The 112,581-nt window shown below is 58.9% G+C and carries 114 protein-coding genes, 2 tRNA genes, 1 other RNA gene and 1 pseudogene (2 of these 118 only partly in view); 39 read left to right on the plus strand and 79 right to left on the minus strand.

The window, feature by feature from the left end:
* The 5 genes from cobB to lolC form a co-directional block, all read right to left on the minus strand.
* Positions 1–543 carry the 5' portion of a Sir2 family NAD+-dependent deacetylase gene (gene cobB, locus J0X03_RS13840; RefSeq protein WP_046899329.1) on the minus strand. 294 nt of this gene lie to the left of the window's left edge, so 543 of the gene's 837 nt are visible here — the first part of the coding sequence; it begins with the start codon at positions 541–543; its stop codon lies beyond the left edge, outside the window.
* Between the two features lie 91 nt (positions 544–634).
* Complete coding sequence (nagK, locus tag J0X03_RS13845; protein WP_033642766.1) at positions 635–1,552, minus strand: N-acetylglucosamine kinase; 918 nt, start codon at positions 1,550–1,552, stop codon at positions 635–637.
* Between the two features lie 53 nt (positions 1,553–1,605).
* Positions 1,606–2,853, minus strand: coding sequence for a lipoprotein-releasing ABC transporter permease subunit LolE (lolE, locus tag J0X03_RS13850; RefSeq protein WP_033642765.1), 1,248 nt, complete (start codon positions 2,851–2,853; stop codon positions 1,606–1,608).
* A complete protein-coding gene (lolD, locus tag J0X03_RS13855; protein ID WP_004941120.1) occupies positions 2,853–3,557 on the minus strand; it encodes a lipoprotein-releasing ABC transporter ATP-binding protein LolD in 705 nt (234 codons plus the stop codon). The genes lolE and lolD overlap by 1 nt, the downstream gene beginning before the upstream one ends.
* The gene (gene lolC / locus J0X03_RS13860) at positions 3,550–4,752 is read right to left on the minus strand and encodes a lipoprotein-releasing ABC transporter permease subunit LolC (protein WP_004941116.1); all 1,203 of its coding nucleotides are present in this window, start codon (positions 4,750–4,752) and stop codon (positions 3,550–3,552) included. The genes lolD and lolC overlap by 8 nt, the downstream gene beginning before the upstream one ends.
* Positions 4,753–4,790: 38 nt before the next feature.
* Between lolC and J0X03_RS13865 the strand changes: the two genes are divergently transcribed.
* Positions 4,791–5,051, plus strand: coding sequence for a hypothetical protein (locus tag J0X03_RS13865; protein WP_046686897.1), 261 nt, complete (start codon positions 4,791–4,793; stop codon positions 5,049–5,051).
* Positions 5,052–5,061: 10 nt separating this feature from the next.
* Positions 5,062–8,535: a transcription-repair coupling factor gene (gene mfd / locus J0X03_RS13870; RefSeq protein WP_197806137.1), complete on the plus strand. Its 3,474-nt coding sequence runs from the start codon at positions 5,062–5,064 to the stop codon at positions 8,533–8,535.
* Positions 8,536–8,569: 34 nt separating this feature from the next.
* On the opposite strand, the gene J0X03_RS13875 is transcribed toward mfd, so the two are convergent.
* Positions 8,570–9,670, minus strand: coding sequence for a GGDEF domain-containing protein (locus tag J0X03_RS13875; RefSeq protein WP_160204193.1), 1,101 nt, complete (start codon positions 9,668–9,670; stop codon positions 8,570–8,572).
* 198 nt (positions 9,671–9,868) lie between these two features.
* Here J0X03_RS13875 and J0X03_RS13880 point away from each other — a divergent pair, with 198 nt between their 5' ends.
* Together J0X03_RS13880 and dauA are read left to right on the plus strand one after the other, a co-directional pair.
* The gene (locus J0X03_RS13880; protein WP_025302499.1) at positions 9,869–10,354 is read left to right on the plus strand and encodes a heme-degrading domain-containing protein; all 486 of its coding nucleotides are present in this window, start codon (positions 9,869–9,871) and stop codon (positions 10,352–10,354) included.
* Between the two features lie 232 nt (positions 10,355–10,586).
* Positions 10,587–12,275, plus strand: coding sequence for a C4-dicarboxylic acid transporter DauA (gene dauA / locus J0X03_RS13885; protein WP_160204192.1), 1,689 nt, complete (start codon positions 10,587–10,589; stop codon positions 12,273–12,275).
* Positions 12,276–12,321: 46 nt separating this feature from the next.
* Here the strand turns inward: dauA and kdsA are convergent, their stop codons facing one another.
* From kdsA to hemA, 6 genes are read right to left on the minus strand one after another with little or no spacing between them, the layout of a single operon-like run.
* A complete protein-coding gene (gene kdsA, locus J0X03_RS13890) occupies positions 12,322–13,176 on the minus strand; it encodes a 3-deoxy-8-phosphooctulonate synthase (RefSeq protein ID WP_004941087.1) in 855 nt (284 codons plus the stop codon).
* 58 nt (positions 13,177–13,234) lie between these two features.
* On the minus strand, positions 13,235–14,044 hold the full coding sequence (gene sirB1 / locus J0X03_RS13895; RefSeq protein ID WP_033642759.1) for an invasion regulator SirB1: 810 nt from the start codon (positions 14,042–14,044) through the stop codon (positions 13,235–13,237).
* On the minus strand, positions 14,041–14,439 hold the full coding sequence (locus tag J0X03_RS13900; RefSeq protein ID WP_033642758.1) for a SirB2 family protein: 399 nt from the start codon (positions 14,437–14,439) through the stop codon (positions 14,041–14,043). Before J0X03_RS13900 ends, sirB1 begins: the two co-directional genes overlap by 4 nt.
* A 44-nt stretch (positions 14,440–14,483) precedes the next feature.
* The gene (gene prmC / locus J0X03_RS13905) at positions 14,484–15,317 is read right to left on the minus strand and encodes a peptide chain release factor N(5)-glutamine methyltransferase (RefSeq protein ID WP_122016919.1); all 834 of its coding nucleotides are present in this window, start codon (positions 15,315–15,317) and stop codon (positions 14,484–14,486) included.
* The gene (prfA, locus tag J0X03_RS13910) at positions 15,317–16,402 is read right to left on the minus strand and encodes a peptide chain release factor 1 (RefSeq protein ID WP_103101226.1); all 1,086 of its coding nucleotides are present in this window, start codon (positions 16,400–16,402) and stop codon (positions 15,317–15,319) included. The genes prmC and prfA overlap by 1 nt, the downstream gene beginning before the upstream one ends.
* Before the next feature lie 31 nt (positions 16,403–16,433).
* Positions 16,434–17,696: a glutamyl-tRNA reductase gene (gene hemA, locus J0X03_RS13915; protein WP_019454778.1), complete on the minus strand. Its 1,263-nt coding sequence runs from the start codon at positions 17,694–17,696 to the stop codon at positions 16,434–16,436.
* A 468-nt stretch (positions 17,697–18,164) separates the two neighbouring features.
* Between hemA and lolB the strand changes: the two genes are divergently transcribed.
* The 3 genes from lolB (at position 18,165) to prs (ending at position 20,773) form a co-directional block, all read left to right on the plus strand.
* Positions 18,165–18,788 (plus strand): lipoprotein insertase outer membrane protein LolB, encoded by a 624-nt coding sequence (gene lolB, locus J0X03_RS13920; RefSeq protein WP_025302493.1) that lies wholly within the window; start codon positions 18,165–18,167, stop codon positions 18,786–18,788.
* Positions 18,785–19,651: a 4-(cytidine 5'-diphospho)-2-C-methyl-D-erythritol kinase gene (gene ispE / locus J0X03_RS13925; protein WP_089196949.1), complete on the plus strand. Its 867-nt coding sequence runs from the start codon at positions 18,785–18,787 to the stop codon at positions 19,649–19,651. Before lolB ends, ispE begins: the two co-directional genes overlap by 4 nt.
* Before the next feature lie 174 nt (positions 19,652–19,825).
* On the plus strand, positions 19,826–20,773 hold the full coding sequence (gene prs / locus J0X03_RS13930; RefSeq protein WP_004941061.1) for a ribose-phosphate diphosphokinase: 948 nt from the start codon (positions 19,826–19,828) through the stop codon (positions 20,771–20,773).
* 185 nt (positions 20,774–20,958) lie between these two features.
* Here the strand turns inward: prs and ychH are convergent, their stop codons facing one another.
* Positions 20,959–21,237 (minus strand): stress-induced protein YchH, encoded by a 279-nt coding sequence (ychH, locus tag J0X03_RS13935; protein ID WP_033642754.1) that lies wholly within the window; start codon positions 21,235–21,237, stop codon positions 20,959–20,961.
* 301 nt (positions 21,238–21,538) lie between these two features.
* Between ychH and pth the strand changes: the two genes are divergently transcribed.
* Positions 21,539–22,129, plus strand: coding sequence for an aminoacyl-tRNA hydrolase (gene pth / locus J0X03_RS13940; protein WP_021504829.1), 591 nt, complete (start codon positions 21,539–21,541; stop codon positions 22,127–22,129).
* Positions 22,130–22,166: 37 nt separating this feature from the next.
* On the opposite strand, the gene J0X03_RS13945 is transcribed toward pth, so the two are convergent.
* A complete protein-coding gene (locus J0X03_RS13945; RefSeq protein ID WP_160204191.1) occupies positions 22,167–23,696 on the minus strand; it encodes a SulP family inorganic anion transporter in 1,530 nt (509 codons plus the stop codon).
* Positions 23,697–24,030: 334 nt separating this feature from the next.
* Here J0X03_RS13945 and ychF point away from each other — a divergent pair, with 334 nt between their 5' ends.
* The gene (ychF, locus tag J0X03_RS13950) at positions 24,031–25,122 is read left to right on the plus strand and encodes a redox-regulated ATPase YchF (RefSeq protein ID WP_025302489.1); all 1,092 of its coding nucleotides are present in this window, start codon (positions 24,031–24,033) and stop codon (positions 25,120–25,122) included.
* Between the two features lie 88 nt (positions 25,123–25,210).
* Here the strand turns inward: ychF and J0X03_RS13955 are convergent, their stop codons facing one another.
* Positions 25,211–25,645: a tautomerase family protein gene (locus J0X03_RS13955; RefSeq protein ID WP_096242151.1), complete on the minus strand. Its 435-nt coding sequence runs from the start codon at positions 25,643–25,645 to the stop codon at positions 25,211–25,213.
* Between the two features lie 166 nt (positions 25,646–25,811).
* On the opposite strand from J0X03_RS13955, the gene J0X03_RS13960 reads away from it, so the two are divergent.
* Entirely contained in the window at positions 25,812–26,312 is a 501-nt protein-coding gene (locus J0X03_RS13960; RefSeq protein ID WP_069100075.1) for a winged helix-turn-helix transcriptional regulator, read from the plus strand.
* Between the two features lies 1 nt (position 26,313).
* On the opposite strand, the gene J0X03_RS13965 is transcribed toward J0X03_RS13960, so the two are convergent.
* Positions 26,314–26,997 (minus strand): helix-turn-helix transcriptional regulator, encoded by a 684-nt coding sequence (locus tag J0X03_RS13965; RefSeq protein ID WP_230358650.1) that lies wholly within the window; start codon positions 26,995–26,997, stop codon positions 26,314–26,316.
* Positions 26,998–27,372: 375 nt separating this feature from the next.
* Between J0X03_RS13965 and J0X03_RS13970 the strand changes: the two genes are divergently transcribed.
* Genes J0X03_RS13970 through J0X03_RS13995 form a run of 6 tightly spaced genes read left to right on the plus strand, consistent with a single transcriptional unit; the run spans position 27,373 to position 34,311 of the window.
* Positions 27,373–27,906: a fimbrial protein gene (locus J0X03_RS13970; protein WP_015377562.1), complete on the plus strand. Its 534-nt coding sequence runs from the start codon at positions 27,373–27,375 to the stop codon at positions 27,904–27,906.
* A 59-nt stretch (positions 27,907–27,965) separates the two neighbouring features.
* The gene (locus J0X03_RS13975) at positions 27,966–28,718 is read left to right on the plus strand and encodes a fimbrial biogenesis chaperone (protein ID WP_230358651.1); all 753 of its coding nucleotides are present in this window, start codon (positions 27,966–27,968) and stop codon (positions 28,716–28,718) included.
* Between the two features lie 20 nt (positions 28,719–28,738).
* Positions 28,739–31,273, plus strand: a complete 2,535-nt coding sequence (locus tag J0X03_RS13980; RefSeq protein WP_102984821.1) for a fimbria/pilus outer membrane usher protein — start codon at positions 28,739–28,741, stop codon at positions 31,271–31,273.
* A gap of 28 nt (positions 31,274–31,301) precedes the next feature.
* Positions 31,302–32,642: a fimbrial protein gene (locus J0X03_RS13985; RefSeq protein WP_160204190.1), complete on the plus strand. Its 1,341-nt coding sequence runs from the start codon at positions 31,302–31,304 to the stop codon at positions 32,640–32,642.
* Positions 32,642–33,394: a fimbrial biogenesis chaperone gene (locus tag J0X03_RS13990; protein WP_227818413.1), complete on the plus strand. Its 753-nt coding sequence runs from the start codon at positions 32,642–32,644 to the stop codon at positions 33,392–33,394. The genes J0X03_RS13985 and J0X03_RS13990 overlap by 1 nt, the downstream gene beginning before the upstream one ends.
* A 44-nt stretch (positions 33,395–33,438) precedes the next feature.
* Complete coding sequence (locus J0X03_RS13995) at positions 33,439–34,311, plus strand: hypothetical protein (protein WP_160204189.1); 873 nt, start codon at positions 33,439–33,441, stop codon at positions 34,309–34,311.
* A gap of 140 nt (positions 34,312–34,451) precedes the next feature.
* On the opposite strand, the gene hutU is transcribed toward J0X03_RS13995, so the two are convergent.
* From hutU to J0X03_RS14030, 7 genes are all read right to left on the minus strand, one after another.
* Entirely contained in the window at positions 34,452–36,146 is a 1,695-nt protein-coding gene (gene hutU, locus J0X03_RS14000) for a urocanate hydratase (RefSeq protein ID WP_069100079.1), read from the minus strand.
* A 79-nt stretch (positions 36,147–36,225) separates the two neighbouring features.
* Positions 36,226–37,638: a UbiD family decarboxylase gene (locus J0X03_RS14005; protein WP_160204188.1), complete on the minus strand. Its 1,413-nt coding sequence runs from the start codon at positions 37,636–37,638 to the stop codon at positions 36,226–36,228.
* Between the two features lie 12 nt (positions 37,639–37,650).
* On the minus strand, positions 37,651–38,883 hold the full coding sequence (locus J0X03_RS14010; RefSeq protein ID WP_046686884.1) for an MFS transporter: 1,233 nt from the start codon (positions 38,881–38,883) through the stop codon (positions 37,651–37,653).
* 17 nt (positions 38,884–38,900) lie between these two features.
* Positions 38,901–40,121 (minus strand): phosphoribosylanthranilate isomerase, encoded by a 1,221-nt coding sequence (trpF, locus tag J0X03_RS14015; protein ID WP_129993158.1) that lies wholly within the window; start codon positions 40,119–40,121, stop codon positions 38,901–38,903.
* Positions 40,081–41,169 carry an anthranilate phosphoribosyltransferase gene (trpD, locus tag J0X03_RS14020; protein ID WP_083223794.1) on the minus strand — a complete coding sequence of 363 codons (1,089 nt, stop codon included), beginning with the start codon at positions 41,167–41,169 and terminating at the stop codon, positions 40,081–40,083. The genes trpF and trpD overlap by 41 nt, the downstream gene beginning before the upstream one ends.
* Complete coding sequence (locus J0X03_RS14025) at positions 41,166–41,780, minus strand: cysteine hydrolase family protein (RefSeq protein WP_046686883.1); 615 nt, start codon at positions 41,778–41,780, stop codon at positions 41,166–41,168. The genes trpD and J0X03_RS14025 overlap by 4 nt, the downstream gene beginning before the upstream one ends.
* A 45-nt stretch (positions 41,781–41,825) precedes the next feature.
* Positions 41,826–42,902, minus strand: coding sequence for an LLM class flavin-dependent oxidoreductase (locus J0X03_RS14030; protein ID WP_160204187.1), 1,077 nt, complete (start codon positions 42,900–42,902; stop codon positions 41,826–41,828).
* A 621-nt stretch (positions 42,903–43,523) separates the two neighbouring features.
* Here J0X03_RS14030 and J0X03_RS14035 point away from each other — a divergent pair.
* Complete coding sequence (locus tag J0X03_RS14035) at positions 43,524–43,940, plus strand: hypothetical protein (RefSeq protein ID WP_046686881.1); 417 nt, start codon at positions 43,524–43,526, stop codon at positions 43,938–43,940.
* 43 nt (positions 43,941–43,983) lie between these two features.
* Here J0X03_RS14035 and J0X03_RS14040 read toward each other — a convergent pair whose 3' ends face one another.
* From J0X03_RS14040 to J0X03_RS14060, 5 genes are all read right to left on the minus strand, one after another.
* Complete coding sequence (locus tag J0X03_RS14040; RefSeq protein WP_160204186.1) at positions 43,984–44,577, minus strand: ATP-dependent Clp protease proteolytic subunit; 594 nt, start codon at positions 44,575–44,577, stop codon at positions 43,984–43,986.
* Positions 44,578–44,622: 45 nt separating this feature from the next.
* A complete protein-coding gene (locus J0X03_RS14045) occupies positions 44,623–44,952 on the minus strand; it encodes an SRPBCC family protein (RefSeq protein ID WP_033652026.1) in 330 nt (109 codons plus the stop codon).
* The gene (locus J0X03_RS14050) at positions 44,949–45,263 is read right to left on the minus strand and encodes an ArsR/SmtB family transcription factor (RefSeq protein ID WP_033642736.1); all 315 of its coding nucleotides are present in this window, start codon (positions 45,261–45,263) and stop codon (positions 44,949–44,951) included. Before J0X03_RS14050 ends, J0X03_RS14045 begins: the two co-directional genes overlap by 4 nt.
* Before the next feature lie 110 nt (positions 45,264–45,373).
* Complete coding sequence (locus tag J0X03_RS14055; protein WP_033642735.1) at positions 45,374–45,799, minus strand: universal stress protein; 426 nt, start codon at positions 45,797–45,799, stop codon at positions 45,374–45,376.
* 147 nt (positions 45,800–45,946) lie between these two features.
* Positions 45,947–46,465 (minus strand): hypothetical protein, encoded by a 519-nt coding sequence (locus J0X03_RS14060; protein ID WP_033642734.1) that lies wholly within the window; start codon positions 46,463–46,465, stop codon positions 45,947–45,949.
* A gap of 236 nt (positions 46,466–46,701) precedes the next feature.
* Between J0X03_RS14060 and metQ the strand changes: the two genes are divergently transcribed.
* Positions 46,702–47,517, plus strand: coding sequence for a methionine ABC transporter substrate-binding lipoprotein MetQ (gene metQ, locus J0X03_RS14065; RefSeq protein ID WP_015377546.1), 816 nt, complete (start codon positions 46,702–46,704; stop codon positions 47,515–47,517).
* A gap of 46 nt (positions 47,518–47,563) precedes the next feature.
* Here metQ and J0X03_RS14070 read toward each other — a convergent pair whose 3' ends face one another.
* The 5 genes from J0X03_RS14070 to J0X03_RS14090 all read right to left on the minus strand — a co-directional run bounded on the left by J0X03_RS14070 (position 47,564) and on the right by J0X03_RS14090 (position 52,997).
* Positions 47,564–48,328, minus strand: coding sequence for an SDR family oxidoreductase (locus J0X03_RS14070; RefSeq protein WP_160204185.1), 765 nt, complete (start codon positions 48,326–48,328; stop codon positions 47,564–47,566).
* 137 nt (positions 48,329–48,465) lie between these two features.
* Positions 48,466–49,386 (minus strand): sugar ABC transporter substrate-binding protein, encoded by a 921-nt coding sequence (locus J0X03_RS14075; RefSeq protein WP_033642732.1) that lies wholly within the window; start codon positions 49,384–49,386, stop codon positions 48,466–48,468.
* Positions 49,387–49,451: 65 nt separating this feature from the next.
* A complete protein-coding gene (locus J0X03_RS14080) occupies positions 49,452–50,492 on the minus strand; it encodes an ABC transporter permease (RefSeq protein WP_033652114.1) in 1,041 nt (346 codons plus the stop codon).
* A 15-nt stretch (positions 50,493–50,507) separates the two neighbouring features.
* A complete protein-coding gene (locus J0X03_RS14085; protein WP_033642731.1) occupies positions 50,508–51,992 on the minus strand; it encodes a sugar ABC transporter ATP-binding protein in 1,485 nt (494 codons plus the stop codon).
* 75 nt (positions 51,993–52,067) lie between these two features.
* The gene (locus tag J0X03_RS14090; protein ID WP_160204184.1) at positions 52,068–52,997 is read right to left on the minus strand and encodes a sugar ABC transporter substrate-binding protein; all 930 of its coding nucleotides are present in this window, start codon (positions 52,995–52,997) and stop codon (positions 52,068–52,070) included.
* A 496-nt stretch (positions 52,998–53,493) separates the two neighbouring features.
* Here J0X03_RS14090 and J0X03_RS14095 point away from each other — a divergent pair, with 496 nt between their 5' ends.
* From J0X03_RS14095 to dcuR, 3 genes are all read left to right on the plus strand, one after another.
* Complete coding sequence (locus J0X03_RS14095; protein WP_033642729.1) at positions 53,494–54,336, plus strand: class I fructose-bisphosphate aldolase; 843 nt, start codon at positions 53,494–53,496, stop codon at positions 54,334–54,336.
* A gap of 125 nt (positions 54,337–54,461) precedes the next feature.
* Complete coding sequence (locus J0X03_RS14100) at positions 54,462–56,075, plus strand: sensor histidine kinase (protein ID WP_033642728.1); 1,614 nt, start codon at positions 54,462–54,464, stop codon at positions 56,073–56,075.
* A complete protein-coding gene (gene dcuR, locus J0X03_RS14105; protein ID WP_033642727.1) occupies positions 56,068–56,787 on the plus strand; it encodes a two-component system response regulator DcuR in 720 nt (239 codons plus the stop codon). Before J0X03_RS14100 ends, dcuR begins: the two co-directional genes overlap by 8 nt.
* 37 nt (positions 56,788–56,824) lie before the next feature.
* On the opposite strand, the gene J0X03_RS14110 is transcribed toward dcuR, so the two are convergent.
* The 6 genes from J0X03_RS14110 to fabV all read right to left on the minus strand — a co-directional run bounded on the left by J0X03_RS14110 (position 56,825) and on the right by fabV (position 60,761).
* Positions 56,825–57,160 (minus strand): hypothetical protein, encoded by a 336-nt coding sequence (locus J0X03_RS14110; protein ID WP_160204183.1) that lies wholly within the window; start codon positions 57,158–57,160, stop codon positions 56,825–56,827.
* A gap of 33 nt (positions 57,161–57,193) precedes the next feature.
* Positions 57,194–57,619, minus strand: a complete 426-nt coding sequence (locus tag J0X03_RS14115; RefSeq protein WP_160204182.1) for a hypothetical protein — start codon at positions 57,617–57,619, stop codon at positions 57,194–57,196.
* 61 nt (positions 57,620–57,680) lie between these two features.
* Positions 57,681–57,980 carry a hypothetical protein gene (locus J0X03_RS14120; RefSeq protein WP_033642724.1) on the minus strand — a complete coding sequence of 100 codons (300 nt, stop codon included), beginning with the start codon at positions 57,978–57,980 and terminating at the stop codon, positions 57,681–57,683.
* A gap of 637 nt (positions 57,981–58,617) precedes the next feature.
* Positions 58,618–58,833: a helix-turn-helix domain-containing protein gene (locus tag J0X03_RS14125; protein WP_025302459.1), complete on the minus strand. Its 216-nt coding sequence runs from the start codon at positions 58,831–58,833 to the stop codon at positions 58,618–58,620.
* Between the two features lie 7 nt (positions 58,834–58,840).
* On the minus strand, positions 58,841–59,404 hold the full coding sequence (locus J0X03_RS14130) for a DUF2975 domain-containing protein (RefSeq protein WP_069100045.1): 564 nt from the start codon (positions 59,402–59,404) through the stop codon (positions 58,841–58,843).
* 157 nt (positions 59,405–59,561) lie between these two features.
* The gene (gene fabV, locus J0X03_RS14135; RefSeq protein WP_033642722.1) at positions 59,562–60,761 is read right to left on the minus strand and encodes an enoyl-ACP reductase FabV; all 1,200 of its coding nucleotides are present in this window, start codon (positions 60,759–60,761) and stop codon (positions 59,562–59,564) included.
* A gap of 276 nt (positions 60,762–61,037) precedes the next feature.
* Between fabV and J0X03_RS14140 the strand changes: the two genes are divergently transcribed.
* Complete coding sequence (locus J0X03_RS14140; RefSeq protein WP_157993238.1) at positions 61,038–61,814, plus strand: DUF4225 domain-containing protein; 777 nt, start codon at positions 61,038–61,040, stop codon at positions 61,812–61,814.
* Positions 61,814–62,116 carry a hypothetical protein gene (locus J0X03_RS14145; RefSeq protein ID WP_016928136.1) on the plus strand — a complete coding sequence of 101 codons (303 nt, stop codon included), beginning with the start codon at positions 61,814–61,816 and terminating at the stop codon, positions 62,114–62,116. The genes J0X03_RS14140 and J0X03_RS14145 overlap by 1 nt, the downstream gene beginning before the upstream one ends.
* A 50-nt stretch (positions 62,117–62,166) precedes the next feature.
* On the opposite strand, the gene J0X03_RS14150 is transcribed toward J0X03_RS14145, so the two are convergent.
* Positions 62,167–62,517: a DUF4377 domain-containing protein gene (locus tag J0X03_RS14150; RefSeq protein WP_122017089.1), complete on the minus strand. Its 351-nt coding sequence runs from the start codon at positions 62,515–62,517 to the stop codon at positions 62,167–62,169.
* A gap of 248 nt (positions 62,518–62,765) precedes the next feature.
* On the opposite strand from J0X03_RS14150, the gene J0X03_RS14155 reads away from it, so the two are divergent.
* Together J0X03_RS14155 and J0X03_RS14160 are read left to right on the plus strand one after the other, a co-directional pair.
* Positions 62,766–63,110 carry a hypothetical protein gene (locus tag J0X03_RS14155; RefSeq protein WP_033642719.1) on the plus strand — a complete coding sequence of 115 codons (345 nt, stop codon included), beginning with the start codon at positions 62,766–62,768 and terminating at the stop codon, positions 63,108–63,110.
* Positions 63,111–63,184: 74 nt separating this feature from the next.
* A complete protein-coding gene (locus J0X03_RS14160) occupies positions 63,185–63,403 on the plus strand; it encodes a hypothetical protein (RefSeq protein WP_122017095.1) in 219 nt (72 codons plus the stop codon).
* On the opposite strand, the gene J0X03_RS14165 is transcribed toward J0X03_RS14160, so the two are convergent.
* The 5 genes from J0X03_RS14165 to ftnA all read right to left on the minus strand — a co-directional run bounded on the left by J0X03_RS14165 (position 63,400) and on the right by ftnA (position 66,818).
* A complete protein-coding gene (locus J0X03_RS14165; protein WP_122017090.1) occupies positions 63,400–63,804 on the minus strand; it encodes a hypothetical protein in 405 nt (134 codons plus the stop codon). The two genes, J0X03_RS14160 and J0X03_RS14165, sit on opposite strands and share 4 nt — an antisense overlap.
* A gap of 490 nt (positions 63,805–64,294) precedes the next feature.
* Complete coding sequence (locus J0X03_RS14170) at positions 64,295–64,636, minus strand: YebY family protein (protein ID WP_016928154.1); 342 nt, start codon at positions 64,634–64,636, stop codon at positions 64,295–64,297.
* 69 nt (positions 64,637–64,705) lie between these two features.
* Positions 64,706–65,587: a copper homeostasis membrane protein CopD gene (gene copD, locus J0X03_RS14175; protein WP_072627805.1), complete on the minus strand. Its 882-nt coding sequence runs from the start codon at positions 65,585–65,587 to the stop codon at positions 64,706–64,708.
* Between the two features lie 2 nt (positions 65,588–65,589).
* Positions 65,590–65,973: a CopC domain-containing protein YobA gene (gene yobA / locus J0X03_RS14180; protein WP_004940886.1), complete on the minus strand. Its 384-nt coding sequence runs from the start codon at positions 65,971–65,973 to the stop codon at positions 65,590–65,592.
* A 326-nt stretch (positions 65,974–66,299) separates the two neighbouring features.
* A complete protein-coding gene (ftnA, locus tag J0X03_RS14185) occupies positions 66,300–66,818 on the minus strand; it encodes a non-heme ferritin (RefSeq protein WP_033642716.1) in 519 nt (172 codons plus the stop codon).
* Positions 66,819–67,158: 340 nt separating this feature from the next.
* Here ftnA and J0X03_RS14190 point away from each other — a divergent pair, with 340 nt between their 5' ends.
* On the plus strand, positions 67,159–67,389 hold the full coding sequence (locus J0X03_RS14190; protein ID WP_033642715.1) for a DNA polymerase III subunit theta: 231 nt from the start codon (positions 67,159–67,161) through the stop codon (positions 67,387–67,389).
* 31 nt (positions 67,390–67,420) lie between these two features.
* On the opposite strand, the gene pip is transcribed toward J0X03_RS14190, so the two are convergent.
* The gene (pip, locus tag J0X03_RS14195; RefSeq protein WP_089192588.1) at positions 67,421–68,374 is read right to left on the minus strand and encodes a prolyl aminopeptidase; all 954 of its coding nucleotides are present in this window, start codon (positions 68,372–68,374) and stop codon (positions 67,421–67,423) included.
* 177 nt (positions 68,375–68,551) lie between these two features.
* The gene (gene dksA, locus J0X03_RS14200) at positions 68,552–68,977 is read right to left on the minus strand and encodes an RNA polymerase-binding protein DksA (RefSeq protein WP_160204181.1); all 426 of its coding nucleotides are present in this window, start codon (positions 68,975–68,977) and stop codon (positions 68,552–68,554) included.
* Positions 68,978–69,346: 369 nt separating this feature from the next.
* On the opposite strand from dksA, the gene J0X03_RS14205 reads away from it, so the two are divergent.
* Complete coding sequence (locus J0X03_RS14205) at positions 69,347–70,093, plus strand: carbon-nitrogen hydrolase family protein (protein WP_160204180.1); 747 nt, start codon at positions 69,347–69,349, stop codon at positions 70,091–70,093.
* A gap of 26 nt (positions 70,094–70,119) precedes the next feature.
* Positions 70,120–70,788 (plus strand): exodeoxyribonuclease X, encoded by a 669-nt coding sequence (exoX, locus tag J0X03_RS14210; protein ID WP_033644251.1) that lies wholly within the window; start codon positions 70,120–70,122, stop codon positions 70,786–70,788.
* Between the two features lie 35 nt (positions 70,789–70,823).
* Here the strand turns inward: exoX and J0X03_RS14215 are convergent, their stop codons facing one another.
* The 6 genes from J0X03_RS14215 to J0X03_RS14240 form a co-directional block, all read right to left on the minus strand.
* Positions 70,824–72,857: a S9 family peptidase gene (locus tag J0X03_RS14215; RefSeq protein WP_122017093.1), complete on the minus strand. Its 2,034-nt coding sequence runs from the start codon at positions 72,855–72,857 to the stop codon at positions 70,824–70,826.
* Between the two features lie 68 nt (positions 72,858–72,925).
* Entirely contained in the window at positions 72,926–73,579 is a 654-nt protein-coding gene (locus J0X03_RS14220; RefSeq protein WP_033642711.1) for a tellurite resistance TerB family protein, read from the minus strand.
* 149 nt (positions 73,580–73,728) lie between these two features.
* Positions 73,729–74,307, minus strand: a complete 579-nt coding sequence (locus J0X03_RS14225; protein WP_122017094.1) for a TorD/DmsD family molecular chaperone — start codon at positions 74,305–74,307, stop codon at positions 73,729–73,731.
* 42 nt (positions 74,308–74,349) lie between these two features.
* Positions 74,350–75,087: a phosphatase gene (locus J0X03_RS14230; RefSeq protein ID WP_033642709.1), complete on the minus strand. Its 738-nt coding sequence runs from the start codon at positions 75,085–75,087 to the stop codon at positions 74,350–74,352.
* A gap of 90 nt (positions 75,088–75,177) precedes the next feature.
* Entirely contained in the window at positions 75,178–76,119 is a 942-nt protein-coding gene (ghrA, locus tag J0X03_RS14235; RefSeq protein WP_046686868.1) for a glyoxylate/hydroxypyruvate reductase GhrA, read from the minus strand.
* A gap of 127 nt (positions 76,120–76,246) precedes the next feature.
* Positions 76,247–77,713: a peptide MFS transporter gene (locus J0X03_RS14240; protein WP_046686867.1), complete on the minus strand. Its 1,467-nt coding sequence runs from the start codon at positions 77,711–77,713 to the stop codon at positions 76,247–76,249.
* Positions 77,714–78,159: 446 nt separating this feature from the next.
* Between J0X03_RS14240 and J0X03_RS14245 the strand changes: the two genes are divergently transcribed.
* The 3 genes from J0X03_RS14245 to J0X03_RS14255 all read left to right on the plus strand — a co-directional run bounded on the left by J0X03_RS14245 (position 78,160) and on the right by J0X03_RS14255 (position 78,870).
* Positions 78,160–78,249: transfer RNA gene (locus J0X03_RS14245), tRNA-Ser, on the plus strand.
* Between the two features lie 364 nt (positions 78,250–78,613).
* Positions 78,614–78,703: transfer RNA gene (locus tag J0X03_RS14250), tRNA-Ser, on the plus strand.
* Positions 78,704–78,750: 47 nt separating this feature from the next.
* A non-coding RNA gene (locus tag J0X03_RS14255) (RtT sRNA) lies at positions 78,751–78,870 on the plus strand.
* Positions 78,871–79,089: 219 nt separating this feature from the next.
* On the opposite strand, the gene J0X03_RS14260 is transcribed toward J0X03_RS14255, so the two are convergent.
* Positions 79,090–79,446, minus strand: a complete 357-nt coding sequence (locus J0X03_RS14260; RefSeq protein ID WP_033642706.1) for a helix-turn-helix domain-containing protein — start codon at positions 79,444–79,446, stop codon at positions 79,090–79,092.
* 297 nt (positions 79,447–79,743) lie between these two features.
* On the opposite strand from J0X03_RS14260, the gene sdeA reads away from it, so the two are divergent.
* Together sdeA and sdeB are read left to right on the plus strand one after the other, a co-directional pair.
* Positions 79,744–80,931, plus strand: coding sequence for a multidrug efflux RND transporter periplasmic adaptor subunit SdeA (gene sdeA / locus J0X03_RS14265; protein ID WP_033642705.1), 1,188 nt, complete (start codon positions 79,744–79,746; stop codon positions 80,929–80,931).
* 24 nt (positions 80,932–80,955) lie between these two features.
* Positions 80,956–84,099, plus strand: coding sequence for a multidrug efflux RND transporter permease subunit SdeB (gene sdeB / locus J0X03_RS14270; RefSeq protein WP_033642704.1), 3,144 nt, complete (start codon positions 80,956–80,958; stop codon positions 84,097–84,099).
* Between the two features lie 66 nt (positions 84,100–84,165).
* Here sdeB and J0X03_RS14275 read toward each other — a convergent pair whose 3' ends face one another.
* The 9 genes from J0X03_RS14275 to hinT all read right to left on the minus strand — a co-directional run bounded on the left by J0X03_RS14275 (position 84,166) and on the right by hinT (position 91,335).
* A complete protein-coding gene (locus tag J0X03_RS14275) occupies positions 84,166–84,645 on the minus strand; it encodes an RrF2 family transcriptional regulator (protein ID WP_033642703.1) in 480 nt (159 codons plus the stop codon).
* 265 nt (positions 84,646–84,910) lie between these two features.
* Complete coding sequence (locus tag J0X03_RS14280) at positions 84,911–85,447, minus strand: glycine zipper 2TM domain-containing protein (protein WP_004928798.1); 537 nt, start codon at positions 85,445–85,447, stop codon at positions 84,911–84,913.
* A 356-nt stretch (positions 85,448–85,803) separates the two neighbouring features.
* Entirely contained in the window at positions 85,804–87,108 is a 1,305-nt protein-coding gene (locus J0X03_RS14285; RefSeq protein WP_004928794.1) for an NAD(P)/FAD-dependent oxidoreductase, read from the minus strand.
* 332 nt (positions 87,109–87,440) lie between these two features.
* The gene (gene ycfP, locus J0X03_RS14290) at positions 87,441–87,983 is read right to left on the minus strand and encodes an alpha/beta hydrolase YcfP (RefSeq protein WP_015377468.1); all 543 of its coding nucleotides are present in this window, start codon (positions 87,981–87,983) and stop codon (positions 87,441–87,443) included.
* A gap of 79 nt (positions 87,984–88,062) precedes the next feature.
* Positions 88,063–89,082: a beta-N-acetylhexosaminidase gene (nagZ, locus tag J0X03_RS14295; RefSeq protein ID WP_160204178.1), complete on the minus strand. Its 1,020-nt coding sequence runs from the start codon at positions 89,080–89,082 to the stop codon at positions 88,063–88,065.
* 37 nt (positions 89,083–89,119) lie between these two features.
* Entirely contained in the window at positions 89,120–89,986 is an 867-nt protein-coding gene (thiK, locus tag J0X03_RS14300) for a thiamine kinase (protein ID WP_033650751.1), read from the minus strand.
* Positions 89,967–90,557, minus strand: coding sequence for a penicillin-binding protein activator LpoB (gene lpoB, locus J0X03_RS14305; RefSeq protein WP_025302429.1), 591 nt, complete (start codon positions 90,555–90,557; stop codon positions 89,967–89,969). The genes thiK and lpoB overlap by 20 nt, the downstream gene beginning before the upstream one ends.
* A 26-nt stretch (positions 90,558–90,583) precedes the next feature.
* Positions 90,584–90,973, minus strand: coding sequence for a YcfL family putative periplasmic lipoprotein (locus J0X03_RS14310; protein ID WP_025302428.1), 390 nt, complete (start codon positions 90,971–90,973; stop codon positions 90,584–90,586).
* Between the two features lie 11 nt (positions 90,974–90,984).
* A complete protein-coding gene (gene hinT, locus J0X03_RS14315; protein WP_004928776.1) occupies positions 90,985–91,335 on the minus strand; it encodes a purine nucleoside phosphoramidase in 351 nt (116 codons plus the stop codon).
* A gap of 221 nt (positions 91,336–91,556) precedes the next feature.
* Between hinT and J0X03_RS14320 the strand changes: the two genes are divergently transcribed.
* Positions 91,557–92,462, plus strand: coding sequence for a transporter substrate-binding domain-containing protein (locus J0X03_RS14320; RefSeq protein ID WP_160204177.1), 906 nt, complete (start codon positions 91,557–91,559; stop codon positions 92,460–92,462).
* Between the two features lie 7 nt (positions 92,463–92,469).
* On the opposite strand, the gene J0X03_RS14325 is transcribed toward J0X03_RS14320, so the two are convergent.
* A complete protein-coding gene (locus tag J0X03_RS14325; protein ID WP_160204176.1) occupies positions 92,470–92,835 on the minus strand; it encodes a winged helix-turn-helix transcriptional regulator in 366 nt (121 codons plus the stop codon).
* 99 nt (positions 92,836–92,934) lie between these two features.
* On the opposite strand from J0X03_RS14325, the gene J0X03_RS14330 reads away from it, so the two are divergent.
* The gene (locus J0X03_RS14330; RefSeq protein WP_060659656.1) at positions 92,935–93,684 is read left to right on the plus strand and encodes an SDR family oxidoreductase; all 750 of its coding nucleotides are present in this window, start codon (positions 92,935–92,937) and stop codon (positions 93,682–93,684) included.
* A 49-nt stretch (positions 93,685–93,733) separates the two neighbouring features.
* On the opposite strand, the gene J0X03_RS14335 is transcribed toward J0X03_RS14330, so the two are convergent.
* Positions 93,734–94,252, minus strand: coding sequence for a YybH family protein (locus J0X03_RS14335; RefSeq protein WP_042784212.1), 519 nt, complete (start codon positions 94,250–94,252; stop codon positions 93,734–93,736).
* Positions 94,253–94,410: 158 nt separating this feature from the next.
* Here J0X03_RS14335 and J0X03_RS14340 point away from each other — a divergent pair, with 158 nt between their 5' ends.
* Positions 94,411–95,316 carry a LysR family transcriptional regulator gene (locus J0X03_RS14340; protein ID WP_089196925.1) on the plus strand — a complete coding sequence of 302 codons (906 nt, stop codon included), beginning with the start codon at positions 94,411–94,413 and terminating at the stop codon, positions 95,314–95,316.
* Positions 95,317–95,325: 9 nt separating this feature from the next.
* On the opposite strand, the gene J0X03_RS14345 is transcribed toward J0X03_RS14340, so the two are convergent.
* Entirely contained in the window at positions 95,326–96,630 is a 1,305-nt protein-coding gene (locus J0X03_RS14345) for an Nramp family divalent metal transporter (protein WP_033642695.1), read from the minus strand.
* 230 nt (positions 96,631–96,860) lie between these two features.
* Between J0X03_RS14345 and mntR the strand changes: the two genes are divergently transcribed.
* The 3 genes from mntR to J0X03_RS14360 all read left to right on the plus strand — a co-directional run bounded on the left by mntR (position 96,861) and on the right by J0X03_RS14360 (position 100,038).
* The gene (gene mntR, locus J0X03_RS14350) at positions 96,861–97,331 is read left to right on the plus strand and encodes a manganese-binding transcriptional regulator MntR (protein WP_069100829.1); all 471 of its coding nucleotides are present in this window, start codon (positions 96,861–96,863) and stop codon (positions 97,329–97,331) included.
* A 375-nt stretch (positions 97,332–97,706) separates the two neighbouring features.
* The gene (locus J0X03_RS14355; protein WP_127897189.1) at positions 97,707–99,209 is read left to right on the plus strand and encodes a hypothetical protein; all 1,503 of its coding nucleotides are present in this window, start codon (positions 97,707–97,709) and stop codon (positions 99,207–99,209) included.
* A 7-nt stretch (positions 99,210–99,216) separates the two neighbouring features.
* Positions 99,217–100,038: a LamG domain-containing protein gene (locus J0X03_RS14360; protein WP_127897188.1), complete on the plus strand. Its 822-nt coding sequence runs from the start codon at positions 99,217–99,219 to the stop codon at positions 100,036–100,038.
* Between the two features lie 65 nt (positions 100,039–100,103).
* Here J0X03_RS14360 and J0X03_RS14365 read toward each other — a convergent pair.
* The 13 genes and pseudogenes from J0X03_RS14365 to plsX form a co-directional block, all read right to left on the minus strand.
* Positions 100,104–101,349, minus strand: a pseudogene (locus J0X03_RS14365) (IS3 family transposase).
* Between the two features lie 108 nt (positions 101,350–101,457).
* Positions 101,458–102,891: a PTS glucose transporter subunit IIBC gene (gene ptsG / locus J0X03_RS14370; protein WP_033642691.1), complete on the minus strand. Its 1,434-nt coding sequence runs from the start codon at positions 102,889–102,891 to the stop codon at positions 101,458–101,460.
* Between the two features lie 343 nt (positions 102,892–103,234).
* The gene (locus J0X03_RS14375; RefSeq protein WP_046686858.1) at positions 103,235–104,011 is read right to left on the minus strand and encodes a metal-dependent hydrolase; all 777 of its coding nucleotides are present in this window, start codon (positions 104,009–104,011) and stop codon (positions 103,235–103,237) included.
* A gap of 19 nt (positions 104,012–104,030) precedes the next feature.
* Positions 104,031–105,038 carry a DNA polymerase III subunit delta' gene (gene holB, locus J0X03_RS14380; RefSeq protein WP_033642689.1) on the minus strand — a complete coding sequence of 336 codons (1,008 nt, stop codon included), beginning with the start codon at positions 105,036–105,038 and terminating at the stop codon, positions 104,031–104,033.
* Complete coding sequence (tmk, locus tag J0X03_RS14385; protein ID WP_060659665.1) at positions 105,038–105,676, minus strand: dTMP kinase; 639 nt, start codon at positions 105,674–105,676, stop codon at positions 105,038–105,040. The genes holB and tmk overlap by 1 nt, the downstream gene beginning before the upstream one ends.
* Positions 105,666–106,691: an endolytic transglycosylase MltG gene (mltG, locus tag J0X03_RS14390; protein ID WP_160204175.1), complete on the minus strand. Its 1,026-nt coding sequence runs from the start codon at positions 106,689–106,691 to the stop codon at positions 105,666–105,668. The genes tmk and mltG overlap by 11 nt, the downstream gene beginning before the upstream one ends.
* 13 nt (positions 106,692–106,704) lie before the next feature.
* Positions 106,705–107,502, minus strand: a complete 798-nt coding sequence (gene pabC, locus J0X03_RS14395) for an aminodeoxychorismate lyase (protein ID WP_033642686.1) — start codon at positions 107,500–107,502, stop codon at positions 106,705–106,707.
* A gap of 144 nt (positions 107,503–107,646) precedes the next feature.
* Positions 107,647–108,888 (minus strand): beta-ketoacyl-ACP synthase II, encoded by a 1,242-nt coding sequence (gene fabF, locus J0X03_RS14400; protein WP_033642685.1) that lies wholly within the window; start codon positions 108,886–108,888, stop codon positions 107,647–107,649.
* A gap of 82 nt (positions 108,889–108,970) precedes the next feature.
* Positions 108,971–109,207 (minus strand): acyl carrier protein, encoded by a 237-nt coding sequence (gene acpP / locus J0X03_RS14405; RefSeq protein WP_004719003.1) that lies wholly within the window; start codon positions 109,205–109,207, stop codon positions 108,971–108,973.
* A 154-nt stretch (positions 109,208–109,361) separates the two neighbouring features.
* Entirely contained in the window at positions 109,362–110,096 is a 735-nt protein-coding gene (gene fabG, locus J0X03_RS14410) for a 3-oxoacyl-ACP reductase FabG (RefSeq protein ID WP_004928729.1), read from the minus strand.
* Between the two features lie 11 nt (positions 110,097–110,107).
* Complete coding sequence (gene fabD, locus J0X03_RS14415) at positions 110,108–111,037, minus strand: ACP S-malonyltransferase (RefSeq protein ID WP_033642684.1); 930 nt, start codon at positions 111,035–111,037, stop codon at positions 110,108–110,110.
* A gap of 18 nt (positions 111,038–111,055) precedes the next feature.
* A complete protein-coding gene (locus J0X03_RS14420; protein WP_160204174.1) occupies positions 111,056–112,009 on the minus strand; it encodes a beta-ketoacyl-ACP synthase III in 954 nt (317 codons plus the stop codon).
* A 6-nt stretch (positions 112,010–112,015) separates the two neighbouring features.
* A protein-coding gene (plsX, locus tag J0X03_RS14425) for a phosphate acyltransferase PlsX (protein WP_071841648.1) crosses the window boundary here: on the minus strand, positions 112,016–112,581 show its 3' portion. Its footprint extends 469 nt past the window's final position; the window shows 566 of its 1,035 coding nt (coding positions 470–1,035); its start codon lies off the right edge, out of view — the gene reads right to left on this strand; the stop codon is at positions 112,016–112,018.

The following is a 112,581-nucleotide window of genomic DNA, read 5'->3' on the forward strand; positions in this document are numbered from 1 at the left end:
CAGCGGCGCCGGGAACTGGCAGCAGTGGCAACGCTCATCGACGCTGAGATCGCCGGGCCACTCGAACACCTGGCCCGACTGGGTGCAGCGCACCTTCAGCAATTCGCCGTGCATGTGCAGCACCCGCTTGCTGCCGGCGCGCTCATGCAGGTTATCGATGTTTTGCGTGACCAGCAGGAAGTTGTCCCCCAGCCACTCTTCCAGATCCGCCAGCGCGCGGTGCGCGGCGTTCGGGGCGATGTCCTCGGTCTGCAGCTGGCGGCGACGTTCATTGTAAAACGCCTGCACCAGCGCCGGATCGCGCTGAAAACCTTCCGGCGTGGCGACGTCCTCCACCCGGTGCTCTTCCCACAGCCCATCCGCAGCGCGGAAGGTGCGAATGCCCGACTCGGCCGAAATGCCGGCCCCGGTCAACACCACCACAAACGGCTTTTTCAGCTCGGCCGCCGCCATGGTGTCACGGTGAAAAATGCGTGAACGAAAGCGCTGATGCAGCACATGCTTACTCTTGCGAAACTGACACAGCCGATGGCGAGTGTGCATTAACTCTCTCCTTACTTTTCCCTGTTTACCCTTCTTACTGAACGTTGCGGCGTTGTTGGCTGTATACATTCACGCCTGGCCGCAACGCCCATTACGTTGGGCGAGTCAAATTGAGAAACGCTGCGCCGCGCACGCCGCCGGCGTCGCCATAGCGCGCCTTCTCGATGCGCGGTAGCCGAGCCACCCGCAGCAGGTGCGCCGGCAGCCGCTGCGGCAACGCCTGGTAAATGGCGTCGAAGTTCGACAGCCCGCCGCCGATCACCACCAGGTGCGGATCCAGCACCGTCAGCAGGTTACCCAGGCAGATCGCCAGCACGTCCATAAAGCGATCGACATGCGCCACGGCCTGCGGCTCACCCGCCTGATAATGCGCAATGATCTCGGTGGCGGGCAAGCGCCGGCCATAAAAATGGGCGTACATCCATTCGAAACCGCGGCCCGATATGTAATTTTCAATGCAACCCTGATGGCCGCACCCGCAGGCGACGCGAGGCACATCACGCCCCAGCACCTCGAGCGCGTCCACCGGCAGGCGCAAATGGCCGAACTCGCCGGCGATATAGTTGCGCCCGGGCACCGTCTTGCCCTCGACGATCAGGCCGCCGCCTACGCCGGTGCCGAGGATGATGCCCAGCACCGTCGGGTAGCGGCGGAACTCGTCGTCCCAGGCCTCCGACAGCGCAAAGCAGTTGGCGTCGTTATCGACCCGCACCTCGCGCCCGATCAGCGCCGCCAGATCGCGCGGCAGCGGCCGCCCCATCGCCGCAGGCACATTGGCGGTAAACAGCGTGCCGTCATCGTCGTTGGGCAGGCCCGGAATGCCGATGCCGACGCTGCCGCGCCGGCCGCAAAACGCATCCGCCTCAAGGGTCAGCTCGCACAGCGTAGCCAGCAGTTGCCGATAATCGTCGCGCGGCGTCGGCACCCGCTTTTGCCAAATGCGCTGCAGGCTGTCGTCGAACACCCCCAGCTCAATCTTGGTGCCGCCCATATCGAAACCGTAGTACATAACCCATCCCCAGGCTAAAAAAACGGGGCGGCATCGCTGCCTCCCCGTGGGTTTTATTGTCCGCTCAGCACCCGCGCCGGATCGATGCGGCTGGCGCGCCTCGCCGGATACCAACTGGCCAACAGGCTCAGCACGATGGCGGTCGCCAGCACGATCAGCACATCCAGCCAGTGCAGCTCGGAAGGCAGGAAGTCGATGAAGTAAATATCGCCCGACAGGAAGGAGTGGCCGACCAGTTTCTCGATGCCCCGGATGATGTTGGTCAGCTGCAGCGAGGCGATCACCCCGATCACCACGCCGCTCAGGCTGCCCAGCAGCCCGGCCAGCAGCCCATACCAGATGAAAATGGCGCGGATAAAGCCGTCTTTGGCGCCCAGGGTGCGCAGCACCGCGATGTCGGCGCTTTTGTCTTTCACCGCCATCACCAGCGTGGAGACGATGTTGAAGCAGGCCACGCCGATCACCAGCACCATCGCCAGGTACATGATGGCGCGGATCATCTGGATGTCGCGGTACATGTAGCCGTACTTGCCGATCCAGCTCTTGATATAGATGTAAGCGTTGGTCACTTCGCCGGCGTCGCGCACCAGCTTGTTGGCGGCGAACACGTCGTTCATCTTGAGAGCGATACCCGTGACGCTGTCACCCATGTCGAGATACTGCTGCGCATCGGCCAGCGGCACCAGCGCCAGGCTGTGATCGAGCTGGCCGCTGAGCTGCAAAATGCCGGTCACGTGCAGGCGAATACGCTTCGGCTGCAGCAGCTTCATCTCAGGGTCGCTGTTGGGGATCATCACAGTGACATAGGCGCCCTGCTTGACGCCCAGCGCGTCGGCCACGCCCTTGCCGAGGATCACCTGCTGCTCGCCGGGCTTGAAGTTGGCCCAGGCGTCGCCCTGCACATACTGCGGCAGCGCGCTCAGTCGGCTCTCCTGCTGCGGATCCACGCCTTTGACTTCCACCGCGCGCAGCTGCGCGCCGTTTTCCATCAGGCCGGTAAAGTTGATGTACGGCGCGGCGGCCACAATGCCCGGCACCTTTTCCACCCGCTGCAGAATCGACGGCCAGCCGCTGAACGGCTGATTGACCGGCTCGAGCTCGCCGTGCGGCACCACCGCCAGAATGCGGTTCTTCAGCTCGCGCTCAAAGCCGTTCATCGCGCTCAGACCGACGATCAGCACCGCCACCCCCAGCGCGATGCCAATGGTGGAGATGACCGAGATCAGCGACACCATGCCGCCGCGTTTACGGCCGCGGCTGAAACGCAGGGCCGTCAGGAAGGACAGTGAGGCTCCCGCCATTACTCGGCCCCCATCAGGGTCAGCTGCGCCTGCAGGTGACCGTCGGCCATTTCCAACTGGCGGCTCAAGCGCTTGGCCAGCTGCAGATCGTGCGTTACCACCAGGAAAGCGGTGCCCTGACGCACGTTCAGCTCGCCGAGCAGATCGAAGATGCTGTCCGCGGTGCGCTTGTCGAGGTTGCCGGTCGGTTCGTCCGCCAGCACCAGCGCCGGGTTATTGACCAGCGCGCGCGCGATCGCCACGCGCTGACGCTCGCCGCCGGAAAGCTCGGACGGACGGTGTTTGCTGCGCTTTTCCAGCCCGACCGCCGCCAGCATCTCCCGCGCTTTCTCCTGCGCCTGCGCCGGTTTGGCGCCACCGATCAAGAGCGGCATGGCGGCGTTTTCCAGCGCGGTGAAGTCCGGCAACAGGTGGTGGAACTGATAGATGAAGCCCAGCTGGCGGTTGCGCAGCTCAGCCTTGGCCGCCGAAGACATGGCGTTCAGCGATTCGCCCTTGAAAATCACCTCGCCGGAGGTCGGCGAGTCCAGCCCGCCCAGCAGGTGCAGCAGGGTGCTCTTGCCGGAACCCGAGCTGCCGACGATCGCCATCATCTCGCCCTGCTGCATGGCAAAGCTGACGTTGCGCAGCACGTCGGTGTGCAGGTTGCCTTCCTGATAGGTCTTGCACAGGTTGTCACACTGCAGCAAAAGATGGTTACTCATAACGTAAAGCCTCAGCGGGTTGTACGGCGGCAGCGCGCCATGAAGGATAGAGCGTGGACAACAGGGAAACCGCCATCGCCACCACGGCGATGATCGTCACCTGCAGCGGATCGACCGCCACCGGCAGCGAAGCGCCGTCGATCAATGCGCCGAGGATCGGCATCAGGTTGTTCAGGTTGGTGGCCAGCAGCACGCCGAGCAGCGTGCCGAGCAGCGAACCGATGATGCCGGCGCTGGCGCCCTGCACCATAAATACCGACATGATCTGGCGGCGGGTCAGCCCTTGAGTCTGCAGAATGGCGACCTCGCCCTGCTTCTCCATCACCAGCAGGCCGAGCGAGGTAATGATGTTAAACGCCGCCACCGCCACGATCAGGCTGAGCAACAGCCCCATCATGTTCTTCTCCATGCGCACCGCCTGGAACAGCTCGCCCTTGCGATCGCGCCAGTCTTTCCAGACGGTGCCCGCCGGCAGCGCCTGCTGGCTGAGGGTATCGACCGTCAGCGGCTGTTGCAGGAACAGACGCCAGCCGGTGATGTTGCCGGCCGGGTAACGCATCAGGCGCGAAGCATCCTGTTGGTTGACCAGCAACTGATAGCCGTCCACCTCGCTGTTGGCGTGGAAGGTGCCGATGAGGGTGAACAAACGCTGGCTGGGAATGCGGCCCATCGGCGTGAACTGGCTGGCGCTCGGCACCATCACGCGCAGCGAATCGCCGCGCTTGACGCCGAGTTGCCCCGCCAGCTGTTCGCCGATGATGATGTTGTATTGGCCCGGCTGCAGCTGTTGCTGCTTGACGTTGACCAGATACGGGGTCAGCGGATCGGCCTCGTCGGGATTCACGCCGAGCATCACCCCGACCGCCACGCTGCGAGCGCTTTGCAGCACCACGTCACCGGTGGTCAGCGGCGCAACGCGCGTGACGCCCTGCAGCTTCTGCACCTCGGAGGCCGGCAGCTGCTGCGGGTTGACCGATCCTTGCGGACTGGTGACCAACGCCTGCGGCATCAGGCCGAGAATGTTGTTCTCCAGATCCTTTTCGAAACCGTTCATCACCGACAGCACGGTGACCAACGCCATCACCCCCAGCGTAATGCCGATGGTGGAAAGCCAGGAAACAAACCGCCCGAAGCGGTCTGAGGCTCGCCCGCGCATATAGCGCAGGCCAATGAATAACGCGACAGGTTGATACATGAAATCCGTTTGATAGCCGTGGCTTAAGCAAAGTGATCATGGATAATAAAGGCTCTCCCTCGTTTAGGGAACACCCGAGGGCCTTTTATTGCGTAGCGGCGAAGAGGGAGACGGCGGCAGCTTCGCGCGTTATTTATCCTCAGCCGCAAAAAACAGACGGCATTAACCGGTTAAATAACCGGCAGAAAATTGATGGGCAGCGCTTTTTGCTGTGTCAGTTTGCCGGCCGCTGGGCTACTATAAACAGCATAAAGGCGCTGGGTTATCCGTGCCGGGACGCCATCCAACACATTGATTAAAGATACCTGAATGAGCACTTCCGATAGCCGTAACCGTTCTTCATCCCCTCGTTATTCTCTGCCCGATCGCGCGGGCGATCTGCGCCAACTGGGGCAACTGACCGGCGCGGCCTGTGCCGTGGAGTGCGCCGAGATCGTCGAACGCCATCCTGGCCCAGTGATGCTGATCGCGCCGGACATGCAAAACGCCCTGCGGCTGCGCGACGAGATCCAGCAGTTCACCGATCAGATGGTGACCACCCTGTCCGACTGGGAAACCCTGCCGTACGACAGCTTCTCGCCGCACCAGGAAATCATCTCCGACCGTTTGTCGAGCCTGTATCACCTGCCGACCATGGCGCGCGGCGTGATCATTCTGCCGGTCAATACCCTGATGCAACGCGTCTGCCCGCACGAATTCCTGCACGGCCATGCGCTGGTGATGAAAAAAGGCCAGCGCCTGTCGCGCGACAAACTGCGCGCGCAGCTGGAACAGGCCGGCTACCGCAGCGTCGATCAGGTGATGGAGCACGGCGAATTCGCCACCCGCGGCGCGCTGCTCGACCTGTATCCAATGGGCAGCGATGAGCCTTACCGCATCGACTTCTTCGATGACGAGATAGACAGCCTGCGCATCTTCGACGTCGACACCCAGCGCACGCTGAGCGAAGTCGAGGCCATCAATCTGTTGCCGGCCCACGAGTTCCCTACCGACAAAAACGCCATCGAGCTGTTCCGCAGCCAGTGGCGCGAGCAGTTTGAGGTGCGTCGCGACGCCGAGCACATCTATCAGCAGGTCAGCAAAAGCGCCTGGCCCGCCGGCATCGAATACTGGCAGCCGCTGTTCTTCAGCCAGCCGCTGCCGTCGCTGTTCAGCTACCTGCCGGCCAATACGCTGATCGTCAACACCGGCGATCTGGAGGGCGCCGCCGAGCGCTTTTGGCAGGACGTCAACCAGCGTTACGAAAGCCGCCGCGTCGATCCGATGCGCCCGCTGCTGGCGCCGGATACGCTGTGGCTGCGCGTTGACGCGCTGTTCGGCGAGCTGAAAGCCTGGCCGCGCATCGCGCTGAAAACCGATGAGCTGCCGGCCAAAGCCGGCAATACCAATCTGGATTACCATGCCCTGCCCGATCTGGCGGTGCAGGCGCAGCATAAATCCCCGCTGGATAATCTGCGCCGCTTTATTGAAAGTTTTGACGGCAGCGTTATCTTCTCCGTCGAGAGCGAGGGGCGGCGTGAAACGCTGCAGGATCTGCTCGGCCGCATCAAGCTGGCGCCTGCCTTGATCCAACGACTCGATCAGGCGGAAACCGCGGGCCGTTACATGATGGTCGGCGCCGCCGAACACGGCTTCCTCGACGGCCTGCGTCGGCGGGCGCTGATCTGCGAAAGCGATCTGCTCGGCGAGCGTGTCAGCCGTCGCCGGCAGGACAACCGGCGCACCATCAACACCGATACCCTGATCCGCAACCTGGCGGAGCTGCATCCCGGCCAGCCGGTGGTGCACTTGGAGCACGGTGTGGGCCGCTATGTCGGCCTGACCACGCTGGAGGCCGGCGGCATCAAGGCCGAATACCTGATCCTCTCCTACGCCGGTGAAGACAAACTGTACGTGCCGGTGTCATCGCTGCACCTGATCAGCCGCTACGCCGGCGGCGCGGACGAAAACGCTCCGCTGCACAAACTGGGCGGCGACGCTTGGACCCGCGCGCGGCAGAAAGCCGCCGAGCGGGTGCGCGACGTGGCGGCCGAGCTGCTGGATATTTACGCCCAGCGCGCCGCCAAGGCCGGTTTCGCCTTCAAACACAACCGCGAGCAGTACCAGCTGTTCTGCCAGAGCTTCCCGTTCGAAACCACGCCGGATCAGGAACAGGCGATCAACGCGGTGCTGAGCGACATGTGCCAGCCGCTGGCGATGGATCGCCTGGTGTGCGGCGACGTCGGCTTCGGCAAAACCGAAGTGGCGATGCGCGCCGCCTTCCTGGCGGTGGAAAACGGCAAGCAGGTGGCGGTGCTGGTGCCGACGACGCTGCTGGCGCAGCAGCACTTCGACAACTTCCGCGATCGCTTCGCCACCTGGCCGATCCGCATCGAGATGATGTCGCGCTTCCGCAGCGCCAAAGAGCAGCAACAGGTGCTGGACGACGCGGCCGAAGGCAAAGTGGACATCATCATCGGCACCCACAAACTGCTGCAGAGCGATCTGCGCTGGAAGGATTTGGGGCTGCTGATCGTCGATGAAGAGCACCGCTTTGGCGTGCGCCACAAGGAGCGCATCAAGGCGATGCGCGCCGACGTCGATATCCTGACGCTGACCGCCACGCCGATCCCGCGGACGTTGAACATGGCGATGAGCGGCATGCGCGATCTGTCTATCATTGCCACCCCACCGGCGCGCCGGCTGGCGGTGAAGACCTTCGTGCGCGAATACGACAGCCTGGTGGTGCGCGAGGCGATCCTGCGCGAAGTGCTGCGCGGCGGCCAGGTTTACTACCTTTACAACGACGTGGAAAACATCGAGAAAGCGGCGCAGCGTCTGGCTGAGCTGGTGCCGGAAGCGCGCATCGCCATCGGCCACGGCCAGATGCGCGAACGCGATCTGGAACGGGTGATGAACGATTTCCACCACCAGCGCTTCAACGTGCTGGTGTGCACCACCATCATCGAAACCGGCATCGATATCCCCAGCGCCAACACTATCATCATCGAGCGCGCCGATCGCTTCGGCCTGGCGCAGCTGCACCAGCTGCGCGGCCGCGTCGGGCGTTCGCACCATCAGGCTTACGCCTATCTGCTGACGCCAAACCCCAAAGCCATGGGCACCGACGCCCATAAACGGCTCGAGGCCATCGCGTCGCTGGAAGATCTCGGCGCCGGGTTCGCGCTGGCGACTCACGATCTGGAGATCCGCGGCGCCGGTGAGCTGCTGGGTGAAGACCAGAGCGGCCAGATGACCACCGTCGGTTTCTCGCTCTATATGGAACTGCTGGAAAGCGCCGTCGACGCGTTGAAAAACGGTCGCGAGCCGTCGTTGGAAGATCTCACCAGCAGCCAAACCGAGGTGGAGCTACGCATGCCGGCCCTGCTGCCGGAAGACTTCATTCCCGACGTCAATACCCGCCTGTCACTGTATAAGCGCATCGCCAGCGCGAAGAACGACGGTGAGCTTGACGAGTTGAAGGTCGAGCTGATCGACCGCTTCGGCCAGCTGCCGGATGCGGCGCGCAACCTGTTGCAATGCGCGGCGCTGCGCCTGCATGCGCAGAAGCTGGGGATCAAACGCATCGAGAGCAACGAGCGCGGCGGCTTTATCGAGTTCGGCGACAACAACCGCGTCGACCCGGGTTATCTGATCGGCCTGTTGCAGGGCAATCCGCAGGTTTACCGCCTGGACGGCCCGAGCAAGCTGAAGTTCACGCTCGATCTGGCCGATCGCCAGAAACGCCTGACGTTCACCGAAGAGCTGCTGGACGCCTTCCGCGAACACACGCTGGCGGCCTGAACCAACGCTTCCCGCCTGCACGGCGGGAGGCGGCTTATTCGCGCGGAAAACCGGCCCCCAGCGGCGCCAGCTGCATCACGCGGCTGGTCACCACCCGGTTTTTGCCGCTGCGCTTCGCCTCATACAACGCTTCGTCGGTCATGGCGATCGCCTTGTCCAGCATCATGCCAGGCAGATACAGCGACACGCCGATGGACATTGTGATGTGCGCTTCGTCGTGCGCATTCAGCAAGAACGTCGAGCTTTCCACCGCGCTGCGAATGCGCTCGGCCACCCCGCCGATCACCTGCGGATCGTAGCTGGCGGTGATCACCATAAACTCCTCGCCACCGTAGCGCCCGACGAAGTCCTCGTTACGCACGCTGTTTTGCAGCAGCCGACCGACGCTGGCCAGCAGCACGTCGCCGGCCGGATGACCGTAGGTATCATTGATGCTTTTGAAATTATCCAAATCGAGGATCATCAACCCGCACGGGCGGCGCTCGGCACGCTGCAGCATCAGCTGATAATCGACGCTGGCGCGGTTGTTGATGTGGGTCAGGCTATCGGTCGTGGCGCGCGCGCGCATCGCGAAATAGGCGTAGATGTGGCGCTCTTTGAAATTCAGCGCATGATAGCAAATCGCCAGACAGAGCGCCGAAGCCGCCTGGTACAGCAACACATCCGGCCACAGCCCGCTCAAGTCCACCAACAACCACACCACAACGATGCGATACAGCGCGATGACGCCGATCGTCAGGTAAAACACCCGATGGGATTTCTTCAGCCACACCCGCGACAGCAGCAGCGGCGCGACAATCGAGGCGATGAACAGGTTATCGACGGTGAAGCCACCGGTCAGTGCCATAGCGAACAGAAAGCTCACCAGCCCGCTGACGCCGCCGCCGAAGAACGTCACCAAAATCATCGGGATCATCGCAAAGCTGTAGTGAACCTTATCGGTCAGCTCCAGGCGGTCCTGGCTTAAGTACAGCGCCGCCACGCCGGCCAGCAGGCCGAAAACGATGCGCTTCCACCGTGCGGATTGATAAGAAAAAGGGGCATTCTTGCTGAGCAGGAAATAGCTTATCGACAGCGTGGCGTAGGTGATGCAGGCGTCGCTGTAAAGGGTGGAAATGGACGCAATGTAAGTCATAAATAGTCAGCGCGCTCCTCGGGATCGCCAGGGGTAATGTAAAGACGTTGAATAACGCATCCCTGTCGTCTCCGCTTCGGCGGCGGCCATTTTACACAGTCTATTAATAGAGTAGCAGTTCTATCTTATCGCCAAGCCGTCTATCTCACGATGCTCGCTTCAGGCTACTCTGTCCTTTGTATATCGGGGGAGAAACGCATGAATATCGACGATGAACTGCAGGCGCTCAGCGAACAGGAAGCGACGCTGGCCTTTACCCATTTTGACGCCACCACCGCCTGGGAGCTGGGCGCGGCGCTGAAAACCGCCGCCGAGCGACGCGGCCTGAGCATCGCCATCGAAATCCAACTGGCCGGGCAGACGCTGTTTTATTACGCCATGCCGGGCGCCACGCCGGACATCGCCGACTGGGTGCGGCGCAAGCGCAATCTGGTAAACCATTTTCACAAAAGCTCTTACGCCATCGGCCTGCGTCTGCAGCAGCGGCAAACGTCGCTGGAGGAACGTTACGGGCTGAGCGTACGCGACTATTCGGTGCACGGCGGCGCCTTCCCGCTCACCCTGACCGGCCTCGGCTGCGTCGGCAGCATCAGCATTTCCGGCGCGCCGCAGAAGGAAGATCACCAGCTGTTGGTAAGCACTTTAGCCCACTTTCTCGGCTTATCCCTACCCGCTCTGCACTAACCGCCAAAACCTTGATTATTCCTTTCTTTTTCAGCCGCAGAATCTGCGGCTTACTTACCTGTTAACGGCATTTAGCGCCGGATAAAACGGCGACTCTCTGATTTCCTGCGCCAAATTGATACAGGTCTGGTAATCCGCTGAGCAAAAGGCGTATGGTATCTGTCACGTGACAAGACGGACCTCATCGGGCCCGCCATTCCTTTCACTTTTGAAGATTTGGTACGCACCGTAGATGAAAACCCATGAAATAAACAAAATTCGCCCCTTCAGCGCGCTGATAGACGCCTGCTGGCGGGAACCTTATAGCCTGGCGCGGTTGCTGAAAGACGCCATCGCCGGGGTGACGGTCGGCATTATCGCCATTCCGCTGGCGATGGCGCTGGCGATCGCCAGCGGCGTGCCGCCGCAGTACGGCCTGTATACCGCCGCCATCGCCGGCATCGTCATCGCCGTCAGCGGCGGTTCGCGCTACAGCGTCTCCGGCCCCACCGCCGCCTTCGTGGTGATCCTCTATCCGGTCTCGCAGCAGTTCGGCCTGGCCGGCCTGCTGGTCGCCACGTTGATCTCCGGGGTATTTCTGCTGCTGATGGGGCTGGCGCGCTTTGGCCGGCTGATCGAGTACATTCCGCTGCCGGTGACGCTCGGTTTTACCTCCGGTATCGCCATCACCATCGCCACCATGCAGATTAAGGACTTTTTCGGTTTGCAGCTGGCGCACACGCCGGAAAACTACGTCGGCAAGCTGTACGCCCTGCTGCAGGCGCTACCGACGTTGGATCTCGGCGATACCCTGATCGGCGCGGTGACGCTCTTGATCCTGATCTTCTGGCCCAAACTCGGCCTGCGCGTACCCGGCCACCTGCCGGCGCTGCTGGCAGGCACTGCGCTGATGGGGCTGCTGACGCTGTTTGACCACCCGGTGGCGACCATCGGCTCTCGTTTCAGCTACCTGCTGGCCGACGGCAGCAGCGGCCAGGGCATCCCGCCTATCTTGCCGCAGCTGCTGCTGCCCTGGGATCTGCCGGGCGGCGGCGGGCAGCCGTTCACCCTGAGTTGGCAAACCATCTCCGCCCTGCTGCCGGCGGCGTTTTCAATGGCGATGCTCGGCGCGATCGAATCGCTGCTGTGCGCCGTGGTGCTCGACGGCATGACCGGCAAGAAGCATAACTCGAACAGCGAACTGATCGGCCAGGGCGCGGGCAACATCATCGCGCCGTTCTTCGGCGGCATCACCGCGACCGCCGCGATTGCCCGTTCGGCCGCCAACGTGCGCGCCGGCGCCACCTCGCCGGTATCCGCCATCATCCACGCGCTGCTGGTGCTGCTGGCGCTGCTGGTCCTGGCGCCGTGGCTCTCTTATCTGCCGCTGGCGGCGATGGCGGCGCTGCTGTTGATGGTCGCCTGGAACATGAGTGAGGCCCACAAGGTGGTTTACCTGCTGCGCCGGGCGCCGAAGGACGATATTTTGGTGCTGCTGCTGTGCATGTCGCTGACGGTGCTGTTCGACATGGTGATCGCCATTACCGTGGGCATCGTGCTGGCGTCGCTGCTGTTTATGCGCCGCATCGCCCGCATGACGCGGCTAAGCGAACTGAGCGCCGATGACGGCCGCCTGGTGCTGCGAGTGAATGGCCCGCTGTTCTTCGCCGCCGCCGAGCGCATCTTTACCGAACTGCTGACGCGCAGCGAAAGTTATCGCACGATCGTGCTGCAATGGGATGCGGTGCCGGTGCTCGACGCCGGCGGTCTGAGCGCCCTGCGACGCTTTATCGACGTGTTGCCGGCGGATAAAAAGCTGGTGATCACCGACGTGCCGTTCCAGCCGCTGAAAACCCTGGCGCGTGCGCGGGTGCAGCCGATCGAGGGCCGCTTGCAGTTCTACCCGACGCTGCCGGAAGCGCTGGCGGCTACCGGCGCCTAAACGTAAAAAAGCCCGACGAGTCGGGCTTTTTTTTGGCGATGAGCGCTTAGTTGCTGGTATCCAGCTCCGGGAAGCTCTTCACCAGGTCGTCGATGGCTTTCATCTGCGCCAGGAACGGCTCCAGCTTGTCCAGCGGCAGCGCGGACGGGCCGTCGCACTTGGCGTTGTTCGGATCCGGGTGCGCTTCGAGGAACAGCCCTGCCAGGCCAACCGCCATGCCGGCGCGCGCCAGCTCGGCCACCTGAGCGCGACGGCCGCCGGACGCGGCGCCGAACGGATCGCGGGTCTGCAGCGCGTGGGTCACGTCGAAGATTACCGGATGGCCGCCGGTCACGTTCTTCATCACGTTGATGCCCAGCATGTCGACCACCAGGTTGTCATAACCAAAGTTGCTGCCGCGATCGCACAGGATCACCTGGTCGTTGCCGCCTTCTTTGAATTTGTCGACGATGTTGCCCATCTGCCCCGGGCTGACGAACTGCGGCTTCTTGACGTTGATTACCGCGCCGGTTTTCGCCATCGCTTCCACCAGATCGGTCTGACGCGCCAGGAAGGCCGGCAGTTGGATCACGTCAACCACTTCGGAAACCGGCTGCGCCTGCGCCGCTTCGTGAACGTCGGTGATGATTTTCACGCCGAAGGTTTTCTTCAGCTCTTCGAAGATCTTCATCCCTTCTTCCAGGCCCGGACCGCGGTACGAGTGGATGGAAGAACGGTTGGCTTTGTCGAAAGAGGCTTTGAAAACGTAAGGAATGCCCAGTTTTTGCGTCACGGTAACGTAGTGCTCGCAGATGCTCATCGCCAGATCGCGCGATTCCAGCACGTTCATACCGCCAAACAGCACAAACGGCAGATCGTTTGCTACGTCGATATCGCCAATGCTAACCACTTTCTGTTTCATGCTTTCGCCTTTGTTAAGGTTGTAACCGTCGCCTTGCAAACTGCACGGAGTCATTGAATTAATGCAGCGTCACCTGTTTCGGCTCAATCGAGTGGATCTGTACTTTGATCACTTCGCTGACCGGGTCTTCAGGACACTGCTCGACAAAATAGTTGAGATCGGAAATCGCGATATGGTTGCACTCCAGCTGGGCGTAAATCAGCCCACGGTCGCGGATCTCGTACGGATCTTCCGGATCGAAGCACAGCACCGTTTCGCTGGTGCGCAGCGCCATTTCCAGCTGTTTTTCTTCCATCAGGGCGGCCTTCAGCGTATCCAGCATCTTGCGCACCACCATGATGTTCTCGGATTCGTCGAGATCGTCGTCTTCCAGCTCGGCGCCCAGCCCCAGGTTGCCCTTGATCCACACTTCCAGCTGGTGTTCGCTCAGGGTTTCGCCGTTCAGCGGGTTGATCAGCCACAGCTCTTCATCCAGCCAATCGGCGCGCAGGATCAGCTGAGTGGGAAAAATCACCGGCAGCAGCGGCAAATCCAGCGCGTTGGCGATATGCAGGAAGATGGTGCCGAGCGAAACCGGCGTGCCCTGCCGCCCCTCCAGCACCTTATCCAGCCAGATGGCGTCCGACAGGCGATAGACGCCGCTGGCGCCGCCGAATCCCCAGGTTTTGTAGAACAGTTCGATGAGCGCATCCAGTTGCTGCTCCTGTGTGATGTCGGCCGGCACCGCCGCGCGCGCTTCGTCCACCAGCTGTTGCAGCTTGCGCTCCACGTCGGCGGCGGGGAAATCACGCCTTACCGACTGCGACACCAGGATCACCCCTTCGCTCAGCGGCGAGGTGTTAAATTCAAAATCAGCAATGCTACTCATAGGTATCCCATCAGAAACGGTATTTTCGTCGTGGCAAGTTTAATTATCAGATACAGACAGCCCAACGCCAGCACGAACGCCACGGTTCGCAGCCGCTGACTTTTGGTCTTCTTGCCCAATGCGACGTAGCCAAGCAGGATATAGATAATAACGCCAAACAGCTTCTCGGTCAGCCATGAGTCCATACCCAGCAGCGGATAAAACCCGAACGTCACCACCAGCGCGATGCCGCTGACGAACAGCAGCGTATCGTTCAGGTGCGGCGCTATCTTGACCCAGCGGCGGCCCACGATCGGCGAGCGGCGCCACTGCCAGTAAAAACGCAGCACAAACAAGGTAATACTGATGGCGACCGTCAGCAAATGGAAATGTTTCAACGCGGTGTATGCAGTCATGATGCTCCCTTAGATGGCCCGGACATCGTTATTATGAGGGGCGCTTATCCCGGCCATTGGCCGAGCGTCACGCGGTCGTTGTCGCCGTAATCACGGTGGGTGGCGACAGCGGAAAATCCGGCGGCCTGCAGCAGCGCGCGCACGCTCTCGCCCTGCTGCCAACCATGTTCCAACAGCAGCCAGCCCTGCGGCTGCAAATAATGAGGCGCCTGGCGCACGATGTCGGCCAGATCCGCCAACCCATGATCGGCGGCGACCAGCGCGCTGCCGGGCTCGAAGCGCACGTCGCCCTGCGACAAATGCGGATCGGCGGCGTCGATATAGGGCGGATTGCTGGCGATCAGCGCAAAGCGTTGCCCCGCCACCGGCGCAAACCAGCTGCCCTGTAAAAACCGGACGTTGTCGATCTTCAGCTTGTGCGCATTGTGCTGCGCCAGCGCAACCGCGTCCGGCTGCACATCGACGCCGATTGCCGAACAATCCGGGCGCTCGCTGGCCAGCGCCAGCGCGATGGCGCCGGTGCCGGTGCCGAGATCGAGGAAGTGGCAGGGTTGCGGCGGCAGGCGCGCCAGCGCCAGTTCCACCAAGCATTCGGTATCCGGGCGTGGGATCAGCGTCGCGGGCGAAACCGACAGCGGCAGCGACCAAAACTCGCGCTCGCCCACCAGATAGGCCACCGGTTCACCGCGTTCGCGGCGCGCCAGCAGCGTCTCCAGCTGCTGTTGCTGCGGCGGCGTCAGCGTGGTTTCGCCGAACGCCATCAGGAAGGTTCTGGCCTTGCCGGTCACGAAACCCAACAGAATTTCCGCGTCACGCCGGGCGCTGTCGCTGTGGGTCAAACGCGCGGCGGCGGTTTTCAGCCAGTGTTGATAGTCCATCACTCTTGCTCGGCGGACAGCGCAGCCAGCTGATCGGCCTGATACTCCTGCACGATCGGCTGGATCAGCATGTCCAGTTTGCCTTCCATCACTTCGTCCAGGCGGTAAAGCGTCAGGTTGATGCGGTGGTCGGTCACCCGCCCCTGCGGGAAGTTGTAGGTGCGGTTGCGATCGGAACGATCGCCGCTGCCAAGCAGGTTGCGGCGAGTGGACGCCTCGGCCTGCTGGCGCTTGGCCATCTCGGCGGCGCGAATGCGCGCGCCCAGCACCGACATCGCCTTGGCTTTGTTTTTGTGCTGTGAACGTTCGTCCTGACACTCCACCACGATGCCGGTCGGCAGGTGGGTAATGCGGATCGCCGAGTCGGTGGTGTTAACGTGCTGGCCGCCGGCGCCGGAAGAGCGGAAGGTGTCGATTTTCAGATCGCCCGGGTTGATGTCCGGCAGCTCGGCTTCCGGCACTTCCGGCATCACCGCCACGGTGCAGGCGGAGGTGTGGATGCGCCCCTGGGATTCGGTTTCCGGCACGCGCTGCACGCGATGGCCGCCGGATTCAAACTTCAGCTGGCCGTACACGCCGTCGCCGGAAACTTTGGCGATCACTTCTTTGAAGCCGCCGTGCTCGCCTTCGTTGGCGCTCATCACCTCGACGCGCCAGCGGCGGCCTTCGGCGTAACGGCTGTACATGCGGAACAGATCGCCGGCGAAGATCGCCGCCTCATCGCCGCCGGTGCCGGCGCGCACTTCGAGGAAGCAGCTGCGCTCATCGTCCGGATCTTTCGGCAGCAACAACACCTGCAGTTGCTGTTCCAGCTCTTCGCTGGTCGCCCGCGCCTGTTTCAGCTCTTCCTGCGCCATCTCGCGCATTTCCGGATCGTCCAGCATCATTTCCGCCGTCTCCAGATCCTCCTGCACCTGACGCCATTCCAGGAAGCAGCGGCTGACGTCGGTCAGCTGCGCGTATTCTCGCGACAGCGCGCGGAACCGGTCTTGCTCGGCGATGACGCCGGCATCGCCGAGCAGCGCCTGCACTTCTTCATGGCGCTCTTGTAACGCTTCCAGTTTGGCAACAATAGAAGGCTTCATGCGTGGTAATAAACCCTGTTAATAGAGAAAACTAATGCTGATCCAGCCCGAGGCTGTCGCGTAATAACTGCAACCGCTCCACGTCGCCGTCGCCGGCGGCCTGCTGGAGGGATTTGGTAGGGGCATGAATAAGACGGTTGGTCAGTTTATGGGCCAGCTCGTGAATAACCTGCTCCACGTTGGCGCCCTGCGCGATGGCGGCCAGCGCTTTGGCCTCCATCTCTGCGCGAATTTGGTCGGCCTGCGAACGGTAGTCGCGGATGGTTTCCACCGCGCCCTGCGAGCGCAGCCAGGCCATAAAGTTGGTGCTTTCCTGCTGCACGATCGACTCCGCCTGCACCGCCGCCGCTTTGCGCTGCGCCAGGTTGCTTTGAATGATGGCGTGCAGATCGTCCACGCTGTACAAATAGGCGTTGGCCAGTTTGCCGACCTCCGGCTCGATATCGCGCGGTACGGCGATATCCACCAGCAGCATCGGCTGGTTGCGGCGCGCCTTCAGCGCGCGCTCCACCATCCCCTTGCCGATGATCGGCAGCGGGCTGGCGGTGGAACTGATGATAATGTCGGCGTCCGCCAGGCGTTCGTCGATCTCCGGCAGGGTGATCACTTCCGCACCCACCTCGTCCGCCAGCAGCTGCGCGCGCTCGCGGGTGCGGTTGGCGATGATCATGTGCCGCACTTTGTGTTCGCGCAGGTGGCGCGCCACCAGCTCGATGGTTTCACCGGCGCCCACCAGCAAGACGTTGAGATCGGCCAGCGATTCGAAGATCTGCCGCGCCAGCGTACAGGCGGCGAAAGCCACGGAGACCGCGCTGGCGCCGATTTCGGTTTCGGTGCGCACGCGCTTGGCGACGGAGAAGGATTTCTGGAACAGCCGCTCCAGCTCGCCGGACAGCGACTGGCCGCGTTGCGACTCGGCGAAGGCCTTTTTCACCTGGCCGAGGATCTGCGGTTCGCCCAGCACCAGAGAGTCCAACCCGCTGGCCACCCGCATCAGATGGCTGACCGCGTCGTTGCCCTGATGCCAGTACAGGCTTTTCTTCACCTCTTCCGGGCGCAGGTTGTGATACGCGCACAGCCAGGCGACCAGCTGCTCGTGCATGTGTTCCTGTTGCTCTACGCTGAGGTACAGCTCGGTGCGGTTGCAGGTGGACAACACGACGCCGCCCTGCACCAACGGTTGTTGGAGCAAGCTGGTTAGCGCCTCATCGATGGACTCTGGCGAGAAGGTCACCCTTTCACGCAGAGAAACCGGAGCGGTTTTGTGATTTATACCTAACGCCAGCAGGGTCATTGCTTCGAGTAATACTTATCTTGGTACGGGTTCTCGTTGAACGGCATTCTACTTGATGCGCGGGATCAATAAAAGTAACAACCGCATCTTCCGTTCAATCGCTGTCATAGATGACATCAATTAATGAATAAGCAATAAATACAGCAGGATAAATAGTCATAGGGCAGGTTAATTGCTTAAATTTTAGCGCAGTTTGCGATAACGCGCACGCTATTCGGCGTACGCAGCGGCGGCGTTTGCGCAACTCCGACACCGCTTATCGGGCGCGCCTCCCCCGCCTTCAGCCGATTGTGTTAATCTTAATGGCGACCCCGACGCGCGCGCCGGGTTGGCATTGCGCCGGCAAAAGCGGCAAGATTCAACGCGATGCAGCAAAAAATTGACGCGTCGCCGCCGCCCCGTTAGCGTGAGCGCTGAATCCGGATTTCGTCGCGCATGCCCGCAAGGACAAAAGGACAAGAGAAAGTTATGCCAATACGCAAAGTTAGTTTGCTCCGTCTGATCCCGCTGGCCAGCCTGGTGCTGGCCGCCTGTACCACCACCAAGCCGACCGGCCCGGCCACCAGCCCAACCTCACCGCAGTGGCGCGCCCATGAGCAGGCGGTGCAACAGCTCAGCACCTATCAGACCCGCGGCTCCTTCGCCTACTTGTCTGATCAGAAAAAAGTCTACGCCCGCTTCTTTTGGCAGCAGTTCTCGCCGGAGCGCTACCGCCTGCTGCTGACCAACCCGCTGGGCAGCACGGAAATGGATCTCAACGTGCAGAAAAACGTGGTGCAGCTGACCGACAACCAGGGCAAACGCTACGTCAGCGACAACCCGGAAGAGATGATCCGCAAGCTGACCGGCATGGCGATCCCGCTGAACAACCTGCGCCAGTGGATGCTCGGCCTGCCGGGCGAAGCCAGCGATTTTGCGCTGGATGACCAATATCGTCTGAGCAAACTGACCTACCAGCAAGGCGGCCAGACCTGGAAAGTGGATTACCAGGGCTACAGCAACGAGGTGCAGCCGACGCTGCCGAACCGCCTGGAGCTGCAGCAGGGCGACCAGCGCATCAAGCTGAAGATGGATAACTGGACGCTCAAATGATCCGCCAGTGGCCCTCCCCCGCGAAACTCAACCTGTTTCTGTACATCACCGGCCGTCGTGAAGACGGCTATCACCTGCTGCAGACGCTGTTCCAGTTTTTGGACTACGGCGACACCCTGACCATCGACCCACGCCAGGACGACCGCATTCACCTGCTGACGCCGGTCGAGGGCGTGCCGGACGAGCAGAACCTGATCGTGCGCGCCGCCCGCCTGCTGCAACGCTATTGCAATGAACGCGGCCTGCAGACCGCGCCGCGTGGCGCCGACATCAGCATCGACAAACGCCTGCCGATGGGCGGCGGTTTGGGCGGCGGTTCCTCCAACGCCGCCACCGTGCTGGTGGCGCTGAACGAATTGTGGCGCTGCGGTCTTGGCGACGACCAACTGGCAGAGCTGGGGCTCAGCCTCGGCGCCGACGTGCCGGTGTTCGTGCGCGGCCACGCCGCCTTCGCCGAAGGCATCGGCGAGCGCCTGCAGCCGGCCGAGCCGCAGGAAAAATGGTATCTGGTGGCGCATCCCGGCGTCGGCATCCCGACGCCGGTTATCTTCGGCGACGCCGAATTGAAAAGAAACACCCCGGTTCGCTCCTTAAGTGAGCTGTTGCAGGCGCCGTACGCAAATGATTGCGAACCGATCGCAAGAAAACGTTTTCGCGAGGTTGAACAGCTTCTTTCATGGCTGTTAGAATACGCCCCGTCACGCCTGACTGGCACAGGTGCTTGTGTGTTTGCTGAATTCGACACAGAAATCGCCGCCCGTCAGGTGTTAAATCAAGCCCCGGAGTGGTTGTGTGGTTTTGTAGCGCGCGGCGTTAACGTCTCCCCACTACATCGCATCCGTTCCGGGCGGTTTGAGTCGTAGCTCAACGTTTCGCTGCGCAGGGTCATGCACACCTGGCCCTGTTATCCCTGCGCTGCCTGCGGTCTCAATTTTAGTTTTACATACCCGTATGTATATTGCGCCGGCGTCGCCGACTGCCCCTTGGCGATGTCGCATGACAATATCTTCTCTGGACGCAAGCCTGAGGTTCTTCTCGTGCCTGATATGAAGCTTTTTGCTGGTAACGCCACCCCGGAACTAGCACAACGTATTGCCAACCGTTTGTACACCAGCCTTGGTGACGCCGCTGTAGGTCGTTTTAGCGACGGCGAAGTGAGCGTGCAAATCAACGAAAATGTACGCGGCGGTGATATTTTCATCATCCAGTCCACCTGTGCCCCGACCAACGACAACCTGATGGAACTGGTTGTGATGGTCGACGCCCTGCGTCGCGCCTCCGCAGGTCGTATTACCGCCGTTATCCCTTACTTCGGCTATGCCCGCCAGGATCGCCGCGTGCGTTCCGCGCGTGTGCCAATCACCGCCAAGGTTGTCGCCGATTTCCTCTCCAGCGTAGGGGTTGACCGCGTTCTGACGGTGGATCTGCATGCTGAGCAGATTCAAGGCTTCTTCGACGTACCGGTAGACAACGTGTTCGGCAGCCCGATCCTGCTGGAAGACATGCTGCAGCAAAATCTGGAAAACCCGATCGTGGTTTCTCCGGATATCGGCGGCGTGGTGCGTGCCCGCGCTATCGCCAAACTGCTGAACGACACCGACATGGCCATCATCGACAAACGTCGCCCGCGCGCGAACGTTTCTCAGGTGATGCACATCATCGGTGACGTGGCAGGCCGCGATTGCGTGCTGGTCGACGACATGATCGACACCGGCGGCACCTTGTGTAAAGCGGCTGAAGCGTTGAAAGAACGCGGTGCCAAGCGCGTATTCGCCTACGCGACGCACCCGATCTTCTCCGGCAACGCCGTGGACAACATCAAGAACTCGGTGATTGATGAAGTGATCGTCTGCGACACCATTCCGCTGTCGCCGGAAATCAAGGCACTGAAAAACGTTCGCACTCTGACCCTGTCCGGCATGCTGGCTGAAGCCATCCGCCGCATCAGCAACGAAGAGTCGATCTCTGCGATGTTCGAGCATTGATTCGTCGTCTTTCCGGTGCGGCGCCCACTGCGCCGGAAAGATAGCGAGCCCGACAGCAGAAAAAGAAAAACCCGTTGGTGCGCGAGCAACAACGGGTTTTCTACTTGTAGTCCGACATGACCTCAAACCTTAATGCACGGCAGATGTTCCCTTGCCCCGCTCTTGCTTCCCTTCTGCTTTTTTAATCAATGCGACGAACGATGTTGATCGTTGCGGCACCGTTTATCAAAGTGTTTTACCCACCAGTAGCGATCCGCTACCTGCTCGCGGCCGCCGATACGCGCGCCCACCAGCCACAACAGCGCGCCGACGAAGATGCTCATGATGGCGCCGTGGGCGAAAAATTGCGGTAAATTGAACTGCGATACTTCAGCAAGAATGGAGTATCCGACGCCGCCGATCATCACGACCAGGCCCAGCCCCATAAAAAAGTTGCCCATTCTGTCCGCGTTTCTACGTTTCATATGCCACCTCCATGATTGCCATGTGCCAACCGGGATAACGCTGCAACTTGTTAACCCACTTTGATAAGTTAAGTATAGCCCTTGCTGCGGCAAGGGGATTGCGGAGGCGATCACAAATGGTAAAGAATTATTGACACTTCTTAACACACGGCTGAAAATTAGCGGACAAATTGAATTATTCAGCTAATGAATCATTCGTCTTTGTTACCTGCGACGACGGCGGAGATCGGATTTTGTCATTCGCCGCCCCGACAGGTAGACTAAGGCCCTTTCCATTACCCTGATCATAGCGAATCTCCCAGTGAGCAGTATTAAATTGATAGTCGGCCTGGCCAACCCGGGCGCGGAATACGCCCAGACGCGCCACAACGCCGGCGCCTGGTACGTCGATCTGCTGGCCCAGCGCCACAATCAGCAGTTGAAAGAAGAGAGCAAGTTCTTCGGCTACACCGCCCGCTTGAACCTGGCGGGCAACGACGTGCGCCTGCTGGTGCCGACCACCTTCATGAACCTGAGCGGCAAAGCGGTGCTGGCGATGGCCAACTTCTACCGCATCGAACCAAGCGAGATCCTGGTGGCGCACGACGAACTGGATCTGCCGCCCGGCGTGGCCAAAATCAAGCTCGGCGGTGGCAACGGCGGCCACAACGGCCTGAAGGACATCCAGAACAAGTTCGGCAACAACCCGAACTTCTATCGCCTACGCATCGGCATCGGCCATCCGGGTGACAAGAACAAGGTGGTGGGCTTCGTGCTCGGCAAGCCGCCGGCCAGCGAGCAGAAGATGATTGACGAAGCGATCGACGAGTCGCTGCGCTGCACCGAGATGCTGATGAAGGACGGGCTGGAAAAAACCGTTCAGCGCCTGCACAGCTTCAAGGCGCAGGCCTGAACCTTGCCGCAGCGGGCGCCCTGCCCGCTGCCTGCTTTTAGCCGCGCGGGTTGAAGGTTTCCTCTCCCACCCGGCGATCTTCGGCAGTGAAGCCCTCTTCCGCCACGTAATACTGCGGATCGTCCAGCTCATGGCTGCAGAACGGCCCGGCGCGCTTGAGCAAGCGCACGCAGTCACCGCTCAGGTGGCGCAGGCGGATGCTTTTTCCCGCCGCCAGATAACGCGCCGTCAGCTTATCGATCGCCTCTACGCCGCTGGAATCCATCACCCGGGTGCCGGCAAAATCCAGCACCACATTCTGCGGATCGCTCTGCGGATCGAACAACTCGGCGAAAGCGGCGGCGGAGCCGAAGAACAGCGGGCCATCCAGTTGATACACCGCCACGTCGCCCGCCACCTGCCGCTGGCGCACGCGGATGCGCGCCTGCTGCCAGGCGAACACAAGCGCCGAGACAATCACCCCGCTGATCACCGCCACCGCCAGATCGGTAAAGATGGTGATCAGCGTGACGATGATCATTACCAGCGCATCGGCTTTCGGCATGCGGCGCAAACGGCGCAGCGAGCTCCACTCGAAGGTGTTGTAACACACCACCAGCATCACCCCCGCCAGCGCCGCCACCGGCAACAGGCCGATATAGCGCGACAGGCTGACCACAAACAGAATCAACAGAATGGCGCCCACCGTGCCGGAAATGCGCCCGCGCCCCCCCGAGGTGAAGTTGATGATCGACTGACCGATCATCGCACAGCCGGCGAAGCAGCCGAACAGGCCGCACACCGCGTTACCGGCGCCCTGCGCGATGCTTTCGCGGTTGCCGTTGCCCTTCTTGCCGCCCATTTCATCCAGCACCGTCATGGTCAGCAGCGATTCAATCAAACCGACCAGGGCGATCACCACCGCATAGGGCAGCACCACCCGCACCATCTCCAGGGTAAACGGCGCCGTCGGCAGACTGAAGTGCGGCAGCGCGCCGGAAATGTCCGCCAGATCGCCCACCCGCAACGTATGCAGATTGAGGCCGATCGCCAACGCCGAAACCACCAGCAGCGCCGCCAGCGAAGACGGAATGGCTTTGGTCAGGCGCGGGAACAGCACCACCACCGCAATCGCCAGCGCCACCAGGCCGTACATCAGCGGCCCCTGCCCGGCGATCATCTTCAGCTGCGCCAGCATGATGACGATCGCCAGGCCATTGACGAAGCCGTGGATCGCCGGCAGCGGCACCAGACGAATGAACTTGCCCAGCCGGAAGGCGCCGATCAGGATTTGGATCCCCCCGGCAAACAGCGTGGCCCACAGCACGTAACCCATGCCGTACTGCGCCGCCAGGCTCATCAGCACCACCACAATGGAACCTGCGGCGCCGGAAACCATGCCCGGCTTGCCGCCGAACAGCGCCGTGACCAGGCCGATAATAAACGCGGTATGCAAACCGACGATCGGCGAAAGACCGGCGACCAGCGAAAAGCCGACCGCCTCGGGGATCATCGAAACCGCCACCACAAAGCCCGCCAGGACTTCATTTTTAACGTCCGCGATCCTGACGTTACTCAGGTTAAACATGCATTATTCACTTATGACAGATGACATCATCTCCCCGCGTAGCGGGTATGGGGTACCGCAAGGCGCGGCAGACTGCAGGCGGGCACAGCTCAGGGTGGCGTAGGCAAGAAATACATCCGGCGCGTTTCCTGTCGGTTAATCGGAACGGCCAGTATGGGTAAATGTGATCCAAATCTCAATCAAAAACCGGTCGCCCGCACGGCACTCGCCCCGGCCAAGCAAGTCTGATCGAGATAAACGCCCATTACGTGTATAATGGCGGCATTATTTTGCCCTTTATGCAGCCGGTTAAACCTAACCAGCTGATAGTTAAGATATTTAAGGTGATTACAACATGGGATTCAAATGCGGTATCGTCGGCCTGCCTAACGTAGGCAAATCCACCCTGTTCAACGCGTTGACCAAAGCGGGCATTGAAGCAGCCAACTTCCCGTTCTGCACCATTGAACCGAACACCGGTGTGGTGCCGATGCCCGATCCGCGTCTGGATAAGCTGGCCGAGATCGTCAAGCCGCAACGCATTCTGCCGACCACCATGGAATTCGTCGACATCGCCGGCCTGGTGAAAGGCGCGTCCAAGGGTGAAGGCCTGGGCAACCAGTTCCTGACCAACATCCGTGAAACCGAAGCCATCGGCCACGTAGTGCGCTGCTTTGAAAACGACAACATCATCCACGTCAACAACAAGGTCGATCCGGCCGAAGACATCGACGTGATCAACACCGAGCTGGCGCTGTCCGACCTGGACACCTGCGAGCGCGCTATCCACCGCGTGCAAAAGAAAGCCAAAGGCGGCGACAAAGACGCCAAGGCCGAGCTGGCGGCGCTGGAGAAATGCCTGCCGCACCTGGAAAACGCCGGCATGCTGCGCGCACTGGATCTGACCGATGAAGACAAGGCGGCGATCAAATACCTGAGCTTCCTGACGCTGAAGCCGACCATGTACATCGCCAACGTCAACGAAGACGGCTTCGAGAACAACCCGTACCTGGACACCGTGCGTAAAATCGCCGACGCCGAAGGCTCCGTGGTGGTTGCCGTGTGCGCCGCCGTGGAATCCGACATCGCCGAGCTGGAAGACGAAGAGCGCGACGAGTTCATGGCCGAACTGGGCCTGGAAGAGCCGGGCCTGAACCGCGTGATCCGCGCCGGTTATGAACTGCTGAACCTGCAAACCTACTTCACCGCCGGCGTGAAAGAAGTGCGCGCCTGGACCATCCCGGTGGGCGCCACCGCCCCGCAGGCGGCCGGCAAGATCCACACCGACTTCGAGAAAGGCTTTATCCGCGCCCAAACCATCTCCTATGACGACTTCATCACCTACAAAGGTGAGCAAGGCGCCAAAGAAGCCGGCAAAATGCGCTCCGAAGGTAAAGACTACATCGTCAAAGACGGCGACGTAATGAACTTCTTGTTCAACGTCTAAGCCTCTCTCCGCAGCGCTTTTCTCCGCTGCCGGAAACGGAAAAATCCACGCTTCGGCGTGGATTTTTTTGTCCTGAGTATCCCCAGTCTCACCCTATTTCCCCCTCCCACGCCGAAGGCCGGTTCTCCTTGCGCCACCTCTCCCCCGCCGCCGTCCCCGGCGCCGGCGGTTTCAATCCGTCTATCGTCCACAGCGAGAACGGCGTTTCGTCGACGTGCAATTCCCAGCGCAACCCGCGGGCGGCGATGTAGGGGTGCAGGATGCGGGTGCAGGCCGCCAGGAATTGCTGCTGCTCTGCGTCGTTGTCCATGGCGCGCGCGATATGGTCGATGGTCACCCGCACGAAATCATCGGCCGGTTCGCCGCCGAGATAGGCCGAACCTGGCGGCAGCGCGTGGAAGAACACGTTGACGTAAAAGCGCGGCAAAAAGTCCTGATACAGGGCAGTGACCTTCTGCGCAATCGCGCGTTTATCGGCGGTGCTGAAGGCCGGCTCAGGGTGGTAAATCTGCCACAGTGGCATAACGTTTTCTCCTCGGTGAAGGCGCGGGTTTCGGGCCGGCGTTCAGGCCATCAGCCGCTGTTAATGATAAACTCCAATAATAAGAGTAATAACTCCAATTATTGAAGTTATCAAGCCGAGGCGATAACATTCTCGGCAATCAGGCGGCAAGCGGAGGTAAAGCAACGTGAAAGCAAAAGGGTTTGAAGGCATGACGTGCTCGGTGGCGCACGTGCTGTCGGCATTGGGCGATCGCTGGGGCGCTATTCTCATGCGCGATCTGCTGCTGGGGCTCTCGCGCTATGACGATCTGCGCCACTCGACCGGCATCACCAACAATACGCTGGCCGACCGGCTCAAGGCCCTGGAAAGCCACGGCCTTATCGAAAAGCGGCAATACCAAACGCGCCCCGCTCGTTATGAGTATCTGCCGACGGAGAAAGGAAAAGATCTCGGGCTGCTGGTGATGGCGATGATTCAGATTGGCGACAAATGGAATCTGTCCGAGCTGGCCGGGCCGCCGCTGCGCGTGGTTGACCGCGTAACCGGCCACCCTGCCACCCTGCGCGCGGTGGATGCCGTGACCGGCGAATCGCTGCCGGCGCAAAACCTCGCGCTGGCGGCCGGGCCGGGCGCCGACGAAATGACGCAATGGCGGCTGGCCGTCGGCCAAGCCCGTTCGTTGTGATCTACAGCAGCGCAATCATCTTCAGCAATTCCACCCGATTGCGGATGCCGAACTTCTTGCCTGCATTGTTGAGGTGCGAATAAACGGTTTTCGGGTGCAAATTCAGCCGCCGCGCGGTCAGGCGGATATCTTCCGTACGGGCCGTTTCACACAGCACCGCCGCCTCACCGGGCGTGATCGCCGCCGCCCGATGCCTGTTCAGCGCGCGCCGTTCGCCCGCCTTTTCCCGGCGGCTCAGCGCCGCGCAGGTCTCCCGCACCACCTGCAACGCTTCCCGTTTGTGCAAAATCGCATCCGGCTGCGCCGCCGCGATAAACGCCAGGATCAGCGGCGAAGTCTTATCGACGAAGAACAGTATCCGGACGCCTTCATATTCAGCACGTGAGGCGTGAATAAATCGCAAATACGCTTCGAACCGATAAATTTCATGGGGAAAATCCATGATAATTAAATCAGGCGCAGGGCTTATATTTTTAATAATATTAATATTAGGCGAGGATAAGGTTATCACTCCTTCTCCCAATAATGTTTTCATCCCCAAACGGCACAGCGGTGAACCATCGATATAAATCACTCTCACTTTAATTCTCCTTATCAGCATGGACGCATGCTTCCACACCTCAGGCGGCTTGTCGCTGCTCTTTTTTGGGGTAATTCGCCTGCAAAGCAAACCGATATAAAACATCTTGATAACATGTTTTTCAAATAATCACGCAACCGTCAGCACGTTGATTAATACGCAAAAAAGGCATGAATGTTTCAAATTATTTCAATCACAAAAACTGGCGATCCAATAAAATCGCAACGTAATGATATAGATCTATTTTCTATTTTGTATGATATAAGCACAAATGAAAAAAAATGTAACAGCAGGCCTTCTCGTCTTATTGCCTTATTCAAAACACCTATAGGGAAAATTCTTAGTTTGTTAGGATGAAAATCCATGTTTGCCGACGCGTTTAAAAAACAATTGCGCAACATGATTAACCCACAACCGCACGTCAGTAATTTATTACTGTCAGGAAAGCTTTTCTCTAAAGTAAATTAAAGGGCATTTCACATGAATGTTAAATTAGTCGCATTATCCATGCTGGCTCTCTCCGGCGCCTGTGCGGCCGCTTCGTCCAATACGGTGCAATTTAAAGGCGAAGTCAGCACGCAAACCTGCTCGGTGAATATTAACGGCAACCAATCCAACCCGGTCGTTCTGCTGCCGACCGTCGCCGCCAGCAAACTCGCCACCAAAGGCGCCACCGCCGGCGACACCACCTTCACCGTCAACGTGACCGGCTGTGCGGCCGCAACCAGCGATACGGCGATCAAAACCGTGCTGGCGGGCAACAACCCAACCACCAACGGCAACCTGGGCAACGCGGGCGATGCGGCCAAAGTGTCCATTCAACTGCTGGACAGCGACGCCACCACGCCGCTGTCGTTCGCCAGCGGTTCGACCGTCACCACGTCGGCGATGACGCTGGCCAAAGACGCCACCTCCACCTCGCAGAACCTGGTGGCCCGCTACTACGCGGAAGACACCGGCGTGGCGGCCGGTTCGGTGATCGCCACCGCACAGTTCGCCATTAGCTACAAATAAGCCGGCGTCAGGCGCCATACCTGTTGATGCCAGCGCCGCCCTTCGCCGGGCGGCGCTGAATGACTCGCTCCCTTTATCGGTTCACGTTTATGCCGCAGATAACCCGCTCCGCCCGCCGATGGGCCGCCCTGTCGCTTTGCCTGATGAGTTTTGTCGCTACCCACGCGTCGGCCAGCGTGACGCTGCTCGGCAACCGCGTGATCTACCCCGCCGAGGCGCGGGAAAAAACGCTGCAGTTCACCAACGACGACGGCACCCCGGCGCTGATGCAGATCTGGCTCGACATCAATAACCCCAAGTCCACGCCGGAAAACGCCGATGCGCCGTTTGTCGCCTCGCCGCAAATCTTCCGCATGAATCCGCACAGCGGGCAGATGGTGCGGCTGTCGTTCGTCGGCCAGCCGCTGCCGCGCGATCGCGAATCGCTGTTCTACCTCAACTTCCTGCAGGTGCCCGCCGTGCGCCAGACGGACAGCGACAAGAACAAACTGCTGCTGGTGGTCACCAATCGCCTGAAAGTGTTCTATCGCCCGGCCGGGCTGGCCGGCGACGCCAACCACGTCATCGATAAGCTCAGCCTGCGCCAGGTCGGCAACGCGCTGCGCGTCGACAACCCGACCGGCTACTACGCCAACGTCAGCCAGGCCGCGATCCTGAGCGGCGCGAAGCGCATCACCATCCCGCAGGCGGATCTGATCCCGCCGTTTTCGCAGGCCAGTTGGCCGGTGAACGGGGAGGTGCGGCAGGTCGCACTGCGCGTCATCAATGACTATGGGGTGGAAATCACACGCACCCTGAACGTCGCGCGCTGAAACCAGACAGGGAGGTTTTCATGTTCGATGTCCGCAAGGCGACGCCGCTGCCTGCGCGCTGGTGTTGCGCGCTGCTGGCGCTGCCGCTGGGCTGCGCCGCCGCCGACGGCTATACCTTCGATCCCGCGCTGCTGCGCGGCAGCGTGCTGAGCAACAGCGCCCTGAGCCAGTTCAACCAGCAGGACGCCGTTGCTCCCGGCAGCTATCAGATCGATCTGTACCTCAACGGCCAGTTTCTCGAGCGCGACCAAATTCGCTTCGTGCGCGCAGGCCAGCAGGTGCTGCCCTGTTTCGATCGGCCGCAGTTGGCGCGCTTCGGGCTGAAAAATCCGCCGGCGGCCGCCGAAGCAGAATGCCTGCTGCCCGGTCGGGATCTCAAGGACATCGCGGTGAACGCGGACATTTCGCGGCTGCGGCTGGATCTGAGCATTCCGCAGGCGCTGTTGAACGGCCAGCCGCGCGGCAGCGTCAATCCCGCCAGCCTGGACAGCGGCGAATCGATGGCCTTCGTCAATTACAACCTCAACCAGTACCACGTCAGCTACCGACAGGGGCAAACCCGCGATCTCGACTCGACCTACGCCAACCTGAATGGCGGGTTCAACCTCGGGCTATGGCGCTACCGCCAGCAGTCCAGCTACCGCTACGATCGGGAGTTCGGCGGCCACCTGGACACCAGCCGCCGCTACGTACAGCGCGCAATTTTGCCCTGGCGCAGCGAAATGCTGTTGGGCGAAGGCTTTACCGACGGGCACTTCTTCTCCGGCCTGGGATTTCGCGGTATTCAGCTCAGTTCGGACGACCGCATGCTGCCGGATTCGCAGCGCGGCTATGCGCCGGTGGTACGCGGCGTGGCGAAAAGCAACGCGCGCGTGACGGTGCTGCAGGGCAAAAGCACGCTGTATGAAACCACCGTCGCGCCGGGGCCGTTCGCCATCAACGATCTGTACGCCACCAACTACGCCGGCGATCTCACCGTGGTGGTGACGGAAGCCGACGGCAGCGTCAGTACCTTCACCGTGCCGTTCGCCGCAGTGCCGGAATCCATCCGCCCCGGCCAGTCGCGCTACTCCGCGATCGTCGGCCGTTCCCGCTACGTCGGCGACAACGATCTGTTCAGCGAAGTGACCTGGCAGCACGGCCTGACCAACGCCCTGACCTTCAACCTCGGCAACCAGCTGGCGGACGGTTATCAGGCGATGATGCTGGGCGGCGTGTACAGCAGCTGGCTGGGCGCCTTCGGCATGGACACCACCTATTCCCACGCCAGCCTGCCGGACGGCGGCGCCTCCGGCTGGATGCTGCACCTCTCTTACAGCCGAACCTTCAGCCCGACGGACACCACCTTATCCATCGCCGGCTACCGCTACTCCACCGAAGGCTTTCGCGATCTCAGCGACGTGCTCGGCGTAAGGCGCGCCGCCACTACCGGCCAAAACTGGCAGTCCGACTCCTACCGCCAGCGTTCGCGCTTCGAGGTCGCCGTCAATCAGGGGATGGGGGCGTTCGGCAGCCTGACGATGTCCGGCTCGACTCAGGACTACCGCGATCAGCGCGGCCGCGACAATCAGCTCCAACTGGGCTGGGGAAAAACCTTCGGCAACGGCGTGGCGCTTAACCTCTCCGTCACCCGCACCCGCAGCCTGGGCTACAGCAACGGCGACTACCGCGGCTACGGGCCGCTGGATAATGTCTACAGCGCGCCGCTGGCGCAGAACGCGCAGACCGTCACCGCCCTGTCGCTGAGCTTCCCGCTCGGCCGTTCGTCATCCGCCCCCAGCGTCTCGCTGTTGGCCAACCACAGCCAGGGCCAGGGTGGCAACTATCAGGCTGCGCTGTCGGGCAGCGTCGGCGACGAACAGCCGGTCAGCTACGGCCTGAACTTCACCACCGACGACGATCGCCAACAAAGCATCTGGGGCGGCAACCTGCAAACCCGTCTGCCTTACGCCAACGTCACCGGCTCGTTCTCCACCGCGCGCCAGTACCGACAAGGCTCCCTGTCGCTGCAGGGGGCGGTGGTGGCGCACCGCGGCGGCGTGACATTAGGGCCGTATGTCGGCGATACCTTCGCCCTGATCGAGGCGCCCGGCGCCAGCGGCGCACGGGTGATGGACGGCCAGGGTGCGCGCGTCGATCGCTTCGGCTACGCCCTGGCACCGTCGCTGGTGCCCTATCACTACAACACCGTCGCGCTGAATCCCGAGGGCATGAACGACAAAGCGGAACTGGAAGACGGCCAGCGGCGCGTCGCTCCTTATGCCGGAGCCACGGTGCGCCTGCACTTCAACACCGTGCGCGGCCAGGCGCTGCTGATCACCGCACAGCGGCCCGATAACGCACCGATCCCGATGGGCGCCAACGTGTTGGACAACGCGGGCAACAGCGTAGGCATGGTCGGCCAGGCCAATCAGGTGTATCTGCGCAGCGACCGGAATGCCGGTGCGCTGACGCTGAACTGGGGCGACGCCCCCGGCCAGCAGTGCACGCTGCATTATCGCCTGCCCGCTGGGGAAGACGGCCCGATTCAACGGCTCAGCGCCCCGTGCCGCTAGCCCGTTAAACTTATTTTCAGGAGAGACGATGAAACGCATTCTTTACCCGATCGCCGCCCTGGCGCTGCTCGCCCTGTCGCTGTTCGGCGCGCCCGCCGCGCTGGCGCAATGCACCCGGGTTTCTCCCGCGATCGATTCCGGTTGCGATCCCTGCGGGGTGGGCACGGCGCTGGGCCGGGTCAATTTGACCAGCACTTACCTGCAGCCCGTCGGCACGCCGCTCGGCACCAGCGTGTTCGACTTCACCTCCGGCACGCGCTATCCCGATCCCAACAAGGTGTTGTATGAATGCGACGCCGGCGACGCGGGGCAGATCTATGAAGTCTTCGCCACCAACGGCGACGATCGCGTCGGCGGCTATTACGATCTGGGCGCCCAGGACGGCAACCCCAACTACTACGCCACCTACTTCCCCTACGTCGGCATCCGCCTGACCCATCTGGATTCCGGCAAGGTTTTTACCCGCTACTGGCAGTCGGCGCCAATTACCCGCTATGCCACCGTCGGCAGCAAAATTCAGATCCGGGTGAAAGACTTCAGCGCCATCCGTGCCGATCTGATCCGCATCAGCTCGCTGCCGGGCGCGGGCGCCAGCAACTACTGTGGCTACAGCGCCGGCAACCCGCTGGTGGGCATGGCCTCGACCACCGGCAATTCGAACTATACCTGCACGCAGCCGAACGGCTATGTCACCTTTCAGGGGCCCGGCATCGCCTCGGATCCTATCGGCAGCGACTCCACCACCAACTACGCCACCTGGGGCACCGGGCGCTGGAACGCGATGGGCATGGGCACCGCACCGATCTCCTCCTTGACCTATACCGCCACCTGCGTGGCGCGCAACGTCACGCCGCTGGTGATCCTGCCGACCATTTCCGTCAGCCAGCTGACCGCCGGGCAAACCTCGCAGGCGCAGTTCACCATCAATATCGAATGCGACAACGCCGCCGTGTCCGGCGTCAGCAGCAACAATACCGCCCTCGGCCTGCAGGTACCGTATGAAAGCTATGTCGCGGCGCAGCAGCTCGGGCTGGTCAGCGCCAACGGCGGCGTGAGCTACCTGCTCTCCAGCGGCTACGGCACCGACAGCAGCGTCGCCACCGGCGTGGGCATCGCACTCGCCAACGCCGGCAACGGCGCGCCGATGAACTTCGTCGGCTGGGCGCGTTGCAGCGCCGGGCAATGCCCGCAGGGCAACGACGCCGGCTGGTACCCGGTGCTCAACGGCGCCAGCGGCGGCGGCAGCACCGCGGCGGGGTTTACCCACTACACCACCCAGCTCACCGCCACGCTTGCCCGGCTGCCCGGGCAAACCGTCACCGCCGGCAAAGTGGACGCCAGGGCCTACGTCTGGGTTAAGGTGCAATAATGATGAGAAAGAAATATCTGACAATGGGATGCGCCCTGCTGCTGGCGCTGGCGGCCATGGGCGCGCAGGCAGGCATCATCGCCTCCGCCACCCGGGTGATTTTCCGCGAGGGTGACACGGAAAAAACCCTGATGTTGCTCAACACCAACGGCTATCCGATCGTGGCGCAAACCTGGGTCGATAACGGCGACGTCAATGCCGCCCCCGAACTGTCGCGCGCGCCGTTTGTCACCCTGCCCAGCGTATTCGCCCTGCCGCCTTCGGCGCTGAAAGGGCTGCGGATCCTGTTTGCCGGCGCGGCCCTGCCCACCGACAGGGAGTCGGTGTTCTGGCTTAACCTGTATGAGATCCCGCCCAGCCAGCCGACCACGCCGCCGCTGGCGTCGCGCGTGACGCTGGCGATGAACACGCAGATGAAAATCTTCTACCGCCCCAAAGCGCTAAAGGGAAACGCCGAAAACGCGGCCGAGGCCGTCTCGTTCTCGCTGCAAAAATCGCCGGGCGGCTATCTGCTGCGCTGCCACAACCGGTCGGCGTTTTATCTCTCCTTCGCCCGCATAAGCGTACACATAGGAAAACGTGATTACCCGGTGCGGCAAGAAAGCGACATGATGACCGCGCCGTTCAGCATGCGAGATTATCACCTCGACGGCGTTGCGGCGCCGACACTCCCTTCACAGATCACCGTTCAGGCCACCCTCATCAACGACCAGGGCCAACAGATCGTCAAGTCATACACAGCAAACCCATAACGATAAAAAGCAGCACATTTTTTAAGTACAGGAAATAGGGAAAAATGAGTCTAAGCAGATTCCAGCTACAGTTTCACCTGGAGAAACAGGCCAACAACATCAGGCAGTCACCGGGATTTCACGCCGCCATCGTCAAACACGGGGAGTTGTTGAAAGAGACCTACAAGAAGCATCCGCTGTTTTACAAAATCATCTTCAGGAACAGCCGGTTCATCATTTGTTCCACCATCCTGTCCATTTACTACCACCAGCCCGCCGCCGGGCTGAAAGACATCAAAGCCTTTTTTAAAGGAAAGAACATGATCAGCGAGAACTCCCTGGACTCCTTTCTGTTCTTTTTGCGGGTCGGCCGCCGGCTGGAGGTCAAACCCTGCGAACATGACAAACGCCAGTTGCGCTATAAGCCTACGCCGCACGCGCTGGCGGAAACCCAGGCACTGATCGCCTCCATGGCGCAGCCCTATCAGGCGCTGGCGCCACAGATGCCCATCGCGGCGCTGCTGGCGGCGCCCGACTTTCTGCCCACCTTTTTCGCCGCCTACGGGCAACTGATGCTCAAGGAGATCTACCTGATCGATCTGGTGCAGCAGTCCGGGCTGTTTATCAGCAAAGACGCAGGTCACATGGTGTTGTTGATGCTGTTTATCGAAAGTATCCGACAGGACTCCCCCTTTCTGCTGCTCTCCTCGGCGAAAATCGCCAAGTCGTGTTCTGTCTCTCGCGCTCACGTGAACCGCATTCTGCAGGCGGCGGAAAAATCCGGCCTGCTGACCACCACCAATAATGTGGTGATCGAACTCAACAGTTCGTTTTTCATCATGGCGGAGCGTTATTTCAGTCTCTATTTCGCGATGGTCGAATTCGGGCTTGAACACGTTTGGCAAAACTGGCAAGAAGGCCAGACAGCAAAACCGTAAGTTGACGCCAAGACTAAATCGTCACATGCCCAGAGGTGAAATACTCACAAGACAGGCAATACGGTGTAAAAATCATCCTATAGAGAAATAGCGGTTCTACCCGATAAGAACCGCTATAAAGCCTCAATATGCTCTTATTCTCAAAGCATCGGCAGTTTCAATCCAAACCTTTTCGCGGCAGCAACGGCTTGCTCATAGCCAGCATCGGCATGGCGCATCACGCCGGAACCGCAGTCGTTGACCAACACCCGAGCAAGCCGCCGGTCAGCCTCCTCACTGCCATCGCACACGATCACCATTCCCGAATGCTGCGAATATCCCATCCCCACACCGCCACCATGATGCAAACTCACCCAGGTAGCGCCGCCCGCAGTATTGAGCAATGCATTCAGCAACGGCCAATCGGAAACGGCATCGGTTCCATCCTTCATGCTTTCGGTTTCACGATTGGGGCTGGCGACAGAGCCAGTATCCAGATGATCTCGGCCGATAACAACCGGTGCGCTAAGCTCCCCTCTACGCACCATCTCGTTGAAAGCCAGGCCTGCCAGATGACGCTCGCCCAACCCCAACCAACAGATACGCGCCGGCAATCCCTGGAAAGCAATGCGCTCACGCGCCATATCCAGCCAACGATGGATATGCTGGTTTTCAGGAAACAGCGCTTTAACCTTGGCGTCCGTTTTGTAGATATCTTCCGGATCGCCAGATAACGCCACCCAGCGAAACGGCCCTTTGCCCTCGCAAAACAGGGGGCGAATATAAGCCGGTACGAAGCCAGGAAAATCGAAAGCATTTTCCACGCCCATATCGCGTGCGACCTGGCGAATATTGTTACCGTAATCAACAGCCGGCACACCCATGTCAACGAAATCAAGCATTGCCTGCACATGAATGGCGCAGCTAGCAGCTGCGGCGTCAGCCAACCTGGCATGCTGCCCCGGATCGCGTTGCGCTGCTTTCCACTGCGCCACGCTCCATCCCACCGGCAAATAACCGTGGATCAGGTCGTGCGCAGACGTCTGATCGGTAACCAGATCGGGTCGGATACCGCCTGCATGCGCGCGTTTAACCAGTTCAGGCAACACCTCTGCGGCATTGCCCAGCAGGCCTATAGAAACCGCCTGTCCGGCCGCCGTGTGCGCCTTGATCAAGGCGATAGCTTCATCCAGATCTTTTGCCTGTTTATCGAGATAGCGCGTACGCAAACGAAAATCCAGGCTACTCTGCTGACACTCTATATTCAACGAAACCGCGCCGGCCAATGTCGCCGCTAACGGCTGCGCCCCGCCCATCCCCCCCAGCCCGGCGGTGAGGATCCAGCGTCCGGTCAGATCCCCGCCATAGTGCTGGCGGCCTGCTTCGGCAAATGTTTCAAACGTACCCTGCACAATGCCCTGACTGCCGATGTAGATCCAACTACCGGCAGTCATCTGCCCGTACATGAACAATCCCTTGCGATCAAGCTCGCTGAAGTGTTCCCAATTGGCCCACTGTGGAACCAAATTAGAATTGGCGATTAACACTCGGGGAGCATCGGTATGGGTGCGGAATACACCAACCGGTTTTCCGGATTGAACCAACAGAGTTTCGTCTTCATTGAGCGCTTTAAGTGAGGCCAAAATCTGATCGTAACATTGCCAATTGCGCGCAGCGCGACCGATACCGCCATACACAACCAACCCTTGCGGGTTTTCGGCGACGTCGGGATCCAGATTATTTTGAATCATGCGATAGGCCGCCTCGGTCAGCCAATTTTTGCAGGTCAATTCGTTGCCCCTGGGAGCACAAATAGTCCGGGTGGAATCGAAACGAGGATCGAGAGTATTCGTCATGGTTTGTCTCCTTCAACATGACAGACATCATGGTTCGCCAGCCTGGTCAGGCAGGCTACAGAAAGGCGTACCGCTCACATTAAAACGCCCGTTGAAAACGCCGCCGAGAGCTAAAAGGAACCGTACAATCAACGACGCATTTATTGACGAGCCCATTCGCATCACTCCCGCCATAGAGCGGCAATTGCGAGGGATCAAGGGAAGTTCCGGGCAGCAAAGCGCTGACATGAATATCGCGTTCAAGTCGGGCGCGCGTACTCATAGCCCAGAGGACATCACGCTCCGAATAAGGGTCAACATCCTCATCCACCAGTAACACATTTTTGAGTGACGGCACCTCACCGAGCAATCTCTTGGCTGCGTCGATAACGCGCAGGTCATCACTGCAAGCGCGTTTAACGACTTGCAATACGGTAAGCAAGTGACCGCCGCCGGAAGGCAGAGCCGCGACGCGACAAAACAGCCTCTCAAGCCCCTCTGTTTTTAGTCGGGCGAGCAGCGAACACTCTTGGCCTAAACCAAGCAGAATGGATTGCTCCACACCAGGACCCGACAGCGTCTGATATATCGCCCCGGCGCGGTGGCTTACCGCCTGAACCTGCAGTGTTGTGGCCATACCACATGGCGAGCGATAACCGAGATACTCAGGTAAGGAAAAACCGGCCACCTCCGCTGTCTCCGGTTCTTTTTCCGCCCCCAACATCCCTTCTATAACGATCTCGGCATGGGCGATATATCGCCCCGTATTGGCGTGACATGGCGCAATCTCCACCGCATTGCCGCGCAGGGCCCCCGCAACGCATAACTCGTCGCTACCGTAAGAAAGACAAGGCCGAGTCAATGTCGAAGCCAGATAAATGGCCGGATCAAGCCCGATATTGACGGAAATCGGCAGTAGCTCTCCGCGCGCCAGATGTGTCGAAAGCATGTGTTGTAAGTGACCACGAGAGTCAATCGCCACCACCGCCGAATCCTCTTTGAAGGTAACTCGGTGGTAAGAACAATTCGCGGCTCCGGTTCGATTATCGTGCGCATAGATCAACCCCAACGTCACCGTCGGCCCAGGATCATCTTGCAGATAACGTAGGATCGGCAGCAAAGCCAGGATTTCAGCAGGCTTACGCACGTTGTGAAAGTTGCGTTCCTCCCCGCCCAGTAATCTGGGCGCTATCGGCCTATTCGCCGCCTGCAACAACAACTGAGCATTTGATATGTCTGCGGAGTAACGTCCGAAGGGATCCAAAAACAGCCTGCAACGACGGCGATTACCAAACATCCCCATCAAAACGGGAAACTCGCCCCGCGTTGGTCGTCGATAAAGCCGTAACGGTTGCTCATCGGCAAACCAGGAACCGCCAGGCTGGCGATAGGCATCGAGAAAATCTTCAATCATCTCCACCTCGGGAGAAATCGATCTCTCCACCGGGGTAATCTCATCCCCTGCTTGCCGCAACAACGCCAAGGCAGAGCGCAAGTCATTAGGCAATAGCATTTGACTCCTCCCTCATCCCATCCGGGAAGTACAGCGAGAAGCCAAGACGATCCCCAACGCAGACAGCAGCGCCGCCATGCCGGCCAACGCAATAGACAACGTGTAACTCTGATACAAATCATACAGCCAACCGGCGGCGCTGCCCCCGCCAACGGCGGCGATCCCCACGGCGATATACAATGCCCCCAGAATGGCGCCCAGATTGGCGGTGCCGAACCATGTACTGGCCACTGCCGGGTACAGCGCAATACAGCCGCCGTTGGCCGCGCCGAACAACAGCGCGAAAATCGCCAGCGCGGTAAAGCTGTGCGCCACACTCCAAAAACCGCATAACAGGGCCAAACTCAACGTGACGATAACCAAAAAACGCCGCGCGCCCAGACGGTCGCCTATTCGTCCCAAAACCAGACGGCCGCCGATATTGCCCACGCCGATCAAACCGATGAGCAGATTGGCTTGTGTTACATGCAGCCCCTGTTGCTGCGCATAAGGATTGATATGAACCAACGCCAGGAACAGTCCGATAGAGCCGAAAAATATCGCGATAAAAAACCACCAAAATTGAGCTCGGCCAGCGGCCTCTCGCAGCGTGACGCTACCGCTGAAGCCTGGACGCTGCATTGAGGTCACCTCAACGGGACGAAGCCCATCGGGATATTCGCCCACGTCCTCTGGCCGGCCTCGTAAAATGAAGGCGGCAGCCAACCCCAACACGGCGATAGCGACGGCATACACTTGCAGAGTGCTTTGCCAGGACAAATGTCGCATCAGCCCACCGGCCACCATCGGCCCCACCAGCGTTCCCAAGCCGGTGCCAGCCAGCGCCAGGCCGGAAGCCGAGCTGCGATGAACGACGAACCAGCGTTGAATGGTTGAAACAGCCGGCACGTAAACCAATCCGACGCCAACCCCTACCAACAGGCAAAACGTGAGCAAAAACGCCGTCAGTGACGACGCCAGCAGGCTACTGCCGAAGAATCCCAGCGAAAGCAGTAAAATACCAATGCCGGTTACCGTCCTTACCGAAGTACGATCGCTCCAGGCACCGGAAAATACCCCAACGGCATAGTAAATTAACGCCGTCAGCGAGAAGATTGAGGCGGTAGAAAAACGCCCTGCGTCAAAGTTCGTCTGTAATGCAGTAAAAAATGCCCCGAATGAGTAAGCAGCGCCAAAAATAACCGCCAGTAAAAGATGAACGGCACCGACCATGTACCAACCGCGGAATTTTCTTTCCTTGACCATCACAGCCTCCTTTTTATTTAATAATTAACGCCGACAACGACCGAATGCTCGCCGCTCACATCCACTTCAATAAGCGATTGCACCGAGATCCCCGTCGCCTCGAACACGCGCCTGGCTCCACCATAATTGCGTTTTTCCACCACACATAAGATGCCTGATACATCAGCCCCTGCTTTCCGCACTGCACAAACCAACCCCACCAATGTTCCGCCAGTGCTGATGAGATCGTCCACGATATAAACGTTATCGCCGGGCTCCACGCCGTTCAAAAAGAGGCTGCCGCCGGTATATTCGCAATCGAAATCAACCTGAACCTGTCCTTCAAGACCGGATGGGTACCAGCGGGCAATGCCGTATGACAGGCCTGAAAGCAGCGAAACGGCAGCCAATAAACCGCCTCCTTTGTCTTCCTCCCCCACCAGCTTGGTTCCCGGCGGAAATTGCGCCGCATCGCAGACTCGCCTGGCTGCTTCACGCAAGAGTTCAGCCGGGGTTGCCGGGATCTGTTCCGTCAGAGCATTCAACAAAAACCGCCGCCCCTGAATCTCCACCAAAGGCTGCCGATCAAAAGACGCCTTGAGGATGTCCTCTTGCCCACTCTCAGCCGGCGCCTGCACGCGAAGGCGATCGGCATAGGCGACAGCGTCAAAAAAGGTTTGGAGTCGCACAGGGTCCTTACGGCGCGCGGACCGAGAGACGCCAGAACAGACATCAATGGCCGTGGGGAAACAATGCTGAATCAGATGGCTGACATTGCCGGCATGCAGTCCACCCGCAACAATTACCGGCCGCGCAAATGTTTTGTTTTTCAACAAACTCCAATCGAATGGCTTTCCAGAACCGCCGCTCAGCCCCTCGACCTGTGTGTCCAATAGGTATGCACTAACCTGATAGTCGTTTATCCTGTCCAGAGCCAAAGTGCTTTCGAGATGGAAACTTTTAATGACCGGGACATCAAATGCCTGGCAATACTCATTCGTTTCGTCACCCTGAAGCTGAATCGCTGCCAGGCCGCAATAACATATAATGTTTTTCACCCATTCCCTGGGTTCATTGACAAACACACCGACCACCTGAGTAAAAGGCGGCAATCGTTCAATGATCGAACGGGCTTCGTCGGGCGAAACCTGACGTGGACTTTGTGAAAAAATGAACCCCAATGCATTGGCCCCCGCGTTTAATGCCGCCAGAGCATCCTCAAGGTGCGTGATGCCGCAGACTTTCACTCTCGTTCTCATTCATCGTCTCCTTGAATCGTTTAAGAACCTGATACGCCCGCCCGTTATCCAATACTTGCCGCACGAGTTTCGCCGCCTCGCCAAAGGAGCGCGTCTTGCCGGCCAACACCAGCGCCGTCGCGGCGCTCACTATAGTCGCGTTGCGATAGGTCCCCCGCTCGCCGTTAAGCACTGCCAGGCAGATTTTCGCGTTACGCTCCGCAGACCCCCCTCGCAGCGCCCGTAATTCACAGGCAGGGACCTCAAAATCATCCGGCTGCACGGAAAACCGACCTATACAGCCATCACTTACACACAGGACCTGGGTTTCTCCCAGGCAACTGACTTCATCCAAATCTCCGGCACCATGTACGATAAAAGCCGTCACCTTGCCCAACCTCACCAGCGCCTCAGCCATGGGATACAAAAGCGAAGCATGCGCAACGCCTATCAGTTGGTGCGTCACGTTAGCGGGATGAACCAACGGCCCACTCAGATTAAACAGGCTACGAACACCCAAAGCGCGCCGTACAGCAGTCAGCCGTTCAGGAAACGCATACCAAGACGAAGTAGAGAGAAACGCGAAGTTGCTCGTTGCCAACGATCGCCGCAGCCACGCTTCATCACCCTTGCGCGAAACATCAATGCCCAACGCCGACATCATGTCGCTGCTGCCGCTGACGCTGGTCACGCGACTATTGCCATGCTTGATCACTGGCACGCCAGCTGCGGCCACAACCAAGGCTGCCGTGGTGGAAATATTGAAGGTCCCGCTCCGGTCTCCTCCAGTACCACCGATATTCAACGTAAGCGGCAAACCGCTTACCAATGGCCGGCAACGTGCCGCTATTGCGTCAACCGCACCGGCGATCTCATCAGCGGACTCGCCCTTTTGTGCCATAGCGACGAGCAACGCGCCGATCTGCATATCATCCAATTGCTGTCCCAGCATGGCCTGGACCAGATCTCGGGTCTGTTCCCGGCTCAAGCTAAGCCGTTTTTCAACCAAGATTTGCAAGACGTTTCTGAATCGCTCTTCCAGCGGTTTTATCGACAGCGTTGCGTTCATGTTTCCTCCAATCCCACCCGCAAGAGATTCATAACCTCAGTCAAACTCTGAATACTGCCAAATACATAACCGATGTTCTCAAGCGCCGCCTCATGTCGCACTTGACGCGTCCCCGCGACGCACTCGCGCGGCACTATGACGCGATAATCTAATTGCATGGCGTCCTGAGCAGTCGCACGAACACAAACATCCGTGGCAACACCGGTCAGAACGACGGTATCTACTCCCATCCCACGCAGCAGAAGATCCAGGTCGGTGGCGAAGAACGCACTGTAACGGCGTTTGATTAATACCTGATCGCCAACCTGTGGAGATAAGTCTGCGATGATCTCAACGCCACGACTCCCTTCGAGGCAATGAAGTGTCTCGCCGTAGTCAAGCTCCCGGCCGAAGTCCACACGGTTGACGCGGTGACTTTCCTGGGTATAGATCACCGGGATGCCCGCACCGCGCGCAAAGCTCAACAAAACTTGAAGCGACGCGATAATCTCCCGCCCTCCTTCGCAAGGAACAGGACCATCTTCATCCAGAAAGTCGTATTGCATGTCGATCACCAAAACGGCAAATCGACGTGTCCGATTGGGGGGCTGAGTTGCTTTTTGACGTTGCATCTTTCTCTCCATGAATGACCGCACGGTGCCGATATTCGGTCTGGGTCAGGCGAAATACGTCGTGACGAGCTCTTGCAATGCGCGATGGCTTTCACGTACGGGTTTCAATTCATCCAAATGATCGAACCCCATGACATGCAACACACCGAATCCGCCAGACAGCGATTGCATTTCTTCTATGCGTTCACGTACCGTCTCCGGCGATCCAAGGAGCCAGCAATGCTTGGCGCAATACTCGACGGTGACTTCACTGTCGGGTACATCCGGGTGATGTTTGAACAAACCAAGCGCCTTGTTGCCGGCGATCATCGGCAAGTAATCCTCACGAAAGTAACGTCCCATTTCGCCTTCGACAGCAAGCCGCCATGCTTGCGCATCTGTGTCGGCGATCAGAATAGGACGACTGACACGCCATGTATCCCTGGCCGGAGGAACCCTTCCATTCAATGCGGCGCCCTCTTCAACAACTTGCCAATGGGTATGGAGATACTGCGGCGTAAAACAAAAGCTGATAGGGATCCAGCCATTACGACCGGCAATCTTTAACGTCGAGGATGAAGGTGAAAGGCCGGTCACGCCTACTGGCGGATGGGGTGATTGATAGGGCTTGAGGTGATAACCGGAGGTTTTATCCCACTGATCCGCCGGCCGACGCGCTGTCCAATACTTACCTTTAAATTCGAATGGCCCATCGCTATTCCAAAATCGCATCATGATCGCTATCGATTCTGCCGTCATCTCCCGATGCACACCCGACTTATGATCTATGTCGAACATGTCGAGATCCAACGTGGTACCGCTGGCGCCAATTCCCACCATTAATCGCCCCTTCGATATATGATCCAGCCAACAAATGCGATGAGCCAACTCGGCTGGATGATGAAACGGCAGCATAAAGGCGCCCGGCGCCAATTTTATGCGCTCAGTCTGCAAAATGGCTTGAGCGATGAGCAAATCTGGAGAAGGGCACGGTTCAGCCGGCATCGTATAATGCTCGCCAATCCAAGCCTCATCAGAACCGATTTTGTCCAAAAACCTCAAGGTATCAAGATCGTGGTAATGCCCATCGTGCAACGAGCGATAACGCGGATGTGCCGGCATTAAAAATGCGCCAAGTTTCATGTTCGATTATCTCCTTGAAGCGTAAAATCCCGATTAGCACGTGATATACGGCAAATTGACATTCAACCCATCAATTTCATTCAAATTAAAAATGAATTAATGCTTAGACATTATTAAGTCGTAAAATCAAACACCTGAAAAAGTTAACCACGAAAAGTTAAGATGATTATTGAACATTACTTTCCCCTTAAGTATATAGTTGTATAGACAAGGCAATGGCAACACGAAATTGCTTAATTTGTGATCAATAACAAATTCATAACAATTAGCCATGAAGAAAAAAAGACATTACTGGTTCAAAAAAAGAGGCAACGTGAAGTGTGCAAAAGTGAGACAAAAAATGGCTAACTTTACTGTTAAATAAAGAAAAAACAAACATCCCCGCGTGAATGATTGTGAGAAAGATGAAACATTTCTCCCAACTTGGTTTATTAACATAAGGAAACAACCAAATACAATAATTAGAATGACACGCATTTGTAGTTATATTCCAAGTGAATAATTAAACATAAATGCATTTTTAAATATGATGGATTATATTTTCATTTACGCTTTACCCATTTTATTGAGAAAGGTATATTTACCAAACATCAATATAATAAATATCTCTGGAGAAATATCTTGCAAAATAAACTCACCATCCTCGCGGGCATAGCCACCATTATCGGCACCCTCTTCGCTGGTTATTCTGCCTTTTCATCTTCAACGGAAACACGCAGTCAGTTCGTTAATGGCAGCGCGAATACGACGATTGGTAGTAATAGCGGAAATATCACCATCACTAACACACCGGGTGAAAAGGCGCCTCAGCTAGTGCTGAAGCGGCCGATGCCTTTAATTGCTCAACCCAATATGGGTAACTTGTTGGAACCCACCAAACATATTTGCCAGCTCATCGCCGGCACACAGGTCGCATTGACAGGTAAAAGCGCTGCAATGGACATCGGCAATGCGGAATGGAAAGAAATCTCCATCATTACCGGCGAATGTGCCGGTCAGCGTGGCTGGATCACCTCAACGGCGCTCACCTACCAATAATCGAGTGATATTGCCCCCTTCATTCCGCTATCGGAGCCGACACTCACCGCGCCCGCAATACCCGATCGATCAATCCCCAGTCCGCCGCTTCGTCGGCGGTCATAAAGCGATCGCGATCCAACACCCGCTCCACTTCCTCTTCGCTCAGGCCACAATGTTGGGCATACAGCCGGATCACCCGGTCTTTGGTGCGTTTCATTTCCTCTGCCTGGATCAGAATGTCGGACGCCTGCCCCTGAAAGCCGCCCAGCGGTTGGTGCACATGCAGACTGGCGTTGGGCAGCGCCATGCGGTGCCCCGGCTCACCGGCCATCAGCAGGAACGACCCCATCGAGCGCGCGGTGCCCATGCACAGCGTATGCACCGGGGCACGGATATACTGCATGGTGTCGTAAATCGCCAGCCCGCTGGTGATCGCCCCGCCCGGCGAGTTGATGTACAGGTGGACCGGTTTTTCCGGGTTTTCCGCTTCCAGAAACAGCAGCTGGGCGCACAGCATTTCGGCCACGTCATCGTTGACTTCGCCGTTGAGGAACACGATCCGATCACGCAGCAGGCGCGAGTAAATGTCAAAGGAACGTTCTCCCCGGCTGGTCTGCTCCACCACCATCGGGACGAGCATCATCTTCTCACGCATCGGTGAACTCCTGGGTTGGCAACAAAGAGAAAGGTGTTTAACGCGTCAGGCGGCGCGCATTACCGTCGTCGGGCCATCGTTGGCGGCGTCGAGCTGGTGGATAATCCGCAGCAGGCTGCCGCCGCCGGCGTCCGGCACGATCTGCAGGGTGACGACGCTTTCGAGAAACGGCGGTTGGTCGTCGCGCAGGCGATAGCTCACCGCTTCGCCCGGCGTGGCGGCCAACGGTTCTGCCTGCGCCAGATCTCCCGTCGGCAGCCACTGCTCGCGCAATTCGGGCACGCTGAGCGCTCGCCACACTTTTTCCGGCGGCGCATCAAGCGAATATTCCAACACCAGCCGTTCATGCGGCGGCGGCTCGGCCTGTTTGTTCATTGATCCATGTCCTTCAGCAAGGTTTGCAGCGCGTCGATGCGTGCCGGCCAGTAAGCACGGTACTTCGCCAGCCACTGCGCGATCTGCGCCAGCCCCTCCGGGTCGACCTGGTAATTGACGAAGCGCCCCTGTTTCGCCTCGCGCACCAGTCCGGCATTGCGCAGCACCGCCAGGTGTTGCGACATCGCCGACTGGCTGATGGTCAGCCCTTCGCGCAGCGCGCTGGCGTTCATGCTGCCGGCGGCGAGTTTGTCGAAGATGCAGCGGCGGGTCGGATCGGCCAACGCCTTGAAGATGTCATTTTCGTTCATACAAACACATTAGTATTCACTTATGTATTATGCAACCGAGCAAGGCATTTTTTGCTGCAAAAGAAACTCCGCGCCGCAGCGCGGAGTGAATGGACGAGGCATGATCGCGCTTATGAACGGATCGGGATCACCAGCACGTCGATATTCAACTGGTTGATGGCGTTGCGGGTGGAAGAAAACAGATTGCTCCACAGATCGTGGTGATGGCCGAACACCAGCAGATCGATGTCTTTATCCACGATCGCCGTGCGCAGTTCGTCAACGAAGCCGCCGCGCCCGATAATCACTTCCGCGATCGGGTAATTGACGTTTTGCGTGGTGGGTTCCAGCTCTTTGCGGATCTTCTCTTCGAACGGCACGCCGTCGTCGCTGCGCTCAGAAAAGCCGATCGCCGCGTGGTAGGTGTCGTAATGAACGTCCACATAGATCAGCGAGAGTTTGGCCTTCAGCGCTTCCGCCAGCAGCGCCCCCTTTTCGACCAGCCGTTTGCCGTCATCGCTCAGATCGGTGGCGATGACAATATGGTGGTAACACATAGCGCCTCCTGTCATGGACTCGGTAGAGCCGAGGCTCCGATATCACGCCGGGGTCATATCGTTATGGTTAATTTTAGTTCAGAAATGGCACTCGTGGCGGGAGGTGATGCGGTGGGAAAGCCCCGTTGCCGGGGCTGAAGGCAGAAATTACTTCTCGCGCTGCGCCTCAAACCAGACGTTGCACAACGACAGGATCAGCGTGTTGGCGTCTTTCACCAGCACGTTGTCGCCGGGCACCCCTTCGGTGCCTTGATCGGTGATGCCTTTGATAGCGATATCGGCATGCTGAATGGCCACGCGCTCGACCGACGGCGTGCTGATGCCCAGCATCGGGAAATCGATGTAGGAACTGCTGCCGGCGTTGTCCTCGACAAACTCCTGCGCCTCTACGGTGCTGACGGTAGCCCCCTCGCTTTTCAGCGCCGTGCCGTTCCAGCTGAACGCATCCGCTTTATAGCTGATCTTGCCGCCGATCAGGCTCTGCGCCTGCTGCTGATCCCAGCAGCCGGTGGTTTGGGTCGGCACGATTTTGCTGACGCGCCAGTTGCCCAGCAGCTGTTTAGGGATCGGCCCGGTATCGCTCTCCGCCGCCCGAACCTGAGTCGCCGAGACGCAGGCCAACACCACCAGCGGCAGCAGCGCCTTGCTCCAAGTGTTCAATCGCATTGTCTTTTCCTTCGTTTCAGTACCCAGTCTGCCCTCGCGGGCCAGCGGCTATCATAATAAGCCCGCCGATTCGCCGTCAAAGCAATCCGCATCGCGCCGGGCGGCGGCTACTCATAGCCAATCGCTATTAGTCATAGTGAATCAGTATTTTGTTTTAGCTCAGCGATTACCTACAGTCACTGCCACTATTCTGCCCACCTAAATTAGCAGGCAATGTTGACAAGGACCCTGGGGAAATGACATTTACGCTGAAAAACCTCACGCTGGCGCTGGCCGCCGCCGGCACGCTGTTGCTGACCGCCTGCGGCCCGACCGCACAGGACGATCACCACATCAAGGTCGGCATCAGCGCCGGCATCGATCAGTCGCTGTGGGCGGTGGTGCAGAAAGTGGCCAAGCAGAAATACGATCTGGACGTGGAGGTGGTGACCTTCAACGATTACGTGCTGCCGAACGAAGCGCTGAACAACGGCGATCTGGACGTCAACGCCTTCCAACACAAGCCGTATCTGGACAAACAGATGCAGGAGCGCGGCTACAAACTGGCGGCAGTAGGCAACACCTTCGTCTACCCGATCGCCGGCTATTCGAAGAAAATCACCGCGCTCAGCCAACTGCCGGACGGCGCGCAGGTGGCAGTGCCGAACGATCCGACCAACCTGGGCCGCTCGCTGCTGCTGTTGCAAAAACAGGGGCTGATTACGCTGAAAGACGGCGTCGGCCTGCTGCCGACCGCGCTGGACATCGTCAGCAACCCGAAAAAGCTGAAAATCGTCGAGATTGAAGCGCCGCAGCTGCCGCGCGCGCTGGACGACCAGCAGGTGACGCTGGCGATCATCAACACCAACTATTCCAGCCAGATCGGTCTGTCGCCGGCGAAGGACGGGCTGTTTGTCGAGGACAAAAACTCGCCTTACGTCAACATCTTCGCCAGCCGCATCGACAACAAAGACAGCGAGAAAGTGAAGGATCTGGTCAAGGCCTATCAGACCGATGAAGTGGCGGCCAGCGCCGCCGAAATCTACAAGGGCGACGCCGTCAAAGGCTGGTAACGCCGCGCGTAGGGCCCGTGGCGCCTGGCCACGGGCGATGACAGCCTCAGCCGCGCTGGATGGAAACGCCGCCGTCCACCAGCATTGCGGTGCCGGTGACGAACGAGGAAGCGTCAGACGCCAAATACAGCGCCGCCTGCGCGATCTCCTCCGGCATCGCCAACCGCTTCAGCGCGTGCAGCTGGGCCACCTGCGCCAATGCTTCCGGGGTATTGCTCATCTGCCGCCCCATCGCCGTGTCGGTGCCCCCCGGCAGCAGCGCGTTCACCCGAATGCCGTGTCCGCCAAACTCCACCGCCAGCGCCTGCGTCAGGCCGATCAGCCCCGATTTGCTGGCCGCATAGGCCGCCGTATCGGGAAACGCCGCGGTGTGGCCGACGAACGTGGAGGTGAAGATCACCGAGCCCGCGCCGCGCGCCTGCATGGCGGGGATTTGATATTTGGCGCTGTAGTAAGCGCTGGACAGGTTGGTTTCCAGCACGTCGCGCCATTCTGACGCGCTGAGCGCCAGCGACGGCCCCAGCGGCCCCAACGTGCCGGCGTTGTTGAAGGCGATATCCAGCCCGCCGAATTCATCGACGGCCGTCGCCGTCAACCGTTCGGCGAAGGCTTCATCGCGCACGTCACCGGCTACCGCCAACGCCCGGCCGCCCTCGCGCCGAATGTCCCCCACCAGTTCAGCCAGTAGCCGCTCGCGCCGGGCGCCCAGCACCAGCGTCGCCCCCTGCCGGGCGAACAACAGCGCCGCCGCCCGCCCGATCCCCGAACTGGCGCCGCCAATCACCGCCACCTTACCGTTCAATGCGTTCATCTCTTATCCTCACACCGTAAAAGAGCCTCAGTGTGACGCAACATCCGGCGCAGCGCTGGCCGCAAGCGGACATGCAATTGGCGCAATGAAAAAGGCGCTGCAAGCAGCGCCCCGGCAACGCGGATCCGACGGCGAACTCACGGTTTGGCCGCGTATTTCTCCTGATTGGCCGGCGTCACCAACTCGAACGGGATCCAGTAATACGGCTCAAGCTTTTCGCCGTTGATCATGCGCTGCGCCACATCGACCGACGCCTTGCCCTGGCCGACCGCATCCTGGAACACCGTGACCTGCATCTTGCCGGAGGCCAGCGCCTTGAGGCCGTCGGGCGTGGCGTCGATGCCGCCGATCAGCACGTTCTTGTCCGCTTTGCCGGCCTGCTGCAGCGCCATGATCGCGCCGATCGCCATCTCGTCATTGTTGGCGGCGACGATGTCGATCGTTTCGCCGTTGGTCAGCCAGTTCATCATCAGGTCCATACCTTCACTGCGTGAATAGTTGGCGCTCTGTTTCTGCACCACCTTCATCTTCGGGTATTTGGCCACCACCTGCTCCACGTCTTTGGTGCGCTGCAGCGCGCCGGCGTCGGTCAGGTTGCCGATCATCACCGCCACATTGCCCTGATAGTTAGCCAGCCGCGCCAGTTCTTCCATCTGCAACGTGCCGGACTCCCGCTCGTCGGAGCCGACGAACACCACCCCCTGCGGCAGCCTGGCGTCGCCCGGCGTGCGGTTCACGTACACCAGCGGCACGCCGGCGGCCTGCACCATTTTGGTCATCACCGGCGTGCTGGCCGAGTTGACCGGATCGACGATAATCGCGTCCACCCCGGCGCTGATAAAGCTCTGCACCTGATCGGTCTGGCGGCCGACGTCGCCGCGCGCGTCCTCAAACTGCACGGTAATGCCGCGCGCTTTGGCCTCCTTGTCGATCGCCTGGCGGATAATGGTGAGGAAGTTCTGGTCGAAATAGGCCATCGATACGCCGATGGTTTGCGCCCATGCCGGCGCGGAAGCGCACAGCGCCGCCGCCAGCCACAGCCCTTTCAGAAAGTTCATGATGTGTCCCCCCGGGTAAAAAAACGCCGCCGGCCAACCTTGGCGCCGGCGGCAATTCACGGCAATCAGTGTTTTTTGCGGTTGCGACGCATGTCGATCGACACGGCGGCGACGATAATCACGCCTTTGATGATGTCCTGAATGTAAGAATCGACGCCGATAAAGGTGAAGCCGCTTTTGATAAGGCCGAGGATCACCGCGCCGATCAGCGTGCCGGTAATGCGCCCGACGCCGCCCATCAGGCTGCTGCCGCCGATCACCGCCGCGGCGATGGCGTCCAGCTCATAGGACATGCCCATGCTCGACTGGCCGCTGCTGACGCGCGCCGCCAGCACCACACCCGCCAGCCCCGCCAACCCGCCGGCGATGGTGTAAACCGTCACCAGGTACTTATTGACGTTGATGCCGGAAACCCGCGCCGAGGTCATGTTGCCGCCGATGGCGTAGATGTATTTGCCATAACGGGTGTGCTTCAGCGCGATGTGGAAGATCACCGCGATCACCAGGAAGATGATCACCGGCATTGCGCCCTGGCCGATCGCCGTGAAGCCATCCGACAGGAAGCTGACCGGGTTACCCTTGGTGTAGTACTGCGCCAGACCGCGCGCCGATACCATCATCCCCAGCGTGGCGATGAACGGCGGAATGCCGGTGCGGGTGATCAGGAAGCCGTTGATAAAGCCGCAGACGATGCCCACCCCGATCCCCGCGCCGATCGGGATCGCCGCCGGCAGATCGAGCAGCCCCGGATACATCGGCGAAATGCTGTCCGAGGTCTGCGCCAGGCTGGCCGCCACCACCGCGGTCAACGCAATCAGCGAACCGGATGAGAGATCGATGCCGGTGGTGATGATGACCTGGGTGACGCCCACCGCGATGATGCCGATGATCGCCACCTGCAGCACGATCAGCAGAAGGCGGTTCGGGTTAAGCAGGAACGACTGATCGCGCATGTACCAGCCAAGGATTTCGAAGATCAGCGCAATGCCGAGCATCACGATGAAAATACCGGTGTCTTTCGGCATTTTGCCGCTCAGCCCGGAGAACAGCGATCCCTTGCCCGTTGAATCGGCGGAGAGCGGCTTCTCAATCTTTACGTTACTCATGATGTTCACCCTTCGTTATTCTGAGGCCAGCGCCAGGATCTTTTCCTGGTCCGCGTCGTCTTTGTCCAAAATGCCGGTGATGCGGCCGCCGTGCATCACCATCACCCGATCGCTCATGCCGAGGATCTCCGGCAGCTCCGAAGACACCAGAATGATGGCGACGCCGCGGTTGGCCAGCTCGCTGATCAGGCGGTAGATTTCCGCTTTGGCTCCCACGTCGATGCCGCGCGTCGGTTCGTCGAGGATCAGGATTTTCGGCTGCGCCAGCAGCCAGCGCGCGATCAGCACCTTCTGCTGGTTGCCGCCGCTGAGGTTATTGATGATCTGATCCATGGTCGGCGTTTTGATGTTGAGCTTCTTGATCTGCGCCATGCAGTCTTTGGCCATCTGCACATGGCTGACGAAGCCGTTCTTGCCGATGTATTCCGACAGGTTGACGATGCTCATGTTTTCGACCACCGACAGCACCAGAAACAGGCCGGACTTCTTGCGATCTTCGGTGAGAAACGCCAGCCCGCTCTCGATCGCCTTCGCCGGGGAATCCACCTTCACCGCCTGGCCTTCGATAAAGATCTCGCCGCCGTCCGCCGGGTGCATGCCGAACAGGCTTTCCATCACTTCGCTGCGTCCGGCGCCCACCAGCCCGGCGACGCCGAGGATCTCGCCGCGTTTGACGCTGAACGAGACGTCGTGGAACCAGCCGCTGCGGCGCAACCCGGCCACCCGCAGCACTTCCTCGCCGATGTTGTTGTTGAATTTGGGGAACATCTGCGTCAGCTCACGCCCCACCATCATGGTGATCAGCGACTGTTTGGTCAGATTTTCGGTTTTGTCGCAGGCGATGAAGGTGCCGTCGCGGAAAATGCTCACTTCGTCGGTGATGGCGAAGATTTCGTCCATCTTGTGGCTGATGTAAATGATGCCCTTGCCCTGCTCGCGCAGCTCGCGAATGATGGCGAACAGGTGCACCACTTCACCTTCGGTCAGCGCCGAGGTCGGCTCATCCATGATCAGCACGTCGGCGTTGTAGGATACGGCCTTGGCGATCTCCACCATCTGCTGGCTGGCGATGCTCAGTTCGCCCACCAGCGTTTCCGGCCGCAGTTTGATGTTCAGCCGCGCCAGCAGCTCGCGGGTTTGTTCATTCAGCTGTTCGTGGTTGACGAACCCCAGCCGCGCCGGCTCACGCCCCAGCCAGATGTTTTCCGCCACCGTCATGTAGGGCACCAGGTTCAGCTCCTGGTGAATCATGGAAATGCCCGAATGCAGCGCCTGCAGCGTGTCGCTGAAGGTCACCGGCCGGCCTTTGATTTTGATCGAGCCCTCATCCGGGTGATAGATGCCGATCAGGCATTTCATCAGCGTCGACTTGCCCGCGCCGTTTTCGCCCATCAGCGCATGCACGCTGCCGGGTTTGATTTTAATCGAGACCTTATCCAGCGCTTTGACGCCGGGGAACTGCTTGCTGATGCCTTCGGCCTCAAGAACATAAGGGTACATACCGCTTACCTCCGCACTGACCCACGTTTTCTGCCGCAGGCGCTCAGGTGGAGCGCCTGCGGCAGGCTTCAAGGCTTATTTTTTGTTTTTATCGGCGAATTGCTGGTAATTGGCCTGGGTGATCAACTGATAAGGGATCAGCACGTTGCTCTCCACCTTCTCGCCTTTCACCAACTGAACGGCGGTTTGCACCGCGCCTTCGCCCTGGCCTTTGGCGTCCTGGAACACGCTCAGCGCCAGATCGCCTTTTCTGATGAATTCCAGCGCATCGGGCGTGCCATCCACGCCGGCCACCCGCACGCCGGACTTTTTAGCCTGCTTGAGCGCCAGGATGGCGCCGATGGCCATTTCATCGTTGTTGGAGGCGATGGCGTCGATCTGCTGGCCGGTCAGCACCCAGCCAGTGGTGATATCCACCGCATCTTTACGCGTCCACTTGGCGGTTTGCTTATCGACAATCTTGATGCCGGGATAGTTGGCCGCCACCTCTTCCACGCCGCGGGTGCGGTCGCGGGTCGATTCATTCGACAATTCCCCCATCAGGATCATCACGTTGCCCTTGCCGTTCATCAGCTTGGCCAACGCTTCCATCTGCAGTTTGCCGGCCAGCTTGGAATCGGAGCCGACGTAGGCCATGCCGGCCGGGAGCGTCACTTCCGGCTTGCGGTTGACGAACACCAGCGGGATTTTGGCGTTCTCGGCCAATTTGATCATCGGCTTGACGCCCTGAGTATCCACCGGGTTGAGGATGATGGCGTCGACGCCCTGGCTGACGAAGTTTTCGATTTGTTGAATTTGCTGCGCGATGTCGCCCTTGGCGTCTTCGAACTGGCCGCTGACGTTGCCGTCAGCTTTCATTTTGTTTTGCATCGACTGGCGCAGAATAGTGAGGAAGTTGTCATCGAAGTAAGCCATGGAAACGCCGATCTTGATGTCTTTCGCCAACACGCTGGCCGGCAGCATGCACATCAGTACGGAGGCGGCGATCAGTTTCTTCAGCTTCATGTTCGTTACCCTTTAATCGTTAGAATGAAGTGGTCTGTTGATTGACAGCTAATGAAAGATATTTTTTACATTCAAACAACATTACGGTCGGTGTTATCCCTTTGATACGGCGAAATTACCGCGTTATCCCCGTATTAAGGCCGTGAACAAAATGGTGATCGACATCTCAAAACAGATTAAAAACAATCAATTGAAATAAACCCCTGGCAGAGCAAGCCGCGTCTTCGCCGCTTTTTTAAATGTTTATTTCATAATTGAGATTATTGAAACTTTTTAACCCAAACAAGCGAAACATGCGTTTTGGAATGGCTTATTAACAAAAACATGACACGGATCTAACAAATGCAGTGAAAGCCATCGGGTAACGCGCCCCGCGCGTGCGCCACGCCGGGCGTCGGCAAAAACTGCGAGCGGGCGCGCAGTTTGCGGTTTCCGCGTTTCCCGACCATCCTTACTCGGCAATAATGGACATATCCCTATCTCAGGAGGACCTGACATGCAGCTCAGCAGTAAGGTGCGGATGAACCGCCTGTTCAATAACGGCAAGTGCCTGGATGTGGCGATCGATCACGGCATCGCCAACGAACCAGATTTCTTAATCGGTCTGGAAGATATCGAACGGGTGATGGGCAACCTGATCGCCGCGCGCCCCGACGCCATTCAGGTCAACTACGGCCAGGCGGAGCTGCTGCAGCGCGCGCCGCAGCGCGAAAAGCCGGCGCTGGTGATGCGCACCGACGTCGGCAACGCCTATAACGCAGCACGCCACCGTGAGATGTGGGCGGTGTTGCACAACCCGGAAGCGCCGATCCTCGCCGCGCTGCAAATGGACGCCGCCGCGGTGGTGGTCAATCTGTATATGATCCCGGATGAACCCGGCATTTTCCGCCAGTGCGTAGAGAACATCGGCCGCCTGCGCCACGCCTGCGATCGCTACGCCATGCCGCTGATGATCGAACCGCTGGTGATGGCCCCGGCCGGCCAGGGCGCCGCCTACGGGTCGCTCGGCGACGTGGAAAAGATCGTGCCGCTGGTGCGGCTGGCGCGCGAACTGGGTGCCGACATCATCAAGGCCGACCCGACCGAACGGGTGGAAGATTTCCACCGCGTGGTGGAAGCGGCGCGCTGCCCGACGCTGGTGCGCGGCGGCGGCAAGGGGGAGCTGGGCCCGGTGCTGGAGAAATCCGCGGCGCTGATGGCCCAGGGCGCGTCCGGCATGGTCTATGGCCGCAACGTGTATCAACACAGCAATCCGTCGCAGGTGGTGCGCGCCCTGATGGCGATCATCCATCAAGGCGCCAGCGGCCAACAGGCGCTGGAGATCTACCACCAGCAGTGACCCGCTTTTGTAACTAAAATAACCCCTTCGCGACCCGGCAGCATGCTATAACCTGCTGCCGGTAACTGCAGCTTGCCTCATTCCTCGCTAGAATACGCCGTGATATCGCCATTCGGAGAACCGCCATGCCAAAACAACGGGTGCCGCTCAAGCTGAGCACCTCCATCACGCTGATGGTGTCCGCCATCATCGCTTCGGTGCTGCTGGTGGTGTTCGCGCTGTTTTTCGTGCAGATGAGCCGCGAAGGGCAAGATCAGCTGCAGCAAAAAGCCATCGCTATCGCCAACACGCTGGCGCTCTCGAGCACCGTGATAGACGGCCTGCAGCGACGCGATCAAAGCGGCGCCGTGCAGCGCTTCGCCGAGCAGGTGCGCCATCAAAACGAGCTGCTGTTCGTGGTGGTGGTGGATATGCAGGGCATCCGCTATTCGCATCCCAAACCCTGGCTGATCGGCAAACATTTCATCGGCGAAGATCTGGCGCCGGCGCTGCAGGGCAACGTCAACAGCGCCATCAACCGCGGCACGCTGGCCCCGGCGCTGCGGGTGTTCGTGCCGGTGTATGACGAGCAGCGGCGGCAAATCGGCGTGGTGGCGCTCGGCATCGCGCTGGACACCGTGCAGCGGGTGGTGGCCGAAAGCCGCTGGATCATCTATTGGACCATCGCCTTCGCCGCGCTGGTCGGCAGCCTGGGCACTTTTTTCCTGGTCTCCGCGCTCAAACGCATCATGCTGGGTTTCGAGCCTTACGAAATCTCCACCCTGTTCGAGCAGCGCAACGCCATGCTGCAGTCGATTAAAGAAGGCGTGATCGCGGTCGATAATGATTCCCGCATCACCATCGTCAACGACGAGGCCAAGCGCCTGCTGCGCCAGAGCGGCCCGGTGGAAAACCTGCTGCTGGACGCCGCCAGCAAGCATTGGCCGGCACAGCTGCATCTGGCGGAAGTGCTGGCCAGCGGCAAACCGCTGCGCGATCGACAGATCAGCTTCAACGGCAGCGAACTGCTGACCAATACCGTGCCGGTGATCGTCAACGGCCAGGTGACCGGCGCCATCGCCACCTTCCGCGACAAGACCGAGGTCAGCCGGCTGCTGCAGCGCCTGAGCGGCATGGCGCACTACGCCGATGCCCTGCGGGTGCAGTCGCACGAATTTATGAACAAGCTGCACGTGATACTCGGCATGCTGCACATGAAGGCTTATCAGCAGTTGGAAAACTACATCATCAATACCGCCAGCAACTACCAGGAAGAGATCGGCGCGCTGCTGCGCAAGATCCACTCGCCGGAAGTGGCGGGCTTCTTCATTGGCAAGATCAGCCGCGCCCACGAAGCCGGCATCGAACTGACCATCGAGGAAACCAGCCTGCTGCCGGAAACCGACGACGCGGAAACCACGCACGTGCTGATCAGCGTGCTCGGCAACCTGATCGAAAACGCCATCGACGCCATCGACGGCGTTGAAGGCCACGAGATCGGCCTGAGCTTCCATCACCACGACGATCAATTACACTGTATCGTCAGCGACGACGGCCCCGGCATCGATCCGGCGATCGCCGCGCACATCTTTGAACACGGATTTTCCACCAAGGGAACGGGACGCGGCATCGGCCTGGCGCTGATCCGCAGCCATCTGGAGAAACTGGGCGGCGGCATCGATGTCGAGTCCGAACCGGGCGAGCTGACCCAATTTTTCGTGCACCTTCCCTATCAGGCCAAGAGCGAAACCCATGATTAACGTACTGATTGTCGACGACGACCCGATGGTGGCGGAGCTGAACAAATACTACCTGAGCCAGATCGGCGGTTTTCACTGCCAGGCGACGGTCGCCACCCTGGGCCAGGCGCGCGCCCTGCTGGCCGACGCCAGCGTCAGCATCGATCTGGTGCTGCTGGATATCTACATGCAGCAGGAAAACGGGCTGGATCTGCTGCCCGGCCTGCGCGAGCTCGGCGAGAAGACCGATGTGATCATCATCTCTTCCGCCAGCGATGTGAACACAGTGCAAAAGGCGCTGCACTACGGCGTGGTGGATTACCTGATCAAGCCGTTCCAGTTCAGCCGCTTCAAAGAGGCGCTCAGCCACTATCGACAACAGTCGCAGCTGCTGGCGCAGCGCGAGTTTTCGCAGGCTGACGTCGACAGCCTGCTGCGCCGCCAGCCCGGCGGCCAGGAGAGCAAAAAGCTGCCGAAGGGCCTGACCAGCATCACCCTGAGCACGGTCTGCGAGTGGATAGAACAGCAGCACGACAGCGAATTCTCCACCGACAACCTGGCCAACGCCATCGGCATTTCGCGGGTGTCCTGCCGCAAGTACCTCATCTATCTGGCGGAAAGTGGCATTCTCGGCACCCGCATTCTGTACGGCGCGACGGGCCGCCCGGTCTATCTGTATCAGCTGAAGCCGGACGCGATCGCCATGCTGAAAGAGCATTGCCGCCCGGCATAAACGACGCCGGGCGCAGAAAGCGCCCGGACGTTGAAAGCTAGAAGTTGTACATGTAACACCTCGCCTCGCGGTGAGGATCTTTCGAATGTATCCGCAGGCAGCGCTGCTTTTTCTGCTGTTGCTCCAGGTGACGCTGCTGTCGCTTGGCGGCTTCTGCGGCCTCGCGCTGCTGCTCACGCGCGATCGCCTGCTCATTGGCCTGCGTCAGGCTGTCGACATTCCACACCTTGTGGCGCAGCGCGCTGCGTTTTTTCTGGTACTCCTCGGGGACTTTATTGTCCTTTGGCGGCGCCGCGTGGTATTCCAAATCCACCCGCGCCTGCGCAAAGCAGGCGCAACACAGGGCCACGCCGGCCAACACTAGCCTTTTCATCGATAAACTCCTGACAAATCCCTGTTCTCATCTTTAGCAATTCAGCGGCCGGCCATTCAGCCAGGCGCGGCAATAAACGCCGACAAACGGCCGATGCGGCCCCGTCAGAGACGTCCGCCGCAGACGCAGCGACAGGCAGCGGACGATATCGGCACCCTGCTCACAGGCCGTTCGGGCGCTCTGATGCCCCTGCGCGGAAGGTCTCGCCGCTTCCTGCGTTTGCAACCGGATTTCCAACGCTTCCCGCTCCGCACGCAGCCGCGCCAGCTGCATGCGCTCCGCCTGAATCTGTTCAGCCAACCAAATATGCTGCAACAAGCCATCCAGCCGCGCCGGACACCCCGCCGCAGAGGGACTTTCCGTCGAGGCGCCGGGCGAGGAATGGCGATCGATGAACGCCTGACTGCAAAATGAGGCCAGCAGCGCCAGCGCCGCAGCGATTAACGAAGGTAGTTTCAATACACAAGCTCCATGAATAAGCCGACTGGGGCGCGCCGCGAAAAACGACGCAGAGAACCGTTCAACAGCCGTTGAGTGAAGACACCTGAGGCTCCGCGGGATCGGGCGCATGTTGCCCTCCCGTCGCCGGCGCTTTCGCGTTTTCGGCATCGCATTCCGCCAGACGCGCCAAGGTTTCGGCCTCATTCTCCGTGGGCGGGGTCGGCTCAGCCATCTCTTGTCGCAGGCCATGCGCCAGCTCTTTCAATTTCTTCTGAAACAGCACGGGAGAAATTCCCTCGCATTGCCGATCGTAACGGGCCGCATTTGCTTGCAGACTCAACAACGACATTATCAACATGGCGACAATACGCTTTGCCATTGAAAACTCCTGTAAGGATGTCTGGGTATGTTGATATATATTCAACAAGCAGAGATTCATCGTTTAAAGATAAATAACGCATCGGAAAAACAGAGTAGCGAATTAATAATAAACCGTTCCACAATATCTTTGAGATAACGTCTGCCGCCCCGCCGAATAAAGAGCGGCGGTTAGCGCCCCCCTATTTTCGACCAGTCCAGCGTAGCGCCGATACCGACCCGGCCTTCATTCAGCACGGCAGCGGCGGATTCGCCGGCGATAATGCGCTGTTTCTGTTCTCGCGTTGCGGGCTGCGGTGTTCCCCAATTCCCCCAGTGAGTGGAGGAGGATGAGGATGAAACAGTGGGGTGAATGGCACTGCATCCGTTTAATACAAGACACAATGCCAGAAGAGAATTACGCCATGTCATACTATTTCCCTTAAAATAACGCTATTGGTAGTGACGGTAAATGAAAAACGAGTTTATTTAGTTTAATAACTTTCGCCGCATGCAATCGCCTGCGACAAAAAGAATACGCAAGTGTTAATCACCCGTTATTTTAATTAACCTGAATCAAACAAATATCGTTCAATAAGACAACGCTAATCGCAGAAATGGGCCAGCAGGCTCAGCGCACTTCCGAGTGCGCTGGGATCTTACTCTTCGCCGTCCGGCTGCCAGGCCAGCAGATCGCCAGGCTGGCAGTCGAGAATGCGGCAGATCTTGTCCAGCGTTTCCAGCCTGACTCCCTTGACCTTGCCGTTTTTCAACAGAGACAGGTTTTGCTCGGTGATCCCCACCTGCTCCGCCAGCTCCTTTGAACGCATCTTCCTTTTGGCCAACATGACATCAAGACTTACGATTATTGCCACTCTATTCTCACACGAAAGAAAGCTGTTCTTCATTCAGCCGCAACGCTTCCAGAAATACCCGGCTAAATACCAGGATTGCGCAGCCTACGATCAGCGAGCGCACCGACTCGCTATTGACGCCATAATAAAGGATAAACAGCATTTTTTCATCGGCGGTCAATACCATCACCTGCAGCAGACCGGCTAACGACGGGAACAACACAGCGACGATCAGCAAGATGCCAATGATCTGCAACAGCACCATATTGTTGCGATGCCACACGTTGCCGCGGAAGAATTGATAAAACAGCCCAGCGCCGCACAGCAGCGCGCTGTAATAGGGCAAATAACCGAGCATGTCGATAACCAGCGTGGCGAACAGCGCCCAGCGTTGCTGCGGGATCGCGTAGGCGAGCAGCTCCGGGTAATATTCCCGGTAAGAGGCGACGATATCGCGATAGGCTACGCCCTGCAGCCAGTCCCGCACGATGATGAACATCTCAACGCCGGTGCTGACGATCAGCATCGCCATAATGAGCAAACACAGACAACGCACATACAGCGGCAGATGGATCCTTGGCGCAGCGCCCATAATTTTCTATCCCTTAATCAACAGCAATAAATTATCGTAAAACGATAATTTATTGCTGTCAATGATCAAGTGGACTGATGAGTCAGGCGGTGGTCGCCAACGCGCGGACAATAAAAAAGGCCGGGCTAACCCGACCTTGTTTGATCGCTCGACGCGCTTAGACCAGTTCGATCACATCGAAGTTGGCTTCGCCGCTCAGATCGGCATCGTAATCAACGCCCTGCAGACCGAAGCCGAACAGGCGCAGGAATTCCGCCTTGTAGCCCTGGTAATCGGTCAGTTCGTTGATGTTGCTGTCGTTCAACTGCTTCCAGATTTCACGGCAGGTTTCCTGCACTTCGTCACGCAGTTCCCAGTCATCCAGGCGCAGACGGTGTTTCTCGTCGGTATCCGGCGCCGCACCGCTGTACAGCTTGGTGGCGAACAGACGCTGGATCTGCTCGATGCAGCCTTCGTGAATGCCCTGCTCCTTCATGATCTTGAACACGATGGAGATATACAGCGGCATCACCGGAATGGCGGAAGAAGCCTGTGTCACCACCGACTTGAGCACCGCAACGTAAGCCGCGCCGCCTTTGGCCTGCAGCTTCTGGTTGATGGCGTGCGCCGCGCGATCCAGATCTTCTTTCGCCTTGCCCAGCGTACCGTGCCAATAGATTGGCCAGGTCAGATCGGTACCGATGTAGGAGTAAGCGACAGACTGCGCGTTATCCGCCAGCACGCCCGCTTCGTCCAGCGCGTCCATCCACAGCTGCCAGTCCTGGCCGCCCATCACCTTCACGGTGTCGGCGATTTCTTGCTCGTTGGCCGGCTCGACCACGGCCTCAACCAGCACGTCTTTGTTGGTGTCCAGCGCGACGGATTTGTACGGCTCGCCGATCGGCTTCAGTGCGGAACGCACCACTTCGCCGGTTTCCGGCATCTTACGCACCGGCGAAGCCAGCGAGTAAACCACCAGGTCAACCTGACCCAGGTCTTTCTTGATCAGATCGATAACGGTCTGACGGCACTCGTTGGAAAATGCGTCACCGTTGATGCTTTTCGCGTACAGGCCTTCTTCTTTAGCTGCCTTGTCGAAACCGGCGGAGTTGTACCAACCGGCGGAACCGGTTTTGCCTTCGCTGCCAGGCTTCTCGAAAAATACGCCGATGGTGGCCGCACCGCTGCCGAAAGCGGCATTGATGCGCGAGGCCAGACCGTAACCGGTGGATGCACCAATGACCAGCACCTTTTTAGGCCCGTTTTTCAGTTCGCCGCGCGACTTAACGTAGGCGATTTGCTCACGGACGTTGGCTTCACAGCCTGCCGGGTGAGCGGTGGTGCAGATAAAACCACGAATTTTAGGTTTGATAATCATAGTAATTTTTTCTTGGTAGCTAAAAACCGAAGGACAATATACCTGATTTTCTCGATATACTTAAGAAAGTGCGAAAACAAGCGCAGTGAACAGACCAGTTTAGTCGAGGGATCAGGGTTGCCCAACTCCGCATCGTGATGCCTCCACGCGCCACGCTTCGCACCCTCAGCGCGTTCAAGCCTTCCCTCTTAAAATCAGCAAAAGTTGATCATGCTTCTGGCGTTGCGTTATGGTGTGGCTGTTTTTCGGTCGAAATCCAGGGAGGAACAAAGAAAAATGGATAATCCACTGTTACTAAAGGAACGTTTAAATACCTACTCGCAAACGATGGCTCGTCAACAAGGACGTATGCTTTTAGAACTCTCAGAGCGCGTTAATAGGGACTTTTTAAAAGATCGGACAGTCGGTAATGCCTTCAGACATGAGATGCACTGCTTTGTGAATGATAAATTGCAAAAATGCCAACAAGTAGGTGAAGCGGCGAATGTTGCAATGAGAGAAATGAAGCAAGAATATCAATCGCTTTCTGAGCAAGAGCGCTTATTGCGAACTGACGCCGTGACACCTTATGCCGTAATGAGAAAGAAAGTCAGTCATGACGCCGTAGTGACCTACGTGTTAGCCGGCGTTGGCTTCCTCTCGGGAATAGCACAAATTTTACTCGGCGTGGGCTTGGATTGGACTGGCGTCGGAGCCATTCCAGGAACGTTACTTTTAATCAATGGCATCAATAATGTCTACGAAAACGGTTATACGCTGTTATTTGGCAAGAATACTATTGGTCCAGGCCGAATGATGTACCGTTCTGCGGCTTCAACGCTAGGCTATTCCCATTCAGCAGCAGACATGGCGTTAGGTGGCGTAGACTTACTGTTATCAGGCTATGGTTTACTAAAACTGTCGCTGAAACCAGAAGCCTGGCGATTATTTCGCTACATCAATACAGACTATATTCGCGGTTGGAGAAACATGGGAAGAACCAGCTTGATGCTTGAAGGTGGCGCAGATGTCTCAACCCTTAATTCCATTTATAAAGGCAGCCAGGAACAGTGATGGAACCAACTTTATATTATATTCTTTCTACTCTCGCTGCCGCGGCCTGTCTGGCCGTGAAATACGGCTTCAGACCGCCTCTGGGTTCCAAGGGTTATGTCGTTCTGGTTACGATATGTTTTTTAATCCTTTGCTGGCAATTTACCCTTTTTGCCAACGGCAACGCGATGTTTATTGCTGACTCTGAAACATGGACCAAAGAAAATTGGCCTCTACGCTACTGTGCGTTGGGGTTTGCTCTTGCACATGCCTTCGCCACTTTCGAATCCTCCAGAAGAAAGAAAAAAGACAAACTTTCCTGAAGTCGTCACCACCAAATGAAACGCCATTTGGTGGTGACAAGGTAGATCCATTACGCCTTGTTCTTTTCCAACTGCTCGATCAGCGTGTAACGCAGCGATGAGGCGTCGGCCGGTACGTTCTCCACCGGGGTGACGCGCACTTTCAGCCGATACTGATAGCCCGGTTCGAAGGTGAAACCCTCGATGCCGGTATAGAACAACTCCCACGGCTGCTGCGCGGAGCGGCGCACCTGCATGCACTTCATCGGGCCGACGCCCACGCAGTCCACCAGCGCGCTGTTGACCAGCAACACTTCCGTTTGGCCGCCTTTCTCGTTCTCGGGCTGATTCATCGAGGTTCCCTCCTGGCTGCAGCCGGCCAGCGCGGCCAACGCAACAAATAACAACGCTTTAATTTTCAATGTACTGCACCAATAGTCATCCAGGGGCGCCATGCTAACAAATTAACCGGCTCAAGAGAACGGATAGCGATACGGATCCACACGCCCAAAATATCATTCCTCGGTGCTCTATCAGTCTGGAAAATATCGCAAAATAAACCCCCTGTTCTTATCCGAACCGGTAATTACCCCCGCTATTTTTTCTGTTAAAAACAGCTGGCTTGCGCAAGCTTTACTGAATTTAACTGAATCGATAAAGAGGGAATTTTATGCAAGAGATCGATGCCAAACACTTTCACCTGATCGCCGGCGCCGGTAACTTTGCCGACAACCGCGGCAGCAATGGCCGCGTCAACAACAACGGCGGCAACAAGAACGGGGGCGGGTCATCCAATCAGGGATTCTACGGCAAGCACACCTCGCCGGATTGCGTTAACGGCGTGATCACCGGTTCTCTGGGCGGCCTTGGCGGCCTGGCGGTGGGCGCGCTCAACGGCGGCTGTTTCAAGGAAGGCAGCAAAGGCGGCGGCAACGTCGGTATGGGGAAAGGCGGCAACAAAAACAGCGGCAGCAACTGCAATAGTAATAAAGGCGGCAATACCTGTTCGCGCTAAGCGGTTTTAATTAATCAAAGCCCCGGCTGAGCCTCTCCGTTCGGTCGGTGCTTTCCGTATTTTTGGTGATAACCATGTTTAAACTGTTTCGTACCTTATGCCTGCTGCTCGGCTTCTGGATCGCCACCCTGTTGCTCAGCGGCGCGGGGGTCTCCTTTACCCACGGCTACGCCGCGCCTAAAAATCTGTCGCATTTCGTCGTCTCGCTGGTGGTGGTCGGCGCCATCCTGCTGTGGACCCATAAATTGCTGCGGTTCTTTTTTGCCGAGAAATTTGAGAGGAAACCGCGTTAAACCGTGTTCTTATTGGGAGCGCCGCCCACAACGATAAAACCGGCATCGCGAATCGCCGCCTTAACCTGCCTGGCGTCCATCACGGCCGTTTTCACATAGCCAAAAAAGGCCACCCGTGCGCTGGGCAAACGGATTGGCGTCGCCAGTTGGGCCATAAGATCACGATTGCGCTGCGCCATCAGCTCGGCGCGCGCATGCCAAAACGCGGTGGCGTCGGCGCGTGTTTCAGTGGCGGAGTCGAACCGAGAGGCCAACTCGCTGAGCGCCTCCCACTCCGCCAACAGGGCGGCGATCACTTCAGGATTAGCCACCTGCTCCCAGTCAGAGGGTAAGGCCCCCTCACGCCACGCCTCGAGATAGCCGGGCAACATCATCTTTAATTGACTCAATTGCTCGTTCACTGCGGGTTACCTTTTATAGCGCCTGATGCCGGGATATTTCCCATAATGACACTCTCGTTAAACCGTTGATGGGAGCAATGGTCGAAGCTTATCAGCGCCATAGATGACGTAATGACTTTTGGTGCGGCCAAATTAGCGATAGGTGCGGTTGGGGGGTGAGACGGGAGCTCGGGCTGATGGCTGTGACGCGAAAAGAGAAACGGGGATTGTTGCTGGCGTCTTAGGTGAAATTTACTTATAAATCAATCACACAAAAAAAGACCGAATACGATTCCTATATTCGGTCTAGGGAAATGGCTCTTGGGAGAGAGCCGTGCGCTAAAAGTTGGCATTTAATGCAGGGCTTGTTCAGCCGTGCACTATAAGAGTAGCCTACCGCGCCAGTTTTGCCAGCCGCCCGGCGGCCGCGTGATAGTTTCGTGACGAAATAACTATGCGGCAAATGCGCATCAATCTGCGCGCGCTGGGCAAGGCGTTGGCAAACAAGCGGTTAGTCAGCGCACAGCTTCTCGGCGCGTTCGATAAACGGCGCCATGCTCATTTTCTTCCCCGGTTCAGCGGGATCGTCCAGCAGGATCACGTCCAGCGGTTGCGCGCGCTGATGGCCCTTCTTCACCTGCTGCTCCGCCGCGTCGTTGAGCGGGTATTGCATCAGGGTGCTGTTGTTGAGCACGAACAGCGCGCCGCCGCTGCGGCACTGCAGCGTCACCTCTTCCTTGGTGAACGCCCACTGTTTGCCGTACTCCAGTTTGGTGATGTTAACCAGTTTGTCTGCCGCCAGCGCGCCGGTCGCGGTTGCCAGCAGCGTAATGCCGAGTAATACCGATTTCATGTGATGGCCTTAAGATTGCTATTCGCGTCGATTTTCCCGCAGCTTGCCGGCCTGCGGCAAGCTGAAATGTCAAACCGGCGCATAGGTTGCAAATAAACTGACCAGCAGCAGCACCGCCATCCCCAGCCCGACTTCGAGCCAGCAGGCCAGCACCACCCCGCGCTGCGCCAGCGCCGGTACGCGGCTCATCGCCGGCACGATGGCGTAGCGATTGGCCAGCGCCACCATCACCATCAGCGCCACCAGCGCGGTTTTGATCAGCAGCAGGCGCTGATAAGGCGAGCTGAGATTAAGCGGCCAACCGCCGAGTATGATCAGGCTGTTGACGATGCCGGTAACGATCACCGCCGCCACCGCCAGGTGCCCCCAGCGCGAGAAACGGATCAGCGTGGTGATGGCGTCGCTGCGCCACTGCGGCGGCTGCAGGTAGCGCAGGCAAACCAGCAGCGGCGCCAGACTGCCGAACCAGTAACCAGCGGCCAGCAGGTGCGCCGCATGGTTGGCGCGGTGCAGCGCACCCAGCGCGCCTTCGTGCATCGCCGCGTGGCCGATGAACGCCAGGCTCACCAGCAGCAGCGCTGAGCACAGCGCCAACGCCTGCGCGCGCGGCCGTTTCGGCAGCAGCAGGCTCAGGATCGCCAGCAGCGACAGGCCCAGATGCCAGCGCCACACTTCGCCGAAGGTGGTGCCGAGCACCGCCCACCAAACCTCCAGCCGCCAGGCGTCTTGCCAACCGTCACCCATCTGCCCAGCCTGAATGGCCAGCAGCGCCACGGCGGAAAGCCCGGCAATCCAGGTGCCGGCAAGCAGCAGCGGACGCACATCGCGGGAGAGGATCGGGGAAAGGCGCTGCGGTGCCAATAAGGCGGTGAACAGACTGATGCCAAACATCAGCATCACCGCCGCAAAGTGCACCAAGCGACACAGAACGAACAGAGTCGCCAGACTCACGATCAGTTTACGGTGAAGCTGTACTGGCCTTTGGTTTTATGCCCGTCGACCGACACCACATGCCAGCTGACGTTGTATTTGCCCGCGCTCAGCTCGCCTTCGATCGGCACGTTGACCTGGGTGTTGTTGTTCGGATCGAGCTGCAGCTTGCCGGTTTTCACCACGGCGTTATCCGGGCCGGTGATTTTCACGCCGCTGAAGTTCGGCTCGATGCCTTCGGAGAAGCTGAGAGTCAGCGCCTTCGGCGCCGGGCTGACGCTGGCGTCGGCCTTCGGCGTTTCCACTTTCAGGTGAGCGTGCGCCAACGCTTGCTGTGAAGACAAGCCAACGAACAGGACGAAAACGGTGGAAAGCAGGCGACAGGAGGAACGAATTTTACCGATCACAGTGGTATCCCTTAACAATATAAAGAGGGTCATAAGGGTTAAGGCCACAGCCAAGGCGATGTATCAGCGGCCCCAACCCACCGCAAATGATTGCGCCACGGGTAAACAGAAAAACGGGTTGTATCGGCTAACCCGCTGTTTTGACTCTACCATCCCTGTAGCGTATCGCGGTAAATCATAACGAGCACGCCTCAGCAAGTCGAGCGCATCACTGGCATTTTGCGATCCGGCAGCACGTATCGCCGCATAACCGCGATAAACGCAGGGTAAAAAAAACCACGCGTCGGGTTTGCCCCGCGCGCGGTTTTTCAATGTTCAGTCAGGGATCAGGCCTGGCCGTTGCCGCCCTGGCCCATCGCGCCCATTTTCTTCAGGTCTTTGTCGATGAAGAACAGGCCTTTGCCGCTGGTGCCCACCAGCGCCAGCTTATCCAGCACGGATTTGAACAGTTTCTCTTCTTCGTGCTGCTCCGCCACGTACCATTGCAGGAAGTTGAAGGTGGAGTAATCGTGAGAGGACATTGCCGCGTGCGCCAGCTCGTTGATCTGACGGGTGATCAGCTTCTCGTGTTCGTAGGTCTGTTCGAACACGTCCGCCAGTGACTCAAACGCCACCGGCGGGGCCGCGATGGTGCCCAGCAGCGGCAGAGAGCCGGTGTCGCTCAGGTAGTCGAACAGACGTTGCATATGCTGCATCTCTTCCTGAGAGTGCTCTTTAAGAAATGCGGCGGCGCCTTCAAAGCCTTTGTCGCTGCACCATGCGCTCATCTGCAGATACAGGTTGGCGGAGTAGAACTCCAGATTCAGTTGCTCATTCAGCTTTTGAGTCATTTCTTGCGTCAGCATAATGATTCCTTTTATTTTGCAGGTCATGAATTTAATTTCCGCGCATTATGCCCTGTCGCCGTAAAAATAAAAACACCTTATTTAAACTCAAATCATATTAATTACAAAAATCATAAATATCAATAAATTAAAATATCACCAATACATTGAGAATTAACATGAGAATTATTTAGATCTTTTATTTTAATCAAAAAGCGAATCATTCTTATTTAAAAGAATAAATAGATTGCATTACTCTTGGATAAATATCGCCCACCGCCGCGGCGCAACGGGCTTGCCAAGCGCCGCCGGGTGGATTACCTTCTGCGCAGATTCAATGCGGCAAAGTAAGGAGCATAAGGTGGGTTACAATCTGGCCGAGTTGTCCAAAGAAGAAATGGACAGGGTGAATGTGGATCTCGCCGCCTCAGGCGTGGCGTACAAAGAGCGTTACAACATGCCGGTGATCCCGGAAGTGGTGGAGCGCGAGCAGCCGGAGCCGCTGCGCGACTATTTTCGCGAGCGCGTGGCGCACTACCGCGCGGAATCCCACAAGTTTTCGCGTCTGCCTTACGAACCGAAGGCCAAATAACAAAACCCGCCGTTACGGCGGGTTTTTCGTGTCACTTGCCGGCGAATCGGTCGGTGGCGATCATCAGCTGGTGCAAAATGCCCGGTTCATCAAACGAATGCCCCGCCCCTTCCACGATATGCAGCTCCGCCTCCGGCCAGGCCTTGGCCAGATCCCAGGCGTTTTGCACCTGGCAGGCCATGTCATAGCGGCCGTGGACGATCACCGCCGGGATATGGCGGATCAGCGGCACGTTGCGCAGCAGTTGGTCATCGCTCTCCAGGAACCCCAAATGCGTGAAGTAGTGGTTTTCAATGCGGGCGAACGCCAGCGCGAAATCATCCTCGCCGAACGAAGCGGATTCACGGCTTGGCAACAGCGTCACCGTTTCCCCTTCCCACACGCTCCACAGTTTGGCCGCTTCGAGCTGCACCTGCGGATCGGCTGAAGTCAGCCGCTGCCGATAGGCAGCAATCACGTCTTTGCGCTCGTCATCCGACAGAATGGACAGCACGCGCTCCCACTTGTCCGGGAAGAAGCGCGAAGCGCCGTCCTGGTAATACCAATGCAGCTCCTGCTTGCGCAGGGTAAAGATGCCGCGCAGCACCATTTCACTGACGCGCGCCGGGTGGGTCTGCGCATAGGCGAGCGCCAGCGTAGATCCCCAGGAGCCGCCGAACACCAGCCACTGCTCGACGCCGGCCATTTCGCGCAGCCGCTCGATATCGGCCACCAAATGCCAGGTGGTGTTGTTGTCCAGGCTGGCGTGCGGACGGGAGCGGCCACAGCCGCGCTGATCGAACAGCAATACCTTGTAGCGCTCGGGATCGAACAGCTGGCGATGATGCGCAGAGATGCCGCCGCCCGGCCCGCCATGAATGAAGACCGCCGGTTTACCGTTCGGGTTGCCGCTCAGCTCCCAGTAGATCCGGTGGCCATCCCCAGTGTCCAGCCAACCGCTGTCGTATGCCGCTAACGGCGGGTACAAACCTCGTAATTGTTCCATGGCGCTTTCCGTCTCTCTGTGAGTCATGCTTTCATCAAAGCGGAAGCCGCCCGGCAGGTCAACGGTAAAACCTGAAAACTCGAACGCGCGCCGGGAACTCGGCGCGCGTTTGCTCAAAATCGCAACGACCCGCCTGCAAAATGCCCACAGGCCCGATCAGTTCACGTCTTGTTACGCCTACACGCCTTTACGCATATGCGGCTCGCGCATCTCCTGTGCGGTTTTCGCCTCGATGCTCAGTTCCGCCGTCGGGCGCAGCAGCAGGCGTGCCAAGCCGATGGGTTCGCCGGTTTCCCGGCAGTAGCCGTATTCGCCGTTCTGCAACCGCGCCAGCGCCGCATCGATTTTCGGCAGCAGGCGGCTTTCGCGATCCAACTGGCGGAACAACAGGCGCAGCTCTTCTTCGCGCGCCGCCTTGTCGGCTTCATCACCCGTCGCTTCGCCGCTGTCGATCACCTTCTTCAGCTCATCGATGTGCAACAGCAGTTTTTGCCGCTCATCCTGCAGCAGCTGGCGGAAAAAAGCCCGTTGAACCGAGTTCATGTAATCAGAATCCGGCATGGCCAGCAGTTGCTGCGCATCCGGTAATGTCATCACTGTCATTGCGTTCTCCGAACCCTAAAAGTGTAATATTATAACATAATAATTATTTTAAGCACCCGGTCATCCAAAAACAAAATTTCACGTGCAAACAGCCAGTTACATACTACTTGCACTTTGTCGCTTGCATCCTGTCGGCTTTAGGCGGTTAATGGCTGAGCAAGCCACCCAATCATAGGTAACGAGAGGCCATCATGAGTAAGGGAATGGATAGCAAAAAAAATGCGAAGAAGAAGCCGTTGAAAACCCCAGCCGAGAAACGTGCGGAGAAACGCGCTAAAAAAGCGCATCCGTCTGGTGAGTAAACGTCCTTCCATCCGTCATTAAACCCGCCAAGGCGGGTTTTTTATTGCCTCACTGGAGAGATGGCCAATGCCGTGCTTTACCCTCGCCGCAGCCCAATACCCCGCCGCTGCGGCCAATATCGCCTGCAACCTTGAACGTCACCTTGAATTTGTCGCGCAGGCAGCCGAACAGCAGGTGCAACTGTTGGTGTTTCCCGAACTGTCGCTAAGCGGCTATGAGCTGGCCGATGCCGCCGAACTGGCGCTGACGCTGGGCGATCCGCGTCTGCAACCGCTCGCTGCGGCGGCGCAATCGCATCAGATGACGATCATCGTCGGCGCGCCCTTGCGCAGCGGCCAGGCGCTGCATATCGCCGCCTTGATCTTTCACCCCAACGGCGCGGTGGCCGCCTATACCAAGCAACATCTGCACGGCGCGGAACAACAACGGTTCTTGCCCGGTAATGGCGGCACGCTGCTGGAAATACATCGGCAACGCATCGCGCTGGCTATCTGCGCCGACACCTCGCAACCCGGCCACGCAAGCGCCGCCGCGCTGGCGGGTGCGCAGATTTATGCCGCCGGCGTGCTGGTATCTGAAGCCGGTTACGCGAAAGACAGCGCTGCGCTGGCAGGCTATGCCCGTCGTTATGGCATGGTCACGCTGATGGCCAACCATGCGGCGCCGACCGGAGGCTGGATCCCGGCAGGCCGCAGCGCCATCTGGGATGAAACGGGAGCGCTTTTGGTTGCCGCGCCGGATGACGCCCCTGGCCTTGTCATCGCCGACAGGACCCGCGACGGTTGGCACGGCCGCCTGTGCCGGTTAAGCTGAAGCCTGACCGCAACGCGGAGGAAAGCATGACGTTACGCGTAATAGATACCGAGACCTGCGGGCTGGACGGCGGCGTGGTGGAAGTGGCCTCCCTCGATCTGCTCGACGGCCAATTGACCAACCCGATGAGCGACCTGATCAGCCCGGACCGCCCCATCAGCCTCGACGCGATGGCGATTCATCACATCACCGAACAGATGGTGGAAGGCAAACCGCGCATTGCGGTGGCGATCGGCCGCTATCAGGGCAGCCCCTACTATGTGGCGCACAACGCCGCCTTTGATCGCGGGGTGTTGCCGGAGATGAACGGCGCCTGGATCTGCACCCTCAAGCTGGCGCGCACGCTGTATCCGGACATCAAGTACGGCAACCAGTATCTGCGTTACGCGCTGAATCTGGACGTGCAGTTGCCGGCAGACGCCACGCTGTACCCACACCGCGCGCTGTATGACTGCTACGTCACCGCCGCGCTGCTGCAACGCATCATCAAGGATTCGGGCTGGACGCCGGAGCAAATGGTGCAGATCACCGAACAGCCGGTGCTGCTGAAGAAGTTCAAGTTCGGCAAGTATCGCGGGCAGGAGATCGACCGCATCGCCCAGGAAGACCCCGGCTATCTGCGCTGGATGCTGAAATCCATCGACGATCTGAGCCCGGACATGAAACACACGCTGAAATACTATCTGATTGGCTAACACAGCGGGCGGCGCAGGCCGCCCGCCGCACGCCGTTATTCCGCCAGCGCCAGAATGAAGGCGTACTCCAACGCAATATCCTCATAGGCCTTGAAGCGGCCGGATTTGCCGCCGTGGCCGGCATCCATGTCGGTATACAGCAGCAGCTGCCGATCGTCGGTTTTCAGCTCGCGCAGCTTGGCCACCCACTTGGCCGGCTCCCAATACTGCACCTGCGAATCGTGCAGGCCGGTGGTCACCAGCAGATGCGGGTACTCCTGCGCTTTCACCTGATCGTACGGGCTGTACTGCTTGATGTAGTCGTAATAGGCCTGCTCGTTCGGGTTGCCCCACTCGTCGTATTCGCCGGTGGTCAGCGGAATGGACTCATCCAGCATGGTGGTCACCACGTCGACGAACGGCACCTGCGCCACCACGCCGTGGAACAGCTGCGGCGCCTGGTTGATCACCGCGCCCATCAGCAGGCCGCCCGCGCTGCCGCCCATCGCGAACACTCGCTTGCCGTCGCCGTACCCTTGGGCGACCAGCGTTTCGGTCACGTCGATAAAGTCGTTGAAGGTGTTCTGCTTGTTGAACAACTTGCCGTCTTCATACCACAGTTGCCCCAGCTCGCCGCCGCCGCGAATGTGCGCCAGCGCGAACACGACACCGCGATCCAGCAGGCTCAGGCGGCTGGCGCTGAACGCTGGATCCATGCTGCTGCCGTAAGAGCCGTAGCCATACACCATCAGCGGGTTGGCGCCGCGCTGGAAGCTGTCCTGACGATACACCAGCGAAACCGGCACCTCGACGCCGTCGCGCGCCTTCACCCACACCCGCTCGCTGCGGTAGTTTTCCGGCGTGAAACTCTTCACTTCCTGCTGTTTGAGCATCGTCCGCTCGCCGCTGTCCATGTTCAGCTCGTACAGCGTGGTCGGGGTGGTCATCGACGAATAGCCGTAGCGCAGCAGCGCGGTTTCCGGATCCGGGTTATACGCCAGCCAGGTGGTGTAAGTCGGATCGTCGAAGGCGATGCGCTTCTCTTCGCCGCTTTGCCAGTGGATTTGGCGCAGCAGCGTCAGGCCGGCATTGCGCTCTTCCACCACCAGCCAATCGCGGAACAGGCTGAAGCCCTCCAGCATCACGTCGGCGCGCGGGGCGATCAGCGTCTGCCACTGCGCTTCGTCCGCCTGCTCGCTTTGGTACAGGCCGAAGTTCTTGCCGTCCTTATTGGAGCGGATATAGAAATGCTGGTGATAGTGATCGATGGCGTACTCGTGATCCTTGCGGCGCGGCACGAACAGCTGCGGTTTGGCGTCCGCACGATCGGCATCCAGCAACAGGATCTCCGAGGTGGTGGTGCTGCTCAGGTGGATCAGAATAAAGCGCTCGGAGGTGGTCTTCTCCAGCCCGACGTAGAAGGTATCGTCCTGCTCTTCGTAAATCAGCTCGTCCTGCTGCGGATCGCTGCCGACTACGTGGCGATAAACCTGATACGGCAACAGCGTCTTGGCGTGCTTGCGCACGTAGTACACCGTCGAGGAATCGTTGGCCCACTCGAAGCTGCCGGAGGTGTTTTCCAGCACTTCGTCGGCCCAGCTACCGTCGGCCAGGTTCTTGAAACGAATGTCATACTGGCGGCGCGACAGGAAATCCTCCGCCACCCCCAGACGCTGATTGTCGGGGCTGACATCCAGCCCGCCCAGGGTGTAAAACTCGTGGTTCTCGGCGCGTTGGTTGCCGTCGATAAGCACATCCCACTGCTCGCTCTCGGCCTGCGGCTGGCGCACATAAATCGCGTATTCGTTGCCCGGCTCGTAGCGCGTCTGATAGCGATAGCCGTGGCGCACGTAAGGCACCGAATGTTCCTGCTGCGGGATGCGCGCCACCATCTCTTCGTACAGGGCTTCGCGCAGCGCCTGCTGCGGCTTCAACATCGCATCGGTGTAGGCGTTCTCCGCCTGCAGGTAGTCCAGCACCTGACGGTCTGCGCGCTCATCGTCGCGCAGCCAGTAGTAGTCATCCACGCGCGTATCGCCGTGGATAGTGATGGGATAAGGCCGTTTTTCCGCTTTCGGTGGGGTCATCATTGCTAAATCATCCGCTTACATAGATTGCGGCAAGAGTGACACGATTCCCCCCGGCTTGCCAAGCGGCGCTATGCCAGCTCGCGCTTTTTCTCGTTGACGTCGCTCTCGATGCCCTGCTTGACGTCCGCCGGGATCTTCAGCGCCTGCGCCAGCGCATCAAGATAGCCACGCTCCATAAAGTGATCGACGTCGATCACCAGACAACTCAGGTAATAAACCTCCAGCGCCTCGTCTTCGTTTTGCACGCTGCGGGCGATTAACGCCGGGTTGAGCGGCTGGTCGAGCGCTTCCTGCACCCAGCCCTGCGCCTCTTCCCCCACCTGCAGTTGCGCCAGGCTGTGATCGATGGCGCGCTGCTCGTCGGCATCGATATGGCCGTCGCTTTTGGCGGCGAACACCAGCGCCTGCACCAAACGCTTGGCGCGCAGATCCACCGGCGTGGTTTGCAAACCGAACTGCGGTTCGTCCTGATGGGTCTCTTTCACCCGCTGCTTGTACTTATTCCACAGCACCGCGCCCACCGCCGCGCTGCCGCCGATAATCAGCGCATTCTTGCCGAACTTACCCACCAGCTTGCGCGAAGATTTGTTGGCCAACAGCACGCCGACCAGGCCGCCCAGCGCCGTGGGCGCCAGCAGTTTGCCGATGCCTTCTGCCCCGCCCATCGCGCCGGCCTTCTGCCCGATCAACGTTTGAATCTGCTGCATCCAGTTACTTTTCATCATCTACCCCTTGCGTGAGAAAACGCGGCGCGCAGGCGCGGCCGAACCGACGGTAAACCGCCAGATTAGGGGATCTTTTGTCAATTTACGTCTGGGGGATGCAAACCTGTGTTTAGCGGGCCGGGCGGCCCGCCTGGATGGCTGCGACGTTACGCGTCTTCGTCGCCCGCTTCATCGTCCTGCTCGTACTCGGCCAGCTCGTCGCGCATCGCCTGGAGGGCATCGCGGGTCATCAGCGCCAGCGTGCGGTAGAAACCGGTGGTGGCGTGCGCTTCCACTTTGCCGAGGAAGCGGCCGCACCACGGCAGCAGGAACTCGTCGAACAGCGCGATCTGCGCCTGCGCTTCATCTTCCTGCGACTGATCTTCCAGCCAGGACGCCGCCAGCAGCAGCTGGCCGAAATGGTCGGCCGGCGCCTCCGCCAGCGGCATGCCGCGCTGCTGCAGGAAGGCGCGCACTTCAGCCTCGCTTGCGCCTTCGACATAGTCGGAGCGGAACGGCAGCACGCTGCATTCGCTGCCGACGAACATCGCATTGAAGTCGGTCGCCAGTTGGTTGACGTCACCGCCCTGCTGCAGGCGCTTCAGCAGGTCATCCTGCTCCAGCGGCCAGTGCTGCTGCAGCTTGCCCTCTTTAATCAGCGCGAACAGCGGCACCAACAGCGGATCCTGCGGCTGGCGGTAGAACAGCGTACCCAGCACGCGGCAAACAATCGAAAACTCATTCATGATAAAGCCTTATTCAATACGGAAAATTTTGCCGGGACGATGTCACAAATCGGCCAATTCCGCAATCGCCGGCTTGCCGCGCCGCTCGAGAAAATCCAGCAGCCGGCGCGGGCTGACGTTGAGAATGCGCTCCTGCGGGAAGCCCACCTCTTCGATAATGCGCTCGCAGTGCTCAAAGTTACCCAGCGAAAAGGCGACGTGCGAATCCGAGCCCAGCGCCAGCCAGCCGCCGGCGTCGCGCACCGCGGCGGCGATCGCCCGACAGTTGGCCTCGCTGCCCTTGCGGGAGTGGGTGAACGACGAGTTATTCAGCTCCAGCGCCACCTCGTATTTGGCCGCCGCCGCCGCGACGGCGGGAATGTCGATCGGATAACGCGGGTTGCCGGGGTGGCTGATGATATGCACGTCCCCCTGCGCCATCGCGGCGATCATCGCTTCAGTATTGGACGCTTTATCCTGCGGCGCAAACACCGGCTCATGGAAACCGGCGATGATCACGTCGGTGGCCGTCAGCATCGGGCCGGTGCAGTCGATATCGCCCTGCAGGTTTTTGATGTTGGCTTCGATACCGCGCAAAATGCCCACGCCGTTCACCCGGCGCGGCCAAACGTGCATGTTCATAAAGTGCCAGTAGTGCGGCGCATCGGCCATGTCCGGGCCGTGATCGGTGATGGCGAACAGCTGGATGCCCTTCTGCCGGGCTTCGGCGATGTAATCGTGCAGCGTGCTGTAAGCGTGCGTGCTGGCGACGGTGTGCATATGCAAATCAACGGGATACATTGTTTCTCCTTCCAGAGGGCCTGCCCGCAGCGGTGCGGGCGGGCGCGATGACGGTGTCAGCTTATCAGTTACCGAACGGCGGCTGAAGGATCAGTACCCCCGTTGCCTGTCGACCACGCCGGCAGGGGTATGCCCCGCCTCCAGCGCGCGAATGTTGGCGGCGATCTGATCCATCGCCTGCTGCGGCAACGTGATGGCAGCAATATGCGGGGTAATGGTGACACGCGGATGACGCCAGAACGGGTGATCCTGCGGCAGCGGCTCGCGGGCGAACACGTCCAGCGTGGCGGCGGCCAGTTGCCCCTGTTCCAACGCCGCCAGCAGATCGGCTTCCACCAGGTGCGCACCGCGCGCGATGTTGATGAGGTAGGCGCCCGCGCTCAACTGTGCGAACAGCTCGCGGTTGAGGATGCCAACGGTCTCCGGCGTATTGGGCAGCAGGTTGATCAGCAGTTTGACGCCGTCGAGGAAGGCCGCGCGCTGCGCCTCCCCGGCGAAGCTTTGCACGCCGTCAATCTGTTTGGCGCTGCGGCTCCAGCAGCGCACGCTAAAGCCAAACTCGGTCAGCTTACGCGCCACGCTCTGCCCCAGCACGCCGGCGCCGAGGATGCCGATGGTGAAATCATCCAGCGAGTGCGGATCGAGCGGCTGCCATTCCTGCCGCTGCTGCAACGCCTGATACTCGTCGAAACGGCGGAAATAGCGCAGCACATAGCTCAGCGCATATTCCTGCATCTGCTGCGCCATGCCGGTATCCTCCAGCCGCAGCAGCGGCACGCCGGCGGGCAGCGTGCCGGGGTGTTTGCGCTCCTGATCGAGAATGGCGTCGACGCCAGCGCCGAGGGCGAACACCGCTTTCAGATCGCGGCGGTTGGCTAACATCTCGTGCGGCGGGCGCCATACCAGCGCGTAATCCGCCGGCCGCTCGTCGCCGCGCTGCCATTCGCGGATCTCGGCCTGCGGCAGGCGTTGCTTGATGCCGGTCAGCCATTCCTGGGCGTTAAATAAGGGATGGTAATAGATGATGTTCATACTGCGGGCTCCCGTTTGTTTTTATTGGTTTTCCTTCAGCCTTCCGCGATTCATCGCCGGATGCAAGCGTTAAAGCCCAAAATAAAAACAGCCCCGACCAGTGGGGCTGTTGTGCATGTGCGCAAAATCAGGCGGCAGACGCGCCGTCGCGCCGGATAAGACGCCGCAACAGCGGAATTAAAATCAGCATCGCCACGCCGACGCCCGTCGCCCCCCAACCCAGCGCGCTGAAGATTTCGCTGTAGCCGGGATTGGTTTGCAGCGGCGTGCTGCCGCTATTTTCCGGCATCAGGCCGGATACGTAGCCCGCCAACACCGAAGCGACGCCGGTCACCATCATCCAGCAGCCCATCATCACGCCCTGATAGCGCGGCGGCGCCAGCTTGCCGATCATCGCGTAACCGATCGGCGAGATCATCAATTCACCGACGCTTTGCAGCACATAGCTGATGACGATCCATTTAAACGCCACCAGCCCGTCGCCGCCCGCCATGCTGATGCCCAGCGGCAATACCAGCATGCCGAGCCCGATGCAAAACAGCGATCCGGAGAACTGCAGCGGAATGTCGATGTTGCAGCCGCGAGCGCGCAGGCGGTTGAACCACCAGGCCAGCAGCGGGCCGCCCACCACGATCACCAGCGTGTTGATGTTCTGGATCCACTGCGGCGCCACCTGAATGCCGTAAACGTTCAGATTGATGTTGTGCTCGGAGAATAGCATCAGCCCCATCGGCGCCAGCTGATACAGCGCCCAGAACACCAGCGACCCCAGCGCCAGGATCAGATAGGCCGCCATTCTGCGGCGCTCATCGCGCGGATGGTGGCGCAGCGTCACGACGCACAGCATCAGGAAGATCAGCGCGCCGAGCACGATCACGAAATGGCCGCTGAACTCGGCATGGGTCAGCATCACGCGGATAATCGGCACCAGCGCCACCAGCACCGCCAACCCGACCAGCATGCGCCAGCGGTATTGGCTGCGGCTGGCGTCGTGGAGCGGCGTATTGAGATCGGCCAGAATGCGCCAGCGACAGACGGCGACGATGATCGCCGCCGCGTTGCCCAGCGTGGCGAACAGGAACAGCGCGCGATAATTTTCCGTCAGTTGGAAATACCCGGCCACGGTAAAGCCAACGAAGAACCCGAGGTTCATGCCGGCGTAATTCCACAGGAACGCCGATTCGCGCCGATCATCGTCCGGTTTGAAACGCTGGGTGAGCATCATATTGATGCAGGTCACGTTGAGACCGCTGCCGGTCAGGAACATCGCCAACCCCCAGTACAACCCCCACACGCCCGCGACGGCAATCAGCGCGCAGCCGAACACCTGCAGCACCATACCAAGCACGAACAGGTTGCGGTTGCTGAGGAAACGGCCGCCGAGATAGCCGCCGAACATGTGCAGGCCATAGTTGAAGGCGCCGAACACGCCCATCATGGCATTGGCGCTGCTTTCGTTGAAACCCAATCGCTTGGTGGCGTACAGCACCAGCGTGGAATAGAGCACGGCGAAACCCAGCGTGGCGAAGATCTGGATGAAGAACAGCGCCCCCGCGCCGGGGGGAATGGCATGGCGCGCTTGCGGCGCCGGCATGGCATCTGAAGGAGTCAAAACGAACCTCTACTGCATTATTATGTAATGAGTCTGTCCCTGTCTGCGGTATCGCCGGCCTGTCACCCGGCAATCTGCGCGGCGACGTGATGTTCCTTGCCAAAAACGCCGCGCCGACATGATTCCATTTAGCGACACATCTGACTAATAATCCAGTATTAATGCATATAACAGCAAACAACCCAACCTCAATGGCGAGATATTGAGCTATCTGTACAGAAAAAAGTCAAACAATCGGCTTTCACGTATTTTGCTCGCTGTCGCCCTGTCTGCCGGCGGCCGAGAGCCAGGATATCGTTCGGTAAATCAGCAAATTGCTGCAAGTTTGGCTAAACAGTCATGAGAATGAAATAAGAGGGTTGACGCTGAGATCAGATTCTCCTACATTAGCGCCCGTCGACAGCGCAAGGCGTTATCGGCAACAAAACGGTGAGGTGTCTGAGTGGCTGAAGGAGCACGCCTGGAAAGTGTGTATACGCGAAAGTGTATCGAGGGTTCGAACCCCTCTCTCACCGCCAAATTCAAAGAGAAAGCCTGGATTCGCGTCCAGGCTTTTTTTTTGCATGGTGCACCGCCGAGAGGGGTGAGAAGCCTCGACAGGGTTCGACAAAACGCCTGCGTTTTGGACCGCCAACGGCGGCCCGCCGCGAACGCCTCCCGCCTTACGCTGCCGAGGTTCCCCTTTTTCTCGGTTCTCCTCGAACCGTCTCTCTGATTTTCTCGCCCTTTCATGACTTCTGACGTGTAGTTCGCCGCAGTTTTCAACAAAGTGAACACGGCTTGAGCGGACAAGCAAAAACACAGAAATTATTCTTGACCGGATCGGCCCCACTCCCTATAGTAGCGCCCCGTTGCAGCGATGATTTCGCAACAAAAAAATATGGTGAGGTGTCCGAGTGGCTGAAGGAGCACGCCTGGAAAGTGTGTATACGCGAAAGTGTATCGAGGGTTCGAATCCCTCCCTCACCGCCATATTCTAACGAGAAAGCCTGAGCGAAAGTTCAGGCTTTTTTGTTTGCATCGCGCATCAACCGGGAGGGTGAGAATCCTCGACAGGGTTCGACAAAACGCCCGCGTTTTGGACCACCAACGGCGGCCCGCAGGGTGAGCGCAGCGAATCAATCCCTCCCTCACCGCCATATTCTACGAAGAAGCCTGAACTCGCGTTCAGGCTTTTTTGTTTGCATCGCGCACCGACCGGGAGGGTGAGAACCCTCGACAGGGTTCGACAAAACGCCCGCGTTTTGGACCGTCAACGTGGGCCGCAGGGTGAACGCAGCGAATCAATCCCTCCCTTACCGCCATACAAAAAAGCCCGAACGCAAATTCAGGCTTTTTTATTCCCACTGCCAAACCGCTCAGTGGTGCGTGCATCTCACCGCCGTCGGCTGCGCCAGTGCGCGGCGCCAGTCCCCCGGCGTTTGGCCGAACTGGCGTTTGAAGCTGCGGTTGAACGACTGCTGGGAGTCGAAGCCGAGCGAGATCGCCACGCTGACGATCGGTTCGCCGCTGTTGGCCAGGCGCTCCGCCGACACCTTCAGTTTTTGCATGCGGATATACTCCCCCAACGCATAGCCGGTCTGGCGCTTGAACATGCGCTGCAGATGCCATTTGGAGTAGCCCGCGCGGTCCGCTACGGTGTTGATATCCAGTTTTTCTTCCAGATTGTTGTCGATCCACGTCTTCAAATCGGTAATGAAACCCGTCGTGTTCATGCTGATGCTCCCATCATGTCGGCAGGGTCCCCCTCTGCCCAGTGCGCATACGTTGCAACAGTTTCGCTTTAAATGCAATTTTTATTATTGCATTTACCAGAAAGCCGCCTCTATACTCCACCCAATTAATGTAACCGATATTGATACATTAATGTGACACCAATATGTTTCAAAACCTAACGTTGCGCCATGACAAAGCGCGGCGCCCCTTCCGCCGAACGCCGGCATGAAGGGAAAAGCCCGGAAAACAGGGCTGGGTATGGGGCCAGACAGCGCTTACTTATCGGAATAAAAATAATGCCAAATCAACCAAACTCATCGTTCAACGCCGGCGGCCGCACGCGCGCCTTCGCTCTGGGCCAGCGGCTCTCCGGGGTGGCGCTGCTGGCCGCCCTGCTCGCCGGGTGTGACAACAGCGTCGCGCACAACGCCCCGCCACCGCCGCCGGTGGTCAGCGCCGCCAGCGTGGTGGTCAAACCGATCAGCCAGTGGGATGCGTTCAATGGCCGGGTCGAAGCAGTGCAAAGCGTACAGCTGCGCCCGCGGGTTTCCGGCTACATCGAGCGGGTCAACTACACCGAAGGCGACGAGGTGAAGAAAGGCCAGGTGCTGTTCATCATTGACGATCGCACCTACCGCGCCGCGCGCGAACAGGCGCAGGCGGAGCTGGTGCGGGCGCGCAATCAGGCAGCCCTCGCGCGCAGCGAATCTTCGCGAACCGAGAAACTGATCGGCACTCAGGCCATCTCGCAAGAGGTGTGGGAACAGCGCCGTTCGTCCGCCGCGCAGGCGCAAAGCAACGTGCTGGCGGCGCAGGCCCAGCTCGATATGGCGCAGCTTAATCTCGACTTTACCCGCGTCACCGCCCCGATCGACGGGCGCGCCAGCCGCGCGATGATCACCGCCGGCAACCTGGTCACCGCCGGCGACAGCGCCAGCGTGCTGACGACGCTGGTATCGCTCGATAAGGTTTACGTCTATTTCGACGTGGATGAGGCGACCTTCCTGCGCTATCAGCAGCAGGGCCGACACGACGCGCGCCTGCCGGTGAAGGTGGGCCTGGTGGGCGAAGACGGCACTCCGCATCAGGGGCTGGTGGACTTCACCGACAACCAGTTGAACGCCGGTACCGGCACCATCCGCATGCGCGCCCTGCTCGACAACCGCGATCGCCGCTTCACGCCGGGGCTGTTCGCCCGCGTGCAGATGCCCGGCAGCGCCGAGTTCAACGCCATGCTGATCGACGACAAAGCGGTGATGACCGATCAGAACCGCAAGTTCGTTTACATCGTCGATAAAGACGGCAAGGCGCAGCGCCGCGACATCGACGTGGGCCGGATGGCCGAAGGATTGCGCATTGTGCAAAAAGGCCTGGTGAACGGCGATCGGGTGATCGTCGACGGCATGCAGAAAGTGTTTATGCCGGGCATGCCGGTCGACGCGAAAAGCGTCGCCATGACCACCACCGCCTCCGCCCTTAACTAAGCTCCCAGCAGAGAATTCTGACCCATGGACTTTTCCCGTTTTTTCATCGACCGGCCGATCTTCGCCGCGGTGCTGTCGATACTGATTTTTGTCGCCGGGGTGATCGCCATTCCGCTGCTGCCGATCAGCGAGTACCCGGACGTGGTGCCGCCCAGCGTACAGGTGCGCGCCGAATACCCGGGCGCCAACCCGAAAGAGATTGCTGAAACGGTGGCGACGCCGCTGGAAGAAGCGATCAACGGTGTCGAAAACATGATGTACATGAAATCGGTCGCCGGCTCCGACGGCGTGCTGGTGACCACCGTCACCTTCCGCCCGGGCACCGATCCCGATCAGGCGCAGGTACAGGTGCAAAACCGCGTGGCGCAGGCCGAAGCGCGCCTGCCGGAAGATGTGCGCCGCCAGGGCATCACTACCCAGAAACAGTCTCCGGCGCTGACGCTGGTGGTGCATCTGGTATCGCCTTCCGGCAAGTACGACTCGCTGTACCTGCGCAACTACGCCACCCTGAAGGTCAAGGATGAACTGGCTCGCCTGCCGGGCGTCGGCCAGGTGCAGATCTTCGGCGCCGGCGAATACGCAATGCGCATCTGGCTCGATCCGAACAAGGTCGCCGCGCGCGGGCTGACCGCCTCCGACGTGGTGAGCGCCATGCAGGAGCAGAACGTGCAGGTCTCCGCCGGCCAGCTCGGCGCGGAGCCGATGCCGACGCGCAGCGACTATCTGCTGTCGATCAACGCCCAGGGCCGCCTGCAAACCGAAGAAGAGTTCGGCAACATCATTCTCAAGAGCGGCGATAACGGCGAGATCGTGCGGCTGCGCGACGTGGCGCGCATCGAAATGGGTTCCGGCAGCTACGCGCTGCGCGCCCAGCTCAATAACAAGGATGCGGTCGGCATCGGCATCTTCCAGTCGCCGGGCGCCAACGCCATAGAGCTGTCGGATGCGGTGCGCGGCAAGATGGCCGAGCTGGCGACCCGCTTCCCGGACGGCATGAGCTGGAAATCGCCGTACGATCCGACGGTGTTCGTGCGCGATTCGATCCGCGCGGTGGTGGATACCCTGCTGGAAGCGGTGATCCTGGTGGTGCTGGTGGTCATTCTGTTCCTGCAGACCTGGCGCGCCTCGATCATTCCGCTGTTGGCGGTACCGATCTCCGTGGTCGGCACCTTCGCCGCGCTGTATCTGCTCGGCTTCTCGCTCAACACCCTCAGCCTGTTCGGGCTGGTGCTGGCGATCGGCATCGTGGTGGATGACGCCATCGTGGTGGTGGAGAACGTCGAGCGCAACATCGAAGAGGGGCTGTCGCCGCTGGCGGCGGCCCACCAGGCGATGCGCGAGGTCTCCGGCCCGATCATCGCCATCGCCGTGGTGCTGTGCGCGGTGTTTGTGCCGATGGCGTTCCTCTCCGGCGTTACCGGCCAGTTCTACAAACAGTTCGCCGTCACCATCGCCATCTCGACGGTGATCTCCGCCATCAACTCGCTGACCCTGTCGCCGGCGTTGGCGGCGCGCTTGCTGAAGCCGCACGGCGCGCCGAAAGATCTGCCGTCGCGCCTGATCGACCGGCTGTTCGGCTGGCTGTTCCGGCCGTTCAACCGCTTCTTCGCCAGCGGCTCGCAGCGTTATCAGCACGGGGTATCCCGCGTGCTGGGCCGACGCGGCGCAGTGTTCGTCGTCTACCTGCTGCTGCTGGTCGCCGCCGGGGCGATGTTCAAGACCGTGCCCGGCGGCTTTATCCCGACGCAGGACAAGCTGTATCTGATTGGCGGCGTTAAGATGCCGGAAGGCGCCTCGCTGGAGCGCACCGATGCGGTGATCCGCAAGATGAGCGCCATCGGCCTGAGCGTGGACGGCGTCACCGATGCGGTGGCCTTCCCCGGCCTGAACGCGCTGCAGTTCACCAATACGCCGAATACCGGCACGGTATTCTTCGCGCTGGAGTCATTGAGCACCCGTACCCGCACCGCGGCGCAGATCAACGCCGAGATTAACGCGCGCATTTCGCAGATCCAGGAAGGTTTCGCCTTCTCGATCATGCCGCCGCCGATCCTCGGCATCGGCCAGGGTTCCGGCTATTCGCTGTACGTGCAGGATCGCGGCGGGCTGGGTTACGGCGCGCTGCAGACCGCGATCAACACGATGTCCGGCGCCATTATGCAAACGCCGGGCATGGGGTTCCCGATCTCCTCTTATCAGGCCAACGTGCCGCAGCTGGACGCCAAAATCGATCGCGACAAGGCCAAAGCTCAGGGGGTGCCGCTCAATGCGCTGTTCAGCACGCTGCAGACTTACCTCGGTTCGTCTTACATCAACGACTTTAACCGTTACGGCCGCACCTGGAAGGTGATGGCGCAGGCCGACGGCCAGTTCCGCGACAGCGTGGAAGACATCGCCAACCTGCGTACCCGCAACGACAAAGGCGAAATGGTGCCGATCGGCAGTATGGTCAGCATCGGCACGACCTACGGCCCGGATCCGGTGATCCGCTACAACGGTTTCCCGGCGGCGGACCTGATCGGCGACGCCGATCCGCGCGTCCTCTCCTCTACCCAGGCGATGAGCGCACTGACGCAAATGGCCGACAAGCTGTTGCCGAACGGCATGAACATCCAGTGGACCGATCTGAGCTACCAGCAATCGACCCAGGGCAACGCCGCGCTGGTGGTGTTCCCGGTCGCGGTGCTGCTGGCGTTCCTCGCGCTGGCGGCGCTGTATGAAAGCTGGACGCTGCCGCTGGCGGTGATCCTGATCGTGCCGATGACCATGCTGTCGGCGCTGTTCGGCGTATGGTTGACCGGCGGCGACAACAACGTGTTCGTGCAGGTCGGGTTGGTCGTTCTGATGGGGCTGGCCTGCAAGAACGCTATTCTGATCGTCGAGTTCGCCCGCGAGCTGGAAATGCAGGGCAAAGGCATCGTCGAGGCAGCGCTGGAAGCCTGTCGCCTGCGGTTGCGACCGATCGTGATGACCTCCATCGCCTTCATCGCCGGCACCATCCCGCTGATCCTCGGCCACGGCGCCGGCGCCGAAGTGCGCGGCGTCACCGGCATCACGGTGTTCTCCGGCATGCTGGGGGTCACGCTGTTCGGGCTGTTCCTGACGCCGGTGTTCTACGTCACCCTGCGTCGCCTGGTGGCACGCAAAACGCAGACGCAGACGGCGTAATCCTCGTCTTAACATGCAAAAAGGTCGGGCATTGCCCGACCTTTCTTTATGCATCAGAACTCGCGATTATTTATCGGCGGTTTCGGCCTCTTGCGCGGCGGCGTATTCCGCACAGGCGCGCTTGTCGCCCCGCTCCAGTTCGGCCAGCGAGTCAGCCACGGTGTGGCGCGCCAGCACCGCGAGCGAAGCCTGCTCGGCCTCGTTCACCACCGATTTGAAATACCAACAGGCGTTGGCGCTCACCAGGCAACGGGCCGGCACTTCAGGGCGTGAGGCCCAGATGCGCTTGTCGTCGATCACCGCCAGGTAGATATCCCGCAGGGTAATCTCTTCCGCCGGGCGGCCAAGGTGGATAGAGCCGTTTCGGCCCAGGGTGGAAACGATGATGCCGTCTTTGGTCAGCGGCACCATCAGTTTGCGGATAAAGCTCGGGTTAGCTTCCAGAGTGGCGGCGAGCGTGGCGCTCGTCGAACGCATGCCCTGCTTCTCAGCTACGGCGACGCTAAGGACCATTTGCAACGCTGTCGGAAAGCGAAAATCTAACATGTCGTTATCTCTGCGAGACGAAATACTCGGGTTTGGCCGGTGCGGCGATTAGCGCCGAACACACCGCTTAATCGCACAATAATATAACAAACGCGGGGGCTTTTTTGAAGTTTTGCCCAGTGATATCGCACGCAGACATTAGAACGATCGTCGAATTCGCGGGCAGACAAAAAGCAGAAACCCGCGTCAATGTTAACGCCGCTCGCTTAACCGAGTTAAACGATCAGAACTAACACTGCCCGCGGGTTTAATTCGAATGCGTCGATCAGGCTCTGTTCAGCACCAGCTGGCCGTTTTTGTCCAACGGGATTTGGGTGCCCGGATCGTGATCCATGCGGATCTTGCCCTGCTGATTGCCGATCTTGTAGGTCACGTCATAGCCCAGCATTTTCTGAGACTTGTCGTAGACCGTTTTGCAACGCTGCTGAACGCTGGTGGTGACGTCGTTATTCTGCATCGCCCCTTGCACCTGGTTACCGGCGTAGCCGCCGCCCAGAGCGCCCACCACGGTCGCCACGTCGCGTCCGCGACCGCCGCCGAACTGGTGGCCGATCACGCCGCCCGCCACTGCGCCCAGCACAGAACCGGCGATGCGGTTTTCATCCTGCACCGGTGCACGGTGCGTGACGGTGACGTTGCGGCATTCCTGACGCGGCGTTTTGATGGTTTCTTTAATCGGCGTTGCGGCGAGCACCTGCGCATATTGCGGACCGGCAGAAAAGACGTCCAGGCTGGCTACCGCGGCAATCCCCAGAGCGGCAGCGATGCCAATCCCAACACCGGCTAACATTGACTTGTTCACAGGAAACCTCCTGAAAGTGTTACCACGCATTTTTTCCGGGTCTGTTACCGGCATGGCACCGCGCTTATTATTTTGCGCATGGGCGGCTTGCGGTATCCCGGTTTACGGCGTGCGCGACGCGCCGTCTGTAAACGAGGTAAAGTCTGCACAATGATTTGAGGGCTCGCAATAAGACAAGGGGACCAAAAATGCGGGAAAACGGCCGTTTTGCCGTTGTTTAGGAGGAATCTTAAGAATTTTACCCATGTCGGCGACAGCTTATGCTGAAGAATCAAGCAACCGCCGCCGTTAGCCTCGCGCCGCCATAAAAAAACCCGCGCGGGCGAACCGGCGCGGGTTGATCGACAACGGCGGGATCAGTGCATCTTCAGGCGCGGGCGGATCACCCGGTTAATGCCGCCCACCAGCATCATCAGGCCGGTTTTGATGTAGCCGTGCAGCGCCACCTGGTGCATGCGGTACAGCGAGATATAGACGAAACGCGCAATGCGCCCTTCCACCATCATCGAGCCGCGCATCAGGTTGCCCATCAGGCTGCCGACGGTGCTGAAGCGCGACAGCGACACCAGCGAACCGTGGTCTTTGTACACGTAAGGCTTCAGCGTCTGGCCGTTCATCAGCGCCAGGATATTAGTGGCGCAGCGTGAGGCCATCTGGTGCGCCGACTGGGCGCGTGGCGGCACGAAACCGCCGCCCTCTTTCGGGCAAGAGGCGCAGTCGCCGATGGCGAAGATGTTCGGATCGCGCGTGGTCTGCAGCGTCGGCTCCACCACCAACTGGTTGATGCGGTTGGTTTCCAGGCCGCCGATGTCCTTCATAAAGTCCGGCGCTTTGATGCCCGCCGCCCACACCATCAGATCGGCGTCGATGAACTCGCCGCCCTTGGTATTCAGGCCTTTGGCGTCCGCGCTGGTCACCATGGTGTTGGTCAGCACGCGCACGCCCAACTTGATCAGCTCCTGGTGAGCCGCAGCGGAAATGCGCGGCGGCAGCGCCGGCAGAATGCGCTCGCCGGCTTCGACCAGCGTCACGTTGAGCGCGCTGTTGTCCAGGCCTTCAAAACCGTAGCTGTGCAGCTGTTTCACCGCGTTGTGCAGTTCGGCGGACAGTTCAACGCCGGTGGCGCCGCCGCCGACGATGGCGATGTTGACCCGCTCTTTTTGCCCCGGCTGCGCCGAGAACTTCAGGAACAGGTTAAGCATTTCGTTGTGGAAACGACGTGCCTGATGCGGGTTATCCAGGAAGATGCAGTGCTCTTTCACGCCCGGCGTACCGAAATCGTTTGAGGTGCTGCCCAGCGCCATCACCAGGATGTCGTACGGCAGTTCGCGCGCCGGCACCAGCTCGCCGCCCTGCTCGTCGCAGATCTGCGCCAGCTGCAGCGTTTGCGTCTCGCGGTTGATGTTGGTCAACGACCCCAGCTGGAAACTGAAATGGTGATTGCGCGCGTGCGCCAGGTAGCTGAGCGCATCCACGCCGTCATCGAGGGAGCCGGTCGCCACTTCGTGCAACAGCGGTTTCCACAAATGGCTGTGGTTGCGATCCACCAGCGTGATCTCGGCTTTGTTCTTACGGCCAAGTTTATGGCCCAGGCTGGTCGCCAGCTCCAGACCACCGGCGCCGCCGCCGACAATAACGATTTTCTTCTTTGGCGTTGTCAAAATAACCCCCTAAATGTGAACCATTTGTTATCCCAGGGTAAATAAATAATATCCTTAGAATACATAGGGTTCGCGTAAAATAAATCGGCTCTCTGCAGCCAGAATAGCATGTGAGGTTATTTGGTCATACCAAAATTGACGTACATCAATTTTTTTTGGTTAAAGGCTGGACGAGGGCATTTTTTGGGGATTGCGATTCAAATAGTTAGCGCTGAGTCACAGTTTTAAATTTTGCCGATTGCCACGCAAAATCTGGCTTTGGCGCACAAAAAAGCCGCACTTTCCGTCGGTGAAAAACGGGGAGCGCGGCTCGCGGCAGCGTTATGAAACTGTTAACCCAGCGCCTTGAACGCCTTGAGCCGCTGCAGATGCGGCGAGATGTTTTTGAACTTGTGCGTCTGCTGTTCATCCCACACGATCTCGTAGTAGTGATGCAGCAATTCGGCGCTGCGCCGGTTATCCAGCACCTCGTCGTGGCGCGACAGCACCACCAGACAGCGATCGCGGTTTTTCTCGCGGAAATCCTCCACGCACTTGGTGGCGATATCGCGATACTCTTCCGGCCGGTCTATCTTGCCGTGCATGTGCTCTTCCGGGTACAGGTTGGGATTGAACATCGCCTGGCGAATGCCGCACAGGAAGCCGATGCGCTCCGCCCAGAAGCCGCCAAGGCCGACCCCGCAGATCAACGGGTGCGCATCGCCGCCCTGCTGCACCGCCTTGTCCACCTCTTTCAACAGATGCTGCATGTCGTGACGCGGGTGCAGCGTGCTGTAGCTGATAAAGCGCACATCCGGATCGATAAACTGCAGCTGTAACACCTTTTCATGATTGCCGGGGCTGGTGGAATCGAAGCCGTGCAAATAGATAATCATGTGGATCCTCGCAACAAGCCAAGGGCCGCGGGCGCGGCCCTCATCATTTCCGCTCTGCGCCGCGATGCGGCGCCTGGATTCACCCTTGCGAACGCTGCTTGTGCTCCTCCCAGCGTTCGCTCAGCGCGCTGAGCGCCTTGTGCGCCTGCTGCCAGCGCTCGGAGTCGCGCAGTTCCTGACGGGTGAACTGACCGCGATGATATAACCGCTTCACCTTCTCTGCTTTGACCGGGGACAGGTTATCCAACACGCTGACCGCGCCTGCGCGGTGGTTGCACACCAGGATCATATCGCAACCGGCATCCAGCGCCGCCTGGCCGCGTTCGGCATAGCTGCCCATGATGGCGGCGCCTTCCATCGACAGATCGTCGGAGAAAATCACGCCGTCGAAGCCCAGCTCCTGACGCAGGATCTGCTGCAGCCAGTACGGCGAGCCGCTGGCCGGACGCGGGTCCGCTTCAGTATAGATGACGTGGGCCGGCATGACGGCGTCCAACAGTTGGCGGTTGATCAGCTCGCGGAAGATCGCCATGTCGTGCTCGCGGATCTGCGCCAGCGGCCGCGGATCGCGCGGGGTTTCCTTGTGCGAATCGGCGCTGACGGCGCCATGCCCCGGGAAGTGTTTACCGGTGGTTTTCATGCCGGCGCTGTGCATGCCGAGGATAAAGCGTTCCGCCATCGCCAGTGCCTGCTGCGGATCGCTGTGGAACGAACGCTCGCCGATCGCCGCGCTGGCATGGCCGATATCCAGCACCGGCGCAAAGCTGATGTCGATATCCTGCGCAATCATTTCCGCCGCCATCAGCCAGCCGGCCTCCTGCGCCAGACGGCCACCTTCCTGCGCATCGTGCAACGCGGCAAACGACTGCGCCGCCGGCAGACGGGTGAAGCCCTCGCGGAAGCGCTGCACGCGCCCGCCCTCCTGATCCACGGCCACCACCAGCCGATCGTGCGAAGCGGCGCGGATCTGGCGCACCAGCTCACGCAGCTGCTCCGCATCGTGGAAATTGCGGGTAAACAGGATCAATCCGCCAACCAGCGGGTGTTTCAGAATCTCGCGTTCTTCTGCATCCAGCTCGTAGCCGGCGACATCTAGCATTACTGGGCCCACGGGCACCTCACTTCATATTGTTCGTTCAGAATTCGGATGATGATAAACAGAATTGCCGGCGCAGCGCCGCGCCCCAGCGCAAAAATTCAACGTCGCCGCTCTGCTGCCAGCGCACTTCAAACCACAGCAGCATCAGATAATCCACCCACGGCAGCCAGCGCTGCACCTGCGCCTGCAGCCGGGCGACGTCGTGATAGCCCTGACGCGCGTAGTGCTGCAAAAAGCGCTGCTGCGGCTCAGCCGCCCAGCCGTTGCCGCGAAACAGCGCGGCGATATCCAACGCCACATCGCCGTCGGCGGCATACTCCCAGTCGATCAGCCGCAGCCCCTCGCCGGTCGCGAGCAAATTGCCCGGGTGGATGTCCATGTGCAGCGGCGCCAGGCGTAATGGCCGCGGCGGCGCGCAGCGTAAGAAATGACGCTGCCAACGCAGCCAGGCGGGGGTTAAACGCCGCGTATCCAGCTGCTGCCAGTAGCGGAGGAACTGCCGCCGCAGATCCAGCCGGTAACCGCTGAGCGGCCGCCGGTGCAGCGTCGTCGCCATCGCCGCCAGCTCGCCGCGTTGATTCAGCATGTCAAACTCAGCTTCTGTGACGATGTCACCTTCGAGCCATTCGAGGACAAGCCACTGATTATTCTGTGCGAAAACCCGTGGCCCGAGCCCCGACGCGCAGCGACGCAAGACCTGCGCTTCCCGCCGTCTGCTCACGCCCAGCGCGCGTTTCTCCGCGCTGTTTTGCCGCGCCAGCAGCGTAATGCCCGATCCGTCGATGCGCCAGCTCTCGCCGGTCAGCCCCTGCACCGGGCTGAAATGACAACCGGCGGTATTCACCGCCGGCAGTCTGGTTTCCATCAATTGTCGCAGCGCGGCCTCAGCGTTTAACGGCGCCATTGCCCGACCAGACGATCTCGCCGGTTTGCACCAGCATCAGCTGCATATCCAACGCCGGCGACTTCACGTCGCCGCTGACGTCGCTATACAACACGTACTGCGCGCCGACGATGCGCGCCAGGCCAATCGCCTTGCTGCGCGAGCCGAAGCTGTCATCCGCCGACAGGCCCAGCGTTTGTCTGGCGCTCGTCAGCTTCGCTTCCGGCACCACGCTGAAGGTGGAGTTCGATGCCAGCGCCTTATACAGCGCCGCGGTGGCTTTGCCCATCTGCAGCGAGCCGTTGGTGTTGTTCTTGACGCTGTCCAGCAGCAGCACGCTGCCGGCCGTGACGCCATCGGCCTTCAGCATCTGATTCACCAGCGGCTGAACGCTGCCCAGCCAGTCAAGCTGCTGGATTTTCGGCGGCTGCGGCACCGGCTCGGTGGTTGGCGGCTGCGGTTGCTCGACCGGCGGCGTCGGCTGTTCCGGTTCGACGGTGACCGGCGGCAACGGCTGATCCGGCTCAGGCGGGCGCGACAGACAGCCGCTCAGGGTGAATGCGGCCAGCGCCACTAAGACGTACTTTTTCATGCTTTTTCTCCAAACCTGGCAAGCGCTTACAGGTACAGATACAGACGCGCGCTTTTAGCTTCCAGATTACCGTTAATCGAGTAGATTTTGGCGTCCGAGTTAGGCGCCACGACGATCTCACGCGGTTTCTCGAAGGGGCGAATATCCAGCCCCTGCGCGTCGTACCAATAGAAACGATAATGCACGGTGACCGGCGTCGGTTGGCTGTTATTGAGCACCGAAGTCGCCATCACCCGCCCGGAAGCGTTCGAGACAGAGGGCGTATCGGCAAAAATGCCGGCGGTCAGCACCGAAGGATCCATCACCACCGTTTGCCCCCGGTTAACCGCGATGCCGGATGGCGAACTGCACCCCATCAGCAACGCGGCGGGCAGCGCCAACGCCATCAGACAACGCAGAGTTTTTTTACCGCGCATGATTTCCTCGCTTAACGTGACAGCAGCGGCCCCAGCGAGCGGCCACCGACCAGGTGCATATGAATATGATAGACCTCCTGACCGGCGTGGCGGTTGCAGTTGACGATCAGGCGGTAGCCGTCCTCGGCGATGCCTTCCTGTTCGGCGATTTTCGCCGCGGCGGTGATCATGCGGCCCAATGCGGCCTCATGCTCCACGGTCACGTCGTTGACGGTTGGGATCAGCACGTTGGGAACGATCAGCACATGGGTAGGCGCCTGGGGGGAGATGTCACGGAAAGCGGTGACCAGTTCATCCTGGTAAACCACATCAGCAGGGATTTCGCGGCGGATAATTTTACTGAAAATCGTTTCTTCGGCCATCTGGCGTTCCTTGTTTTACACAATTAGCTGTACGCAGTATGAGTGACAAATTCTACTGCTTTCAACCTGATTGCGCACTTTCCACGTCGAGTGCTGCAGATTCGCGCAGGCCGGTCCCCCGCTTGTGCATCTTTTCACTTTGGTTATTCACTATTGTTGCTTTACTTGCCCCGCACCGCCGCCAATAGTAACCCCATGATTAACAAAGGATAGAGGGCACTATGCCACTGAAGATTGCGGCGCTGTGCGCGCTGTTGCTGAGCGCTGCCGTGCAGGCGGCCACGACGGGCGGTATCGATCTGCAGGCTAACCGAGAGCCGATACACACAGAGAAAAATCCCGCCGCTATCGCGCTGATCCCGGCGAACTTTCACTTCGCGGTGCCCGGCAAGCTGGCGGTGGCGGTAGCATTCGAGAACTCCCCGCCGCTGGCGCTGTTCGCCGAAGACAATAAAACGCTGATCGGCAGCGATCCGGACATCGCCCGCCTGGTGGCCGACAGCCTCGGGCTGGAGCTGAATCTGGTGCCCACCTCCTGGGAAGATTGGCCCTTGGGCATCAGCGCGGGCAAATACGATGCGGCGATCTTCAATATCGCCGTCACCAAACAGCGTAAAACCAAATTCGACTTCGCCACTTACCGGGTGGACACGCTGGGCTTTTACGTCAAATCCACCAGCCACATCACCGCGATCAATCGCCCGCAGGACGTGGCCGGGCTGCGGATCATCGTCGGATCCGGCACCAATCAGGAAAACATTCTGCTGGGATGGGATAAGCAGAATCGCGCCGCCGGGCTGCCGCCGGTACAGCCGATCTACGTGACCGACGACGCCGCCACCAACCTCAGCATTCAGTCCGGGCGCGCCGATGCGTTCTTCGGCCCCCACTCCACCGGCGCCTACAAGGCGGCGCTGACCGGCAAAACCAAAATGGTCGGCATCGGCCCCAACGTGGCCTACGTCGCGGTCACCACCAAAAAAGGCAACGGGTTGGTGAACGCCGTCAACGCCGCGATCAATGGCGCGATCGTCAGCGGCGAATACGCGCAGGTGCTGGAACGCTGGGGCGAAGGCGACGAAAAGGTCGAGCGTTCAACCATCAACCCGCCGGGCATCGGCGACTAACCGCCGATCAGCGCGGGGCATGCCGACGCATCCACTCGGCCAACGAGTCCAGCGTCGGCCGCAGCGATTTGCCCAGCGCAGTGACCTGATACTCCACCCGCGGCGGCACTTCGGGATACACCTGCCGCGTCACCAGACCGCGTTGTTCGAACAGCCGCAGCTGGCGCGTCAGCTCTTTTTGCGCGATGGGCGCCACCGCCCGCTGCAGCTCGCTGAATCGCACCGGGCCATCGATTATGATCAGCCGGTACAGGATGGGTATCGCCCATTTGCCCGACACCAGATTGACGAAGTCCACCATCGGGCAGGGTTCGCCCGCCGTCGGCAGCGACGACAAATTATTTTCCGCCGTTAAGGGCGCTTGCGCCGTCATTTCATCCCTCCTCGTCCTTTAGTATCCAAAAGGTGCCTACTATGCAAAAGGAACTATAGCGCAAATAATGCCGCAACAGACGCTAAAGAGGAATCGGTTATGTCACGACTGCAAGGCAAATACGCATTGATTACCGGCGGCACCAGCGGCATCGGGCTGGAAACCGCCCGCCAATTCATCGCCGAGGGCGCAACGGTGGCGATCACCGGCCGCAGCCAACGCGCCCTGGACGCGGCGGGCCAGGCATTGGCAGGCAACGCGCTGCTGCTGCTGAGCGACGCCGGCGACATCCCACAGCAGCGCGCGCTGGCGCAGCAGTTGGAGCAACGGTGGCCGCGGCTGGACGTGCTGTACGTTAACGCCGGCGACGTCACGCATCGCCCGCTGCAGGAGTGGGATGAGCAGAGCTACCAGCGGCTGATGGACATCAACCTGAAGGGGCCGTTCTTTCTGATCCAGGCGCTGCTGCCGCTGCTGGCCAACCCTTCTTCAGTGATCCTGTGCGGTTCGGTCAGCGCCCATATCGGCCTGCCGCAGAGCAGCGCCTACGCCGCCAGCAAAGCCGGTTTGTTGTCTTTGGCCAGAACGCTCTCCGGCGAGCTGCACGCGCGCGGCATTCGCGTCAACGGCCTCAGCCCCGGCCCGACCGAAACCCCGGCGCTGGGTAAGCTGGGGCTGGCGGAAGCGGATGAGCGGGCCTTGCGCGACGATATCCGCGCGCTGGTGCCGATCGGCCGCATGGGCAGCGCGTTGGAGCTGGCCAAAGCGGCGGTGTTTCTGGCGGCGGATGAGTCGGCCTTTATGGTCGGCGCGGAGCTGCAGATGGACGGCGGCGTGGGGAATCTTTAGCCGTCGCGCGACACAATAAGGCCGCTTGCGCGGCCTTTGTCAGTGTCACTCAACTCACCCCTTGAATCGGGTTGGTATTAAAGGTGTAGACCACGATCTTCCACTGGCCCTGCTGTTTCTCCAATACAAATACTTCACGGTTTAAATCGATCAAGGTGGCTCCGTCGCTTATTCGGGTTACCGTCGCGCCGCGATGATGGTGCGTGCGCACATAGGCCATATTCCCGTTCACACTGATGCTGTCATAAGCAAACTCGGTTTCAAATTTCTCGTTTTTAAATAAATTGTCATACTGTTGTCGGCGTTTTTCATTGCTGTCCGCCGTCGGTTTTTCGTTCCATTGCGAGTAACTTTCCGGGGCAAAAAGTGACAAAATTGTTTGCGTATCGCCGGCGTTAAGCGCTGCCTGGTAGCGGCTTATCAGGTTATACACCGCCTTCTGCTCGGCCGCGACACCCGCCTCAGCGGAAACCCTGTAACTTTGCGATGCGGCCTCGCTGCTTGCGGCATAACTTTGGCCGCACAAGCCCACGCCCGCCAATAACAATACGGCAGTTAATTTTTTCATATAAATATCCTCTCAGGCGTTATTTCATTATGGCAATACAGGATGCGATTTCAGATAAATAAAAACGCTGGAAATAAATTATCCAATACCGCGTTAAATTGACAGCCGACATATTTAAAAATACTCTTTTAATAATTTAAATAATGGAAGCCGTTAACATGAATGAACTGCACGCGCTGCGCGTATTCTGCCAGGTGGTGGAAATGGAGGGGTTCAGCCAAGCGGCAACCAAAATGGGGCTCTCTCCGGCCAGCGTCACATACAGCATCAATCAGCTTGAAAAACAGTTCGGGCAACGCCTGTTCAAGCGTTCAACCCGGCGCTTCTCGCTGACCAGCGCCGGGGAGCGTTGCTATCGCACCGCGCAAGAAATTTTGCAGCAGTTTGACCGGCTGAAAAACGACATGTCGTGCGATTTTGAACAACCACGAGGACCGCTGCGGGTCGAGATAGCCTCGATGCTCAGCAGCATGCATATCGCCCCGGCGCTCCCGGCTTTTTTGGCGCAATACCCAGAGTTGCAGCTCAGCGTGTCGGTCAGCGATCGCTTGGTCAATCCGGCGGAAGATCGCGCCGACGTGTTTATTCGCATCGGCGCCGGCAACATCCCCGAGATGGTCAGCCGCCCATTGCTGCAACCCCGTTATCTGTGCTGTGCGTCTCCCGATTATTTTGCGCGCCACGGCCGGCCGGAACACCCGGAGCAGTTGCAACGCCATCAGCGGCTGGGATTTATCCGTTCAGGCGCGGCGGCGGCGGACGACTGGCAGTTCATTCGTGGTGACGAGCGCTACCGTCTGGCGCCCAGCCCGCTGTTGAGCTTCAACCATTCACAATCGCTGTGTGAGGTGGCCAGGAACCATCTCGGTCTGGTTTACTTGCTGGACTGCACGCTGGAAAACTATCTGAAGGCGGGCGAACTGGAACCGATACTGCAGGAGTGGGCGCCCCCTGGGGCGCCGATCAATATTCTCTATCCGCGCCTGCGGGATCGCAGCCATAAAATTCGGGTTTTCGTCGACTTCATCAGCGAACTGTTCGCCGGTAAATCCGCCGGGCACTGATCGCGCAGCTCATCCCAACCCGGGGATATCGACGCCGAAAGTCTGCAGCAGCAACACCACGTTGAGCAGCACAATCACTACCGTGCCGACCACCGCAGCCAGGCTGGTCCAGCGACCGTTGGCGAACTCGCCCATGATGTCGCGGCGACGGGTGAACATTACCAGCGCAATCATCGGCGCCGGCAGCGCCAGGCTCAGCACCACCTGGCTGTAGACCAGCGCGTCGGTGGCGTTGACGCCCATCGCCACCACGATGAACGCCGGCACCATGGTGACCAGACGGCGCACCCACACCGGGATACGGAAACCGACGAACCCCTGCATGATCATTTGTCCGGCCATGGTGCCCACCACCGAGCTGGAAATGCCGGAGGCGATCAGCGAAGCCAGGAAGATGCCGGCCGCCGCCGCGCCGAACAGCGGCGTCAGCGTATGGTAGGCGGTGCCGATTTCGGCCACGTCACTGTTACCGGCGTGGAAGGCGCTCGAGGCCATGATCACCATCGCAATATTCACCAGCCCGGCAAGGGCCAGCGCGATCACCACTTCAATATTGGAAAAACGCAGCAGCTTGCGCCGCTCGCCGTTGTCGCTGGCCGGGCTGCGGTGCTGGGTCAGCCCCGAGTGCAGGAAAATGGCGTGCGGCATTACGGTGGCGCCGATAATGCCGACGGCGATGGTCAGCGCCTGCGCATCCGGCAACTGCGGCGTCACCATACCGATGCCGGCCGCCTGCCAATCCACCGGCACGATGAACATTTCCACCAGGTAGCACAGCGCGATGATGCCCACCAGGCCGCCGATCATCAGCTCAACCGGACGAAAACCTTTTTTCTCCACCATCAGCAGCGCATAGGTGATCACCGCCGTCACCCCCATGCCCGCCAGCAGCGGCATGTGGAACAGCAGCGCCAGCGCGATCGCCCCGCCGAGAAACTCCGCCAGATCGGTGGCCATCGCCGCCACTTCGCTGAGTAGCCACATGCCGATCACCACCGGCCGTGAAAACTGGTCGCGGCACATCTCCGCCAGATTGCGGTTGGTGACGATGCCGAGCTTGGCCGACAGCGCCTGGAACAGCATGGCGATCAGGTTGGCCATCACCACCACCCACAGCAGGCTGTAGCCGTATTTCGCCCCGGCCTGGATGTTGGTGGCGAAGTTACCGGGGTCCATATAGGCAATAGAGGCAATCACCGCCGGGCCGGCGAACAGCAGCGGCGTGAAGGCGCCGCGCTTGCGTCCGGCAAGGGCGGCGCCAATCGCGATGTTGGTCCGTTCGGTTAACGATGAGGGGGTTGCCGCGTCTCGCATGAAGTACCCTTAATCTTTTGCTGGTTATTTTTCCACCGATCATGCTGACAATGTAGCATCGGCTACACTTTATGCAACAGGCGAAATTAATGGGCTTTGTGTAGAGATATTTCTAACTACCACAATGCATGGCATCGAATTGATAATGTGTGCTATTTGGACTAACTTAGGGCAACCCTCCCGCTATTGCCGGGAGACGCCTTTTTTATTCTTACAGGACGCCCTACGCTATGGTTACCCGCGCGCCAGATAACGCCGACCGCCACGCCCAGACCGACATGCCGGACGAGGCCGAGCACGCCCTGCGTTTTAGCCGCGCCCGCGAAGCGCAGTCCAATGCGCTGATCGAAGATTACGTTGAGCTGATCGCCGATTTGCTGCAAAGCACCCGCGAAGCCAGAACCACCGATATCGCGCGCCGCTTCGGCGTCTCTCACCCGACGGCGATCAAAAATATCGCACGGCTCAAAAGCGCCGGGCTGGTGGAGTCGCGCCCTTATCGCGGGGTGTTTTTAACCGAGGAAGGCGAGCAGCTGGCGCAGAAGGTGCGCCGCCGTCACCGTATCGTGGTCGATCTGCTGATGTGCCTCGGGGTGCCGAGCGAAACCGCCGAGCTGGACAGCGAAGGGATTGAACACCATATCTCGGACGAAACGCTGGCGGTGTTCGAACAATACCTGCTCAAACACCGTATGAAATAAGGACACTCATAATTCCCCCCCTCTAACCCTGACACCAAGAAAGTCACTTGCCAGACAGAGCAAACATGATAATTTATTGATTATCATGATGTTTGCTCTCATCATTCCCCTTCTAAAAAATTAATTGAGGCCGCGAGCCAAACCAAAAATTTTTTCAGTATAAATTAGTTTAATCTCCCCCTTCTTTAATGTTTATTTGTGAATACAACAAACACCTTATCTATGCAGCCACTCGTTATTGCGTCAAACTAGAAAAGTTAAGATTTTAACGACCATAATCGTTCTCAGTGCTATGTTTATCTTTTCGCATAAAAAAGACACCTTTGCATAATCCTAACGTGAACTAAAACCAGTATTTTTCTTTGAGAGGATTGTATGAAAGAATCAACCAAAAAAGAAAATGAATTTAGTGATTTACTCTATGAAACATTACCCTATACGCTTCCCGACGGTGCCATATGCACAGACATATATATTACAGAGGAAATGTTAATTACTGAGGCCTATACCGAAGATGGAGGTCATTATGTGGCAACATCAATGGGATTACGGAGAACTGATAGCACATCTGTAGTTGAAGGAGTCGAAAATTATATCAGCAGCGTTGGTATTACTTGTGGAGTCACTAGCACGAGAGTATCTATTAGCAGCGATGAAAACATATGCTACATCATCCCTATTTGGGGACAAAGTTTGGCTCAGGGGTGGAGCGATCAAAGAAATGACACATTGATTGCAAATACCCCCCTCTATCCTGATAATTGTTGGATGTTTAAATCGGAGCGAGGAGAAGGAAAAGAGAACCCGAACAGGCCAGAGTATTCTGTTATGGATTTGGCACCATTAAAAGAAAGTATTAATGGCGGCTGGCAAGAAACGGCAGCAAGCAGTACCGCCGCTCACTTGGTATATGAAATCGAAAATAAAACGGGACATCGAATTAGAACTCTATCATATGTTTCTGCTGAAGGCGGCAAAGCTTATATGGATCTCACTAAAGGTACATCATCTTGGACTAAATTAACTCAAGGCTTGGTTGATGCACGGAATATTTGTATAAAAAAGGGGTGGAAACCTGTACTGCTTGCTATAGATGTGATGGCCGGAGAATCAGACTCTGAAGAGATGAAAGTGCCAAACATGAGCGTTGAGCGCTATAAACGCCAGTTACAACAGTTTGACAGAAACATTCAGGCAGAGGCCTTACGTATTTTTAACCAAAAGTCCAGAGTTCCAATTATAATATCGCAAATCGCCTACACGCCCATTACACGTGATATATGGGACCAACCTGTAAGGCAAGCACAGTATAGTTCTGATGGCATAGGTAACTTGAGATTGTGCGGCCCTATATACCACCTTCCATCTGCCGATCCAATACATATAAACTCTCTTGGGCAGAACAGACGAGGGCAAATGGTAGCAAGAGCCATTGTTTGGGAATGCTTTGCAACCGGCTGGCACAGTATACGTTGCACGGGGTACACTTGGATAACAGAACGTATTTTACACCTTATCCATGAAGTTCCCTGTGCACCGCTCGTGCTTGACACCTCGGATGAGATAATAAAAACAGAGGGGTTGGGCGCAGGTCTTGGATATGTTTTTGATGACTATACATCAACGCCACCGCAAATAGTTCGCGTAAGTATTTTTGCTCCAACTATTGTGGAGATCGAATTATCTTCCCCTCCTCAAAACTTATCATGTCGTATAGGATGCGGGATTAAAGGCAACGAAAATAACGAAACCAACCAGAGCGGCCCCGCAGCAGGTGCTAGAAGTGTCTTACGCGATAGCAGTGAGCATATCTCGCTCTATGAGGGAATTACTCATGCAAACTGGTGCCCATCCTATGTAATACCCGTTAATCGTTGAGGTGAAAATGCGAGTATTCAGAAGCTTATATGAACCTGTGAATAATTATCTTCCGTCATATGGAATATCCAATACAGAGGAGAAAATATTGTTAATGTCACCCTTAGCCTGGGTTGATTCTGAAGTAGGCGTTAATGTTACCAACAATATAAATGTAACGGCGATTAGCGATCGCACAAATGCAGCCATATGGCTACCCTTGAGATCAGGCTATATGCCTCGGCTAATTACATCTGCCAACGGACATAAGTTCCTCAACTTCGGATTAGGGCGAGGCCCCTCCGCGCCTGGCGCTATCTTATCTAATAACGCTTATGAACAACTGCCCCCCAACGGAGTTTTTGCTTTAGCGATGGTTTATCGTGTTCCTCTGCGGCAACAAGGAGGATACGATGGTACAGGAGGAAACATATTAGGCAACTATGATAACAGCCCAAATATTTTTCGCTTACGTTTCCGTGACGATGGGTATAGAGGGAATATGTTGTTTTTGCATCACGGTGCAACATCGCCAATAACCCAGAGCAATTACCCAATAAATTCCACATTCAATGATGATGGGCTCTGGCATAGCCTACTGCTGGAAGTTAGAACAGATATGCATCAAATTGAGATAGATGGCATTATTAAACAGCAACGGTTAGTTCCTGCAATACCATTCGCAAACTCTGCGTCACGCCAACTCATCATCGGGGGCGCTGGAAACCCTCTTAGTAACGGTTTTTTCGGTGATATTGCTATGGTTCTCATTATACCTGGCACCATAAGCGCCGAGCAAAAAGAGTCTCTTTATAATTATATAGGTGAAGTAAAATCAAAATATCTATGAGAATTCTATTTTGAAAAAAATTACATAAATCACCGCCTCCTTAGGTAGGTGGTTTAAGGCTTTGACTAGTCCTGATATAGATTGACACTTTTCAGCCGGATAACGCCCGATGAACCTCATCGGGCGTTTTGTATTTCAGCGACAGGTGCGGCGGCCGTGTGTTGTACAAGTTCACCGACTCCCTGACCATCTTTCTTGCCTGCGCGATATCTTCTGGTTTGCCGAGCAGGTATTCCGTTTTGAGTATCCCGTTTATCCGTTCCGCCAGCGCGTTCTGATAACAGTCATACCCGTCCGTCATCGAGCAGGTGATGCCATATCTCTGATGTAACGCCTGATATTCCTGTGAGCAGTACTGGATCCCCCTATCCGAGTGGTGCACCAACGACAACGCCGTGCGTCTGCCGGCCAGTGCCATTTTGAACGCGCAGGCGACATGCCGGGTATGCAGACTGTCATGCACGTGATAGCCCACGATTTTTCTCGACCAGGCATCCGTTACCAGGCTGACATACGTCGTCCCCGTTCTCAGCGGCAAGTAGGTGATATCCGCCACCCATACCTGTTCCGGACGGCTGGCTATGACCTGATTTTTCCCCGCCTTCAGCAGGTTGGGATGACGATAAAAACGATGATGGCTCTGCGTCGTCTTGTGATATGCCCGTTTAGGCATCACCAGTAACCGCGCGCAGCGCAGGATACTGAACAGCCGGTCGCGCCCCGCATGCAATGCCGGTTCGGGGCGTTGCCGCAACAGGTGATGCAGCTTACGCGTCCCCAGCCGGGGCTGGTGCAAGTGGATGGCCGTCACCTGTTCGACGAGATGCCGGGCCTGCTCCTCTTTGCCTGCTTCACGCTGCAGGGACTGATACCACGCTTGTCGGCTGATGCCCATCCATCGGCAGGCCCGCGTTACTGTGAGTCCCGGTACTTGTGTTTGCGCGATAAGGCAGTTAGCTGCTTTTTTGTCAGCGTGGCGCCAAAGTCGGTGTTCATCACTTTGACGACAACTTCGAAGAACTGGGCTTTGACTTCAGATTCAGCCAGTTGCTGCTCAAGTTCTTTAATACGCTGTTCGGGCGTCAGGGGGAGTTTGGACATGTTGTCTCCGCACGTTCTGGTGGAAGGAGAAGTCCGCCAGTCAAGCTGACCGTATTTGCGCAGCCAGTTCATGACGGTGACGTTGCCTTGGATACCATAACGGTCTGTGGCCTGACGGCAAGTCATTTCGCCTTTTTCGACCTGTTCGACGACGGCCAGTTTAAAGGATAGAGAGTAATCGCGTTGTGTGCGTTTAATATACTGGTTCATCACATTTTCCTCTGTGCGTGAGTAAAATGTGTCAACGCTATTTAGGACGGGTCAGGGGCAACAAAAAAAGGGAGGCTTTCGCCTCCCTCGATAACTCCCCTGCCTGAATCAATGATTACGGATGTATTCGTCCATATCGGTTTTCAGGTTGTCGGACTTGGTGCCGAAGATGGCCTGCACACCGGAGCCAGCGACGACTACGCCGGCTGCGCCCAGTTTCTTCAGGCCCGCCTGGTCAACTTTGGACACGTCGGCCACGCTGACGCGCAGACGGGTGATGCAAGCATCCAGGTTAGTGATGTTTTCTTTGCCGCCGAAGGCCTGAACCAGCGCCGCGGACATTTCGGAACCGCCCTGCGCAGACTGCTCGGCAGCGGTGTCTTCACGGCCCGGCGTTTTCAGATCCAACTTGGCAATCAGCACGCGGAAGATGGTGTAGTACACCAGACCGTAGATGATGCCGACGATTGGGAACAGCCAGATTTTGCTGCTGTTGCCGCTCAGTACGATAAAGTCGATCAGGCCGTGCGAGAAGCTGGTGCCGTCACGCATGCCCAACAGGATGCAGATTGGGAACGCCAGGCCGGCCAGGATAGCGTGGATCACGTACAGAATCGGCGCGACGAACATGAAGGAGAACTCGATCGGCTCGGTGATACCGGTCAGGAACGAGGTCAGCGCGGCGGAGATCATGATGCCGCCGACTTTCGCGCGGTTTTCCGGCTTGGCCGAGTGCCAGATGGCGATGGCCGCAGCAGGCAGACCGTACATTTTGAACAGGAAGCCGCCGGACAGTTTGCCCGCGGTCGGGTCGCCCGCCATATAGCGAGGGATATCACCGTGGAATACCTGGCCCGCCGCGTTGGTGAACTCGCCAATTTGCATTTGGAACGGGACGTTCCAGATGTGGTGCAGACCGAACGGCACCAGTGCACGCTCAACCACGCCGTAGATGCCGAAGGCCACGACCGGGTTCTGATAAGCCGCCCACTGCGAGAAGGTCTGGATAGCCGTACCGATCGGCGGCCAGATGAAGGACAGCACTACGCCCAGAACGATCGCCGCCAGACCGGAAATGATCGGCACGAAACGCTTACCGGCAAAGAAGCCCAGGTATTCCGGCAGTTGAATGCGGAAGAAGCGGTTAAACATATAGGCCGCGATGGCGCCGGAGATAATCCCCCCGAGCACACCGGTATCCGCCAGGTGTTTGGCCGCAATTTCTTCAGCCGGCAAGTGCAGCACCAGCGGCGCAACCACCGCCATGGTTTTCACCATGATGCCGTAAGCCACCACCGCCGCCAGCGCGGAAACGCCGTCGTTGTTGGTGAAGCCCAAGGCGACGCCGATGGCGAAAATCAGCGGCATGTTGGCGAAGACCGAACCGCCCGCTTCCGCCATCACGTGGGAGACTACCGCAGGTAGCCAGCTAAAGTTGGCGGAACCGACGCCCAGCAGGATACCTGCGATAGGCAACACGGACACCGGCAGCATTAGCGATTTACCTACTTTTTGCAGGTTTGCAAATGCGTTCTTGAACATAGTTGAGTGTGCTCCTGAGTAATAATGCTTTGCTACTTCTTGTCGCGATTGGTCGCGCTGCAAGGGGGGGAGAAAAACCCCTGCAATTCAGGGTGTCTGAGCACCCCTTGAATTTATTACGCAGAGTAAAATAAATAGTCTGCGCAATGTTTGATGACAATCACGTTTCGATGATCGAGCCGCGGCAACTTTGCATAAACCGGCGTTTTTTTGGCAAAACAGAGCAAAAAACGCGCACCAATCACCCTGAAACGGGAGCGAACCTTACCCGTTTCAGTGATTAATTACGAGCTTAAAAAAAATTACGCAGACAATGACCTACCGCTATAGCCTAGGCCAAAGATCACAGTTCGAGGTGAAATAAGCGTGAAAAGTTGGCGGTGGTCGCTTCGGCCAGCTGTTCCAGGCTGACGCCCTTCAATACCGCCATGTATTCAGCCACATCACGCACATAGGCGGGTTGGTTTTCTTTGCCGCGATGCGGCACCGGCGCCAGATAAGGCGAGTCGGTTTCCACCAGCATGCGATCCAGCGGCACGTAGCGTGCCACTTCGCGCAGCTGTTCGGCATTGCGGAAGGTGACGATGCCGGAGAAGGAGATGTAGAAGCCCAGATCCAGCAAGGCTTCGGCCGTGGCCAGATCTTCGGTGAAGCAGTGCAGCACGCCGCCGCAGTCTTGCGCGTTCTCTTCACGCAGGATCGCCAGCGTGTCCGCGCGCGCCTCGCGGGTGTGGACGATCACCGGCTTGTTCAGATCACGGCCAATGCGGATATGTTCGCGGAAAGAGTCCTGCTGCAGCTCAAGGTTGTCTTTCTGGTAGAAGTAATCGAGCCCGGTCTCTCCCAGCGCCACTACCCGCTCCGCCGCCGCCAGGCGACGCAGCTCGGCGTAATCATAACCCTCTTCCAGATTAAGCGGATGCACCCCGCAGGAGAAAGCCACATCGTTGCGCTCGCCGATCAGTTCGGTCATGGAACGGTAACCCGGCAACGTGGTGGCGACCGCCAGCACATAGCCGACGTCGCGCGCCTTGGCCTTGGCCAGCGCGTCGTCCACATTATGGTGCAGCGTTTGGTAATCCAGACCGTCAAGGTGGCAATGAGAATCGACTAACAACATAATTTTTAACTCTTATACTTTACAGCGAATGAGGTTGGGAATAGCCGGCGGCGCCAAGCATCTGTTCCCAGCGAAGTAACTGTTCGGTCAGCAGCAGCTCGCGGTTGACGCCCACCACGCTGAGCAGCTGGTGACGGCAGTTCAGCCACTGCTGCACAATCTGTTGCAGCGAGGAGCTGCTCAGCAGGCTGGCCAGCTGATGCACCAGCGGCTGCTGATCCTGATTCAATACATAGTGATGCGCGCCCTGTTGCCACTTCATTGCGTCCACCAATAACGCGCACAGCCAATGCAGGCGTTCGGCGACGTCTTCATGGTTTAGCACCGGCAACAGCGACAGCATATCGCGTTGCGGCAGCGCGGCGCTCAATGCGGCGCACAGGGCGCCGCGCTGTTGCCACTGCTGCGGTTGCAACAACTGCTCGGCGGCCAGGGGCGCGCCGTCGTGCAGGCGCAGCGCCGTGACTCGGTCTGTCTGAGAGCCCGCCGCCTGCCGGCCCAACCACTGCAGGCTGAGCTGCTCATCCGGGCTGGCCAAATGCCAGTACAGGCAGCGGCTGCGCAGCGTCGCCATCAGCCGCGACGGCTCACGGCAACCCAACAGAAAATAGGTTTTCTCCGGCGGCTCCTCCAGCGTTTTCAACAGCGCGTTGGCCGCCGCCTCGGTCAGCTGTTCGGCCTGCGGCAGCCAAATCACCTTGGCGCCGCCCTGTTGCGCGTGGGCGTACAGCGTTTCAATCACCTGGCGGATCGGTTCGATGCCCAGGCTGCTCTTGCCCTTTTCCGGCGCCAACACGTGATAATCCGGGTGATTGCCCGCCAGCATCAACCGGCAGCTGTGGCACTCGCCGCAGCTTTTTTCGCCGTTGCGCTGTTGGCAGATCAACCAACGGCTCAGGCCGTAGGCCAACGCATCGTCACCATTGCCTGCCGCCGCATGCAGCAGCAGCGCATGATGGCCACGGCCGTCGGCGTACTGCCCAATCAGCTGGCGATAAGGGCCATTCAGCCACGGGTACCAGTTCATTATGCGCCTTCCTGCTGCCGCAGCCAGTGGCTGACGCAGTCGCGGATCGCCGCAGTCACCTGCTCCAGCGGCTCGGCGGCGTCGACGGTGACGATCGTTTCGTCCTGCGCCGCCAGTTCGAGATAGCGAGCGCGGGTGCGTTCGAAGAACGGCAGCGCCTCCTGCTCGATGCGATCCAGCTGACCGCGCGCCTGCGCGCGTTGCAGGCCGACCAGCGGAGGCAGATCGAGATAGACCGTCAGATCCGGGTGAAAATCCCCCAGCACGGTGTCGCGCAGCGAGGTCATCAGCTGCGGATCCACGCCACGGCCGCCGCCCTGATAGGCTTGTGAAGAGAGATCGTGGCGATCGCCCACCACCCAGGCGCCACGCGCCAGGGCGGGTTTGATCACGGTTTCCACCAACTGCACGCGCGCAGCGTACAGCATCAAGACTTCGGCCTTGATGGTCGGCAATTCGCCGTCGATGCCGCGCTTGAACAGGTCGCGCAGCTTCTCCGCCAACGGCGTGCCGCCGGGTTCACGGGTGAAGACGATGTCGTTGATGCCATGTTCACGCAGCACATTGACTACCGTGTCGCGCGCGGTGGTTTTGCCCGCGCCTTCCAGCCCTTCGATTACAACGAATTTACTTTTCATTCTTTTCCTTTAACGCCTGACGGTACACGCGCACCGCCTGGTTATGGCTCGCCAGATTGGTGGTGAAGGTATGCCCACCCTTGCCGTCGGCGACAAAATAGAGATAAGGCGTTTTGGCCGGATTGGCAGCCGCTTGCAGCGAGGCCTCACCCGGCATGGCGATCGGCGTTGGCGGCAGGCCGGCGATCACATAGGTGTTGTAAGGCGTCGGCGTCTCCAGATCCTTGCGCGTGATGTTGCCATTATAGCTCTCGCCCATGCCGTAGATCACCGTCGGATCGGTCTGCAGACGCATGCCGAGACGCAAACGGTTGACGAACACCGACGCCACCTTGCTGCGCTCTTCCGGCACTGCGGTCTCTTTCTCGACGATCGATGCCATGGTCAGCAGCTCTTCCGGCGTTTTGTACGGCAGACTGGTGTCGCGGCCGTCCCAGGCGGCCTGCAGCGCTTTGTTCATGCGGACGTGGGCGCGTTTGAGCAGCGCGATGTCGCTCATGCCGGCGGTATACTGGTAGGTATCCGGATACAGCCGCCCTTCCGGAGTTTCTCCTGCAGCAATGCCGAGCGCGGTGGCGATCTCCGCGTCACTTTTGCCCGCCAGGGTGTGTTTCAGGTATTTGGACTGCTGGAGCACCTGCTGCCAGTCACGCAGGCGTGAGCCTTCGATAAAGCGCGCGGTGAACTGCGCCTCTTTGCCGCTGGCCAACAGTTTCAGCATCTGGCGCACCGTCATGCCCGGCGTGAACCGGTAGGTTCCGGCCTTGAACTCCGCCAGCTCCGGTTCCAGTTTCAGCAGCCACTGGAACCAGTGGCTGCTGCGCACCAGTTTATCGCGCACCAGTAACCCTTCCAGCGCCACCCGGCCAGTGCCGGCAGGCAGTTTGAAGATAGTCTCTTGCTGGATAGCCAGCGGCGTATCGGCAAAGCGTTCGATCTTCTGGTAGCCCCAAAACAGCAGCGCCAATGCCAGAACAACAATAACAGACAGGACCTTCAGCTTTCTTTTCTTCATCAATCAGCCATGGTTAACAGTGTGGACGCAAAAAATCATACAGCTGGCGCGAATGATAACGCCATGATTGAGCAACGTTTACCGGCAGCAGCGGCATCAGCGCGTTGCTCACCAGGACTTCGTCGGCATCGGCCAGCGTCTCCAGCGGCTCGCTGACGCAGTGCAGACGGTATTCCGATCCCGCCAGCAGCGCGATCACCCGTCGCCGCATCAGGCCCGCGACGCCCGCCTGGCTCAGGTCAGGGGTAAACACCGCTTTTCCCTTACGCCAGAACAAATTAGCCGCACAGCATTCCACCAGCATACCGGCAGTGTCAAGCACCAGCGCCTCGTCGGCGGCCGTCTGGTCAAGATGCGCGCGGATCAGCACCTGCTCCAGGCGGTTCAAATGCTTCAACCCCGCCAGCAGCGGATTGCGCGCCAGCGCCACCGGGCTGAGCGCAAGCGTGATGCCCTGCTCGCGCCACTGCAAATAGTGCGCAGGGTAGCTGCTGCGGGCGACGATGCGCGTCGGGTTTTCGCACCCCGTCGGGCTATAGCCTCGTCCACCGCTGCCGCGCGTCAGTATCGCTTTGACCACGCCGAGCGAAATTGATTCTGCCGCCTGCGCCATCTCGCGCTCGAAAGCCGGCCAATCGGTGGCGGGCAGCATCAGCCGTTGGGCCGCCTGCTGCAGCCGCTCCAGATGCCAGGGCAGCAGCTCGATTTTACCGTCGATAACCCGAGCGGTAGTAAAGCAGCCGTCGCCGAACTGCAGGCCACGATCGCTCGGCGCCAGCGCATCGTGGCGTTGTCCGTTAATCCAGTACATGCTTCCTCCTGTTGCCGGGTGATTTCATTACGCTCGCAGAATAGCAGGCGGCGAGGCAATACGCAGCCCTGCTGACGGCCGGACGCCAGGCGTAAAAAAGCCCGGTTAAAAACCGGGCTTTTCATCAGCGAACAACCTCGCGAGTTACACTCGGCGGAAGATCAGCGAGCCGTTGGTGCCGCCGAAGCCGAAGGAGTTACACAGGGTGTACTCCATATCGCTGACCTGGCGCGCTTCGTGAGGCACGAAGTCCAGATCGCAACCTTCATCCGGGTTATCCAGGTTGATGGTCGGCGGTACCGCCTGATCGCGCAGCGCCAGCACGGTAAAGATGGACTCGATCGCGCCCGCCGCACCCAACAGGTGGCCGGTCATCGATTTGGTCGAACTCACCAGCACACGCTGGGCATCAGCGCCGAACACGGATTTCACCGCCTGCGCTTCCGCCTGGTCGCCCGCTGGCGTAGAGGTGCCGTGTGCGTTGATGTAACCGATTTGTGACGGGGTCACACCGGCGTCAAGCAGGGCATTTTCCATCGCCAACGCAGCGCCAGCGCCGTTTTCCGGTGGTGACGTCATGTGATAAGCATCGCTGCTCATCCCAAAGCCAACCACTTCGGCGTAGATTTTCGCGCCGCGTTTTTTCGCGTGTTCGTACTCTTCCAGCACCATCATGCCGGCGCCGTCGCCCAGCACGAAGCCGTCGCGGTCTTTATCCCACGGACGGCTCGCCGCCTGCGGGTTGTCATTACGGGTGGACAGGGCGCGCGCTGCGCCAAAGCCGCCGACGCCCAATGGGGTGCTGGCTTTCTCTGCCCCACCGGCCAGCATCACATCCGCATCATTGTAAGCAATGATACGCGCGGCATGGCCGATGTTGTGTACACCTGAAGTACAGGCGGTGGCGATGGAAATGCTTGGGCCACGCATGCCGTACATGATTGTCAGGTGACCTGCAATCATATTCACAATGGTGGAAGGCACGAAGAACGGACTGATTTTCCGTGGGCCACCGTTAACCAGTGAACTGTGGTTTTCTTCAATCAAACCCAGGCCGCCGATGCCGGAACCGATCGCGGCTCCAATGCGGCTGGCGTTAGCCTCGGTGATGTCCAGACCTGCATCCTGCATGGCTTGCATGCCGGCAGCGATGCCGTACTGGATAAAGGCGTCCATCTTGCGCGCATCTTTGCGAGAGATGAAATCCTCAGAATTAAAATTCTTTACCAGGCCAGCAAACTTGGTCGCATAGGCAGTGGTATCGAAATGGTCGATCAGGCTGATGCCACTCTGACCGGCAAGAAGAGCGTTCCACGTGGACTCTACCGTATTGCCGACAGGAGACAACATGCCCAGTCCGGTCACAACTACTCGACGCTTAGACACGTTTGTCCTCCAGGGAGGGAAAAATATGACACTAGGGATAGAAAAAACTTAGGCGGTCGAACGACCGCCTAGATATGTTCTCTTACTGCTGGCTAGCGTTGATGAAATCAATAGCTGCCTGAACAGTAGTGATCTTCTCAGCTTCTTCGTCTGGAATCTCGGTGTCGAATTCTTCTTCCAGTGCCATTACCAGCTCAACGGTGTCAAGAGAATCAGCGCCCAGATCTTCAACGAAAGAAGCGTTGTTCAAAACTTCTTCCTGTTTAACACCCAGTTGCTCAACAATGATTTTCTTAACGCGTTCTTCGATAGTGCTCATACTCTTAAATTTCCTATCAAAACTCGCTTTCGCGATGGTTTTCGTAGTGTATAAAATGCTGAAAAAGATGCAACTAAATCCCGGCTGGTCAAACCACGATTTTACGCTATTTTGCGGTTTTTGCCTCAAATAACGCAAATGGTTTTCACATTTTTTAAATCATGTACATGCCGCCATTGACATGTAACGTTTCACCGGTGATATAGCCGGCCTCATCAGAGGCCAAAAATGCAACAGCGCTGGCGATTTCTTTAGCATCGCCCAGCCGGTTGGCTGGAACTGATGACAAAATGCCTGCGCGTTGATCATCTGTCAACGCCCGTGTCATGTCCGTCTCAATAAAGCCAGGTGCCACGACGTTGACCGTAATGCCACGAGAAGCAACTTCACGTGCCAAAGATTTGCTAAAACCAATCAGACCGGCTTTAGCCGCCGCGTAGTTCGCCTGCCCTGCGTTCCCCATGGTGCCGACAACGGAACCGATGGTGATGATACGGCCAAACCGCTTTTTCATCATAGCGCGCATTACCGCTTTTGACAGGCGGAATACGGAAGTCAGGTTAGTGTCGAGGATATCCTCCCACTCATCATCCTTCATACGCATCAGCAGGTTATCACGCGTAATGCCGGCATTATTCACTAAAATGTCGATTTCGCCAAATTCGGCGCGAATCGATGCCAGCACGCTGTCGATAGATTGCGCATCAACAACGTTCAACATAAACCCTTTGCCGTTTGCGCCCAGGTAGCCGCTGATCGCTTCAGCGCCGCTCTCGCTGGTCGCGGTGCCGATCACTTTGGCGCCGCGGGCCACAAACGTTTCTGCAATAGCTCGGCCAATACCGCGGCTCGCGCCGGTGACCAGAACGATTTTACCTTCGAAGCTCATCATTTTCCTCTTTATTGTTCAAGCGCCGCCGACAGGCTGGCGGTGTCGTTCACCGCCGCAGCCGTCAGGGTGTCAACAATACGTTTAGTGAGACCGGTCAGCACTTTGCCCGGCCCCACTTCCAGCAGCGACGTCACTCCCTGTGCTGCGATAAATTCTACGCTCTCGGTCCAACGCACCGGGCTGTACAGCTGACGCACCAGCGCACTGCGGATCGCTTCAGGATCGTTTTCGGTGCGTACGTCGACGTTGTTCACCACCGGCACCTGCGGCGCGTTAAAGGTGATGTCCTTCAGCGCCACGGCCAACTTGTCGGCGGCCGGTTTCATCAGCGCGCAGTGCGAAGGCACGCTCACCGGTAGCGGCAGTGCACGTTTGGCGCCCGCCGCTTTACAGGCGGCGCCTGCACGTTCAACCGCTTCTTTATTGCCGGCGATAACCACCTGGCCCGGCGAGTTGAAGTTGACCGGAGAAACCACCTGTCCCTGCGCGGACTCTTCGCACGCCTTGGCGATCGCGTCGTTGTCCAGGCCGATGATGGCGTACATAGCGCCGGTGCCTTCCGGCACCGCTTCCTGCATCAGCTTGCCGCGCAGCTCGACCAGGCGGATCGCCGCCTTGAAGTCCAGCACGCCGGCGCAGACCAGCGCCGAGTATTCGCCCAGGCTGTGGCCAGCCATCAATGCGGGCGCTTTACCGCCCTGCTGCTGCCACACGCGGAAAATCGCCACGGAAGCCGCCAGCAGAGCCGGTTGGGTCTGCCAGGTCTTGTTCAGCTCTTCCGCCGGGCCTTGCTGCACCAGCTGCCACAGATCGTAACCCAGCGCGGAAGAGGCCTCGCCGAAAGTCTCTTCGACGATCGGGAACTGTGCGGCCAATTCGGCCAGCATGCCAACGGCCTGCGACCCCTGGCCCGGGAAAACAAAAGCAAATTGCGTCATTTTTTATTCCTGTTCAAATCAGAAACGAACCAGCGCCGAGCCCCAGGTAAAGCCGCCGCCGAAGGCTTCCAGCAGCACCAGCTGGCCACGCTGAATTCGCCCGTCTCGCACGGCTTCGTCCAGTGCGGAAGGCACCGAGGCGGCAGAGGTGTTGCCGTGACGATCGAGCGTCACCACCACTTTGTCCATCCCCATGCCCAGTTTTTTCGCCGTTGCGCTGATGATGCGCAGGTTGGCCTGGTGCGGCACCAGCCAATCCAGCTCGCTGCGGTCCATGTTGTTGGCCTGCAACGTCTCATCGACGATGCGCGCCAGTTCGGTGACCGCAACCTTGAAGACTTCATTGCCCGCCATGGTGACATAGGCCGGCTTGTCTTGATTCTGACGATCCTTGTAAGGCAGCGTCAGCAGGCTGCCGTAGCTGCCGTCGGCATGCAGGTGGGTAGACAGAACGCCCTGCTCTTCAGAAGCCCCCAGCACCACCGCCCCTGCGCCATCACCAAACAGAATGATGGTGCCGCGATCTTCAGGATCCAGCGTGCGCGACAAGACGTCCGCGCCGATAACCAGCGCATGTTTGACCGCGCCGTTTTTCACGTACTGATCGGCCACGCTGAGCGCATAAGTAAAGCCGGCGCAGGCCGCAGCCAGATCGAACGCCGCGCAGTCTTTGATGCCCAACATTTGCTGCACCAGGCACGCCGCACTCGGGAACGCGTGAGTCGTCGTGGTGGTCGCCACGACGATAAGCCCAATGTCTTCTTTAGCCACACCTGCCATTTCCAGCGCTTTCTCAGCGGCCTGGAAGCTCATCGTCGCGACGGTTTCATCCGCAGCGGCGATGCGACGTTCGCGAATACCGGTACGCGTGACGATCCACTCGTCAGAGGTATCCACCATTTTTTCCAAATCAGCATTGGTGCGCACTTGTACGGGCAAATAACTCCCCGTACCGAGAATCTTTGTATACATGTACGATCAGTCACTCTTAGGTAATACAGCCTCAAGGCGCGCAGCAATCCTTTCCGGGACTTGCCGCTGCACCGCCTGCACAGCCTGTTCGATTGCGACTGCAAACGCGTGAGGGTTCGCAGCGCCGTGGCTCTTGACTACGGTGCTGCGCAATCCTAACAGACATGCGCCATTATACTGGTCGGGGTTCAGGTGGCCGAACCGCTTGACCACCCGTTTTTGCAACCAACGGCCCAACAATTTCAGCCACCAGGCTCGCTTGTTTCCATCGCCGGACGATTTCAGCAGCGATAAGAACACCCTGACCACCCCTTCCATGGTTTTCAGCGTGACGTTGCCCACGAAGCCGTCGCAGACCAACACATCGGTCTTGCCGGTGAGCAGTTCGTTTCCTTCCAGGTAACCAATATAGTTGATTGCCGGAGTATTTTTTAGCACAGCGGCCGCTTCGCGGATATTATCCAGGCCTTTGGTCTCTTCTTCGCCGATATTCAGCAGCGCCACCCGCGGTTGCGCAATGCCGATCACCTCTTCCGCCATCACCGCGCCCATCACGGCAAACTGCACCAGCA

Source organism: Serratia ureilytica, from assembly GCF_017309605.1.
GTDB lineage: Bacteria > Pseudomonadota > Gammaproteobacteria > Enterobacterales > Enterobacteriaceae > Serratia > Serratia ureilytica.

Coding starts and splice junctions, on each gene's coding strand:
- J0X03_RS14345 (WP_033642695.1), bottom strand. CDS start 96,630: ATGCGAGACGCGGCAACCCCCTCATCGTTAACCGAACGGACCAACATC.
- exoX (WP_033644251.1), top strand. CDS start 70,120: ATGACGTTACGCGTAATAGATACCGAGACCTGCGGGCTGGACGGCGGC.
- J0X03_RS14140 (WP_157993238.1), top strand. CDS start 61,038: ATGGATAATCCACTGTTACTAAAGGAACGTTTAAATACCTACTCGCAA.
- J0X03_RS14225 (WP_122017094.1), bottom strand. CDS start 74,307: ATGAATGAGTTTTCGATTGTTTGCCGCGTGCTGGGTACGCTGTTCTAC.
- J0X03_RS14050 (WP_033642736.1), bottom strand. CDS start 45,263: ATGAACGAAAATGACATCTTCAAGGCGTTGGCCGATCCGACCCGCCGC.
- trpF (WP_129993158.1), bottom strand. CDS start 40,121: ATGAGAACGAGAGTGAAAGTCTGCGGCATCACGCACCTTGAGGATGCT.
- mltG (WP_160204175.1), bottom strand. CDS start 106,691: ATGAAGAAAAGAAAGCTGAAGGTCCTGTCTGTTATTGTTGTTCTGGCA.
- J0X03_RS14360 (WP_127897188.1), top strand. CDS start 99,217: ATGCGAGTATTCAGAAGCTTATATGAACCTGTGAATAATTATCTTCCG.
- lolE (WP_033642765.1), bottom strand. CDS start 2,853: ATGGCGGGAGCCTCACTGTCCTTCCTGACGGCCCTGCGTTTCAGCCGC.
- J0X03_RS14120 (WP_033642724.1), bottom strand. CDS start 57,980: ATGGCAAAGCGTATTGTCGCCATGTTGATAATGTCGTTGTTGAGTCTG.
- lpoB (WP_025302429.1), bottom strand. CDS start 90,557: ATGAAAAAGTACGTCTTAGTGGCGCTGGCCGCATTCACCCTGAGCGGC.
- J0X03_RS14155 (WP_033642719.1), top strand. CDS start 62,766: ATGCAAGAGATCGATGCCAAACACTTTCACCTGATCGCCGGCGCCGGT.
- prfA (WP_103101226.1), bottom strand. CDS start 16,402: ATGAAGCCTTCTATTGTTGCCAAACTGGAAGCGTTACAAGAGCGCCAT.
- J0X03_RS14045 (WP_033652026.1), bottom strand. CDS start 44,952: ATGAACAAACAGGCCGAGCCGCCGCCGCATGAACGGCTGGTGTTGGAA.
- sdeA (WP_033642705.1), top strand. CDS start 79,744: ATGCCAAATCAACCAAACTCATCGTTCAACGCCGGCGGCCGCACGCGC.
- J0X03_RS14170 (WP_016928154.1), bottom strand. CDS start 64,636: ATGAAATCGGTATTACTCGGCATTACGCTGCTGGCAACCGCGACCGGC.
- sdeB (WP_033642704.1), top strand. CDS start 80,956: ATGGACTTTTCCCGTTTTTTCATCGACCGGCCGATCTTCGCCGCGGTG.
- dcuR (WP_033642727.1), top strand. CDS start 56,068: ATGATTAACGTACTGATTGTCGACGACGACCCGATGGTGGCGGAGCTG.
- J0X03_RS14340 (WP_089196925.1), top strand. CDS start 94,411: ATGAATGAACTGCACGCGCTGCGCGTATTCTGCCAGGTGGTGGAAATG.
- ychF (WP_025302489.1), top strand. CDS start 24,031: ATGGGATTCAAATGCGGTATCGTCGGCCTGCCTAACGTAGGCAAATCC.
- J0X03_RS14090 (WP_160204184.1), bottom strand. CDS start 52,997: ATGAAGCTGAAGAAACTGATCGCCGCCTCCGTACTGATGTGCATGCTG.
- J0X03_RS13955 (WP_096242151.1), bottom strand. CDS start 25,645: ATGCCACTGTGGCAGATTTACCACCCTGAGCCGGCCTTCAGCACCGCC.
- J0X03_RS14275 (WP_033642703.1), bottom strand. CDS start 84,645: ATGTTAGATTTTCGCTTTCCGACAGCGTTGCAAATGGTCCTTAGCGTC.
- J0X03_RS13965 (WP_230358650.1), bottom strand. CDS start 26,997: ATGTTTTATATCGGTTTGCTTTGCAGGCGAATTACCCCAAAAAAGAGC.
- J0X03_RS14030 (WP_160204187.1), bottom strand. CDS start 42,902: ATGAAACTTGGCGCATTTTTAATGCCGGCACATCCGCGTTATCGCTCG.
- J0X03_RS14330 (WP_060659656.1), top strand. CDS start 92,935: ATGTCACGACTGCAAGGCAAATACGCATTGATTACCGGCGGCACCAGC.
- J0X03_RS14310 (WP_025302428.1), bottom strand. CDS start 90,973: ATGCGCGGTAAAAAAACTCTGCGTTGTCTGATGGCGTTGGCGCTGCCC.
- tmk (WP_060659665.1), bottom strand. CDS start 105,676: ATGAAAAGTAAATTCGTTGTAATCGAAGGGCTGGAAGGCGCGGGCAAA.
- J0X03_RS14375 (WP_046686858.1), bottom strand. CDS start 104,011: ATGTTGTTAGTCGATTCTCATTGCCACCTTGACGGTCTGGATTACCAA.
- ispE (WP_089196949.1), top strand. CDS start 18,785: ATGATCCGCCAGTGGCCCTCCCCCGCGAAACTCAACCTGTTTCTGTAC.
- lolD (WP_004941120.1), bottom strand. CDS start 3,557: ATGAGTAACCATCTTTTGCTGCAGTGTGACAACCTGTGCAAGACCTAT.
- J0X03_RS14230 (WP_033642709.1), bottom strand. CDS start 75,087: ATGTATCCCGTTGATTTGCATATGCACACCGTCGCCAGCACGCACGCT.
- J0X03_RS14160 (WP_122017095.1), top strand. CDS start 63,185: ATGTTTAAACTGTTTCGTACCTTATGCCTGCTGCTCGGCTTCTGGATC.
- ptsG (WP_033642691.1), bottom strand. CDS start 102,891: ATGTTCAAGAACGCATTTGCAAACCTGCAAAAAGTAGGTAAATCGCTA.
- J0X03_RS14220 (WP_033642711.1), bottom strand. CDS start 73,579: ATGAAAAGTAACTGGATGCAGCAGATTCAAACGTTGATCGGGCAGAAG.
- J0X03_RS14355 (WP_127897189.1), top strand. CDS start 97,707: ATGAAAGAATCAACCAAAAAAGAAAATGAATTTAGTGATTTACTCTAT.
- J0X03_RS14010 (WP_046686884.1), bottom strand. CDS start 38,883: ATGGTCAAGGAAAGAAAATTCCGCGGTTGGTACATGGTCGGTGCCGTT.
- J0X03_RS14130 (WP_069100045.1), bottom strand. CDS start 59,404: ATGGGCGCTGCGCCAAGGATCCATCTGCCGCTGTATGTGCGTTGTCTG.
- J0X03_RS14005 (WP_160204188.1), bottom strand. CDS start 37,638: ATGCTATTGCCTAATGACTTGCGCTCTGCCTTGGCGTTGTTGCGGCAA.
- trpD (WP_083223794.1), bottom strand. CDS start 41,169: ATGAACGCAACGCTGTCGATAAAACCGCTGGAAGAGCGATTCAGAAAC.
- J0X03_RS13995 (WP_160204189.1), top strand. CDS start 33,439: ATGAGTCTAAGCAGATTCCAGCTACAGTTTCACCTGGAGAAACAGGCC.
- J0X03_RS13900 (WP_033642758.1), bottom strand. CDS start 14,439: ATGACTGCATACACCGCGTTGAAACATTTCCATTTGCTGACGGTCGCC.
- J0X03_RS14095 (WP_033642729.1), top strand. CDS start 53,494: ATGCAGCTCAGCAGTAAGGTGCGGATGAACCGCCTGTTCAATAACGGC.
- J0X03_RS14240 (WP_046686867.1), bottom strand. CDS start 77,713: ATGCCGGCGCCGCAAGCGCGCCATGCCATTCCCCCCGGCGCGGGGGCG.
- hinT (WP_004928776.1), bottom strand. CDS start 91,335: ATGGCCGAAGAAACGATTTTCAGTAAAATTATCCGCCGCGAAATCCCT.
- J0X03_RS14110 (WP_160204183.1), bottom strand. CDS start 57,160: ATGAAAAGGCTAGTGTTGGCCGGCGTGGCCCTGTGTTGCGCCTGCTTT.
- J0X03_RS13990 (WP_227818413.1), top strand. CDS start 32,642: ATGATGAGAAAGAAATATCTGACAATGGGATGCGCCCTGCTGCTGGCG.
- J0X03_RS14215 (WP_122017093.1), bottom strand. CDS start 72,857: ATGATGACCCCACCGAAAGCGGAAAAACGGCCTTATCCCATCACTATC.
- mfd (WP_197806137.1), top strand. CDS start 5,062: ATGAGCACTTCCGATAGCCGTAACCGTTCTTCATCCCCTCGTTATTCT.
- lolB (WP_025302493.1), top strand. CDS start 18,165: ATGCCAATACGCAAAGTTAGTTTGCTCCGTCTGATCCCGCTGGCCAGC.
- ftnA (WP_033642716.1), bottom strand. CDS start 66,818: ATGCTGACGCAAGAAATGACTCAAAAGCTGAATGAGCAACTGAATCTG.
- dksA (WP_160204181.1), bottom strand. CDS start 68,977: ATGACAGTGATGACATTACCGGATGCGCAGCAACTGCTGGCCATGCCG.
- J0X03_RS13985 (WP_160204190.1), top strand. CDS start 31,302: ATGAAACGCATTCTTTACCCGATCGCCGCCCTGGCGCTGCTCGCCCTG.
- hutU (WP_069100079.1), bottom strand. CDS start 36,146: ATGACGAATACTCTCGATCCTCGTTTCGATTCCACCCGGACTATTTGT.
- J0X03_RS14025 (WP_046686883.1), bottom strand. CDS start 41,780: ATGCAACGTCAAAAAGCAACTCAGCCCCCCAATCGGACACGTCGATTT.
- fabD (WP_033642684.1), bottom strand. CDS start 111,037: ATGACGCAATTTGCTTTTGTTTTCCCGGGCCAGGGGTCGCAGGCCGTT.
- nagZ (WP_160204178.1), bottom strand. CDS start 89,082: ATGCTAGATGTCGCCGGCTACGAGCTGGATGCAGAAGAACGCGAGATT.
- J0X03_RS14325 (WP_160204176.1), bottom strand. CDS start 92,835: ATGACGGCGCAAGCGCCCTTAACGGCGGAAAATAATTTGTCGTCGCTG.
- J0X03_RS13970 (WP_015377562.1), top strand. CDS start 27,373: ATGAATGTTAAATTAGTCGCATTATCCATGCTGGCTCTCTCCGGCGCC.
- J0X03_RS13945 (WP_160204191.1), bottom strand. CDS start 23,696: ATGTTTAACCTGAGTAACGTCAGGATCGCGGACGTTAAAAATGAAGTC.
- J0X03_RS14320 (WP_160204177.1), top strand. CDS start 91,557: ATGCCACTGAAGATTGCGGCGCTGTGCGCGCTGTTGCTGAGCGCTGCC.
- pabC (WP_033642686.1), bottom strand. CDS start 107,502: ATGTACTGGATTAACGGACAACGCCACGATGCGCTGGCGCCGAGCGAT.
- pip (WP_089192588.1), bottom strand. CDS start 68,374: ATGGAACAATTACGAGGTTTGTACCCGCCGTTAGCGGCATACGACAGC.
- nagK (WP_033642766.1), bottom strand. CDS start 1,552: ATGTACTACGGTTTCGATATGGGCGGCACCAAGATTGAGCTGGGGGTG.
- J0X03_RS14260 (WP_033642706.1), bottom strand. CDS start 79,446: ATGAACACGACGGGTTTCATTACCGATTTGAAGACGTGGATCGACAAC.
- J0X03_RS14335 (WP_042784212.1), bottom strand. CDS start 94,252: ATGAAAAAATTAACTGCCGTATTGTTATTGGCGGGCGTGGGCTTGTGC.
- J0X03_RS14070 (WP_160204185.1), bottom strand. CDS start 48,328: ATGAACGCATTGAACGGTAAGGTGGCGGTGATTGGCGGCGCCAGTTCG.
- metQ (WP_015377546.1), top strand. CDS start 46,702: ATGACATTTACGCTGAAAAACCTCACGCTGGCGCTGGCCGCCGCCGGC.
- J0X03_RS13880 (WP_025302499.1), top strand. CDS start 9,869: ATGAATATCGACGATGAACTGCAGGCGCTCAGCGAACAGGAAGCGACG.
- J0X03_RS14040 (WP_160204186.1), bottom strand. CDS start 44,577: ATGCGTGAGAAGATGATGCTCGTCCCGATGGTGGTGGAGCAGACCAGC.
- J0X03_RS14055 (WP_033642735.1), bottom strand. CDS start 45,799: ATGTGTTACCACCATATTGTCATCGCCACCGATCTGAGCGATGACGGC.
- fabV (WP_033642722.1), bottom strand. CDS start 60,761: ATGATTATCAAACCTAAAATTCGTGGTTTTATCTGCACCACCGCTCAC.
- kdsA (WP_004941087.1), bottom strand. CDS start 13,176: ATGAAACAGAAAGTGGTTAGCATTGGCGATATCGACGTAGCAAACGAT.
- J0X03_RS13865 (WP_046686897.1), top strand. CDS start 4,791: ATGGATAATAAAGGCTCTCCCTCGTTTAGGGAACACCCGAGGGCCTTT.
- acpP (WP_004719003.1), bottom strand. CDS start 109,207: ATGAGCACTATCGAAGAACGCGTTAAGAAAATCATTGTTGAGCAACTG.
- J0X03_RS14100 (WP_033642728.1), top strand. CDS start 54,462: ATGCCAAAACAACGGGTGCCGCTCAAGCTGAGCACCTCCATCACGCTG.
- thiK (WP_033650751.1), bottom strand. CDS start 89,986: ATGGCGCCGTTAAACGCTGAGGCCGCGCTGCGACAATTGATGGAAACC.
- ghrA (WP_046686868.1), bottom strand. CDS start 76,119: ATGAACATCATCTATTACCATCCCTTATTTAACGCCCAGGAATGGCTG.
- hemA (WP_019454778.1), bottom strand. CDS start 17,696: ATGACCCTGCTGGCGTTAGGTATAAATCACAAAACCGCTCCGGTTTCT.
- sirB1 (WP_033642759.1), bottom strand. CDS start 14,044: ATGAGTAGCATTGCTGATTTTGAATTTAACACCTCGCCGCTGAGCGAA.
- fabG (WP_004928729.1), bottom strand. CDS start 110,096: ATGAGCTTCGAAGGTAAAATCGTTCTGGTCACCGGCGCGAGCCGCGGT.
- J0X03_RS14075 (WP_033642732.1), bottom strand. CDS start 49,386: ATGAACTTTCTGAAAGGGCTGTGGCTGGCGGCGGCGCTGTGCGCTTCC.
- dauA (WP_160204192.1), top strand. CDS start 10,587: ATGAAAACCCATGAAATAAACAAAATTCGCCCCTTCAGCGCGCTGATA.
- J0X03_RS13875 (WP_160204193.1), bottom strand. CDS start 9,670: ATGACTTACATTGCGTCCATTTCCACCCTTTACAGCGACGCCTGCATC.
- prmC (WP_122016919.1), bottom strand. CDS start 15,317: ATGGACTATCAACACTGGCTGAAAACCGCCGCCGCGCGTTTGACCCAC.
- J0X03_RS14145 (WP_016928136.1), top strand. CDS start 61,814: ATGGAACCAACTTTATATTATATTCTTTCTACTCTCGCTGCCGCGGCC.
- J0X03_RS13980 (WP_102984821.1), top strand. CDS start 28,739: ATGTTCGATGTCCGCAAGGCGACGCCGCTGCCTGCGCGCTGGTGTTGC.
- J0X03_RS13975 (WP_230358651.1), top strand. CDS start 27,966: ATGACTCGCTCCCTTTATCGGTTCACGTTTATGCCGCAGATAACCCGC.
- lolC (WP_004941116.1), bottom strand. CDS start 4,752: ATGTATCAACCTGTCGCGTTATTCATTGGCCTGCGCTATATGCGCGGG.
- J0X03_RS14420 (WP_160204174.1), bottom strand. CDS start 112,009: ATGTATACAAAGATTCTCGGTACGGGGAGTTATTTGCCCGTACAAGTG.
- mntR (WP_069100829.1), top strand. CDS start 96,861: ATGGTTACCCGCGCGCCAGATAACGCCGACCGCCACGCCCAGACCGAC.
- ychH (WP_033642754.1), bottom strand. CDS start 21,237: ATGAAACGTAGAAACGCGGACAGAATGGGCAACTTTTTTATGGGGCTG.
- J0X03_RS14080 (WP_033652114.1), bottom strand. CDS start 50,492: ATGAGTAACGTAAAGATTGAGAAGCCGCTCTCCGCCGATTCAACGGGC.
- J0X03_RS14085 (WP_033642731.1), bottom strand. CDS start 51,992: ATGTACCCTTATGTTCTTGAGGCCGAAGGCATCAGCAAGCAGTTCCCC.
- J0X03_RS14060 (WP_033642734.1), bottom strand. CDS start 46,465: ATGCGATTGAACACTTGGAGCAAGGCGCTGCTGCCGCTGGTGGTGTTG.
- J0X03_RS14205 (WP_160204180.1), top strand. CDS start 69,347: ATGCCGTGCTTTACCCTCGCCGCAGCCCAATACCCCGCCGCTGCGGCC.
- ycfP (WP_015377468.1), bottom strand. CDS start 87,983: ATGATTATCTATTTGCACGGCTTCGATTCCACCAGCCCCGGCAATCAT.
- holB (WP_033642689.1), bottom strand. CDS start 105,038: ATGAACTGGTACCCGTGGCTGAATGGCCCTTATCGCCAGCTGATTGGG.